Genomic DNA, 113204 nt, shown 5'->3' with positions numbered 1-113204 from the left:
CTGATCGTCGGCAATACTATCCGCCTGGGGGTGGAGAGCCGACGCCAGGAGATCGAGGTCGTCACCCTGATGGGGGCGACGCACGCTTTCGTGCGTCGCCCGTTCCTGTACAGCGGTGCCTGGTACGGATTGGGGGGAGGGATACTGGCCTGGGGGCTGCTGACCCTGGGCGGGCAATGGCTGGCGGCGCCGGTCACCACCCTGGCGCAAAGCTACGGCGCCGTTTTTTCCTTCCCTCGGCTAGGCTTCAGTGGGTCGGCGTTACTACTCTTTTCGAGTACACTGTTGGGCTGGTTAGGCGCTTGGCTAGCCGTCGGGCGTCATCTTGCCGACATCAAGCCGCATTAATAATGGGTATCCTCGCAGACTGCGAGGGTGGGATTGAACTTTAGTCTTGTGGTGCGGTCTTAAAGCCGCATGCGTTTGTGAGGCACTTAACTTGTTGTGCCGTCGGGTTTTACGGGCATGCGCCGGGAAGGCGCGACCGAGAGACGGCACGCTGGGCAACAATGGAGACATCTGCATGAGCACCAGTCTTCTGCCTGTCGGTCATCTTTCGCCGGGCCACGACCTGAATGGTTACATCCAGGCGGTCAACAGGATTCCCGTGCTGACCGCTGAAGAAGAGCGTGAGTTGGCCTTTCGCCTGCATGATCACAATGATCTGGAAGCGGCGCGGCGTATGGTCATGTCGCATCTGCGTTTCGTCGTGCATATCGCGCGCAGCTATTCCGGCTACGGCCTGCCACAGGCCGACTTGATCCAGGAAGGTAACGTGGGTCTGATGAAGGCCGTCAAGCGTTTCGACCCCAACCAAGGGGTGCGCCTGGTGTCCTTCGCTGTACACTGGATCAAGGCTGAAATACACGAGTTCGTGCTGCGCAACTGGCGGATCGTCAAGATTGCGACGACCAAGGCGCAGCGTAAACTGTTCTTCAACCTGCGCAGTGCCAAGAAGCGTCTGGCGTGGTTGAACAACGACGAGGTCGAGGCCATCGCCAAGGATCTCGACGTCAAGCCCGAAGTGGTACGGGATATGGAAGGGCGTCTGTCGGCCTTCGATGCTGGCTTCGATGCGTCGCCTTCCGACGATGATGAGCAGAGCTACCAAGCGCCGGTGCACTTTCTGGAAGACGGGCGCTATGATCCGGCCTCCCAGCTCGAGGAGTCTGACTGGGAAGAGGATTCCACGCATCGTCTGCAGCTTGCGCTGGCCAATCTCGACGATCGTTCGCGCGACATCCTGCAGCAACGCTGGCTCTCCGAGGAGAAGTCGACCCTGCACGATCTGGCCGATGTCTATGGCGTCTCCGCCGAGCGTATTCGCCAGCTTGAGAAAAACGCCATGAAGAAACTCAAGCAGGCGCTGGGAGAAGATACCCTGGCGGCTTGATACCGCTGTAGAATATGGCGCTGAAATAAGCCCCCCGGCTCAATGAGTCGGGGGGCTTTTGCATGATGGGGCTTGTCTCAGGCTCTGGCAACTTGAGGGACCGCTACCAGCAGGGAGGTGGCGAGTGCCTGCCACTGTTCCTCCCAATGCGGCGTGGGGCGGTGTTTGAAGTCGCTGCGCACGTACTGACTGATGCGACCGTCCACGCTGGCCAGCAGCAGGTTGGCGGCGGCGGAAACCGAAATGGTGGTCCGCAGTCCTTCGCGCAGCTCCGCTTCGCGCAGAATCTGCTTGAGCTGGGTTTCCAGGCGATCGAACAGTTGGCTCATGCGCGTGCGCAGCCGGGCCGTTTCGCCGGTAAGGGCATCGCCGCCCAGCAGGCGGCACAAGCCGGGGTTCTTCTCGGCAAAGCCGAGTACCAGCGAGAGGATATGGTGGCAGCGGGCTTCGGCGGACGGTGTTTCATCGAGAATACGGCGAATCCGCTCGAAGAGCGTTTCCTCAATGAATTCGATCAATCCCTCGAACATGCGCGCCTTGCTGGGAAAGTGGCGGTACAGAGCGGCTTCCGACACGCCGACCTGGCGGGCCAGGGCCGCGGTAGTGATGCGTTTGCCGCTGTCTTCCTCGAGCATGAGCGCCAGCGCCTGAAGGATCTCCTCCCGACGGTTGCGTTTGGGTTTGGCCTGCGTCATTGGTGGTCTTCTAGGATGTTGGCGTGTCTCCATCCTAATGTGTCGTTAGGTTATGGGCAATTAACTGTGCGTTGCTTTTGGAAACCAAATTTAACGCCGCACGAATTTCGCCCTCTTGCCCCGGCCTTCACTCCGCTGGGGTGGCCGCCATGTCGGTAATCAGTGTGCCCACCCCGGCGTTGGTGAAAATTTCCAGGAGAGTGGCGTGGGCGACACGGCCGTCGACGATATGGGCGCTTCTGACCCCGCCTTTCACCGCCTCAAGGGCGCAGCGAATCTTGGGCAGCATACCGCCGTGAATGGTGCCATCACTGATCAGCGCATCGACCTGTGCGGTGGATAGGCCGGTCAGCACTTCGCCTTCGGCATTCATCAGGCCGGCGACATTGGTCAGCAGCATCAATTTCTCGGCGTTCAGCGCCTCGGCCACCTTGCCGGCTACCAGGTCGGCGTTGATGTTGTAACTGTTGCCCTTGGCGTCGACGCCGATCGGGGCGATCACCGGGATGAAATCCCGTGCGGCGAGCATCTCGATCAGGTCGGTGGAAATATGCTCCACTTCCCCGACATGGCCGATATCGATGATCTCGGGGGCGGTCATTTCCGGTGTCTGATGACTGACCTTGAGCTGACGGGCGAGAATCTGCGCGCCATCCTTGCCGGTCAGGCCGATGGCCTTGCCGCCGCTCTGATTGATCAGGTTGACGATACCCTTGTTGACCAAGCCGCCGAGCACCATCTCGACCACGTCCATGGTCTCGGCATCGGTCACGCGCATGCCGTTGACGAAGCGCGACTCGATCTTGAGCTTGGCGAGCAGTTCGCCGATCTGCGGTCCGCCACCGTGAACGACGACCGGATTGATGCCGACCTCCTTCATCAACACCATGTCGCGGGCGAAGGAGTCGATCAGGGTATCCTCGGTCATGGCGTTGCCGCCGTACTTGACCACTACCGTCTTGCCGGAGAAGCGCTGAATATAGGGCAGTGCCTCGGACAGTATTTCCACGACCTGGCGCGGATCGCGTTCCTGCTGACTCATGGCGAATTTCCTTGGGGTTCAGAAGAGGCTCGAATCAAACGCAACAAGGCCGCCCGAGGGCGGCCTTGTCGATCATAACAAGATGCGCTTTTGATAAGAACGCTTACTTTCCCGCCGCTCTTTAGAACGTCGGCTCGGCATCCGGTGCGACTTTTCTTAGCGCGTCGCGAAAGCGTGCCTTGACCTTGTCGAGCGCTTCCTGGGACTTACCTTCGAAGCGAAACACCAGCATCGGCGTGGTGTTGGAGGCGCGACACAGACCCCAACTGTCGGGATAGTCGACGCGGATGCCGTCGAGAGTGGTCTTGACGCCGTTCTCGCCAAAGTCGGTCTCTGTGGCCAGCCGCTTGACGATATCGAACTTGTTGTCGTCGGTGACTTCGACGTTGATCTCGGCGGTGCCCAGGTCCTGGGGAAAGCGCGAGAAGTAGGTGTCGGCGTCCTCGCCCTGGCCGGCCAGTATCTCAAGCAGGCGTGCGGCGGCGTAGAGGCCGTCGTCGAAGCCGTACCAGCGCTCCTTGAAGAAGATATGGCCGCTCATCTCGCCGGCCAGCGCCGCCCCGGTTTCCTTCATGCGGCCCTTGATCAGCGAGTGGCCGGTGCGCCACATCTCGGGCTCGCCGCCGGCCTTTTCGATCACCTGGGCCAGGTTGCCGGTGCACTTGACGTCGAAGATGATGCGCGCGCCCGGTTGACGCTTGAGCAGGTCCTCGGCGAAGGCCATCATCAGGCGATCGGGATAGATCACCTCGCCCTTGGGCGTGACCACGCCGACGCGGTCGCCGTCGCCATCGAAGGCCAGGCCGACGTCGGCGTCGGTTTCCTTGACCTTGGCAATCAGGTCCTGCAGGTTCTCGATCTTGCCCGGATCAGGATGGTGATTGGGGAAGTTGCCGTCGATGTCATCGAACAAGGTGGTGATGTCGGCCCCGAGGCGCTGGATCAGCTGCGGGCCGAGTTCACCGGTGACGCCGTTGCCGCAATCGACCACGGCCTTGATCGGGCGGGCCAGCTTGATATCGCCGAGGATGCGCTCGAGATAGGCATCGCGTACATCCTGCTCGCGATAGCTGCCTTCACCGCTGGTGAAGTCTTCTTCCTCGATGCGGCGGTACAGATCGGTAATGTCGTCACCCGACAGTGTGGCGCCGCCGATCATGATCTTGAAGCCGTTGTAGTCGGGCGGGTTGTGGCTGCCAGTCACGGCGACACCCGAGCTGACGCCGTCAATGGTGTTGGCGGCAAAGTAGAGTACCGGCGTCGGGACCATGCCGATGTCGATGACGTCGCAGCCTGCAGCGCGCAATCCCTCGGTGAGCGCGCCGACCATGTCGGGGCCCGACTTGCGTCCGTCACGGGCGACGATCACGCTCGACTCGCCGCGCTTGGCGGCTTCGCTGCCGATCGCGCGGCCGATCAGCCGCACGCGTTCGACGGTAAGGTCCTTGCCGACCACGCCGCGTATGTCGTAGGCGCGGAAAATGGAGGCCGGAATATTGGCGCTAGATGTCTGGCTCATGATGCGTCCCTTCATGCAATGGCCGAGAGGCCGTGAGTGACAATGGTGATGGTCTCCCTGAAACGTGTCTGCACGTGTCCATACGGCGTCGAAAGTCGGCTCACGAGGCTCGTTTACTCCTTGAAACTGCGCGTTATTCGCCGATTCCTGCCCTGTCTGGACTGCGCTCACCGAATTCCAGGCGAGACCTGATGAATCAATGACGGCCTGAATGGCCGAAGCCCCCGCCTCCGCGGTGGCTAGCGGTGAAATCCTCGACGACTTCGAGCTCGGCCTGGACCACCGGCACCAACAGGTACTGGGCCAGGCGCTCGCCGGGTTCAAGGACGAAGGCTGTCTGGCCGCGGTTCCAGACCGAGATCATCAGTTCGCCCTGATAATCGGAGTCGATCAGACCCACCAGATTGCCCAGCACGATGCCGTGCTTATGGCCCAGACCCGAGCGCGGCAGGATCATGCCGGCGAGCCCCGGGTCGCCGATATGAATGGCGAGTCCGGTGCGCACCAGTTGGCAATCACCGGGCGCCAACGTCAGCGGTGCGTCCAGCAGGGCGCGCAAGTCCATGCCCGCGCTGCCATCGGTGGCGTAGTGGGGCAACGGAAATTCGCGCACCCGCTCGTCGAGGATCTTCACACAAAGTCTAGCGCGGCGGAGCGCGGCCGTCGAAGCCGGGAGCGTGTCCATCATTCATTTCCTGTAAAAGTGTTACGCGTCTGGCGATAACGGTCGATGATCCGATGCAGAATCGCTTCCGCCAGAGTCGTCTTGGCCTGGGCCGGCAAGAACTCGCGGCCGGGCGCATCGCCGGCGGGCCACAGCAACAGCACGGCGTTGTCGTCGGAGCCAAAGCCCAGGCCCTGCTGGCTGACGTCATTGGCGACGATCAGATCGAGCCCCTTGCGAGCCAGCTTGTCGCGGGCGTAGGTTTCGAGGTCGCGAGTTTCGGCGGCGAAGCCGACCATGAATGGCCGGTCGGGGCGTGCGGCCAGTTCGGCGATGATGTCGGGATTCTTGACCAGACGCAGGGTTAGCGCATCGTCGCCAGCGGTTTTCTTGAGCTTATGCTCATTGACCTGCTCGGCGCGGTAATCGGCCACGGCCGCGCAGCCAATGAAGATGTGCGTATCGGATACTGTCTGACTGGCCGCCTCGAACATTTCCTGCGTCGAGACCACGTCGATGCGCTCGACATCCGGCGGGGCGGGGAGAGATACCGGACCGCTGATCAGGCGCACCCGAGCGCCCTGACGGGCAAAGGCGGCGGCCAGGGCATAGCCCATCTTGCCGGAGCTGTGGTTGGTCAGGTAACGCACCGGATCGATGGCTTCGCGGGTCGGGCCGGCGGTCAGTGTGACCGTCAGGCCTCGTGCCAGGTTTCCGGAGGCTGGCATGGCATGCATCGCCTGGATCGCGGCGACAATCTCTTCGGGCTCCTGCATCCGCCCAGGGCCGACATCGCCGCAGGCCTGCTCGCCGCCGGCGGGGCCCAACAGCCGCCAGCCATCTTCCGTCAAGCGCTGCGCATTGCGCTGGGTCGCAGGGTGGCGCCACATGGCCTGGTTCATGGCGGGCGCCATCAGGCATTGCGCCTCGCTGGCCAGGCACAAGGTGGTCAACAGGTCGTCGGCATGGCCGTGGGCCAGGCGGGCCATCAGATCGGCTGTGGCAGGGGCGATGAGAATGAGGTCGGCCCACTTGGCCAGCTCGATATGCCCCATGCCGGCTTCTGACTCGGGGTCGAGCAGTGACGTGCGCACGGCTTCGCCGGTCAGTGCCTGAAGGGTCAGGGGCGTGATGAAGGCCTGGGCGCCTTCGGTCATGACCACGCGCACCTGGGCGTCGGCCTTTTTCAGCAGCCGCGCCAGATGGGCGCTTTTATAGGCGGCGATTCCGGCACTGATGCCGAGAAGCACCCGCGTACCTGCAAGCTGGGGCATGACGAAACGATCCTCGATAATCCGTCTGCCACCTTACCATCGGCACTGGAATTTGCGTACCTCCGGCGCCCGGGTATGCGCCGGAGGGGCTGCTCGAAAAGCGCGCGTTGCTTAGGAGGCCAGCGTGTCGAGGTGGGTCAAGGTCGCCATGACGCCATGTTCCCGCAATGAGCGGTAGGCCTCCCGCACGGTCTGGGCGAAGCGCTCATCCTGGGCCAGTGCCGGCGGGAACACGCCATCCTGCGCCAGAAAGGCGCTGACCAGTGCTTGGGGCGACTCACCGTGGCGGGCATGCAGTTCGGCGAAGGTCTCGGCCAGGGGATCGTCGACCGTATGCGGATGGCCGTGCAGGTTGCGGCCCGAGGTGTAGTGGATCCACGCCGCCACGCCCAGCGCCGTGCAGACGATGTCGCCACTGTTGTCCAACTGGGCCTGGGTGCCCTTGAGCCAACGTTGCGGCAGCTTCTGCGAACCGTCCATGGCGATCTGATGCAGGCGATGGCGCAGACTGTCGTTGGCGAAGCGCGCCAGCAGGCTGTCGGCATAGGCATCGAGGTCGGTGCCTTCGGGCATGGTCAGTGTCGGCGCCGCCTCGTGGCGCATGTAGCGCTTGAGCAGGGCTGTAAAGTCATCTCGGCTGACGGCGTCGAAGACCGTCTCGACAGTGTCCAGCGCCCCTAGGTAGGCGAGCAGCGAATGGCTGCCATTGAGCATGCGCAGCTTCATGGTCTCGAAGGGAGCGACATCGGCAACCATCTGCACCCCTTCGTGTTCCCAGTCGGGGCGGCCCTGAGGGAAGCAGTCCTCGACGACCCACTGTGTGAACGCCTCGCAGACCACCGCGGCGGGGTCGTCGAGACCCAGCTCGCGCAGGCGCTTGAAGTCGGCCTCGGTCATTGCCGGCACGATGCGGTCGACCATGCTGCAGGGGAAGGCGACGGTTTCGGCGATCCACTCGGCAAGGGCCGGGTCGCGCTGGCGGGCCAGTTCAATGACCGCTTGGCGGGTACGCGTGCCGTTGTCCGGCATGTTGTCGCAGCAGAGCACCGTGAAGGGTAACGTGCCCGCGGCGTGCCGGCGTGCCAACGCTTCGACCAGCATGCCGGGTGCGGTGCTCGGCGCTTGCGGTTGCGCAATATCGCGGGCGATGGCCGGGTGATCGGTCATCAGCGTGCCCTCGGCGGGATTCAGATAGTAGCCCTTCTCGGTCACCGTCAGCGTGACGATGCGCACGTCGGGCTCGCTCATGCGTGTCAGCAGCGCTTCGCGATCGGCGCCGTTCTCGCCGGCGTAGAGCGCCTCCCGAATCGCGCCGATTTCACGCAGGGTCAGCGTCTGGCTGTCGGCGTATTCGGTCACATGATAGCGCTGGCCCCGTTCGCGCAGCAGGTCGACCAGGCACTGGTTGGAACGGATGTTGGCGCTGGCGATGCCCCACTCACCGCCGCCGTGGCGGGCCAGACAGCGCTCGATATAGACGGCCTGGTGGGCACGGTGAAAGGCGCCCAGGCCAATGTGGACGATGCCGACCGGGGCGTCGGTGTACTTGCTGGTTAGCGTGGTCACTCGTGTCATCGTGTCGCGTCCTACCAGTGCCAGAGCGTGCCGTCTTCCAGCCGATTGACCGGCAGGCTGGCGCGTCTGTAGGGATATTGCTTGGCCAGTTCCTCATCGATATCGACGCCATGCCCCGGCGTCTCGCCGACGATGAAATGGCCGTCCTCGAAGCGATAGTCGTGAGGGAAGACCTCGTCGGTGATCGCCTCGTGGGGCATGTGCTCCTGAATGCCGAAATTGGGCACCCAGCTATCGAAGTGGATCGCCGCGCCCAGGCAGACGGGCGAAAGATCCGTCGGGCCATGAAACCCGGTGCGGATGTGATAGAGCGCGGCCAGGTCGGCAATGCGGCGTAGATGGGTAATGCCGCCGCCGTGGGTCAGTGGCGTGCGGATATAGTCGATCCACTGGTTCTCGATCAGTTCGCGATAATCGTGGATCGAGTTGAAGACCTCACCGATGGCCAGCGGCGTGGTGGTGTGTTCGCGGACCAGCTTGAGGCTCTGCTGGTTCTCGGCCGGTACGCAGTCTTCCAGCCAGAACAAGTGATAGGGCTCGACCATCTTGCCCAGCCGTGCGGCCTCGATGGGTGTCAGGCGGTGATGCACGTCGTGCAGGACATGAACGTCGTGCCCGAAGCGTTCGCGGACCGCGGCGAACAGCGTGGGAACGTGATTGAGATACTTCTCGGTGCTCCAGACGTGCTCGGCGGGCAGTTCCGAATCGGCCGGTTCGTAGCGCTCGCCCTCGCGCTTGGCGACGCCATAGGTGGTGGCGATACCGGGCACGCCGGTCTGGACCCGGACGGCGCGGTAGCCGAGCCTGATGTGCTTGTCCACCTCATCCAGGCAGGTATCGATGTCCTTACCGGTGCAGTGGGCGTAGGTCATGATCCGCTCGCGGCTCTTGCCACCGAGCAGTTGATAGAGCGGCATGCCGGCCGCCTTGGCCTTGATGTCCCACAGGGCCATGTCCACGGCGCCGATGGCGGCCATGGTCACCGGGCCGCGGCGCCAGTAGGCACCGCGATAGAGATATTGCCAGATGTCTTCGATGCGGCTGGCATCGCGACCGATCAGCGCCGGCACGACGTGCTCCTCGAGATAGGCGACCACGGCCATTTCACGGCCGTTGAGCGTGGCGTCGCCGATACCGTAAATGCCCGATTCGGTCACGATCTTCAGCGTGACGAAATTGCGCCCGGGGGAGGCGACGATGAGATAGGCATCGCTGATTTTCATGGCAGATCCATTGTGATGAAAAAGAGAAGGCGCATCGCTCAACGCTCGAAGAGATAACGCTGGACATTGTCGTAACACACGGCCCGCACCAGATGGCCGATGCGGTCGATGTCGTCGGGCAGTTCGCCACGCACCATTTGCTGGCCGAGCATGTTGCAGAAGATGCGCCGGAAGTAGTCGTGGCGGGAGAACGACAGCAGGCTGCGCGAATCGGTGAGCATGCCGACGAAATGACGCAGCAGCCCGTACTGCATTTGCGTGGTCAACTGGCGCTCGATGCCATCGCGCTGATCGTTGAACCACCAGGCGGCCCCGAACTGCACCTTGCCGGGGATGCCGTCGCCCTGGAAGCTGCCGACCAGACTGGCAAGCATCTCGTTGTCACGCGGATTGAGGTTGTAGAGCACGGTGCGCGGCAGGGCGCGGTTCTGATCCATTGCATCGAGAATCATCGCCAAGGGCTCGCCATAGACGCCGTCACCGATGGCGTCGAAGCCACTGTTGGGGCCGATCTCGGCCAGGCCGCGCTGGCTGACGCTACGTGCCGCGCCCAGGTGCAGTTGCATGGCCCAGCCACGCTCGGCGTATTGCTGGCCGAGCCATAACAGCAGGGCAGTGGTAAAGCCGTCATATTCCTCCTTATTGAGCGTTTCACCCCGGCGACGGCGGTCGAGCATCCGATCCAGTTCGGCGCTCGACGGAGGCGCGGCGAAAGCCGGCTTCTCGAGGCTGTGATCCGACAGGCAGCAACCATGGGCCGCGAAATACTCAAGCCGCTGGTGCAACGCCGCGAGCAGATCGTCGAAGCGCTGGATGGTCACGCCACTGGCCGCCTCGAGATCGCGCAGATAGTCAACGAAGCCGGGCTGCTCGATCTTGAGCACGGCATCGGCACGGAACGTCGGCAGCAGAGCAAGCCGCGAGCCGTTCTGGGCATGCCGGCGATGCGCGTCGAGCGAGTCACAGGGGTCGTCGGTAGTGCATACGGTGCGCACCTGAAAGCTGTCCAGAATCCCTTGGGCATGCAGTTCAGGTGTCGCCAGGCGTTGGCGTGAAAGCGTCCATATCTCCTCGGCGGTCGCCGGCGAGAGCAGCATATTCTCGATGCCTAGCGGGTGACGCAGTTCCAGGTGCGTCCAGTGATAGAGCGGGTTGCCGAGGCAGTCGGGGACCGTCTCGGCCCACGCCTGGAAGCGTTCGCGGGCGTCGGCATCGCCGGTGATGCGCCGCTCATCGATGCCGGCGAAGCGCATCGCGCGCCACTTGTAGTGATCGCCGTGCAGCCACAGTTCGGTGAGGTTGTCGAATTGCTGGTTGCCGGCGATTTCCTCCGGACTCAGGTGCGAGTGATAGTCGCAGATCGGCATCTGGGCGGCATGGTCGTGGTAAAGATGTCGGGCCGCGTCGGTTTCCAGCAGGAAATCCGCTCCCATGAAATCGATCTTGTCGTTGAAAATCATGATGCTGCCCCTCGGTTGGTTAACCCATCAGCATATTGGGAAGAAAAAGCACGATGTTGGGGAAGAAGATAATGCCGAGTACGACGGCGAAGACGGCAATGGCAAAGGGAACGAGTTCACGACTGTAGTCCGTGAAGGGACAGCGCAGGATGCCGCACACCGTATACATCGAGATCCCCACCGGCGGGGTCATGCCACCGAAGGTCACCAGGGTCATCATCAGCAGCCCGAAATGCACCGGGTCGACGCCTGCGGCCTTGATGACCGGCACCAGAATCGGGGCCAGCAGCATCACCACCACCGTGGCCTCGAGCAACATGCCGAGGAACACCAGCAGTACCGCCAGGGTCAGCAACAGGGTGGTCTGGCTGGAAAACACCCCCAGCGTGAGCTCGGCGATGGTCTGGGGAACACGCTCGAAGGACACCACATAGCCGATGATCCCCGAGAACATGATGATCAGCATGATCATGCCGATGTCCCGGACACTGGCACGCATCGCCTCGATGATTTCACGCACGCCCATTTCGCGGTGGATAAAGCAGCCTACGACGAGGGCATAAACCACCGCGAAGGCCCCGGCCTCGGAGGGTGTGAACAGGCCGTAACGGATGCCCACCAGCAGCCACAGCGGAAACAGCAGGGCCCAGATGCTACTGCGGGTGGCGCTAATGACTTCGCCGAACTTGGGCAGGCTTTCGCGAACCGGGGTATAGCCTCGCCGACGCGAGACGAGCCAGGTGGTGATCATCAGGGCGACCATCAACAGCACGCCCGGCACGACGCCCGCGATGAACAAGCGGCCGATCGAGACCTCGCCGAGATAGCCATACAGGATCAGGCCGATGCTGGGAGGAATGGTGGCGGTAATCAAGCCGCCGATGGAGAGTACGGCCCCGGCGAAACCGGGCGAATAGCCTTCACTGACCATGCCCTTGCCCAGCACGCGTGACTGCATGGCGGCGTCTGCCACGGCTGAGCCTGAGACCCCGCCCATCAGGGTGCTGAGTACCAGGCTGGCCTGGGCCAAGCCGCCACTCATCCAGCCGGCCAGTAGCGTCGATAGACGGAGCAGGCGCGGTGTGATGCCGCTGGCGTTCATCAGGTGACCGATGAAAATGAACAGCGGAACCGCCAGGAGCGGAAAGGACTGGGTGGCGGAGACGATCCGCTGCGCCCCGATCCCCACCGGCAGAAACGTTCCCGGCAGCAGGAAGTAGAGAAAGCCGGCGATACCGATCGCGAAGGCGACCGGCATGCCGATGGCCATCAGCAACAGGCCGAGCACCAGCAGCAGAGCGGTGATCATAGCGTTTCCTCCACGAGCGTATCGTCGGAATCCAGGCTATGAACGACGCCCTTGGCCACGATGCGGCGGATCAGAGAGAGGCTCATGAGCACGGCGCCAACCGGCAGCGCGAGCGTAATGTAGCCGTAGCTCAATCCCGCCACGCCCATTGGGCGCTGCCAGTTGGAAAGCGCCAGCGGAAAGCCGTACCACACCAGCAGGGCCAGAAAGGTCAGCATCAGCAGCAGGCATGCGCTTGTCGTGACGCGAAGAACCGCAGGTGACATACGTACCGTCAGGGCATCGATGCGCACCTGGCCGCCACGGCGAAGCGTAATGTCAGCGCCTAATACAGCCGTCCAGATGAAAAAAAACTGGGCGAGTTCGGCACCTCCGGCAAAGGGGTGGCCAATGGCGCGCATCGTTGAGCTGGCGAGGATGGTTAGGGATGTGCAACCGAGCAGAACGATTGCCAGGCTATCTTCGAGTTTGTCGAACCAGCTCCACATAGAGGATCCTCAAGCCGTCTTGCGGCTCACCTTGGCTGGAAAGGAAGAAGAGGCCGGGTAATTTCCCGGCCTGGGCAAGAGCGCTGATGATGTCGCCTTACTCGTTAGCGGCGGGCACCAGTTGGTCACGATACTGATCGTAACCGAGCTCCTTGTAGACGCTGTCGACCCGATCGCGGAACAGGTCGATATCGACCTCGGTGAAGGTGACACCGTCCTGTTCCATGCGCTTGCGGGTGGCTTCCAGTGCGTCTTCGGTGGCCTGACTGGCCTCGGCGCCGGCCTTTTCAAGCTCCTCGTCGAGAATGGTGCGCAAGTCATCGGGCAGCGACTGATACCATTGGTCCGAGGTGACGATGCCACTCATCAGTTGGATATGATGGGTCAGCGCGACATGCTGGATGACCTCCTGGAGGCGCTGGCCATCAGCGGCGGTCAGCTGTGCCTCGGCCCCATCGATCGAGCCCAGTTGCAGCGCGGAATAGACCTCCGACCACGGCAAGGGAGTGGGGGTCGCCCCCATGGCTTCGACAGTCTTGAGCCACACCGGTGAGTTGATGGTACGGATACGTACGCCCTGCAGGTCCTCGGGCTTTTCGACAGGGGCCTGGGTCAACATTTCCCGCGCCCCCTGGAACCAGTTGTAGTTCAGCAGCCTGAGCCCGCTGCCGTCAGCCAGGTCTTCTACCCATCCCTTGTAAAGGTCGGATTGGGTAATCGCATCGTACTGGGTGTGATCCTCTACCAGGTACGGCGCACTGAGGATGCCCAGTTCGGGCTGGTACTCCGACAACCTGCCGGCGTCGATCAGGATGGCGATGTTGGCACCGCTGCGGATCTGCTCCACCACATCCTCGTCGGAACCCAACTGGCTATTGGGGAATATATTGAGGGTCAGCTCACCGTCGCTGCGCTCTTCGATCGACTGCTTGGCGCTCTCCATGGCCTGGACGATGGGGTCCTGTGCGTTTAGAGCCGAAGATAGATTCAATTCATAAGCGGCACTGGCCGGATTGCTGGCCAGGATGAGAGCCGCAGCGGGTAAGAGCAGGCGCGTTTTCATGTTCTTCTCCTGATGGCATGTTGTGATTGTTGGTGGACGTATTGCCCGTTAAAGGGCGTGTGCCTTGTTAAGCTGTCATGCTGGTATGTCTTTCTTGCTGTAAGGCAACGCGGAGGTGACGAACATCTCCGGGAAACGCCGCATCAGCTCCGGCAAGGAGTGCAGGATCTCGCGCTGATGAAGACTCATGGCCTGTTCCGCCGCTTCGGGGTTCTGCCTGGCGATCGCCTCGACAATCTTCTGATGTTGGTCTGCTAGCTTGGTAATCGGTGTCGACTCGGGAATGCTGAGGTAGCGAACCCGGTCCAACTGAGCCTTGACCTCCTCGGTAACGCTCCAGGCGGTGGTATGTCCTGCCCCTAGCGACAATGTCCGGTGGAACGTTTCATCGAGCTGAAAGAATCGATCGTAATCCCTGGGAGCGGCGCAGCGGCGCTGACGCTCGATCAGATCGTTGAGTTCTTCCATGACTCGCGCACTCAGGCCGCGCTCGGCGGCGGATCTGGCCACGGCAACCTCGATGGCTTCCCTGACGAACCGCGCTTCCATCACGGCGGCTTCTGAAATGCGCACCACATAGGTTCCACGCTGCGGCCGCACCTCGAGCAGGCCCGATTCGGACAGCCGAATGAACGCCTCGCGAACCGGCTGGCGGCTGACATCGAAAGTGTCGGCAATCTCCTTCTCGGATAACGCCTTGCCTGGCGCGAGTACCATGCAGATGATCGCCTGCCGCAATGTCTGGTAGAGGCGCTGGCGGACATTGCCGTCATGTGCTGTTTCCTTCCAGAGCGTATGCAATGAGGTGGTTGTCATGGTGCGCCTTCCGATCCGACTTGTATGGCTAGTATGGTAGTATGGTTCGGCGAGCACGATTCGACTTTGGTTAGACGCCCATGTCGCTTATTGTTATTTAAGTTTTAATTTAAGTAACTGGAGCGGAGGCGGCATGGGAATACGCGATTGGCCGGAGGGCGAGCGGCCCCGGGAAAAGCTGCTGACCTTGGGCGCGGGAGCGCTGTCGGATGCAGAGCTACTGGCGATCTTTCTACGCGTCGGCGTCAAGGGACGTTCGGCGGTGGATCTGGCGCGGGACCTGTTGTCCGCCTTCGGTGGGCTGCGCCAACTGCTCGAGGCCGACAAGACGCAGTTCTGTGCCGAGCATGGATTAGGCGAGGCCAAGTACGTGCAATTGCAGGCATCACTGGAGCTGTCCCGGCGTCACCTGGGCAGTCTGCTCGAACGGGGCGGGGCGTTGACGTCGCCGGCACTGGTCAGGGCCTTTCTCTCTTCGCATATGCGTCACCTGGGACATGAGGAATTCGCCGCGCTGTTTCTCGATACCCAGCACCAGGTGATCCGTTTCGAGGCCTTGTCCCGAGGCACGCTGGACAGTGCGTCCGTCTATCCGCGCGAGGTGGCGAGGCGAGCGCTGGAGCTGGGGGCTGGGGCAATCATCTTTGCGCATAACCATCCCTCTGGCGTAGCCGAGCCCAGTGACGCCGATCAGCGCATTACCGTTCGCCTCAAGGAGGCGCTGGCACTCTTCGAAATTCGTGTGCTGGATCATTTTATCGTCGGCGATGGAGAGGTCTTCTCCTTCGCCGAGCGTGGCTGGCTGTAGCTCAAAGCTCTGGCTGTCGTCTCTGCCAAAAGCAGAAACCGGTCGATAATCAGGCGTGAAACTGGCGATACGCGGCCGGGCGTGTTAAAACGCGCCTCGCCACCGAGCGTGTAGGTTCGGTCACATGCCGGATTTCGTTCATGCGGGGCTTGAATCTGCGGGTGCGTTTTTTGCGCGAGTCGCGGTAATCCTGCGCGGGTCAGGCTTTCAAGCCCGATTTCCAGTGTATCCGTACTGATATATTGCAGAGGATATCTTGCTGCTACGGCGATCCTCTGGTATAAAGTACGCCCTTTGACTTCCTTGGGTTAATTAAGGGGCGGAAGGCGGTCACCCTGCCATTCTCTCTTCCCGGTTTGCCCGACAGGTTTTGAACAACTCGCCCAGCGGTTGGAGGCTCTTATGTCCAAAGTATGTCAGGTTACCGGCAAGCGTCCGGTGACTGGTAACAACGTATCACACTCCCAGCGCAAGACGCGTCGTCGTTTCGTGCCCAATCTGCATACCCACCGTTTCTGGGTAGAGGCCGAGAAGCGCTTCGTCAAGCTGCGCGTCTCCTCCAAGGGCATGCGTATCATCGACAAGAAGGGCATCGAAGAGGTGCTCGTTGACATCCGTAAGCGCGGCGAGCGCATCTAAGGGGAGTATTGATCATGCGTGACAAGATCAAGATGGTGTCCAGCGCCGGTACCGGCCATTTCTACACCACCAACAAGAACAAGCGGAACACTCCGGACAAGCTTGAATTCAAGAAGTACGACCCGGTGGTTCGTCAGCACGTGATGTACAAGGAAGCCAAGATCAAGTGATCGTGGCCTCCCGCCGCAGGTGAGCCCACCTGCCTGAAAAAACCCGGTGCAGACCGGGTTTTTTTCGTCTGTGTCTTGCCGGTTTTCAGTCTCGGAGTGAGCCGAGGAGGAAGTCCGGTATCCTGCGAATACGCTCGAAGCCGACATATGCCCGAACTTCCCGAAGTCGAAACGACACGCCGCGGCCTCGCGCCGCATATCGAGAACCGCGAGATCCGTGAGGTTATCGTCCGCGAGCGCCGGATGCGGCTGCCGGTACCGGAAGATTTTATCGATTCCCTGGTCGGTTCACGCATCGGTGAGCTGGGTCGGCGCGCCAAGTACCTGATCGTGCCGATGGCGGATGCGCAGGATACTCCCCGCACGCTGCTCTGGCACCTGGGCATGTCGGGCAGTCTGCGCATTGCGCAGCTGGGCGACATGCCCCGAAAGCACGATCATATCGACCTGGTAATGGATAGCGGCGCCATCCTGCGTTATCACGATCCGCGCCGCTTCGGCTTCGTCGATTGGCTGGCAGGCTCTCTGTCGAGCGACCCGCGCCTGGTCCGGCTGGGTCCCGAGCCGCTGTCACCGGACTTCGACGGGGAGCGCCTCTATCGGCTCTCGCGCGGACGGCGCATCGCGGTTAAGCCGTTTCTGATGGATAACGCCGTGGTCGTGGGGGTGGGCAATATCTATGCCTCCGAGGCGTTGTTTCTGGCGGGAATCGATCCCCGGCGTGCCGTCGGGAACGTGTCGCGCGAGCGTTACCTGGCATTGGCCGAGGCGGTGCGTGCCGTGCTGGCAGCGGCCATTACCCAGGGAGGTACCACGCTGCGCGATTTCGTCAGCGGCACCGGCGAGCCGGGTTATTTTGCCCAGCGCCTCAATGTCTATGGCCGCACGGGGGAGCCCTGTCGACGCTGTGGTGATATGTTGCGCCTGGTCACTCTAGGCCAGCGCGCCAGCGTTTATTGTCCCGCCTGTCAGACATGATGTGAACCGAACTTGCCGTGCACGCTTGCATCGTCTGAAGCGCTGCGGTAAGGCTTTTCACCACTCATTCATATCGGGGCGTTAGAATGCGCCTCATAGTTTATGCCGTCGGAGATTACCGTGACCGAACGCCTGCGCCTGAAAAAGAATGCCGATCGACGCTTGAAGGCCGGCCATCTGTGGCTGTACTCCAACGAAATCGATACCGATGAAACCCCGCTCAAGACCTTCGAGCCCGGCACCCAGGCGGTGATCGAGGCGGCCAACGGCAAGGCGCTCGGGGTCGCTTACGTCAATCCTCACTCGCTGATCTGTGCACGTATCGTGTCGCGCGACGCCAATGTTCGCCTCGATCGTTCGCTGCTGGTGCATCGCTTCAACCAGGCGCTGTCGCTGCGCTCGAGGCTGTTCGCCAAGCCTTTCTATCGCCTGGTACACGGTGAAGGCGATCTGCTGCCGGGGTTGATCGTCGACCGTTTCGACGACGTGCTGGTGGTACAGCTCAACACCCTGGGAATGGAGCATGCCCGCGATGAAGTCATCGCTGCGTTGGACAAGGTCCTGTCACCGCGGGCCATCGTGTTCAAGAACGACTCCTCGGGGCGGCGTCAGGAGCAGCTCGAACGAGAGGTGGCGGTCGTTCACGGCGAACTGCCCGATCAAGTGCTGCTGGAAGAGAACGGCGTGCGTTTCGTGGCGCCGGTGCTCGAAGGACAAAAAACCGGCTGGTTCTACGATCACCGCGCCAACCGCGCCTGGCTCAACGCCCTGGTCGCCGGCAAGCGCGTACTCGACGTGTTCAGTTACGTCGGCGGGTGGGGGGTGCAGGCTGCGGCACACGGCGCCAGTGAGGTCTTGTGCGTGGACAGTTCCGCCGAGGCGCTGGAGCGGGTCGCCGAGAATGCCGCGCTCAATGGCGTGGCGGAGCAGGTCGCCGTGGGCGAGGGGGATGCCTTCGAGGCGCTGGCGGCTCTCAAGGCCGAGGGTGAGCAGTTCGACGTGATCGTGCTCGATCCACCGGCCTTCATCAAAAAGCGCAAGGATATCCCCAACGGCGAGCGCGCCTATTCGCGTCTCAATCGCGAGGCCATGCGCCTGCTGGGCCGCGACGGGTTGCTGATGACCGCATCGTGCTCCATGCACCTGGCGCCGGAGCGGCTGATGGAGAGTGTGCGCGGCGCGGTACGCCATCAAGATCGGCATGGGCAGGTCCTGTATCAGGGCAGTCAGGGCCCGGATCATCCCGTGCATCCGGCCATTCCCGAAACCGCTTATCTGAAGGCGCTGGGCGTGCGCGTGTTCCGGGATTGAGCCGATGACGGATCGCGTCCGTGTGTTCCGCCACTCCAACGCGCTGCTGGTCAGCCACGTACGCAACGTGCTGGTCAGTGCGGGGGTGCCCTGTGAGTTGCGCAACATGCTGCTGGGCGGCGGTGCGGGCGAGCTGCCGCTGGGCGAGTGCGAGCCCGAGGTGTGGGTGGCACTGCCCCGCGTTTCACGTGCAAAGGCACTGATTCACGAAGCGCTGCAAGGACCGGACATCACGCCGCCGGGCTGGACCTGTCGCACGTGCGGCGAGTCGCTGGAGGGCGTTTTCGAGGCCTGCTGGCGCTGCGAAACGCCACGTGACTGAGATGCCTCCTTCGACACTTCACCCTTCAGGAGAGCCACGATGACACAAGCCACCACGCCCTGGGATCTGCCCGAGACGCCTTTCGTGCTCGAGCTGCAGGTCGACGACAACGCCATCGATGACTTCGGCCACGTCAATAATGTCGAATACCTGCGCTGGATCGAGCGTGTCAGCTGGACTCACTCGCAGCATCTGGGGCTCGATCTCGCCACTTACCGCGAATACGACCGGGCCATGGCCGTGCATCGCCACGAGCTGGACTATCTGGCGCCGGCCTTCGCCGGTGAGCAACTGCAACTGGCGACGTGGATCGTCGCCTGCGACGGCCGGTTGACGCTGACGCGGCGCTTCCAGCTGCTGCGGCCTGCCGATGGCAGAACCCTGCTGCGTGCCCGTACGCGGTTTGCCTGCATCGAACTCTCTAGCGGGCGTGCCCGGCGTATGCCCGACGAATATGTCGCCGTTTACGGCAGCGCCCGTGTCGAAGACACCGCCGCCTAGCGGCAATCTTCTTGCAGAAGAATTGCGACGTTCCGGGCGCGATGGCAAGAAAAATTCAGGGTAAAGCAGAGCTTGCCGCGAGGTTATTGCGTTTTTTTTCAAGACCTCACGGCTTTCCTGCTGGTGTGCTGTAATGCCTGCGTTGGCTTCATCGCTCGTCATTCGGAGGTGTTATGGATATTGCAGTGCCCAAGGAGATCAAGAACCACGAGTACCGCGTCGCCCTGACACCCACCGGGGTCCGCGAGCTGGTCAACCGTGGCCATACGCTGATCGTGCAGGCCGGTGCCGGGGAAGGATCGGGCTTTGCCGATGCCGATTATCAGGCGGCCGGGGCGCGACTGGAGCCGGATGTCGCCAAGGTATGGGAGTCCGCCGAGCTGATCATCAAGGTCAAGGAGCCCCAGTCCGAAGAAGTCGCGCGGCTGCGCAAGGGACAGATGCTGTTCACCTACTTGCATCTGGCGGCCGAACACTCGTTGACCCGTGGACTGATGGACAGCGGCGCGACGTGCATTGCGTATGAGACCATCACCGACAGCCAGGGTGGACTGCCCTTGCTGGCCCCGATGAGTCGTGTGGCGGGTCGCATGGCGATCCAGGCCGGGGCGCACAGTCTGGAGAAGGCGCAGGGGGGCGCCGGTATCCTGTTGCCCGGTGTGCCCGGCGTCGCGCCGGCCAAGGTGACGGTCATCGGCGGCGGCGTGGTCGGCGAGAATGCGGCGCGCATGGCGCTAGGGTTGGGCGCGGAGGTTAGCGTGCTCGACAAGTCCCTGGTGCGCCTGGAAACGCTCGATCATCGCTATCAGGGCCGGTTGCATACGGTATATTCCACCGTCGATGCGCTGGAAGAGGCCATTCGTGAGTCGGACCTGATCGTCGGTGCGGTACTGGTACCGGGCGCGGCGGCGCCCAAGCTGATCACGCGCCGCCAGCTCGGCGACATGAAGCCGGGCAGCGTGCTGGTCGACGTGGCGATCGATCAGGGCGGCTGTTTCGAAACCAGCAAGGCGACCACCCATGCCGAACCCACCTATGTCGTGGATAACATCGTGCACTATTGCGTGGCCAACATGCCGGGCGCGGTGGCGCGCACGTCCACCCAGGCGCTGACCAATGCCACGTTGCCGTTCGTCATCGACCTGGCGGGCAAGGGCTGGAAGCAGGCCCTGGCGGACGATGCGCATTTCCTGCCGGGCCTGAACGTGCATGACGGACAGGTGACTTACGCGGCCGTAGCCGAGGCGTTCGGACTCGAGATGACCGACCCCTCGAGTCTGATACGCTGACGCGAACATACCGTTCAGTGCAGGAACAAGCGGTCAGGGGATAAGTTCCCGCTGGCCGCTTTCGGGTTGGGCGCGGTCGCTTTGAAAAGCCGCCGCGTTGTACACTGGAGCGATTCAAGCTGTCGCTCTGCAGGGGCGGCGGCGCTTTCGTCCAGGCCAAGGCAGACCTTTCGAGTTCATGAACAAGACACGCGTGCTTACCGGTATCACAACCTCGGGGACTCCCCATCTCGGCAACTATGTCGGCGCCATCCAACCCGCGATTGCCGCCAGCCAGGATCCCTCCGTCCAGTCCTTTTATTTCCTGGCGGATCTGCATGCCCTGATCAAGTGTCAGGATCCCCGGCGCGTTCAGGAATCCCGCCTGGAAATCGCCGCGACGTGGCTAGCGCTGGGGCTGGATACCGATAACGCCATCTTTTATCGCCAATCCGATATTCCCGAGATTCCCGAACTGACCTGGATGCTGTCCTGCGTTTGCGCCAAGGGTCTGATGAATCGCGCCCATGCCTACAAGGCGGCGGTGGCGGAGAACGAGGCGGCCGGCAACCAGGACCCTGACAAGGGTATTACCATGGGGCTATTCGGCTATCCGGTGCTGATGGGCGCCGATATCCTGATGTTTAATGCGCATAAAGTCCCGGTGGGACGTGATCAGATCCAGCATCTCGAGATGGCGCGTGACATGGCCGGACGTTTCAATCACCTCTACAGGGGCGAGTATTTCACCTTGCCGGAAGCGGTGGTCGACGAGAAGGTCGAAGTGTTGAAGGGGCTTGATGGGCGCAAGATGTCCAAGAGCTATAACAACACCATTCCGCTCTTCGTCTCCGAGAAGAAGCTGCTCAAGCTGGTACGCAAGATCAAGACCAATTCCCTGGAGCCAGGCGAGCCCAAGGACCCGGAAGGTTGCACGCTGTTTCAGATCTACTCCGCCTTCGCCAGCATCGATGAGCGCGAAGCAATGCGTGTGCGCTACCAGGAAGGCATCGGCTGGGGCGAGGTCAAGAACGAACTGTTCGAGTATCTCAATGCGCATCTGAAAGAGCCCCGCGAACGCTACAATACCTTGCTCGAGGATCCTGGGCACATCGAGCAGGTGCTGCGCAAGGGGGCCGAACGCGCACGTGCCGAGGCGGCACCGTTCATGGACCGGCTGCGCGAGACGGTGGGCCTGGGACGCTTCGTCTGAATCACGCTTTCCACCCGTCGTAAAAAAGCGCCCCGCCAATTATCTGGCGGGGCGCTATCACATCAGTCAGGCCGACAGGGTCTCGGCCCTTCTGGCGGACTACAGCATACTGCGCAGCACGTAGTGGAGGATACCGCCATGGCGGTAATATTCCATCTCGTTGGCGGTATCGATGCGGCAAAGCGCTTCGATATTCTTCTCGCCCTTGTCGGAGGTAATGGTCACCGTGACCGTACAGCCTGGCTGAAGGTCGTTCATGCCCGAGATGGAGATCGTTTCATCGCCGGTCAACCCGAGCGATTTACGATCCTCGCCTTGCGGAAACTGCAGCGGCAACACACCCATGCCGATCAGGTTGGAGCGGTGGATACGCTCGTAGGACTCCGCCAGCACCGCGCGCGCGCCGAGCAGTCGTGTGCCCTTGGCGGCCCAGTCGCGGCTCGAACCGGTGCCGTACTCCTTGCCTGCGACCACCACCAGCGGTGTCTGCTCCTCGGCATATTTCATCGCCGCGTCGTAGATCGCCATCTGCTCACCGGAGGGCACATGGCGGGTGTAGCCACCTTCCACGCCTTCGAGCATCTCGTTGCGGATACGCACGTTGGCGAAGGTGCCGCGCATCATCACCTCGTGGTTGCCGCGCCGCGAACCGTAGGAGTTGAAGTCCTTGGGTTCGACACCATGCTCCTGTAGATAACGCCCGGCGGGGCTGTCGGGCTTGATGGCCCCGGCCGGCGAGATATGGTCGGTGGTCACCGAATCGCCGAGCATCGCCAGTACATGGGCGTCCTTGATGTCCTCGACCGGCTCGGGATCCTTGCCCATGCCTTCGAAGAACGGAGGATGCTGGATATAGGTGGAGTCCTTGGACCAGGCATATACCTGACTCTGCGGCACTTCGAGCGACTGCCATATCTCGTCGCCGTTGAAGACCTCGGCATACTCCTTGCGGAACATCTCGGTCTTGACCTGCTCCACCGCCGTGGCGATTTCCGCCTGGCTCGGCCAGATATCCTTGAGGTAGACAGGCTGACCGTCCTGGCCCTGACCCAGCGGTTCTTTGGAAAGGTCGAGCCGCACGTTGCCGGCCAGCGCATAGGCGACAACCAAGGGGGGAGACGCCAGCCAGTTGGTGCGTACCAGCGGATGCACCCGTCCCTCGAAGTTACGGTTACCGGAAAGCACCGAGGCGACCGTCAGATCACCGGCATCGATGGCCTTCTCGATGGGCTCGGGCAGCGGCCCGGAATTGCCGATACAGGTGGTACAACCGTAACCCACCAGCTGGAAGCCCAGCTTGTCGAGGTCATCCTGCACGCCGCCCGCCTTGAGGTAGTCGGTGACCACCTTGGAGCCCGGGGCCAGCGAGGTCTTGACCCACGGCTTGGTGGTCAGCCCCTTTTCGGCGGCCTTGCGCGCCAGCAGGCCGGCGGCCAGCATTACGCTGGGGTTGGAGGTGTTGGTGCAGGAGGTGATGGCTGCAATCACCACGGCGCCGTGGTTGAGCTTGAAGTCCTCGTCCTTCCAATGGCACGTCTGGCTGTCAGGCGTCGTGTAGCGCTCATCCACATCGGCTGCCGGGTCGTTTCCGGAGACGTCCGGCAATTGGCCTTCCATCAGCGTTTCGAAGGTGGACTTCATGTCGGTCAACGCGACGCGGTCCTGAGGACGCTTGGGACCGGCCAGGCTGGCTTCGACTTCGTCCATGTCGAGGTGCAGCGTATCGGTGAAGATCGGCTCGTGACCGGGCTCGCGCCACAGACCCTGCGCCTTGGTGTAGGCTTCGACCAGAGCGACCTGTTCCTCGTCGCGACCGGTCAGGCGCATGTAGTTCAGCGTCTCCTCGTCGACCGGGAAGAAACCGCAAGTGGCGCCGTACTCCGGTGCCATGTTACCGATGGTGGCACGGTCGGCCAGCGGCAGATCCTTGAGACCGTCGCCGTAGAATTCGACGAACTTACCGACCACGCCCTTCTTGCGCAGCATCTGGGTGACGGTCAATACCAGGTCGGTGGCGGTGATGCCTTCGCGCAGCTTGCCGGTGAGCTTGAAGCCGATGACTTCGGGAATCAGCATCGATACCGGCTGACCCAGCATGGCCGCCTCGGCCTCGATGCCCCCCACGCCCCAGCCGAGCACGCCCAGGCCGTTGATCATGGTGGTGTGCGAGTCGGTTCCCACCAGCGTGTCGGGATAGGCGAAGGTCTTGCCGTCTTCCTCCTTGGTCCATACCGCCTTGCCCAGGTACTCGAGGTTGACCTGGTGGCAGATGCCGGTGCCCGGCGGCACCACACGGAAGTTGTCGAAGGCATCCTGACCCCAGCGCAGGAACTCGTAGCGTTCCTTGTTGCGCTCCATCTCGATGGCGACGTTGTCCTTGAAAGCGGATGCGTCACCGAAATGATCGACCATCACCGAGTGGTCGATGACCAGATCCACCGGCGAGAGCGGGTTGATCCGCGCCGGATCTTCGCCAAGCCGCTGTACCGCATCGCGCATGGAGGCCAGATCCACCACGCCGGGAACGCCGGTGAAATCCTGCATCAGGACCCGCGCTGGGCGATAGCCGATTTCACGCATGGAACGCGCTTCCTTCTGCCAGTCGACCAAGGCCTGCATGTCCTCGCGGGACACGCTGGATTCGTTGGTGAAACGCAACTGGTTCTCGAGCAACACTTTCAGCGTCATGGGGAGCCGCTTGAAGTCGCCCAGTGTTTCGGCCGCCTTGGGCAGGCTGTAATAGTGATAGGTGCGCTCACCTACGTCGAGCGTGGAGAGAGTATTCGGTGAAGCGTCGGTGCTCATGGGCCTCCTCCTCATGCTTGGGCGAGATACCGGAGCGAGAGACAGAATGTCGTCCGATGACAGTGTCTTCGATTAAGGTATACCGCCAGTCGCGGCGGGCTCACCCAATGTCAGGTTCCTTTTTAGCGATACAAACCGGCACCGCCAATACTAATCACATGGTCATGATAGGCCGTTATTTCAACTATCACCCACTAGCGCATGATGACAGAGCTGCGGTCACTAACGCCAGACACAACGAAAAGTAACGTCGTCGGCTTGTAAGTGGCAGCCAGCACCCGCATATCGATTATGGTCTATCGAGCATCGGCTATCGAAGGAGGGGCGGTGAACGAAGAGGAATTGACCTCATGTGATGTGCATTGTCCCTACTGCGATACCGCCTTTGAGCTGCTGGTGGACACCAGTGCGGGAGGCCATGCGACATGGGAGGATTGTCCCCGTTGTTGCGCCCCGATACAGGTACAGGTCGTCGTCTCGATGAGCGGCGAGTACGAGCATGTCATGCTTGGGCGCGATGATGATGTTTTCTGAGCGGCGCGACGATTCGCGGCTATAGGTGAAGACAATCGGCTCCATAGCGGTCATGCTAATCGCCCCGATAGACATTGCCTATATCATCCATAAGTCCAATCAAATTGGATTGCGCCGTTAGACACATTAGGCTGTGTCACGAATTTACTCACGACCCATTTCTTATTTTCCAAGGAGTTCTAATGAGCGTATTGGTTGGACGTCAAGCCCCCGATTTCGAAACGGCCGCCGTGCTGGGTGACGGTACCATCGTTGACAATTTCAAGCTGTCCGACGGCAACGGCAAGATGCGTGTCCTGTTCTTCTGGCCGCTGGACTTCACTTTCGTTTGCCCGTCGGAAATCATCGCCCATGACAATCGTCTGGCGAAGTTCAAGGAACTGGGCGTGGAAGTGATTGGTGTCTCCATCGATTCTCAGTTCACTCACCATGCCTGGCGCAAGACCTCTCCCGAGAAGGGCGGTATCGGCGAAGTCGGCTTCCCGATCGTGGCTGACGTCAAGCATGAAGTGACTCAGGCCTACGGCATCGAGCATCCGGATGCGGGCGTGGCGATGCGCGCCTCCTTCCTCATCGACGAGAACGGCGTCGTTCAGCACCAGGTCGTCAACAACCTGCCGCTGGGCCGCAACGTCGACGAGATGCTGCGCATGGTCAAGGCGCTGCAGCATCACCAGAAGCATGGCGAAGTCTGCCCGGCTGGCTGGGAAGAAGGCCAGGAAGGCATGAAGGACACTGCGGAAGGGGTTGCCAAGTATCTGGGCACCCACTCCACAACGCTGTAAGATGGTCATCAGTGTTACCCGGGCGGCCTGCAAGGCCGCCCTTCGCATACGCAAGTTCTTTTCCTTGTCGGTAATGGATGCCATAGGCAAGGCTTGACGTATCGTTTCCAGCGGCTTGTGGTATGGATTGCCTCGGCAGTTCATTCCTCAAGCCGTTTTGCGATTCACCGCGATAATTTTCCATTCTGCATTCAGTGAAGCGAGGTCCTGCATGAGTGTTGCGCGCCACGAACGCCTGATCATTCTCGGCTCCGGGCCGGCCGGCTACTCGGCTGCCGTCTATGCCGCCCGCGCCAATCTCAAGCCGCTGCTGATTACCGGTATGCAGATGGGGGGGCAGTTGACCACCACTACCGACGTCGATAACTGGCCGGGCGACGATACGGGAGTGCAAGGGCCCGAACTGATGGAGCGCATGCGCAAGCATGCCGAGCGCTTCGATACCGAGATTCTCTTCGATCATATCCATGAGGTGGAGCTGCGCCAGAAACCCTTTACGCTCAAGGGCGACAACGGCACGTACACCTGCGATGCGCTGATCATCTCCACCGGTGCCAGTGCGCGCTATCTGGGGCTGCCTTCCGAAGAGCAGTACATGGGGCAGGGTGTGTCCGCCTGCGCCACGTGTGACGGTTTCTTCTATCGGGGACAGGAAGTCGTCGTCGTGGGCGGCGGCAATACCGCCGTGGAGGAAGCGCTGTATCTGTCCAATATCGCCTCCAAGGTCACCCTGGTACATCGTCGCGACAGCCTGCGGGCCGAGAAAATCCTCCAGGACAAGCTCTTCGAGAAGGTGGCCAACGGCAATATGGCGGTCGAGTGGCACCAGACGCTGGAAGAAGTGCTGGGGGACGCCTCAGGCGTCACTGGCGTGCGGCTGCGCTCGACGCTGGATGGCAGCACCAAGGAGCTGGCCGTGATGGGCGCGTTCATCGCCATCGGTCACACGCCGAATACGGCGATCTTCGAAGGCCAGCTGGACATGAACAACGGCTACATCAAGGTTCGCTCAGGTCTCGAGGGCAACGCCACCGCGACCAGCGTTCCCGGGGTCTTCGCCGCGGGTGACGTCATCGATCATGTCTATCGCCAGGCGATTACCTCGGCGGGAACCGGGTGCATGGCGGCCCTCGATGTCGAGCGCTATCTCGACGGCATCGAATCCGCAATGGTCGAATAAGCGCGATGCGAGCAGGCCGGCGGTTTAACCGCGGGCCTGACTGTCAGGGGCGGCGTCACGCCTTTGGCGTTATCGGTTCGGATCGCGAGGCGCTTGCTCGATACCCTTGCTTGCCCGACACCCCTTAATAGTGGGGTGGGATTTCATCTTCCGTGCGAAAGCCTGCGTCCTCTTCGGCATCGAGCGCCTGATGGTTGGCCCTGAGTCGCTGCTGAAGCAGTTCGTTCATTCTTTCCAGGCGTTCGAGCAACTGGCCGTGTCGCGCGATCGCCTGATCGAGGGTGTCCAGCCAATCTTCCTGATAAGCCAGGCGACTTTCCAGACCCTCGAGACGTTGTTCCAGCAGGGCAAGCGAGTCGGCATGGGTCATGCTAGAATCCTCCGGCTGAGTGTCACTCCATCATGACACCTTCATGTGTTTTCGCCCACGCGTAATGCGCAGCCGGGCTTTTCCTGTCATCACAACAAGAGAAATCGAGGTCCATGAATCGCAAGGTCATTCTTCGCTGTATTCTCATCAGTCTGTTACTCGCCGCGCTGTCCCCGCTGCTGATTATGCTCTTTATCGCGCTCGCGGATGGTGCTCTGGCCGACGAACTGCGCAATAGGCTGGAAGCGGGCGGCATGGTCAGAGCCTATGGCGCCACGCTGCTGGCGACGTTCCTGGTGTTGCTGGCCGCGACGTTGACGGTGCATGCGCTCACCCCCCAGTTGGCGAGTCTCACCGAAGTCGAAGACGACGATCGGGAAATCGGCGAGGTAAAATGGTTCAACGTCAACAAGGGATACGGCTTCATCACCCGGGATAGTGGCGAAGATGTGTTCGTGCATTTCCGCGCCATCCGCGGCAAGGGACACCGCACCCTGGCCGAGGGTCAGAAGGTCCGTTATTACATCATCCACAACGAGCGCGGCCTGCAGGCCGATGACGTCACCGTCATCACCTGATCGGCGACGCCCAACCTGCCAACGCCCGCTCGCATCCGAGCGGGCGTTTTACGTTATGGCGATGCGGGTTTCGCCGTATCCTGGAGAGTGCCGTTGTGGGCGGCCTCGGCACGCGATTCGGCCTCGACGAACACGCGTTGCACGTGGGGATGCGCCTGCTTGATGGCCCGATCCAGGGTGACGATGGAACGCTCGATACTTTCAGCCGGCGTACCGCGGACGAAATGCACGCTGAGGTTGACCAGAATGTAGTCGGGTCCCATATGCATGGTCAGCACTTCGTGAACGGTCTCGACCCCCTCGGCTTGCCCGGCGAGCCGGCGAATGTCCTCGACGACCGACCGGTTGGCGCTTTCGCCGATCAAGAGTCCCTTGGTCTCGACCGCTAGCCAGATAGCCGTCCCGCCCAGAATCAGGCCGATGATGACCGAGGCGATACCGTCAAAGACCGGGTTGCCGGTCCACTGGCTCAAGGCCACGCCCGCCAGCGCCGCCAGCAGACCGAGCAGCGCGGCGGAGTCCTCGAACACCACCACGAACATCGAGGGGTCCTTGCCGCGATGAACGGCCTCGAGGTAGCCCCATTTGCCCTTGGTTTTACGGAACTCGTTGAGCGCAAAGGCCCAGGAAGCCCCTTCGAACAGGATACCCAGCCCCAGCACCGCGTAGTTGATCAGCGGTGACTCCATCGGTTCGGGATTGAGAATATGAATGATGCCTTCGTAAAGCGATATTCCCGAGCCGATGGCGAAAATCAGCAACGCCACCACGAAGCTCCAGAAATATATTTCCTTGCCGTGGCCGAAGGGGAACTGGGCATCGGGCGGTTTCCGGGCCCGGTGCATGCCCAGCAGCAACAGGACCTGATTGCCGGTATCCACGACCGAGTGGATGCCTTCTGAGAGCATGGCGGAACTGCCGGTCATCGCGGCCGCGATGAACTTGGTAACGGCAATCAATGTATTGCCTGCCATGGCGGCGTAGATGACCGCCTTCGATTCAGATGCCATAACGTTGCTTCTTCCCTGAAGTTAAACCGCTCGAGGGCTACAGTATCGATCAGGCAGGCCCGGTATGCCTGCTACTGTGCCCGATTTCCGTGCTGAATGGCGCTACCTTCCCGAGTCGGGCCAAGTGATGGCGGCCTCCGTGCCATCAGGCTGGATCTGCCAGAAGCGATCGGGGTCGTCTCCCGGCTGCCAGCCGCCCAGCGAGCAGCGCACTTCACATTGCAGGCGTGCCGCTGCCGCCCGCGCGCAATCGACATCGCGCATCCAGGGGGTGCCGGCACTGTCGAACCACAGGCTGGCGTAGCTGTCGGCGGCATTCTCGACCAGCAGCACGGGGATGCTGGCATCGCCACAACGGCCACGGCCACGCCATTGACGCTTTCCGGCTCGATCAAGCGACGACATGTCGTCGAATGCCTCTCGGAGCCAGGCCTCGAGCATACCGATATCCACGGATGCCAGGTAAATCTCGATGTCGGGATAGCGCTGCATGGTCTGCCTCAGGTGAAGAGTCGCGTGAGAATCGCTTCGTAGATGCGGCTCAGAGTGTTCAGGTCCGAGGCGCGGATGCGTTCATCGACCTTGTGGATGGTGGCGTTGACCGGGCCCAATTCGACCACCTGTGCACCCAGCGTGGCGATGAAGCGACCGTCGGAGGTGCCACCCGCGGTGGAGAGCTGTGGACGTACACCCTGCACGCTCTCGACACCGGCGAGCGCGGCCTCGATCAGGGCGCCTTCGGCGGTCAGGAACGGCTCGCCGTTGAGTGTCCAGTCGAGGCGGTAGTCCAAGCCATGGGCGTCGAGAATCGCACGGGTGCGTGCCTTGAGCTCATCGAAGGTCACCTCGGTGGAGTAGCGGAAGTTGAACACCACCTCCAGCTCGCCGGGAATCACATTGGTGGCCCCGGTTCCGGCACGGATGTTGGATATCTGGAAACTGGTGGCGGGAAAGAATTCGTTACCGCTGTCCCAGTTTTCGCGTGCCAGGGCGTCGAGGGCCGGCGCCGCCTCGTGAATGGGATTGCGCGCCAGATGCGGATAGGCCACGTGGCCCTGCACGCCGCTGACATGCAGCACGCCACCCAGCGAGCCGCGTCGGCCGTTCTTGATCATGTCGCCGAGATGCTGGGTGGAAGAGGGTTCGCCGACGATGCAGTAATCGAGACGCTCGTGACGTTCGCGCAAGTGTTCGACCACGGCGCGGGTGCCGTCGATGGCCGGGCCCTCCTCGTCGGCGGTGATCAGAAAGGCGATCTTGCCGTCATGTTCGGGGCAGGCGCGAACGAAGCGCTCCACCGCGGTGATCATGGCGGCCAAGCTGCCCTTCATGTCGGCGGCGCCACGGCCACAAAGCTCACCTTCGGCGTTGACGTGCGGCTCGAAGGGCGGCGTTTCCCAGTTGGTTTCCGGACCGCTGGGGACCACGTCGGTATGGCCGGCAAAGGCCAGCACCGGCCCGTGGTGGCCATGGACCGCCCAGAAGTTCTCCACCTCGCCGAAGCGCAACCGTTCGATCGTAAAGCCCAGCCGGCTCAGGCGCTCGATCATGACCTCCTGACAGCCCGCGTCGTCGGGAGTCACCGACGGGCGGCGCATCAGCTCGCAGGCCAGCTCCAGCGTCGGCGAGAGGGGCGATGAAGCCCGTGAGGGCTCGGCGGTATCAGGCGATGGCATGAAGAGTCTCGAGTAAGGCAAACAATGACGCCTGCCAACGGCAGGCGCGGGGATCAGTTGTGCGCGTGCAGCGCTTCGTTGAGCTCGATGGCGCTCTTGTTGGTCAGGCACTCGATGCGGCCATTGACCGAATTGCGACGCAGCAGCAGGTCATCCTGGCCGGCCAGGTCGCGCCCGGCGACGGTTTCGACCAGCTCGCCCTTGTCATCGAGGACCGCAACCTTGGCGCCGGCGGTGAGGTACAGACCGGCTTCCACGGTGCAGCGGTTGCCCAACGGAATGCCGATGCCGGCGTTGGCGCCGATCAAACAGCCTTCGCCCACGGAAATCACGATATTTCCTCCCCCCGAGAGGGTGCCCATGGTCGAGCAACCGCCGCCCAGGTCGGAGCCCTTGCCGACCATGACGCCGGCGGAGATGCGCCCTTCGATCATGCCCGGCCCTGCGGTGCCGGCATTGAAGTTGACGAAGCCTTCGTGCATCACAGTGGTGCCTTCACCAAGGTAAGCGCCCAGCCGCACGCGGGCGGTATCGGCGATACGAATACCCTTGGGCACCACGTAGTCGGCCATCTTGGGGAATTTGTCGACGCAGTCCACCGATAGCGCACGACCTTCCAGGCGTGCCTTGAGGCGCCGCGCCGGCAGCTCCTCGATATCGATGGCGCCTTCGTTGGTCCAGGCGATGTTCTTCAACAGGCCGAACATGCCGCTCAGGTCGATACCGTGCGGCTTGACCAGACGGTGCGACAGCAGGTGCAACTTGAGATACACCTCGGGCACGCTGGTCGGCGCCTCGTCGGTCTCGAGAAACACCGCGACCAGGGGGCGCTGGCTCATGAACAGCGTCTCGGCGAGTTCGGCCTGGGCGTCATCACCGGCGCTGCGCAGGGCCGTGGCCAGCGCGGCGCAATGCTCGGGCAGGAAGCTGACCACGGCGTTGCCGGCGGGGGCCTCGAGCGTCTGGCGGGCAGCCTCGACCAGTGCGGCATCGGGCTGGTGCAGCGGGGCGGGATAGTAAACTTCCAGCCAGTCGCCTTGGGTGTTCTGGGAGCCGATTCCAAGGGCGAAGCTCAGCATGTCAGTGTCCTCATTGTGTTCAGTCAAGTGATCAACCGGATCGGGCAACCCGCCGTCCGACGACGGGTGTCGCGAGTGCCGCGTGGTATTAGCCGGCCAGCGCCGCGTACGTGTCGGGTTTGAAGCCGACGATTAGCGCGTCTTGGCTATCGAGTAGCGGTCGCTTGAGCAGGGTGGGGTGCGCAAGCAGAAGCGTACGGGCCTTGTCGGTATCGAGGTCTTGCTTGTCGCTATCCGCGAGCGAACGCCAGGTCTGGCTGCGCGTATTGACCAGCGTCTGCCAGTCGGTACGGGCCAGGAAATCGTCGAGCAGCGCGGCGTTCAGGCCGTCTTCGCGCAGGTCATGATAGCGGTGGGCAATGCCCTGGGCATCGAGTGCCCTGCGCGCCTTGCGACAGGTGTCACAGGTCTTGATGCCATACACGATGATCATGTCGCTCTCCTGAGCTGTGATTAGCGGTGACGCTCGATGAAGCGGCGAATGCGCTGCGCGGCTTCGACGGTGGCCTGGGTGTCGGCCACCAGCGCCAGACGCACGCGTCCTGCGCCGGGGTTGTAGGAGGACGAGCTGGCGTCCTGGGTCTCGCGGGACATGTAACGCCCCGGCAGTACGCTGACATGCTGTTCGGCAAACAGCTCGCGGGCGAAGGCCTCGTCATCGCCGCCGGGCACCGCCGGCCATAGATAGAAGCTGGCCTCGGGCGCGGCAAACTCCATCACCGGAGCAAGAATTTCACTCACCGCGGCGAACTTGTCGCGGTAGTCGTCACGGTTGGCCAGCACATGTGCCTCGTCATTCCAGGCGACGATCGAGGCTTGCTGTACCTGCAGCGACATGGCGCAGCCGTGATAGGTGCGATAACGCTTGAACGGCGCGATCAGATCGGCATCGCCGGCGACGAAGCCTGAGCGCAGCCCCGGCAGGTTGGAGCGCTTGGAGAGCGAGTGGAAAACGATACAACGGCGATAGTCGTCGCGACCGAGCGTCGCGCAAGCCTGCAGCAGTCCGGGCGGCGGCGCGGTTTCGTCGAGGTACAGCTCCGAATAGCACTCGTCGGAGGCAATGATGAAGTCATGTTCGTCGGCGAGTTCGAGCAGCCGCTGATAGTCGGCCAGCGGCGTGACGGCCCCGGTGGGGTTGCCCGGCGAGCAGACGAAGACGATCTGCACCTCGCGCCAAGTATCCACCGGCACGGCATCGAAATCCGGGCGCCAGCCATGTTCGGCATGGCAGTTCAGGTACAACGGCTGCCCCCCGGCAAGCAGGGTGGCACCTTCATAGATCTGATAGAAAGGGTTGGGCATGGCCACCCGAGCGGGGCGCGAGCGGTCGAGCGCGGCCTGTACGAAGGCGAAGATGGCTTCACGCGTGCCATTGACCGGCAGCATGTGCTGCTCGGGATCGAGACTGCCCCGGGCCAGGCCGAAGCGTCGCGTGGCCCAGTTGGCCATGACGCGACGCAGTTCGGGCAGACCGGTGGTGGCCGGATAGCGTGCCACATCGCCGGCGTGGCGATTGAGCGCCTCAAGTACCGCCGCAGGCGGGGCATGTTGAGGCTCGCCGATCGACAACGGAATATGCGCGAGTGCATGCGGTGGCGTTACGCCGGCCTTCAGGGCGGCCAGCCGCTCGAAGGGGTAGGGCTTGAGGGCGTCAAGATCGGGATTCATCGATGTTCCAGCGTGGTCCGGTCGCGCGGACGACATGTCGTTTAGAGGTGCTATCCCGCGGGCGAGGCCCGGCATACGGAGCGACGACCTGCGCAAAGCCCCCCATTATAGGCAAGCCGGCAGGACGCCTCAAATCGGGGCCGGACCGGGGCGTTTCAGCATTGGCCCTCAGACATTCAGGACTTCGCACAGGCGCTCGCGCAGGCGTGCCTGACGTGCGGGGTCGGTCAGCGGTTGTCCGGCTTTGTCGGTGATGAAGAACACGTCCTCGACCCGCTCGCCGAGAGTGGCGATCTTGGCCGCCGACAGCGCAATGTTCTGCTCCATGAAGATGCGTCCGACGCGCGCCAGCAGGCCGGGGCGGTCGGGAGCGATGAGCTCGAGCGAGGTGCGATGATTGGCGATATCCTGCTCGATGACCACCTGGGTGGGGACTTTGAAGTGCTTGAGCTGCCGGGGGGTGTGGCGGCTGACGATCTGGGGGTAGTCTTCGGGGTCGTCGAGCTCCTCGACCAGGTGCTGGCGAATGTCCGCCAGGCGGGCGGGATCGCGAATCGGCTCATCGTTGTCGTCGAGCACAATGAAGGTGTTCAGGGTCCAGTCATTGCTCGACGTGGCGATGCGTGCGTCATGGATCGACAGCCCCAGCTGTTCCATGGCCGCTGCGGTGGCGGCGAACAGGTCCTCCACCGAGCGGGTGTGTATGAACACCTTGGTACCGCCCTCCGTCATGTCTTCGGTGGGCGCGTTGACCAGCACCAGTGGCAGTGGCGAGGGAGTGTGCGCCAGGATGCCCTGGGTCTGCCAGACGATCTCGCTGGGGGAGTACTGCAGGAAGTAATCCTCGCCGAACGAGGTCCATAGCTGTTCGACCTGAGCGGCGTCGGCGCCCACGCTGCGGAGCAGCGCCAGGGCTTCTTCACGTGACTCCTGCGCCCACTCGGCCCGGTCGAGCGCATTATCCAGTCCGCGGCGCAGCACACGCTTGGTTTCGGTATACAGTTGTCGCATCAACGAGGCGCGCCAGCCGTTCCACAAGGAAGGATTGGTGGCGTTGATGTCGGCGACGGTGAGCACGTAGAGATAGTTCAGGTGCACCTCGTCGCGCATCTGCTCGGCGAATTCTCGGATCACGTCGGGATCGGAAATGTCGCGCTTCTGCGCCGTCATCGACATCAGCAGATGGTGCTTGACCAGCCATGCGACCAGCCGGGTATCGCGTCCCGACAGGCCATGGCGTTCGCAGAACAGTGTCGCATCCTGCGCGCCCAGTTCGGAGTGGTCGCCGCCGCGGCCCTTGCCGATATCGTGGTATAGCCCGGCGATCCACAGCAGCTCGAGCTTGGGCAACTGATGGACGAGGGTGGCGGCGACTGGAAACTGGTGGCGCCCCTCCGGCTCGCGAAAGCGCTGCACGAATTTCAGCAACCTCAACGTATGCGCATCGACGGTATAGATGTGAAACAGGTCGTGCTGCATCAGGCCCACCGCCTGGCCGAACTCCGGCAGGTACTTGCCGAGCACGCCATAGCGCGACATGCGGCGCAACTGGCGGGCCACGTTGCCACCTGAGCGCAACAGTTCCATGAACAGGCTGTGATGGCGCACGTCCTCGCGAAAGGCGGCATCGATCTGGTGGCGTTGATCACGGATCAGGCGGATGGTCGCCGCTCGCACCCCCTCGATCTCGGGATGCTGGGCCATGAGCAGGAACAGCTCGAGCAGGGCTCCCGGGCGACGCTTGAATACATTGGTATGGCGAGCCTGGATGTAGCCGCCCTTGATTTCGAAGCGCTTGTTGAGCGGTTTGCTCTCGAGCACTTCGTCGGCATGCAGGATGACCTCGTCGAAGTGCTGCAACAGCATATCATTGAGCCCCGCCAGGGTGGTGACATGCCGATAGTAGCGTTTCATGAACTGCTCGACGGCGAGGCGCTCCGGGGTGTCAACATAACCGAACAGCTCGGCGATGGCGCGCTGATGGTCGAACAGCAGCCGGTCCTCGGCACGGCCGGTGAGCATGTGCAGCGCGTAGCGGACCTGCCACAAGAAGGCCTGGCCCTGGCTCAAGATGCGCAGCTCGGCATCGTTCATGAAGCCCTGGGCGACGACGTCTTCGTAGCGCAGCGGCCCGAAGTGGCGCTTGGCGACCCATCCGATCATCTGAATGTCACGCAGCCCACCGGGAGAACTCTTGATGTTGGGCTCGAGGTGGTATTCCGAGTTGTTGAAGCGATAGTGGCGAGTGATCTGTTCCTGCCATTTGGCCTTGAAGAAGGCGTCCGAGGGCCACATGGCCGCGGTGGACAGACGCTCGCGCATGGCGTCGCGCAGGTGTTCGGGGCCCGCCAGCGTACGGGTTTCGAGCAGGTTGGTGATGACCGTGACGTCGGCCAGGGCTTCGCGCTCGCAGTCGGATAGCGAGCGCACGCTCTGACCGATTTCCAGCCCGATATCCCACAAGAAGGTGATGAAGGCGGTCAGCGGTTCGCGGTAGGGGGTGTCGTCGTCATGCTCGAGCAGCAGCAGTAAGTCGATGTCCGAGTGCGGATGTAACTCGCCGCGTCCGTAACCGCCCACGGCGAGCAGGGCGACGCCGTCATCGGGCCAGGCGTGACGCGACCAGGCGATGCTGAGCAACTGATCCAGACACCAGGCGCGACCGTGAATCAGATCACGAATATCGGCGCCTGCTCGAAAGCGGGCGTCGAGGCGAGTCTGCAGGGTATGCAGCGCTTGCTTGAACACCATGATCGGCGTGCGGCTGGCCTGGAGCTCGGCGGCAAACGCCGCGACGTCGAACAGCGTCTCGTCGGGGGTGAAGCGATAGTGGTGAAGCAGCATTCGGCGTGAGTCTCCGGACGAGCGTGGGAAACGCGGAACTTCTGCATGACGCACTCGAGCGTGGCGCGCTTGAATGCGAAGAGGGCGACGTGAACGGGGTGCCCGCGAAAGACATGATAACGGTAAAACCGGCCCCGGCAGTAGCCGATATGGCCAGACCGGGGCGCTAGCGGAAATCAGGCGTTCAGAAAGGACAGGTCTTCATCGGCGCGCGCGGTCAGGACCTCGACGCCGTCGGCTGTGACCAGTAGGGTATGTTCCCACTGGGCGGTCAGGCTCTTGTCCTTGGTCACCGCCGTCCACCTGTCCTTGAGCACCTTGGTCTGGTAACCGCCGACGTTGACCATCGGCTCGACGGTCAGGCACATGCCCTCGGCGAGCTCGGCATCGGCCGCCGGATCGTAACCGTCGTAATGCAGCACCTGGGGCTCCTCATGGAAGCCGACACCGATGCCATGCCCGCAAAAATCGCGTACCACCGAGTAGCCGTTGGCCTCGGCATGGCTCTGAATGGCGCGGGCGAGCTCCGAGAGGCGCACGCCGGGACGTACCAGCGCCATGCTCTTGTACAGACATTCCTGGGTCACGCGGCATAGCCGTTCGCCCTGAATGGTTTCGCCAATGATAAACATCATGCTGGTATCACCGTGGTAACCGTCGGCGGTCCTCACGGTGATGTCCATGTTCATGATGTCGCCCTTCTTCAGCTTCTTGTCGAAATCGGGGATGCCGTGGCAGACCACATGGTTGAGTGAAGTGCAGATCGACTTGGGGAACCCGTGATAGTTAAGCGGTGCGGGCGTCGAGCCCAGCTCGTTGACAATGTAGTCATGGCACAGGCGGTCGAGCTCGCCGGTGCTGACTCCGGCCTGCACATGGGGCGTGATCATCTCCAGCACGCTGGCAGCCTGGCGGCCGGCTTCGCGCATCTTGTCGATTTCATCGGGCGTCTTGATGGGAATATTCATACAATCTCGGATCGGAAGGGGTCGGGCCTGCCGGCGCGGCACGCAAACGCTTGCGACCTGCGCTGAATGTATCCCGGGCCAATTTTGCGGCAGGCATACGGCTTCATCTTGGAATCGTTCTATGGTATAAAGCCGCGCGCTTTACTGCAATCTTCTACACTGGTTCTGCCGATTCGTCGGTCTGGCGAGGAGTTGTTTTGCGAGAAAGTGCGACACAAGCTTAACGCCTTAAAAACACACATGCACCGTCACATGGTCCCGGGTGCCGTACGGAACGCGTCCCACGATGCGCCTGCGGTCGGATCCATGGGGTGTGTGGAGGCCCAACCCGATTCTCAGGAGTCATCATGGCACAAGTCAATATGCGTGACCTGCTCAAGGCAGGCGCTCACTTCGGTCACCAGACCAAGTACTGGAACCCGAAGATGAGTAAATTCATCTTCGGCGCGCGCAACAAGATTCATATCATCAACCTCGAGCACACTCTGCCGGCATTGAACGATGCGATCGGCGTGGTCGAGAAGATGGCCGCTTCCAACAACAAGATCCTGTTCGTCGGCACCAAGCGTTCCGCCAGCAAGATCATCAAGGAAGAAGCCGTGCGCGCGGGTCAGCCGTTCGTCAACCATCGCTGGTTGGGCGGCATGCTGACCAACTACAAGACGATTCGTGTTTCCATCAAGCGTCTGCGCGAACTCGAAACCATGCACGAAGATGGCACTTTCGAGAAGCTGACCAAGAAGGAAGTCCTGATGGCGACCCGCGAGCAGGACAAGCTCGAGCGTTCCGTTGGCGGTATCAAGGACATGGGTGGCCTGCCCGATGCACTGTTCGTGATCGACGTCGATCATGAGCGCATCGCGATCAACGAAGCCAACAAGCTGGGCATCCCGGTCATTGGCGTGGTCGATACCAATTCCGACCCGGATGGCGTGGATTACGTCATCCCGGGCAACGATGACTCCATTCGTGCCATCCAGATCTACGTACAGGCTATCGCCGATGCCTGCGCGAAAGCGAAGGAAGGTCGTCCCGACGAGTTTGTCGAAGTCGCCGAAACGAACAACGAAGTCGCCGAGTGATCCTGGCATGTCTGCATCGTCTGTCATCTGGAGTGCGTTAACCTGATAAGGTGCTCCCCGGCAGGCTGAGCGGACAACGATGAGGGGGCTACGGCCCCCTTTTTTCACCGTCCGGCCGTTGGACGAGTGGATCACCCGGAATTCCGAATCAAGACGTCGAACCATTCAGAGGTAATATCATGGCAGCTATCAGCGCATCTCTGGTCAAAGAACTGCGCGAGCGCACCGGACTCGGCATGATGGAGTGCAAGAAGGCACTCACCGAAGCCGGTGGCGACATCGAGAAGGCCATCGAGGACCTGCGCAAGAATGCGGGTCTGAAGTCCGCCAAGAAAGCCGGGCGTATCGCCGCCGAAGGCGCTATCGTGACCCGCGTGGCCGAGGACGGCAGCTACGGTGCGATGCTCGAAGTCAATTCCGAGACCGATTTCGTTTCGCGTGATGACAACTTCAAGGGCTTCGCCGAGAAAGTGCTGGCCAAGGTCTTCGAGAGCAAATCCGAGAGCATTGCCGAAGTGATGGACGGCGAACTCGAAGAAGCACGCAACCAACTGGTGCAGAAGATCGGTGAGAACATCACCGTACGCCGTGCGGCGGTCATCGAAGCGCCGGCGGGCGGTTTGGTCGGTGCCTACGTTCACGGCGACCGTATCGGCGTGCTGACCCAGCTGACCGGCGGCAATGCCGATGTTGCCAAGGATGTCGCCATGCACGTCGCCGCGATCAATCCGACCGTGGCGCGTCCGGATGACATGCCCCAGGAAGTGCTGGAACAGGAAAAGGCGATTATCCTGGCGCAGCCCGATATGGCGGGCAAGCCGGCCGAAATCGCCGAGAAGATGGTTCAAGGCCGCCTCAAGAAGTATCTGGCCGAGAACAGCCTGACCGAGCAGCCGTTCGTCAAGGACCCCAACACCACCGTTGCCAGCTATGTCAAAGCGGCCGGCGGTGAAGTGATGGGTTTCACCCGTTTCGAAGTGGGTGAAGGCATCGAGAAGGAAGAAGTCGACTTTGCCAAGGAAGTCATGGAACAAGCTCGCCGGAGCTAAGGTCCGACTTTTGAAGTCTTGATGGCGTGCGCGAAAGCGCACGCCATCGCGTATCCGGCCCAAGCATCATCGCGTTGCGCCACCATCCGCCGATTCAGGGAGAATTCGTATGCCTGCCCCCAATGAACGCAGTGCCAAATCGAAGTACAAGCGCATTCTGCTCAAGCTGTCCGGTGAGGCCCTGATGGGCGATGGAGAGTTTGGTATCGATCCCAAGGTGCTGGACCGCATGGCCCTGGAAATCGGCCAGCTGGTGGGGATCGGCGTTCAGGTAGGCATCGTGATCGGCGGCGGCAACCTGTTCCGTGGCGCCGCGCTGCATTCGGCGGGCATGGACCGCGTCACTGGCGACCACATGGGAATGCTGGCGACGGTCATGAACGCACTGGCGATGCGCGATGCCCTTGAGCGTTCCAATATCCGCTCGCGGGTCATGTCGGCGATTCCCATGAGCGGTGTCGTCGAGCATTATGATCGGCGTACCGGGATCCGCTATCTGACCTCCGGCGATGTGGTGATCTTTTCCGCCGGCACTGGCAATCCGTTCTTTACGACGGATTCCGCAGCCTGCCTGCGGGGTATCGAGATCGATGCCGATGTGGTGATCAAGGCCACCAAGGTGGACGGTGTCTACGACAAGGACCCGGTCAAGCATGGCGATGCCGTCAAGTACGAGCGCCTGGGCTACGACGACGTACTCGACCAAAAGCTGGAAGTAATGGATTTGACCGCCATCTGCCTGGTGCGTGACCATGGAATGCCGGTGCGCGTGTTCGATATGACCAAGCCGGGTGCACTGCTCAATCTGGTAGTGGGCGGTACGGAAGGCACGCTGATAGACAGAGGTTGAAACCGTGATCAACGATATCAAGAAAGACGCTGAGTCCCGCATGCACAAGAGCGTGGAAGCGCTACAGACCAACTTCCACAAGATTCGTACCGGGCGTGCCCACCCCAGCATTCTGGATGCCGTGATGGTCGAATATTACGGCGCCCAGATGCCACTCAATCAGGTTGCCAGCGTCAATGTGGAAGATGCCCGTACCCTGGCGGTGGTGCCGTGGGAACGGCCCATGGTGCCCAAGGTCGAAAAGGCCATCATGACCTCCGATCTGGGGCTCAATCCATCGACGGCGGGCAACGTGATCCGTGTGCCGATGCCGGCGCTGACCGAAGAAACACGCAAGAACTACATCAAGCAGGCGCGCAGCGAAGCCGAGAATGCCCGGGTTGCCGTGCGCAACGTGCGCCGCGACGCCAATGGCGATATCAAGGATCTGCTCAAGGAAAAGGAGATATCCGAGGACCAGGAGCATGGCGCCACGGATGCGATCCAGAAGCTGACCGATAAATATATCGCCGAAATCGACAAATTGCTGGAAGCCAAGGAACATGATCTGATGCAAGTCTAAGGATCGTTATCTTTGTTATTCAGCCAGCGGGCGGGGTGCTGCCCGCTTTCTTTTCCGCCATGCGAGACTCCATGACGTCACCGCAGTCCCCTACATCGCCGCGCCATGTGGCGATCATCATGGATGGCAATAATCGCTGGGCTCAGGCTAGGGGCCTGTCTGGCGTACGTGGCCATCGCGCCGGTATCGAGGCGGTGCGCGCCGTGATTCAACGTGCCGCCGAGCGTGGCATCGAGACGCTGACGCTGTTTGCGTTTTCCAGTGAGAACTGGAAGCGTCCGAGTGCCGAGGTCAACGCCCTGATGGAGCTGTTTCTGCTGGCGCTCAAGCGTGAAGTCAGGAAGCTGCACGAGCATGACATCCGCCTGTCGGTCATCGGTGAGCGCTCGCGCTTTTCACAGTCGATACAGAAACACATCGTGCGCGCCGAGGAAATGACCCGCCACAATCAGCGTCTGCACCTGGTGATCGCCGCCAACTACGGCGGACGCTGGGATATCGCCGAGGCGGCGCGGCGTTTGGCCGCGCGCGTCGAGGCAGGGGAAATGGCGGCGTCGGCCATCGATGAACAGGCGCTCGAAGCCGAAATCTGTTTGGCGGACTCGCCGGCGGTGGACCTGTGTATTCGCACCAGCGGCGAGCAGCGAATTTCCAACTTCATGCTCTGGCAACTGGCCTATGCCGAGTTCTACTTCGCTCCGGAATTATGGCCGGACTTCAAGGCCGAGGCGTTCGATGCGGCGCTCGAGGCTTTCTGTCAACGGCAGCGTCGTTTCGGCATGACTCAGGAGCAGATCGAGGCGCAAGGTGCTTAGACAACGGATCATCACGGCGCTGATACTGGCGCCGCTGGCACTGGCGGGGCTGTTCGGCCTGATCGAGGCACCGTTTGCGGTATTCACCGGCGTCGTGCTGTCGTTCGGTGCCTGGGAGTGGGCCAATCTGGCCGGTTTTCCACAGCGTATGGCACGCTTGGGCTATGTGCTGCTCTGTGCGCTGCTGATGTGGCTGGCCTGGACCACCGCCGCCACGCAGCAGGCCTGGCCGCTATGGTTGGGGATGCTGGGCTGGTTGATGAACCTGTACTGGGTGTTCAACTATCCCCGGCGTCAGCAGCAGTGGGGCGGACGTGTCCCTCGGCTAGTGATCGGTCTCTGGGTCCTGCTGCCCTGTTGGATCGGCTTTATCCAATTGCGCCAGGAAGGCGTCGCCTGGCTGCTGTTCGTATTGATGCTGGTGTGGGTGGCCGATATCGGCGCCTACTTTGCCGGTCGCGCCTTCGGCAAACGCAAGCTGGCGCCGCGGGTCAGTCCAGGCAAGTCGTGGGCCGGTGTGGTCGGCGGCCTGTGCGGTGCCGAAGTACTGGCGGTGATCTTCGCGGTGTGGCATGGGCTGAGTCTGACGCAGACGCTTCAGCTACTGATCATCACGGCGCTGGTGGCGCTGATTTCGGTGCTTGGCGACCTGCTGGAAAGCATGCTCAAGCGCTTTCGTGGCCTCAAGGACTCCAGTCGGCTATTGCCGGGGCATGGCGGTGTGCTTGACCGCATCGACAGTCTGACGGCAGCCATACCGCTGTTCGCGCTACTGCTCCCTTGGTTGGGATGAGGTAATGATGCGGGATTCTTTCCTACCCGAGTCTGCCCAGGCGATCACTGTCCTGGGCGCCACTGGCTCGATCGGCACCAGTACGCTCGATGTAATCGCCCGTCATCCGACACGCTATCGAGTGCATGCGCTGACCGCGTACAGTTCACGGGAAAAACTGCGCGATCAGTGTGTTAAACATCATCCCGACGTAGCGGTGCTGGGCGAGGAAGCCGATGCCGCCTGGCTGCGTGAGCAACTGACCGCGGCCGGCCTGGCCACCGAGGTGCGCGCGGGCGAGGCGGCCTTGCAGGAAGTGGCATGCGCCCATGACGCCGATATCGTGATGGCGGCGATCGTCGGGGCGGCGGGGCTGCTGCCGACCCTGGCCGCGGTGCGCGCCGGTAAGCGCGTGCTGCTGGCCAACAAGGAAGCCCTGGTAATGTCCGGCGCGCTGTTCATGGAGGCGGTGGAGCGTCACGATGCCGTGCTATTGCCCATCGACTCGGAACATAACGCCATCTATCAGTGTCTACCTCCGGGACATCGTGGCGGACTGGGGTGTCATGGCGTCTCGCAGTTGCTGCTGACCGCTTCCGGCGGCCCCTTCCGGGGCTGGAGCGCCGATCAACTGGACAGGGTCTCTCCGGCGCAGGCCTGCGCGCATCCCAACTGGTCCATGGGGCGCAAGATTTCGGTGGATAGCGCGACCTTGATGAACAAGGGACTGGAACTCATCGAAGCCTGCTGGCTGTTCGATGCCCGTCCCGAGCAGATTCAGGTGGTGGTGCATCCGCAGAGCGTGATTCACTCGATGGCGGCCTACAGCGACGGCTCGGTAATCGCCCAGTTGGGCAATCCTGACATGCGCACCCCCATTGCCTACGGGCTGGCCTGGCCCGAGCGCATCGAGGCGGGGGTCAAGAGTCTCGATCTGTTCGCCGTGGCGCGTCTCGATTTCGAGGCCCCCGACGAAGCCCGCTTTCCATGCCTGCGTCTGGCCCGTGATGCCATGCAGGCCGGCGGGACGGCACCGGCCGTGCTCAATGCCGCCAATGAGGTTGCCGTCGCTGCGTTTCTTGAAGGGCGGCTAGCGTTTACGCAAATCGCCACGCTCGTCGAGCGTGTGCTCGAGCGACGCGAAGTCTGCTCCGCCGACGAACTGGACATGATATTGTCCGAAGACATGGCCGCCCGGCGTGATGCCGAGCGTCTGTTGCGTTCTCGTTTCATCTAGGAGGCTGACATTATGGACGCGATCCAGAACCTGCTGGCGGTCATCGTAGTCCTTGGCCTGCTGATTACCTTCCATGAATTCGGTCATTTCTGGGTCGCCCGGCGCTGTGGCGTCAAGGTACTGCGCTTTTCGGTCGGTTTCGGCAAGCCGCTGTGGTCGCGTGTCGACCGCCATGGTACCGAATATGCTCTGGCGGCCATTCCTCTGGGCGGCTATGTCAAGATGCTCGACGAGCGAGAGGGGCCAGTGTCGCCCGATGAGCTCGATCAGGCCTTCAACCGCAAGAGCGTATGGCGGCGCATTGCCATCGTGGCCGCCGGTCCCCTCGCCAATTTCCTGCTGGCGTTGGTCGCCTATTGGGTGCTCTTCGTTTATGGAACCACTACCGTAACGCCGGTGATCGGCGAAGTGGCACCGGATTCTCCGGCCGCGCGCGGTGGGCTGACCCCCGGCCAGGAGATCGTGACCGTCAACGGGCATTCCACGCCTTCCTGGGAAGAGGTGAATCTCAAGCTGGTCGCCTTGATCGGCGCCAATGGCGAGCTGTCGATTGCCGTACGCGACCCCGATGAGAGCGTGACACGCGAGTTGCGCGTGCCGGTCAGCGACTGGCTGGTGCGTCAGGACCCGCCTCGCCCACTGCTCAGCCTGGGCATTACGCCGTGGCGCCCCGAGGTCCCGGCCGTGCTGGGGCAGGTGCTGGAAGAGGAACGCGCGGCTCAAGCCGGGCTGCAGCCGGGGGATCGTATTCAGGCGGTAAACGCGACGCCAGTAGAAAACTGGATGGATTTTGTCGAACAGGTACGCGAGCATCCCGAAACCGCGCTGACAGTCACGTTGCAGCGCAATGGGCAGCGCCAGAGCGTCGAGCTGATACCGGCCTCGCGCGAGTTGGAAAATGGCCAGACGGTGGGCTATATCGGTGCCGGTGCCCAGAGCGTCGAATGGCCCGAAGAGTCTCGGCGCAATATTAGTTATGGTCCGCTGGGGGCGGTGAGCCAATCGCTGGCCAAGACTGGCGAGATGACCGTGCTGACGCTGGATTCGATCCGCAAGATGCTGGTGGGGCTGATTTCTCCTTCCAACCTGTCGGGACCGATCACCATTGCCCGCATCGCGGGAGAGTCGGCCCGCAGCGGTCTGGAAAGCTTCGTCAGTTTCCTGGCCTATCTGTCGATCAGCCTGGGCGTGCTTAACCTACTGCCGATTCCGGTACTCGATGGCGGACATCTGGTCTATTACCTGATCGAAGTGGTGCGCGGCAAGCCGGTTTCCGATACGGCTCAGGCCTTCGGTTTGCGGATCGGTGTGGCCCTGGTGGGCACGTTGATGATCATGGCGCTGTATTTCGATCTGATGCGCTTGTAAGGCACGAGCAGGAGGCCTGACGTGAAGCGGGGCGCGCGGCGGTGCCGTGAAGCTCTGCCACGCTGGCCGGTATGGAACACGCGAGGCAGGCAAGGCGGAGCCTTGTCAGTGGCCCAAAGAAATGTATAAGGTGCCTGTCTACTAGCGGGCGGACTCCAGAGAAGCGAAGCGACTGCATGAAACTCAAGACCATCGGATTGGCGGCATTGCTGCTTACCAGTGCCCCGGCTGCGCTGGCGGCTCCTTTTGAAATTTCCGATATTCGCGTGGAAGGGCTGCAGCGCGTTTCGGCGGCCTCCGTGTTCAATGCGTTTCCGGTCAGCGCCCACGAGACGGTTGACGAACGTGAGCTCGCCGAAGCGGCCCGGCAATTGTTTGAAACGGGACTGTTCGACGATGTCCGGCTGGCCCGTGATGACGACGTGCTGATTATCAACGTAGTCGAGCGTCCCTCCATTTCCAAGATCGAAATCGAGGGCAATACGCAGATTCCCGAGGAGGATCTGCGTAAGGGGCTGCGCGAGTCCGGCCTGGCCGAAGGTCAGGTGCTGCAGCGCTCGACCCTCGAAGAGATGCAGCGTGAACTCGAGCGACTCTATCAGTCCCAGGGGCGTTACAGCGCGCGTATCGATACCTCGGTCGAGCAGCTCGAACGCAACCGGGTGCAGGTCAATATCGACGTCAATGAAGGTGCCGTCGCCAAGATCCGGCAGATCAATGTCGTGGGCAACGAGGCGTTTGACAACGAGACGCTGCGTGACCTGTTCGAACTCGAGGACACTCCCGGCTGGTTCTTCGGTTGGTTCTCCGACGACGATTATTCCCGCGAGAAGCTCTCGGGCGATCTGGAAACCCTGCGCTCGTACTATCTCGACCGCGGATACGTGAACTTCGCGATTACCTCGACGCAGGTCTCGATCAGTCCCGACAAGTCGCAGATCTTCGTGACCGTCAATGTCGACGAGGGCAAGCGCTACCGCCTCGATGAGATCCGCTTCGCAGGGGATCTGACTCTCGATGAGCAGGAGGCCCGCGAGCTGGTCAAGGCCCAGCCCGGCGAGTACTACTCGCGAAGCACATTGACGGAGGCCGCCGAAGCGCTACGTCTGAAGCTTGGCGCCGAAGGGTTCGCCTTCGCCAGTGTCGAGAGCGTGCCCGAGGTGAACGAGAGCGACAGCACCGTGGATGTGACCTTCGTTGTCGATCCGGGACGCCGCGCCTATGTGCGACGCATCAACTTCGTCGGCAACACCACCACGCAGGATGAGGTGCTGCGACGCGAGATGACCCAGATGGAGGGAGCGCCGGCTTCCACCGATCAGATCAGCCAGTCGCGCCAGCGTCTCGAACGGTTGGGTTTCTTCCGTCAGGTCGATGTGGAAACGCGTCCGGTGGCGGGCGAGCCCGATCAACTGGATGTGACCTACAACGTCGAAGAACAACCGTCGGGCTCGATCTCCGCCAGTGTGGGGTATTCGCAGACCGCGGGGGTGATCTACGGGGCTTCGCTGTCCCAGAACAACTTCCTGGGGACCGGCAATCAGGTCAATGTCGGCGCGCAGCGCAGCGATACCTATACCAGCCTGAACTTCGGCTTCACCGATCCGTACTGGACGCTGGATGGCATCTCGCGGGGCTACAACCTGTTCTACCGTGAGACGGACTACGAAGATTCCGATATTTCGACCTACTCCACCGATGCCTTCGGCGGCGGAATCAATTTCGGCTATCCCATCAACGAGCTGTCGCGGCTGAACTTCGGTGTGGGTCTCGAGAACCTGTCGCTGAAGACCTACTACGACACACCCGCAGAAATCGTCGAGTACACCGACGCTCAGGGCGAGGATTTCCTGACCTACAAGCTGACGGCGAGCTGGACGCGCAACAATCTCAACCGCGGCATCATGCCCACCGATGGCAGCTATCAGCGCGTGTCGCTGGAAACCGCCGTGCCCGGTTCGGATGCCGAGTACTACAAGCTGCGCTATCGCGGCCAGAAGCTCTTCGAACTCAACCCCGATTGGTCGGTGAAGTTCAGCACCGAATTGGGTTACGCCGATACGCTGGGTAGCGGGGATCCGTATCCGTTCTACGAAAACTTCTATTCCGGTGGGCTGGGGTCGGTGCGTGGCTATACGGGCAACACACTGGGGCCGAAGACCACGGAGCGCAACGAGGGCGACAACGATACGCTGGGCGGCAACGTGCTGGTCGAAGGCTCGGTGGAGTTGATCTACCCGTTCCCCTGGGTCGAGGATCGTCGTTCGCTGCAGACCAGCGTGTTCTTCGATGCCGGTAACACCTACCTCACCGAGTGCTACGACGTGCCAGAAGGCCCCGGCGAAAACTATACCTCGAGCTGTTCGAGCGGTGTGGATATGGGCGAGCTGCGTTACAGCGTGGGGCTGGGGCTGTCCTGGTTGACGCCGGTAGGGCCGTTGACCTTCAGTGTGGCGAAGCCCATCAATGCCGAGAGTGACGATGACACCCAGGTCTTCCAGTTCTCGCTGGGACAGACGTTCTAAGCGCGGGCTACATGAATCTTGAAAGGAGAAGTGGAATGCGTAAGTTGACCGGGGCTCTGTGTGTAGGCCTGCTGGGCGTCATGTCCTTGCCGGCGCAGGCGGCCGACGTGGCGGTGCTCGACTGGCGCCAGGCCTTGCTGCAGTCCGATGCCGCGCAGCGCTCGATGAATGAACTGAAGAACCAGACCAGCGCTCAGCAGCAGCAGGCCCAGTCGCTGGGTCAGGAAGTTCAGCAGCTTCAGCAGCGCCTGCAGAAGGACGGGGCGGTGATGTCCGAATCAGAGCGCGATGACCTGCAGCAGCAACTCATGCAGAAGGGGCGTCAGTTCCAGCAACTGCGTTCGCAGATTCAGCGCGCCCAACAGGAAAAGGAACAGGCGTTCCTGCAAAAGGCCAAGCCCAACCTCGACAAGGCCATCGAACGTGTCGTGGCCGAACATGATGTCCAGGTGCTGGTGGATCGTGACGCAGTGGTCTACAGCCAGGACGGGCTGGACCTGACCGAGGAGGTCACCCGAATCATCAATTCACTCAACTGAGCCTGAAGTGCCGGCGAACGCTGCATCTACGGCTTCGTGTTGCGCATTGCCACCGGCCAGGTAGTATGGCCGGTTAGAGCAGTTTCGCCTCCTGATGCTTCGCTTATACCGGACGAGGGCGGCGTGACGTGATTCACTTTGAACGGCAACGACGGAGTCCTGAGGGCACCCAGCGCGCCCGGTATTGTCCATGATGACTCGCAACCGTATCTCCTGCACGCTCGGTGACCTGGCCGAGCGATTGGGCGCCCACCTGGTCGGTGACGCCGATCGCGAGGTCAGTGGCTTGGCAACGCTAAGCGATGCCGGCCCGGAGGATGTCAGTTTCCTGGCCAACAAGGCCTATCTCAAGTACCTCGCGTCGACGCGTGCCGCCGCCGTGCTGCTGCATCCCGAGTTTGGCCCCGAGTCGCCCACGGCCCGGCTTGAACTCGCCAATCCCTATCTGGCTTATGCCGAGCTGTCGCGCCTGTTCGACCCGGTGGCCGAGCGTGCCGCCGCGGGAGTCCATCCCTCGGCGGTGATTGCCGACAACGTGCGTCTGGGGCGGAATGTCGAGGTTGGGGCGCTGGCGGTCATCGAGGCGGGGGCCGAAATCGGCGATGACGTGGTGATCGGGCCGGGCAGCGTGGTCGGCGCTGACAGCCAGATCGGCGCGGGCTCGCGACTGTATGCCAACGTGACGCTGTATCACGGGGTGATCATTGGCCAGCGAGCCATTCTGCATAGCAGCTGCGTCATCGGTGGCGACGGTTTCGGCTTCGCCCACGATGGCAGCCGCTGGCACAAGATTGCTCAGTTGGGCAGTGTCGTGCTCGGGGACGATGTGGAGGTGGGGAGTTGCTCGAGCATCGACCGCGGGGCGTTGGGCGATACCTGGATCGGTCACGACGTCAAGATCGACAGCCAGGTACAGATCGCACATAACGTGCAGATCGGCGACCACAGTGCGCTGGCCGGCTGCGTGGGAATCGCCGGCTCCACCCGGGTGGGGCGGCATTGCATGCTGGGCGGTGGCGCAGGACTGGCCGGACACCTGACCCTTTGCGATGGCGTACAGATCACCGGCATGAGCTTGATCACCAACTCCATCCACGAACCCGGGGTCTATTCCTCGGGCACCGGGGCCATGAGCAACAGCCAGTGGCGCAAGAATGCCGTACGCTTCAAGCAGCTCGATGAGATGGCGAAGCGCGTGACGCGCCTGGAGCGCAGGGCAAAGGACGATTGAGCTGCTGTCAGTCGGCAGTCGGGCCTGTATAATCCACGCCCGAGCCGGGAGCGGATACCCCGCCGACGCATGCCTGTCCCCGTGACGGGCATTTCGCTATTTTAGAGGTTGCACCGATGGTTATGGACATCAATGAGATTCGTGAGTATCTGCCCCACCGCTATCCTTTCCTGCTGGTGGATCGCGTACTGGAAATCACCCTTGGCGAATCCATTACTGCCTGTAAGAACGTGAGCATCAACGAGCCGTTCTTCAACGGGCATTTTCCTCACCATCCGATCATGCCTGGCGTACTGATCATCGAAGCCATGGCGCAGGCGTGTGGCATTCTGGGATTCAAGACGGTCAACAAGCTGCCCCGCGACGGCTATGTTTACTACTTGGTGGGCAGTGACAACGTACGCTTCAAGCGCCCCGTCATGCCTGGCGATCAGTTGCGTCTGGAAGCCAATGTCATACGGGCCAAACGCGGCATCTGGAAATTCGCCTGCCGTGGCACCGTCGACGGTGAACTGGCCTGTGAAGCCGAGATCATCTGTGCCGAGAGGAAAGTCGCTTGATTCATCCTACCGCCATCGTCGATCCCGCCGCCCGTCTGGCCGATGACGTCAAGGTGGGCCCGTTCAGCGTGATCGGTCCCGATGTCGAAGTTGGGGCCGGAACCGTGATCGGGCCGCATGTCGTGCTCAAGGGGCCCTGCCGTCTGGGCAAGCGTAATCGCATTTTCCAGTTCGCCTCGGTAGGCGAAGACTGTCAGGACAAGAAATATGCGGGCGAGCCCACCCGGCTCGAGATCGGCGACGATAACGTCATCCGCGAGAGCGTGACGCTGCATCGTGGCACTGTCCAGGATCGTGGCGTGACGACCATCGGCAACCGCAACCTGTTCATGGCCTACTCGCACGTCGGTCACGACTGTGTGATCGGTGACGACTGTATCATGGCCAACCAGGCCACGCTGGGCGGACACGTCATCATGGGCGATCAGGCGATTCTCGGCGGCCTTTCAGCGGTGCATCAGTTTTGCCATATCGGCACCCATGCCATGTGTGGTGGCGGTTCGATCATCACCAAGGACATTCCCGCCTACCTGATCGTCAACGGTAACCCCGCCAAGACGCACGGCCTCAACCTGGTGGGCCTCAAGCGGCGCGGTTTCTCGCGTGAGGCGCTCAAGGCACTCAGCGACGCCTACCGTGTCGTCTATCGTCAGGGGCTGACACTCGAGCAGGCGATCGAGACAATCGAGGCGCGTTATTCGATGCCCGAAGTGGAGGCTTTCGTCACTTCGCTGAGAGCCTCCACCCGAGGCATTACGCGCTAGGCATGCGGGTCTATCTGGTCGCAGGCGAGCTCTCCGGCGATATTCTCGGTGCCGGTTTGATGCGTGCGCTCAAGTCACGCCATCCGCACGTCGAGTTTCGTGGAATTGGCGGACCGCGCATGCTGGCCGAAGGCTTCGATAGCCTCTATCCGCTGGAGACGCTGTCGGTAATGGGGCTGGTCGAGGTCGTCAAGCACCTTTCCGCGCTGGTGAAAGTCCGCCGCCACCTCAGGCGTGACGCGCTGGCCTGGCAACCCGACGTCATGGTCGGCATCGATGCGCCCGATTTCAATCTCGGTCTCGAGAAGCAACTGCGTGCGCAGGGCATTGCCACGGTACATTACGTCAGTCCCTCGGTATGGGCCTGGCGCCAGGGGCGCGTAAAAGGGATTGCCCAGTCGGTGGACGCCATGCTGACCCTGCTGCCCTTCGAAGCGGCCTTCTACGCTGCACGCGGCGTGCCGGTGACCTTCGTCGGCCATCCGCTGGCCGACGAACTGCCGCTGGTCAATGATCGTCAATCGGCGCGTGAACGACTCGGCCTGGCGCCGCAGGTGCCGCTATTGGCGGTGCTGCCGGGCTCACGCGCCAACGAGATACGCTTTCTGGGCAAGACCTTTCTGGAGACAGTGCGCCAGTTGATCCAGTGCGTCGCGGATCTGCAGGTGGTGATTCCTGCCGCGACGCCCCAGCGCCACGAGGAGCTCGAGACACTGCTGGCGGCTTTCCCCGACCTGGCTCCGCGCGTCCACCTGCTCGACGGTCAGTCGCGCGAGGCGATGATTGCCTCCGATGCCGTACTGCTTGCCTCGGGCACGGCGGCGCTGGAAGCCATGTTGTGTCACCGTCCCATGGTGGTCGCCTACAAGATGGCCCCGGCCACGCACTGGCTGGCCAAGCGCATGGTCAAGACGTCGTGGATCTCGCTGCCCAATCTGATCGCACAGGAAGCGCTGGTGCCGGAGCTGATCCAGGATGCCGCGACTCCCGAGGCGATCGCCGTACCGCTCGCCACTTGGCTGGGCGATGTGAGCGCCCGCCAGGCCATGGAACGACGCTTCGCCGCCATGCATGCCGGCCTGCAGCGAGATGCCAGCGAGCGCGCCGCCACTGCCGTAAGTGCCCTGGCGCAAGGTCAGCCGCTACCCGCCGAGGGGAGGGAGGCGCGATGAGCGATTGGCCGCCTCTGGTCATTGATTACGATGGTCCGCATCTGGCGGGTATCGACGAGGTCGGGCGTGGTCCCTTGGTCGGGGCTGTGGTGGCCGCCGCGGTAATTCTCGATCCCGCGCGTTCCATTGCCGGGCTGACCGACTCCAAGAAGCTCTCCGAGAAGCGGCGCCAGGCCCTGGATGGCGAGATCCGCGACAAGGCGTTGGCATTCGCCGTGGCCGAGGCCTCGCCGGAGGAGATCGATGCGCTCAATATCTACCACGCCACGCATCTGGCCATGCGTCGGGCCATCGATGCGCTTGGCATACCCGCCGGCTATCTGCTGGTGGACGGCAACCGTCTACCGGGGCATCATGTTCCCGGTCAGGCGGTGGTCAAGGGCGATCTGCGCCATCCGGCGATCAGTGCCGCCTCGATCCTGGCCAAGGTGGCCCGCGACGCCCAGATGGTCGCGCTCCATCTGCGTCATCCCGAGTACGGCTTCGCGCGCCACAAAGGTTATCCCACGCCCGAGCATTGCGAGGCGCTCGAGCGCTTCGGGCCCTTGCCCGAGCACCGACGTTCCTTTGCGCCGGTGAGAAAACAGTTGGGTCTTTTCGATGCGGTGCCGTTGGCACAGCCCTGATCGCAACGTCCCGCTGCACTGACGCTTTGTCGTTTTACTTTTCCTGGGAGCTATGCTCCGACATTACCCGCGAGCCCGTCATGACAACGCCCTTCGTCCATTTACGCGTGCACAGCGAATACTCCCTCGTCGACGGCCTGGTGCGTCTGAAACCGCTGATCAAGGCGACCGCGGAAGCCGGCATGCCGGCAGTGACGGTCACCGACGAGAGCAATCTCTTCGGCTTGGTCAAGACCTACAAGGCGGCCCAGGGGGCGGGGCTCAAGCCGCTGATCGGTGCCGACCTGTGGCTGGAGAATCCGCATGATGAGGGTCACCCCTACCGGCTGACATTGCTCGCCATGGACGGCGACGGTTATCGCAATCTCACCGAGCTGATCTCGCGCGGCTGGACCCAGGGTCAGCAACAGGGCCTGGCGATCCTCAAGAAGGCGTGGATCTTCGAGCAGAGCGCGGGGCTGATCGCGCTGTCCGGAGCCCGCGAGGGCGAGATCGGACGTTTCCTGCTTTCCGAGCATGGCGAGGCGGCTCGCGGGCTGCTCGCTGAGTGGCAGCAGCACTTTTCTGGGCGCTTCTATCTGGAACTGCAGCGCACCGGGCGACAGTACGACGAGGAGTGCGTGCATCTCTCGGTTCGGCTTGCCGCCGAGACCGGGACACCGGTGGTGGCGACCAACGATGTGCGCTTCCTGTCCCGTGAGGATTTCTGGGCGCATGAGACCCGCGTATCGATCGGCGAGGGCAAGGCACTCGGCGACCCGCGGCGCGAACAGCGTTACAGCGAAGAACAATATCTCAAGAGCCCGGCGGAAATGGCCGAGCTGTTCAGCGACATTCCCGAAGCGCTGGAAAACAGCGTGATGATTGCCGCACGCTGCAACGTCGATGTGCGTCTGGGCGAGATCTTTCTGCCCGAGTTCCCGATCCCGGCAGGCATGACCCAGGATGAGTATTTCCGCAAGGTCTCCCATGACGGTCTGACGGAGCGCCTCGACCAGCTCTTCGAAGGGCCGGGCGCCATTTATGCCGGCCGCAGTCGCGCCGAGCACGAGCCCGCCTACCGCAAGCGGTTGGACTTCGAGCTCGATATCATCATCCAGATGGGCTTTCCCGGTTACTTCTTGATCGTCATGGACTTTATCCAGTGGGCCAAGGACAACGATGTACCGGTGGGGCCGGGGCGTGGTTCGGGTGCCGGCTCGCTGGTCGCCTATGCCCAGAAGATCACTGATCTCGATCCGCTGGAGTACGATCTGCTGTTCGAGCGCTTTCTTAATCCTGAGCGCGTGTCGATGCCCGACTTCGACGTCGACTTCTGCATGGAGAAGCGCGACAGCGTCATCGACTATGTCGCCGAACGCTACGGGCGCGATGCCGTGTCGCAGATCGTCACCTTCGGCACCATGGCCGCCAAGGCGGTGGTGCGCGATGTGGCGCGCGCCCAGGGCAAGCCGTACTCGTTGGGCGACAAGCTCTCCAAGCTGATCCCTTTCGAGGTCGGCATGACGTTGGCCAAGGCGCATGAACAGGAGTCCGCGCTGCGCGAATTCCTCGACGATGACGAGGAAGCCCAGGAAATCTGGGACATGGCGCTCAAGCTCGAAGGCATCACCCGGGGGACCGGCAAGCACGCCGGGGGCGTGGTGATTGCGCCGACCAAGCTCACCGACTTCTCGCCGCTTTTGTGTGACGAGAACGGCGCCGGGCTGGTGGTGCAGTTCGACAAGAATGATGTCGAGGAAGCCGGGCTGGTCAAGTTCGACTTTCTCGGGCTGCGCACGCTGACGATCATCGACTGGGCGTTAGAGATGGTCGACGTGGTGCGCAAGCGCGACGGTCAGGGGCCGCTGGACATCGCCAGCATTCCGCTGAACGACGCGCCGACCTTCGACATGCTCAAGAAGGCCGAGACCACCGCGGTGTTCCAGCTTGAATCGCGCGGCATGAAGGAGCTGATCAAGCGCCTGCAGCCCGACTCGCTAGAAGATATGATCGCCCTGGTCGCACTGTTCCGCCCCGGGCCGCTGCAGTCGGGCATGGTCGACGATTTCATCAACCGTAAGCACGGTCGCGCGGAAATCTCCTATCCGCACCCCGATTACCAGCACGCGCTGTTGAAGCCCGTGCTCGAGCCCACCTACGGCATCATCCTGTACCAGGAGCAGGTGATGCAGATCGCCCAGGTGCTGGCCGGCTACAGCCTGGGACAGGCCGACATGCTGCGCCGGGCGATGGGCAAGAAGAAGCCCGAGGAGATGGCCAAGCAGCGCGCCGGTTTCATGGAGGGCTGCGCGGCCAATGGCATCGACAAGGAGCTGGCGGGCAATATCTTCGACCTGGTGGAGAAGTTCGCCGGGTACGGCTTCAACAAGTCGCACTCGGCGGCCTACGGTCTGGTGTCCTATCAGACCGCCTGGCTGAAGGCGCATTATCCGGCGCCGTTCATGGCTGCGGTGCTTTCCACCGAGATGCAGAACATCGACAAGGTGGTGCCGCTGATCGAGGAGTGTCGCCACCTGGGGCTGACGGTCACGCCGCCTGACGTCAATATCGGTGCCTACAAGTTCACCGTCGATGACGAGGGTCGGGTGGTCTATGGGCTGGGGGCGATCCGCGGCGTCGGTGAAGGCCCCATCGGGGCGATTGTCGAGGCGCGCAGCACCGACGGGCCGTTTACCGACCTGTTCGATTTCTGTCGCCGGGTCGACAGCAAGCGTATGAACAAGCGCACCCTGGAGGCACTGATCCGTTCCGGTGCGGTGGATACATTGGGGCCGTCGCGCGCAGTGCTGATGGCCTCGCTGGAAGCGGCGCTCAAGGCCGCATCCCAGAGCCACGCCAACGCCAGCCTGGGGATGCTGGACATGTTCGGCGAGGCCTTTGCCGAGCCCGAGAGCGGCGATGTGTATGCCGACTACCTTGCAGCTCGCGAATGGACCGACAAGGAGCGTCTGGCCGGCGAGAAGGAAACGCTGGGACTCTATCTTACCGGCCACCCCATCGACGAATACGAGCATGAACTCAAGCGCTTCGTCGGTTCACGTATTTCCGATCTCAAGCCCTCGCGTGAGCCTCAGCGTGTCGCAGGGCTGGTGGTCGCCATGCGCACCATGAAATCCAAGCGTGGCGATACCATGGCCTTCGTGACCCTGGACGATCGGACCGGCCGTATCGAGGCGTCGCTGTTCGGCGAGCTGTTCGATCAGGTGCGGAACAAGCTGGGAGCCGATCAGGTGTTGATCGTCGAAGGGGAGGTCAGTTCCGATGACTACTCCGGCGGGTTGCGCCTGCGCGGCAAGGACATTACACCGATGGTCGATGCGCGGGCCCGCTATGGCGAGGCGGTGGAGGTATCGGTGGATGGCGCGCGGCTTAACGGTCGCTTCTCGCGTAGCCTGCGTGATAGCCTGACGCCCTGGCTTGATGCCCAGGGGCTGCCGGTGCGCGTGAAATATCGCAACACCCAGGCCAGCGGCTGGCTCGAACTCGACGAGAACTGGAAGGTCGCACCCTCCGATGAGCTGATGATCGCCTTGCGCGAAGTCGAGGGGCAGGATGGCGTTCGGCTCAAATATCGGGGCTGAACGCGACGGGAACACGCCTTGCGTGAAGCTGTCAGGGTGAGATAATGCGCGGTTATGTACGCACGTGTTCCACGCTTGATTAACGCTTTGCAGCTGTGGCCTCCAGGCTGCTCACTTTCAAATAAGCAGAAACTCTATGAATCCCAACTATTTGGACTTTGAACAGCCGGTTGCCGAACTGCAAGCCAAGATCGAAGAGCTGCGGCTGGTCGGCAACGACAGCAAGATCAGCCTGAGCGAGGAGATCGCCAGGCTCGAGGAGAAAAGCCATAAACTGACCGAGCAGATCTTTCGCGATCTGTCCGCCTGGCAGGTGTCACAATTGTCGCGACACCCCCAGCGCCCTTATACGCTGGATTATCTCGATTACGTGTTTACCGACTTCGACGAGCTGCATGGCGATCGGCACTTCGCCGACGATGCGGCCATCGTCGGCGGCGTGGCGCGGCTCGATGACGAACCGGTGATGATCATCGGTCATCAGAAAGGGCGCGATGTGAAGGAGAAGGTCCGCCGCAATTTCGGCATGCCGCGTCCGGAAGGCTATCGCAAGGCCTGTCGCCTGATGGAGATGGCCGAACGCTTCAGGATGCCGGTGCTGACATTCATCGACACGCCCGGGGCCTATCCGGGGATCGATGCCGAAGAGCGTGGGCAGAGCGAGGCCATTGCCTACAATCTGGCGGTGATGTCGCGCCTGAGGACGCCGATCGTGGCGACGGTCGTCGGCGAAGGCGGTTCCGGCGGAGCGCTGGCGATCGGGGTCTGCGACGAACTGCAGATGTTGCAGTACTCCACCTACTCGGTGATCTCCCCCGAAGGTTGCGCCTCGATCCTGTGGAAGAGTGCCGATAAGGCCTCCGAAGCGGCGCATGCCATGGGCATTACCGCCGGGCGCCTGCAGGAACTGGGATTTGTCGATACCCTGATCGAGGAACCGCTCGGTGGCGCCCATCGGCATCCCCGCGATACCGCCGAACGGGTCAGGAATGCCCTGCGCGAAAGCCTGGAACGGCTCAAGGGTATGGAGACCGACGCCTTGTTGGCGCGGCGCTATGAGCGTCTGATGAGCTACGGTGCTCCGCTCTGACGCACAGAGACAGAGCGGCATGGAAAAAGGCCTCGCAGCGCACCGATAGTCCTTGTTCGCCGTGCCAGGCTTTTTCCATCCGCCGCGCATTGAGTGGGCCGCTCGATACGAAGTTGGCCCTCATCTATCGCGGATCCTGCCTATAGAAAGTTCATCATGTCTCTTCCGTCGCTGATCGCCCAGGCTTTATCGGCTACGCCTGGCGAGCGTCCGCTCTGGATCGCGCTATCCGGCGGACTGGATTCCTCGATGCTGCTTTACTTGACCGTCCAGGCGGCACGACGCTACCCGCGGGCGGTCTATGCGTTGCATGTCAATCACGGCCTGCAAACCGCAGCGGAGAACTTCGAACACCATTGCCGTGTGCTTTGCTCGCGTCTCGGTGTGCCGCTGTTCATCGAGCATGTGAAGGTCGCGCGGGCCGGGCAGGGCATCGAAGCGGCGGCGCGTGAGGCCCGTTATGCGGCCTTTGCCCGACGTGTACATGCCGGCGAGACGCTGTGGCTGGCCCAGCACCGTGACGACCAGGCCGAGACGCTGCTGCTGGCGGCATTGCGCGGCAGTGGGACGCGCGGGCTGGCGGCGATGCCAGAATCGCGCAATTGGCACGGGCGGCAACTGGTGCGGCCGCTACTCTCGGCCTCACGCGCCGAACTATGCCATATGGCTCGCTCGTGCGGGGTCGTCTGGGTCGACGACCCCACCAACCGTGATGAATCGCTCGACCGTAACTACCTGCGCCAGCGCGTGATGCCGCTGCTGGAAGCGCGCTGGCCGCATGCCTCGGCGTCGCTGGCACGATCTTCGGTCCTGGTCGGTGAGAGTGATGCGCTGCTTGGCGAACTGGCCGAACAGGATCTGGCCGGCGCAGGCGGAGATCCGGCCTGTATTGGCGTCGCGTCACTGCAGACGCTGTCGTTACCGCGTCAGCGTTTACTGGTTCGTCATGCCTTGACGCAGTTGGGGCTCGCCATGCCGCCCGCGGCACGCCTGGAGACGTTGCTGGCGCAATTGCATGCCGGCGCTGACGCCGAAGTGCACGTGGCCTGGCCCGGCGGCGAAGCGCGGTTGTGGCGTGGTGCGCTCCACCTGATGGCCGCGTTGCCGGCAGTGCCGGACGACTGGCGTAGCGAGTGGGACGGGAGCACGCCCATTCCTACGCCACTGGGAGCGCCCGGCTGGCAGATCAGCCGGGCCGATGCTACCGCCGTTGCCTTGACTCTGGGCGTACGCCGGGGCGGAGAGCGGCTGCGGCTTGCCGGGCGGGGCAGCCGCGACGTCAAGCGTCTGCTGCAGGAGCACAACGTGCCGCCTTGGCAGCGAAAGCGGCTGCTGCTCGTCTGGCAGCACGAGACACTGGTCGCCGTATTGGGCGTTGCCGTGGCCGAAGGCTGGCGGATGCTGCCCATGCCCGCCCCGGCACGCACGTAAGCGCGAGGCGCTGATGGCGATGCCAGACCCGTTGCGGAGCCCCCCTGTTCGGAAAGCGACATGCGTACAGAAGCGCACATACCGCGGTCCATGGTCTACTCGGCAATGACCAGCTCGAATCCCGCCGCTTTTTGATAATCGACTTCCTGCTCGAGCTCGCTCAGCAGTAGAGGATTGCGCAGCGTCTCGGGCAGGAACAGGATGAGCTTGTCACCCTCGATGCTCAGATCTCCGCCCATATGAGGCTGTTCAGGACGCGAATGGTTGAGAATCACTGCCAGCCGCAGCAGCCTGGCCAGTCGCGCATACCGTGGACGCACGGCGGTGGGCAGGGCGTCGAGCTCCTTGGCAGGGAACTTGCGCCGATGTGCACGGACCAGGAAGGCCAGAGCCTGTTGTTCGGGGCGGGAAAACCCCGGCAGGTCGGAGTGCTCGAGCAGATACGCTCCGTGGCGATGAAACTGGCTATGCGAGATTGCCAGACCGATTTCGTGCAACTCGGCGCTCCAGATCAGGAACTGGCACTGTTCAGGGCTCAGCGACCAGGCATCGCGGACCTGCTCGAACATGCGTTTTGCCGTGGCACTGACATTCTCCGCCTGGCGGGTATCGACGCCGTAGCGTCGGCGCAGCGTGGCCAGTGCCGGATGACGCGAATCCTCGGGAGTGTTGCGGCCCACCAAGTCATAGAGCACGCCTTCGCGAAGCGCACCGTCGGAGTAGCGCATGTATTCAAGGTCGAAGGCCTCGAAGATGGCGCACAGAATTGCCACTCCGGCCGGAAAGACCTTGGCGCGATCCGCCTTGAGCCCTTCCAGGGCGACCTTTTCGAGCTGCTTGTGCTTCAATAGCTGCTTGCGCAGCGATAGCAGGGCTTCACGCCGAATCGTGCCGTCGTTGCTCTGGCCGTCGGCTTCCAGCACGCTGGCCACGGCCTTGATGGTGCCGCTAGAGCCGACCGGGTCGTGCCAGCCCAGTTCGAGGTAGGGCCGGGCAATGTTGGCCAGCTCGGACAGCGCGGCCAGCTCCGCTTGGCGAAAGCGTTTCTCACTGATTTCACCGTTGGCAAAGAAGCGCCGGGTGAATGCGACGCAGCCCATGTCCAGGCTCTCCAGCGCCAACGGTTCGAAGCGCTCGCCGATGATGAATTCGGTCGAGCCGCCGCCGATATCGACGATCAGGCGTCTGCCATGGACGTCGGCCAGGGCATGGGCGGCGCCTAGATAGATCAGGCGAGCCTCTTCGCGTCCGGCAATGATCTCGATGGGATGCCCGATGACCGCCTCGGCACGGTCGATCAACTGTTGACTGTTACCGGCGGAGCGTAGGGCATTGGTGCCCACCACCCGTACCTCGGCGGCGTCGATGCCGTCGAGAAAGGGCGCGAACTGTCCCAGGCAATCGAGGGCACGCTGCATGGCCGCCTCGGTCAGCAGGTTGTGCTCATCCAGGCCGGCCGCCAGCTGCACTTTCTCACCCAGCTTGGCGACGACCTGCAATTGCCCTTCATGATAGTTGGCCACCAGCAGATGAAAGCTGTTCGATCCCAGATCGATGGCGGCCAGGCGCCTCGGTGAGGCTGCGGCTGTATCGGTCCCGCTCATGCGTGGTTCCTTCACTCAGAGTTGCTGCAAAGGTTGCGGGGCGCCTGGGGGCTTGTCAATCGTCGCGACAGGCCGTCCAATAAGCCACGCTGATAGCGTGGTCCATTTTCGTGAAAAGCGTAAGGAGCCAAGATGAATTCGCAGGTCAACGAACTGGAAGGCGAAGACTTCGATGCCGAGGTGCTGGCCTCGGAGGGCCCGGTGCTGGTGGCGTTCATGGCGGCGTGGTGCATGCCCTGTCGGGAACTCGAGCCGGGCCTTGAACGGCTGGCCGCCGCACGCCCTGAAGTGCGGGTTTTTCGCCTCGATATTGAACGCGCCGAAGAAGTGGCGGTCAAATATGCCATTCGCGGGTTTCCCACGCTGGTATTGTTCATGGATGGCGATTTCGAGGCAACCCGAGTCGGGGCGTTGACGGACGATCAGATCAAGACGTTTCTCGACAATCACCTCTCCTGAGCCTGACGAATCGCTCGGGGGCTTGCTTTCGGCCTTCAGCTTGACTACCATCGAGATGTTCGCCTGTTCCGAATGCTTCCTGACCGCCTCGCGGTCCCCCAAGTCGTCAGTCAGTCCCAATGTTCTTTTTTCTGGCCAAAACCTTTCTGCGGTATCCGCTGTAGCGGTAAAAGTTTTGGTAAAGCGTCAGGCGACCTGAACAGACCTCTCCTTGTCTTCGGCCTTTTCCGGTCACTCGCTAACCAGCAAGAGTGCTTCCCGGCCGAGCATGGCCGCCGAGAGGAAGAACATCACGGCTCTGAACGCACCGCGCGGCGCAACGTCACCGCCTCCTGTCTCATTTTCCGGCAATGTCCATTGCCTCGCCGACACGAGCAACTTCTGAACGAACCGATGAATCTTACCGAACTCAAGCAAAAAACCGTTCCCGAACTGCTGGAAATCGCCCAGGAAATGGGTATTGACAACCTGGCACGCTCGCGGAAGCAGGACATCATCTTCGCCATTCTCAAGAAACATGCGAAAAGCGGCGAAGACATCTATGGCGATGGCGTACTGGAAATTCTTCAGGATGGCTTCGGCTTCCTGAGAAGTGCCGACAGCTCCTATCTTGCCGGTCCTGATGATATCTATGTCTCTCCCTCGCAGATTCGCCGTTTCAACCTGCGCAAGGGTGACTCCATTTCCGGCAAGATTCGCCCACCCAAGGAGGGCGAACGCTACTTCGCGCTGTTGAAGGTCAACCAGATCAACCTCGACAAGCCGGAGAACGCCAAGCACAAGATCCTGTTCGAGAACCTCACCCCGCTGTTCCCTCAAGAACGCATGTTCATGGAACTGGGCAATGGCTCCACCGAGGATCTCACTTCGCGCATCATCGATCTCACCGCGCCCATCGGCAAGGGCCAGCGTGGCCTGATCGTCTCGCCGCCCAAGGCGGGTAAGACATTGATGCTGCAGAATATCGCGACCTCGATCGCGCGCAACAATCCCGAGTGCCATTTGATCGTACTGCTGATCGACGAGCGCCCGGAGGAAGTGACCGAAATGTCGCGCACCGTGCGTGGCGAAGTGGTCGCCTCGACATTCGATGAGCCGCCGGCCCGCCACGTGCAGGTCGCCGAGATGGTCATCGAGAAGGCCAAGCGATTGGTCGAGCACAAGAAGGATGTGGTCATTTTGCTTGACTCGATCACGCGTCTGGCACGTGCCTACAACACCGTGGTGCCGTCCTCCGGCAAGGTGTTGACCGGCGGTGTCGATGCGCATGCCCTCGAGAAGCCCAAGCGTTTCTTCGGTGCGGCACGTAACATCGAGGAGGGGGGCAGCCTGACGATCATCGCCACCGCGCTGGTCGATACCGGTTCCAAGATGGACGAGGTAATCTTCGAGGAGTTCAAGGGCACCGGCAACATGGAGGCGCACCTGGACCGCAAACTGGCCGAGAAGCGGGTCTATCCGGCGATCAACATTCGCCGTTCCGGGACTCGACGCGAAGATCTGATCGCCTCCGAGGACGAAATGCAGCGTATGTGGATACTGCGCAAGCTGCTCAACCCCATGGAGGACGTGGCGGCCACCGAGTTCCTGATCGACCGCTTGAAAGATACCAAGACCAATATCGAGTTCTTCGAAGCCATGAAGCGGCGCTGATCAGGTGCTATTGCGTTCACGCAGACGGTGTTGAATCCTTCCTGGTACGCCAGCCCGGTCGGCATGCTCATGTATAAGCTCGTACATTCCGCTGCCTCAGTCGGACTCGCCTTGTCTGCGTATCGCTCATAACGTACCTGCCTTCTTGTCACTCGGAAGCGGGCAGCAATCCAGGCAGTGAACGCGAGGGGCGGCATGCTATGCTGCCCTTTTTGTCGTTTCGGAAGCGGGAAATCGAATGAAGTACAAGGACCTGCGCGACTTTATCGCCGCTCTCGAGAGTCAGGGAGAACTTCAGCGGATCACCGCCGAGGTCGACCCCTATCTCGAGATTACCGAGATCTGCGACCGTACCCTGCGCGCAGGCGGTCCGGCGTTGCTGTTCGAAAACGTCAAGGGCCATGACATGCCGGTACTCGCCAACCTGTTCGGTACCCCCCAGCGGGTGGCACTGGGCATGGGGCAGGACTCGGTGAGTGCCTTGCGCGAGGTGGGCAAGTTGCTGGCCTTCCTCAAGGAGCCGGACCCGCCCAAGGGGTTCCGCGATGCCTGGGACAAACTGCCCATCTTCAAGCAGGTCATGAGTATGGGGCCCAAGACCGTGCGCCGTGCGCCGTGCCAGGAGGTGGTGCTGGAAGGCGAGGCGGTCGATCTCGACCGGATTCCCATCCAGCACTGCTGGCCGGGGGATGCTGCGCCACTGGTGACCTGGCCGCTGGTCGTGACCAAGGGGCCGCATAAGTCGCGCCAGAATCTGGGCATCTATCGCCAGCAGAAGGTCGGCAAAAACCGCCTGATCATGCGCTGGCTGAGCCATCGCGGCGGGGCGCTGGATTTCCAGGAATGGCAGCAGGCACATCCCGGCGAGCCGTTCCCGGTAGCGGTGGCGCTGGGCGCCGATCCTGCGACCATTCTCGGTGCGGTGACGCCGGTGCCGGATACGCTCTCGGAGTACGCCTTCGCCGGGTTGCTGAGGGGGTCGCGTACCGAGCTGGTCAAGTGCGGTCATGCCGATCTCGAGGTGCCGGCCTCGGCGGAGATCGTATTGGAAGGCTTCCTCTATCCTGACGATACCGCGCCGGAAGGCCCTTACGGCGACCATACCGGCTACTACAATGAAGTCGAGACGTTTCCGGTCTTCACTGTCGAGCGCATCACCCATCGCCGCAATCCCATCTACCATTCGACCTACACCGGACGACCGCCGGATGAGCCGGCCATCCTCGGCCTGGCGCTGAATGAAGTCTTCGTACCGATCCTGCAAAAGCAGTTTCCCGAGATCGTCGACTTCTATCTGCCGCCCGAAGGCTGCTCCTACCGCATGGCGGTAGTGACCATGAAGAAGCAGTATCCGGGGCATGCCAAGCGGGTGATGATGGGGGTATGGAGTTTCCTGCGCCAGTTCATGTACACCAAGTTCGTCATCGTGCTTGATGACGATGTCGATGCGCGCCGCTGGGAAGACGTGATCTGGGCGATCACCACGCGCATGGATCCGGCGCGTGATACGGTGATGGTGGAGAATACGCCGATCGATTATCTCGATTTCGCCTCGCCGGTGGCCGGGCTCGGCTCCAAGATGGGACTGGATGCCACCAACAAATGGCCGGGGGAAACCGATCGGGAGTGGGGCACGCCGATCGTCATGAGCGAGGCGGTAAAGACGCGGGTCGATGAACGCTGGGACGAATTCGGCATTCGGCTTGCAGCCGATTCCTCGCCAGGCGAGGCCCCGGTGAGAGTCAATGACAATGCCCCCGAGTAATGACGAGGACATGATGACGGCACGGATTCTGACCTGCCATGTGGAAAGGGTGGAAGATCTGACGGACGATGTCTTCCGGGTGTGCCTGGAGGGGCGCACCGAGGCGATCGCCCATGCGCCGGGACAGTATCTGGAACTCAAGTTGGACGAGGATACCTGGGTGCCGTTCTCGATCGCCAACGCGCATGGCGGCGATGGGGTGATCGAACTGCATATTCAGCACTGGCCGGAGCGCGCCAACTCGTTACGCCTGCGTCAGATGCTACACCGGGCGGCGACCATTACCGTGCGCATGCCTGGCGGTGAATGTGTGCTGGACCCCGCCAGCTCACGGCCGTTGCTGTTGATTGCCGCCGGCACTGGGTTCGCCCAGATGAAGGCGATGCTCGAGACTGCGCTGACCGGCGCCAAAGAGCGCCCCATCGCGTTATGGTGGGCGGCGCGCGAGCGTCGCGATCTCTACCTGGAAACGCTGGCCCGGGAATGGGCGGCGCGCTATGCGCAGTTTCACCTGCATCTGGTGATCGAAGCGCCGCAGGAGGAGATCGAAGCCTCGCCCGGTGTCGACGTGCACTATGGCCGTGTCGATGAGGCCTTGGCTCGCCAATTGCAGCATAGCGACGTGTCCGATCACGATGTGTATATTTCCGGATCGCCGGGAATGGTCTATGCCTGCGTCGATACGCTGGCTCCGCTGGGGCTGGACGAGACGCGGGTCTTCTCGGATGTCTTCGCCTACGCGCCGCGTGTGCCGTTCCTGCCGCTTCCCGACGGCGATCCCGAACAGGCGCCGCTGTCGCCGGGCGAAGAGGAGGAACGCAAGCCATGAGTCAGTCGCCGATCCTGATTACTGGCGGCGCCCAGCGGCTGGGACGTCACTGTGCCGAACGATTGCGCGACGATGGGCATCCGGTGATCATCAGCTATCGACGCGAGCGTGACGAGTTGGCCGCGCTGCGGGCTCGGGGGGTGGTGACGTTGCAGGCGGACTTCTCCACTGAGCAGGGGATCGAGGATTTCATTGTGCGGCTCAAGGCCGAAACCTCTTCGCTGCGCGCCATTGTGCATAACGCCAGCGAGTGGGCGCCGGAGACCGACACGCTGGAGGCCGGTGCCAACTTCGAGCGGCTGTTTCGCATTCATATGCAGGCACCCTATCTGATCAACCTGCATTGCCGTGAGCTGCTCGATGCCTGCCAGGAGCCGCAGCGTGACATTGTGCACATGACCGATTTCGTGGCCCGCAAGGGCTCGCGCAAGCATGTCGCCTATGCCGCGACCAAGGCCGGGCTCGACAATCTGACGCTGTCATTCGCCGCCCTGTACGCCCCCTCGATCCAAGTCAATGCCATCGCTCCGGCATTGATCATGCTCGGCGACGATGATCCTGCCGATGAAAGGGCCCGGGCCAAATCGGCGCTCGGCACGATTCCAGGGCCTGGTGTGATCTATCAGAGCCTGCGCTATCTGCTCGACAACAGCTATGTCACCGGGGTGATTCTACCGGTGGATGGGGGGCGTCATCTGCGCTGAACATGAGGCTGCAGGGCACGGGGAAGCGCGCTAAAATAGCGCGGAAGCCACATTCCCCGAACGACACCATCATTGGAGGACGCCATGTCCGAGTACGATCCGAATTTCAAAGACGAAAGCGGCCTACTGTCTGTAGTGCTGGGGATCGTAGTGCTGGTCAGTATGTCCTGCCTGCCAGCCACTATCGTGTGGGTGGAGTATTTTTCCTGAGCACCGTCTGGCGGCTAGCCATGAGCGGGCTTGCCTGGAGGATACGGGGCGTAGCGGTTGAGGTGTTTGGCATACCGGGGCGAGGCATGTCGGGGTTGCCAAATATCGGAAGCCGTGTAGGATAAAGTCACTTCAGGAGACAATTCATGAGCCAGACACACGTATACGTACAGATTCTCGTCGACGCCGCCTTTCGGGCAGGCATCCGCGACGCTGTACGGCGTGGTTTTGGCTATTGGTATTGGTTTAGCGCCAGCGCGCCAGCGATGCGGTCCTGAACTCGCGAGGCGCGCCCTGAACCAGGGTTGCCTCCGAGACTTTCGAAACCCCCGGTCGGCAACCCGACCGGGGGTTTTATTTTGCGTGCAAATCCGGTCGGCGCCGGGGCACCGAGAATCGAAAAGGAGTATCAGCATGGCCTACTGGAACCGAGCGATCGAAGCGCAGCGTAACCCGACCCGCGGTTATGGCTATCGTCCCTGGCGATTTAGCGTCTCCCGGCCGGTCCAGTTCGCCACCTCCGGTCGGGGCTTGTCGGGTGGCATACGCCCAAACCGAAGAGTCTCGGCCCGATCCTGACGGCCGAAGCACGACAAAGAGAATTGCCATGAATGCCCCATTGAGCCTGACCCGGACCGCCTCCCATATCCCCTTGCGGCCATCCAGCGAGCTGCCCACTCTGGAAGAGCTCAAGCAAACCCTGCCGCTGGACAGCGAACTACGTCAGCGGGTCCAAACCCAGCGCAACGGCGTGCGCGCCATTCTCGAGGGACGCGATGACCGGCTGCTGGTCGTGGTGGGGCCTTGCTCGATTCATGATCCGCAAGCGGCACTGGAGTATGCCGAGCGTCTAGCGGCCCTCTCGCCGCGCGTCGACGACCGACTGTTGCTGGTGATGCGCACCTATGTGGAGAAGCCGCGTACCACGGTCGGCTGGAAGGGGCTGGCCTACGACCCCCATCTCGACGGCAGCCACGACATGGCGGCGGGGCTGGCCCTGTCGCGTTCATTGATGCGCGATATCGTTCAGCTGGGGCTGCCGGTGTCCAGCGAGCTGCTGCATCCCGGAATCGCCGCGTATTTCGAGGATCTGCTGGCCTGGGCGGCTATCGGCGCGCGCACCACGGAGTCGCAGGTCCATCGCGAGCTGGCTAGCGGTCTCGAGGCGGCAGTAGGATTCAAGAACGGCACCGACGGCAGCTTCGACGTGGCCATCGAGGCGATGCATGCGGCGGCGCATCCCCATCGCCACTTCGGCATGGCCAGTGACGGACGTCCCCGGATGATCGAAACCCAGGGCAACCCCCATACGCATGTCGTATTGCGTGGCGGCCATGGCCAGCCCAACTACGACCGGGATTCGGTACAGGCCTGTCGCCGTGCGCTCGAAGCGGCCGGTATCGCCCCGCGTATCATGGTCGACTGCAGTCACGCCAATTCGCGCAAGGATCATCGCCGCCAGCCGGGCGTGTTGCTCGATGTACTGAAGCAGCGACTGGCCGGGGAACGCGCCCTGATGGGAGTAATGATCGAAAGCCATCTCTTCGAGGGGCGTCAGACGCTCGAGGCCAATCGCTATGGTGTTTCCGTCACCGACGCTTGTCTGGGCTGGGAAATGACCGAGCATCTGCTGGAGGAGGCGGCCGGGCAGCTACGTGTGAGCGGCAGCGCATGAGTGCCGAGGTATGGAAGACGACGCTGGCTGTCCGTGGCGGACTCTTTATATCCTTGTTAGCGCGGTTACATCAGGCCCGCGAGGAATGCTGGCTTCCTGGAGAGGTCGACGATGTCGGTCTCAAGGCATTGGATACGCCTCGGCAAGTCCCTTGAGCCACTACCAGCCGAACTTACGGTGAAGCGTGTCGTCGGTGGCGTTCGGTTCCAGCAGGCGCCGCCAGGTCGCTAGCGGATGATTCTGGGCAAGACGGCCATTGAGCTCACCGTGGGCGCCCCCGCTGGCGGCCATGTCGAGCGTGCTGGTCAGCTCGAATCCTGGGGGATCGCGCATGGTCAACTGCCAGTGATAGTCCCCGTCATCGCGACAGTCCAGGGTCAGGCGTGCCTGCCCCAACGCGACGGGGTCCGGTGTCAGCAGTATCAGGTCATCGCTGGTCAGGCCGCCCTGCGTAGTGACACACCGTTGGCCATGAGTGGTCACCGCGAGCCTGCCCAGCCAGTCGCCGGTCGGAGTGAGCGGCAGTTGCGACGTGTCGATTGTGCGCAGCGATCCCCCCTCCAGCTGCCAATCGATGGCCAGGCCGTCGAGCGCCGCTGTCAGCGTCCAGGGCTGCGCTGTCTCGCCCAGCGTGAGGTTGAGGCGTCCCGGCCACGTCATCTGCCAAGCCACCGGGCCTAGCGCGAGGGGAAAGGCGCCTTGCGGGGAGAATGAGAGCATCTCGATGCGGCCATCCAATAGGCGCCCTTCGACACCCTGCCAGCCGACCCCGCTTCCCAGGTCGTCCTTCACCCAGTTTGCCAGTACCGGCAGTGGCCAGTAGAGCGTCAGTGTGACGAGAAAGACCAGCGCGACGGACACTGCCGCGAGGCCACGTAATACCCAGCGTGTCATGGCGTCGCCTCCTCGGGTATGGCCGGTTCGCGTTCGAGCTGGGCAACGAAGCGGGCCTTGATAGCCAGGCCGGCCTCGTCGTCTCGCGAAAGCGACCAGTCGAGCGCCCACCAGCCCTGCTGGGCGGCCCAGGCGCTGAAGCGTTCAAACGCTTCGAGGCTGTCGGCGCGGCCTGCCAGTCGCCAGCCATCGTCGCTCGCCTCCAGACGATCCAGGACCAGGGAGTGAAGCAGCGCTCCCTGGCGCCAGGTATCGGCGCTCATCGGCGTGACGGGAGGCAGGGCGGTGAGCAGGCGTGCGTCGCGCAGGGAAGGCGCATCACCCGATCCAGTACCTGTCATTCCGGTGAAGTCGACCTGCTGAATCAGCAGATAGCCGGCCAGGATCAGGCTGATGCCGGCACCGAGACTCAGACGCAGTCGCTCTGCCGCAGGACGGCGCTGCCAGGCCTGACGTGCATTCGTGAATAGCGGCTTGGCGAGCATCATGGGGTTATCTCCGCATTCATTGCCATATGCAGCGACAGGCGCTGCGTCTCGGGTTGCCACTCGGCCTTGCCCAGGCCGGCGAGACGCTCGGCGAGTTCGGAACCGTCGCGGGTAGCGTCCTCGTCGAGGTGCCAGCGCATGACCAACTGCGTGCCGCTGACACTCAACTGGGTCAGCGCCAATGGCAGCGGGCGGGTCTGCCGGTCGATGCGCTCAAGTGTCGTCGTCAGCCACTGATTGCGTTGCTGAAGGGATTGAAGGGCGGCGTGGCGGTCCTGGACGCGTTGCAGAGAGGCGGCATCCTCGGGGAACAGACTTGCGAGACGGGCCTGCGTATCGCCGGCCAGGGCGCGCTGATCGAGATAGCCCTGCCAGCCGACGGCACCGAGATGCAGCAGCGCCAAACCCGCGATAGCCGCGGCCAGGCGGCGTGTATTGCGAGAAAAAGGCAGACGAGCGCGTCGCAGAGAGCGGGGCGCCGGCTTGATGCCTGGCATGGATGGTAGCGTTACCGGCAAATGCCGAGCGTAGCGCTGTAAAAGTTCGGCAGAATCCGTGCCAGACGCCGTATCGGCAATGCCATGCCACGGCCAGTGCCAGGCTTTCTCGCATATTGCCGCGGGCAGACGTTCTTGCCACTCGCGGGGCCAGGCCAGCCACTGTTCCGCGGAAGGTGAGTGGGGGCCCGGCGGCGCCGCTAGGGTCTTGATCATCAGGTGGTGCGTGTCGGCGACCACGCTGGCGTCATCGGGCGATGCCGGTGACGGCTGCGCCATGAAGACCGAGGCCCAGTGCGTCGTGCGGATACCGCGCGCCGCCAGCCAGCGTTGCCATGCCAGGAGTCGCTCGCGGCCGGTCACGAGCAGTTCGAGGTGATCGCGCCCCTGTTGCAGTGCCGCCAATTCCAGCAACTCGCCCTCAGTGCATAGCTGGTCCTCGATAAGCAGCGGCCATTCGCGCTGACGCAGTCCCTTGGGCGCCGCCCGATGGAAATGACTGATGGCGGTGGGACTAAGCAGCAGCACGCTGTCGTTTTGCTGGCTTAGCTGCGCCAGTCGAGCGAGCGCTGCGGCATCGCTGTCGTCGATCCGCCCGGTCTCGTCATGGCCAGGCAGTCCGGTCGCGATCCAGTGGACAGCGACAGGCTCGGCTTCCGTCGAGGGAGGCTCGGGCGATTCGCAGAGCAACAGCAGTCTAGAACGAGACGAGCCGGCGGCACCGCGCCGAGTGGACGGCAGCCATAGCCGGCCGAGAGGCAACGGACGAAGCAAGGCATTCATGGGACAGAACCTTGGGGTAAGGAGGTGGGCGACATCATCCAGGCACTCAGGTCGTCGCTACGGGAAAGGATGCGCACACGCGATGCCGGCGCGTAGGGCGACCAGCTACTGACGCCTTCCGCCTTGAGCAGGCGTCGGGCATGAAAGCGGTAGCCGCCGACCTCGACGGTCACACGAAGCTCGAGGTAATCGGGAGTCAGCGTCAGACGCTCGCCGTAGCGGTCGAGCCACTCACTGTCGCCGCCTAGTTGCGCACGCACGGCGTCGATTCCCGAATAGCCGATAGCGGGGCGGGCGTTGATCAGACGGATCAGATCGCCGCGCGCCACCTGTCCTTCGAACAGCGCCTCGAGCAAAGGCAGCTGCGCCAATTGCACGCTGTTGAGATTGAGGCGCCAGGCACCCGTGTCGGGCAGCACGCAGAGATCGTTCAGGGTCTGAAAGCGAGCGGTGTCGAGCGGTTCCAGCCAGTTGATTTCGCTGAGATCCACCAACAGCGTGTCGGCACTGACCCGCGGCGGCGAGCCACGCGCGTAATCGACGCCATCCAGACTATTCTCGCGCGGCTGGGTGTCGGCATCGATCCAGTCCGCGAGCCGGGCCACGAAAGCTGTCGGCGTCAGGCCGCCGAGAGCCGAGGGCGAGCGATCCGCGAGTAGTCGGGCCAGTTGCTCGCTGGCCAGCGCTGCGTCGCTACCAGCCAGGGCGTTGAGATTGAAGCAGGTGCGCATATCGCGCACCACCAGGCGGATACGGCCTTCGTCGGTGGGGTAGTCCAGTGGCTTGCCGGCCAGACTTTGCCACCACAGGCTGGCCTGGCGCACGGCGGCATCGGTGAGCGCGCGCCGGGCGATGATCTCGGCCCCCTGGATGTGGAAGCGAGCCTGAGTCTCTGCCTGCAGCAAGCCCAGGCGATGAATGTCGTTGCGGCCATCCTCGGCCAGCGAGGCCAGGACCATCCCCACCAGCGCCAGACACAGCAGTACCATGAGCAGGGCGACACCACGCTGTCGCGACATCACGGGGCCTCCCAGTACGGCAACAACGCGCTCATCTGGAAGCGAGCACCATTTCGCCACCACTGCAGGCGGATGCCCGTCGGCAGAGTCGTGTCGGGAGGGGCCGCCGTCCAGCGGGTACCGTCATAAAACTCGAACTGCACCCGCTCGACGTCATCGAGGCGGGCCGAGGTCTGCCATTGCGGCGTGCCGGCGTCGTCGAGCAGGCCCGTCGAGCCCAGCCACAAGCGATGATCGTCGCTGTCCCACACCAGCCGCTGGCGGCGCAGGCGGGTGTAGTGGTCGCCGATGGGCAGCGGCCAGTCCCCTTGGGCCACCCATTCGAGCGTCTGAGCGTCGGGCAGGTAGTCGAGCGGTGCGTTGAGCAGCGGCTGCCCCTGAACATGTACGGGACGCACGACCAGCGCCTCCAGGCGCCGCTCGAGAAGCTGGGCGAGGCGTGCATCCTGGCGTAGGGCCGGTGGCGCACTGAGGCGCTCGCGTGTCGTTACCATGGCGTTGACCAGGGCGGCAACGGTGACGCCGATCAGCGCGGTCAGGGCAATGGCAATGATCACCTCGAGCAGGGTAAAGCCCCGTTGCGAAGGGCGGCGGTAACGGGTCATGGAAAGAAGAGCCGAGTCATGGCGAAAAGAACAGGGTGAAACTCAGGTCGGCGTGTTCGCGAGCGGCCTCGTCGAACAGACTCAGCGTGCCACGCCGCATGTTGCGCACCTGGGTCGATTCGACATCCAAACGCCAGAAGCAGGGCTGACCGGCCTGATCGAATGCCCCCTCGTGGCGACCGGTGCTGGGCCAATAGCGGGTCAGCGTGAACTCGGCGCCCAGCGCGCGGGCACACAGGATCAGCGGTACGCGCTGCGCTTCGGCAAGGCTGGCACGGGTGCGCTGGTGCACGCCCTGACTGACCGCGACGGCGATGATGGCCAGGATGAATAGCGCGACCATGACCTCGAGCAGCGTAAAGCCGCTGTCCGGGCGCTTGCCTATGATGCGCGTCACAGGCTCGCCGCCTTGACCCGATAGATGCCCAGCGCGTCGACCTCCAGGGCACGCTGCGTGCCGTCATGGCCGATGATCAGTCGCCCGCCGATCACTTCGCCATTGGGCCACCACACCAAACGGGGCATGTCGGCATCGGCTGTCGACGGTGCGCCGGCGGAGACGCTGTCTATCGAAAGGGATGTCGGCCAGGTCTGCGGTGACAGACGCTGGCTTTCCAGCGGCACCCAGCGCCATTCGCCGGTATCCGGCACGTAGCGCCAGGTGACGAACTGATAGCCTCGGGCATCCGCCTGCCAGCCGATGATCCGCTGGTCGAGAAAGGCCACGTCACGCGCCAGGGTCAGGTCGCTGCGCAACCGCTCGGTGGCGGCGTCCAGACGTCGATGGTCATCGCCGCCCAGCCAGGCGACGCTGAGCGTCGTCGCCAGCGAGACGATGACGACGACGACCAGCAGCTCGAGCAGCGTGAAGCCGCGGACATGCTTGCGGGTCATAGCATCCAGTTGCCGATGTCGGCATCGGGACCTTCGCCGCCGGGGGCACCGTCGGCGCCCAGACTGAAGATATCCACGCTGCCGTTCTCGCCCGGACTGCGGTACTGGTACTCGTTGCCCCACGGGTCGCTGGGCAGACGGCGAATGTACCCCTCTTCGCGATAGTTCTTGGGTAGCGGCTCCTGGCTCGGCGCCTCGACCAGCGCCAGCAGGCCCTGGCGAGTGGAGGGGTAGCGATAGTTGTCCATGCGGTACATGTCCAAGGCCTGCTCCAGAGTCGACAGGTCGGCGCGCGCCTTCTGCTGCATGGCGTCGTCCTGATTGCTGAGCACATTGGGCGCGACGATGGCGACCAGCAGCCCGATGATGAAGATCACCACCATGATCTCCAGCAGGGTGAAGCCGCGTTGGCGACGGGAGGAGCAGGAAGGGCGGGAGCGTGTCATGGGCTTTCCTCGGCAGTTCAATATTGCATGGCGCCATTGAGGCGCATGATCGGGAGCAGAATGGCCAGGACGATGGTCAGCACGACGCCACCCATGGTCAGGATCATCACCGGTTCGAACAGGGCCAGGGCCATGTCGACGCGACGGTTGAACGTGGTCTCCTGGGTGTCGGCCACGCGTTCCAGCATGCGGTCGAGCGTGCCGCTGGACTCGCCGCTGGCGATCATGTGCAGCATGGTCGGCGGGAAGCGGCCGCTTTCGGTCATGGCGCGATTGAGGCTGACCCCGGCGGAAACGCGCTCGCTCAGCAGGTCGACGGCGTTGCGCATCACCAGGTTACCGAGCGTGTCGCGGCTGACCTTGAGGGCATCGAGCAGGGGGATGCCGCTATGGGTGAGGATGGCCAGCGTGCGTGTCAGGCGGGCGGTATCCAACAGCACGATCAACTCGCCCAGGCGGGGCAGGCGCAGCAGCCAGGCGTGCCAGCGCTGGCGCACGGCGCGCCGCCGCAATAGCCGCTGCAGAATCACGACCCCGAGCACGCCGGCAACAAGCAGTCCCGGCCCCGCAAGCTGAAGGAATTCGGAGAAGGCGATCAACGCCCGCGTCAGCCAGGGCAACGCCATATCGGAGCGCTCGAACTGTTCTGCCAAGCGGGGCACCACGTAGGTCATCAGGCCTACGACGACGGCGACCGACACAGCCACCAGCACCAGCGGATAGACCAGCGCCGTGCGTGCCTTCTGGCGCTGCTGCTGGACCCGCTCCAGGTGGTCGGCCAGGCGCTCCAGCACCTGGGCGAGACGCCCGGCCCGCTCGCCGGCGGCGACCAGCGAGCGGTAGAGCGTGTCGAAGGTGGCCGGGTGCGTGCCCAGGCTGTCCGCCAGGCTGTAGCCCTCGCGCACCCGGGCCACGATATCCAGCAGCAGGGCTCGGGGCCGCTCCTTCTGGGCCTGCCGCGACAGCGCATCGAGGGCGTCGCCGATCGGGATGCCGGCATCGACCAAGGTTGCCAACTGGCGCGTCAGCAGGGCCAACGTTTCGTTGTCCACCCGGCCACGACGGGAGGCGTTCCTGGCCTTGTCGCGGACCGGGACCAGCTGGCGCGGGAACAATCCCCGGTCGCGCAGCAATTGACGCGCCTGGCGCTCGCTATCGGCCTGCAGGACGTCTCGTCGGCGAGCGCCCTCGGCGGTCAGCGCAAGATAGCGATAGGTCGGCATGGGTTTCCCGAGTTGGTTTCGTTGTCACGCCTCAGCGTGCCAAAAGCATGTTGCAGTTTTCGGTCGTTCACTGATGGATCGCCCGTAGTACCTCGTCGACGCTGGTGTCCCCCGCCTGCAGGCGATTTGCGGCGCACTGCACCAGCGTCATGTGCATGGCGAAGGCATGCCGGGCCATGTCCGACTCGGCGGCGCCGTCATGGATCATGCTCGCCAGGGTGTCGTCGATGGCGATGAACTCGTAGAGTCCCAGGCGGCCACGAAACCCGGTGTGGTCGCACGCCTCGCAGCCGACCGGCTCGGCGATGCGCTCGAGCGTATGCAGGCCGCTGAGTCGTCCCATGTCGGTCGCGGTGATTTCTCGCCAGCGCCGACAGGCCGGGCAGAGGCGCCGGACAAGGCGCTGGGCCATCACGCCCTTGAGGCTGGTGGCCAGCAGGAACGGTTCGATGCCCATGTCGCGCAGGCGGGTCACGGCGCCCAGAGCGCTGTTGGTGTGCAGGGTGGAGAGCACCAGATGGCCGGTGAGACTGGCCTGGACGGCGATCGCCGCGGTTTCCACGTCGCGGATCTCGCCGATCATGATCACGTCGGGATCCTGGCGCAGGATGGCGCGCAACCCGCGGGCGAAGGTCAGCCCGGCGTGCGGGTTGACCGGCGTCTGGCCGATTCCGGGAATCGCGTATTCCACCGGATCCTCGACGGTGAGGATGTTGCGCTGGCTGTCGTTGAGATGGGCCAGGCTGGCATAGAGCGTGGTGGTCTTGCCCGAGCCGGTGGGGCCGGTGTTGAGCAGGATGCCGTTGGGCCGGGCCAGCGTTGCCCGGTAGGCCTCCAGCATGCGCTCGGGCATGCCGATGGCGCTCAGGTCGAGCATCGAGGCCTGCTTGTCGAGCAGACGCATGACCACGCGTTCGCCATGAATGCCGGGCAGCGTCGAGACGCGAATGTCCACATGGCGCCCGGCGGTGCGCACGGTGATGCGCCCGTCCTGGGGCTGGCGTTTCTCGGCGATGTCGAGCTTGGCCATGACCTTGATGCGCGAGATCAGCATCGGCGCCAGCACGCGCGGCGGGCGCAGCGCGACGCGCAGCGCCCCGTCCACACGTAGCCGCACCACCAGCTCATGCTCGAAGGGCTCGACGTGAATATCCGACGCCTCCAGACGCAGGGCCTCGGAGAAGATGCCGTTGATCAGACGAATGACCGGGGCTTCGTTCTCGGCGTCGAGCAGGTCCTCGGTGCGCGGCAGTTCCTGCAGCAGATGATCGAGATCGACGTGCTCGGCGAGCCCCTCCATCAGGGCTTCGGTGCTGGCGCGGCTGGCATCGTAGAGACGCCCGAGGCGACTGTCGAAGGCGTCGTCGCCGAGCCACTCGCAGCTCAGCGGATCGCCATGCACGCGCTGGATCTCCTGCAGGGTGACGATATCCACGTCCTCGCGACACAGCAGGTGATAGCCCGCGTCGCGCCATTCGATGGCGGCCCCGGCACGCCTCGCCAGACGATAGGGCAACAGCTTCTCGCTGGTAGGGTCCCTCAGCTCCGGGACCGGTGACGCCGCCTGGAGACTTTCCAGCGGTGCGTTCATGGTGCCAGGGCTCCCAGCCGGTCGCGGGCCGACGGATAGAGACCGTTCAGGGACAGGCTGGCGCCTTGAACGTCCAGCTCCGGCAGGGTCTGGTCGGTATCGAAGTCGTTGAGCAGTTGCTGGGCCCGCATGAAACGGTACTTCTCCGCCGTGGCGGCATTGAGGGACTGGGCATCGCGCAGCACGCGGGCGCGGATGAACACCATCAGGTTCTGTTTCTCGTTGGAGCGGCTCGAGTAGCGGAACAGGTTGCCAAGCAGGGGGATGTCGCCAAGTAGCGGCACCTGCTGGCGGGTATCGCTGCTCTGGTTGCTGATCAGGCCGCCCAGCACGATGATGCCGCCGTCCTGGGCGAGCACGGTGGTCTCGATCTCGCGCTTGTTGGTGACCACATCGCTGGCGGCGACGTTGTCGGCGATCGACGAGACCTCCTGGGTGATCTCCATGCGGATGGTATTGTCGGCGCTGATGGAGGGGCGGATATGCAGACTGATGCCGACATCCTCGCGCTGGATGGTCTGGTAGGGGTTGGCGTTGTCGACGGTGGTCGAGCCGGTCACGAAAGGCACTTCCTGGCCGACCAGGATGTAGGCCTCGGCATTGTCCAGGGTGGTCAGCGACGGCGTGGATAGCAGATTGGTGTCGGAGTCGCTGCGCAGGGCGTTGAGCAGCGCCGCGAAGCTGACGCCGCTGTCGCTGAGACGGCCGACGCCCAGCGTGACCCCGTTGAGGCTGCCCAGCAAGGCCCCCAGCGCGCTGGTGTCGTCGGCGGCCACGGCCGCGGCGAGCTGGTTGATGCCCGCCGACGACGAGGTGGAATAGTTGACGCCGCCGACGGGGAAGGTGCCGCTGCCGCCGGTGTCGGCAAACAGCCATTGCACGCCAAGCTCGCGCGCCCGCGATTCGGTGATCTCGGCGATGATCGCCTCGACGGCGACCTGGGCACGACGTATGTCGAGACGCTCGATGATGCTCTGATAGGCATCCAACTGCGAGGACGGGCCGGTCAGCACCAGGGCGTTGGTGGAGGGGTGTACCGCAAAGGCCACGTTGTCGCTTGACGTCATGCGCCGGGTGCGGGTGATGCCGCCACTGCCCAGCGCAGTGTCTCCGTTACCTGACGAGACGCTCTCGTCGCCCACCGGCATGCCCAGGACATTGCGGGCGTCGGTGTCGGTCGCTTCGATGCTGGAGACATAGCCGCCCCCGTCGCGCAGGTTACGCAGTACCTCGACCACGGTTTCGGCGCTGGCGTGATTGAGATAGATGACCCGAGTGTTGGTGCTCTGATGCTCGCTGGGCTTGTCGAGGGCGGCAATCAGGCGCCGGGCGCGCTGGCGGTCACGCTGGCTGCCGAAGATCACCAGGGCATTGGCGCGCGGCGCGGCGATCACCCGGGTATCGCTACCCTTGCCCTGGATGGCGCTGTCAACGGTTTCGGCCAGTTCCTCGGCATCGGCAAAGTCGAGCGATATCACCTCGGCACCGGTGTCGCGGTTGCCGTCGAGCAGCGTGGCCAGGCGGGTCAGGCGTTGCAGGTTGTCGCGCCAGTCGGTGACGACAACCATGTTGCTGTCCGGGTAGGGGGTGATCGTGCCGACGCGAGAGTCGACCAGAGGTTGAAGAATGCTGGCCAGGGTCGCGGCATCGAGGTGCTGGGTCTCGATCACCTGGGTGGCCATGACGTTGCCGTTGTCGGTTTCACTACCCAGTGGCAGCGGCTGGCTGCGGGCCACCTGATCGGGCACGATGCGTACCTGATCGTCATCGAGCTCGATCGTGGCGTAGCCGTTGATCTGCAGCTGGTTCTGGAACACGCGATAGAGTTCGTCGGCGCTCAGGCTGCGCTGGCTTTCCAGGCTGATGTTGCCGCGCACCCGGGGATCGACGATGAAATGCTTGCCGGTGATGCGCCCGACACTATCGATGAACTCTTGCAGGCTGACATCGTTGTAATCGATCTCGTAGCGCGGCGCGGCGCTCTCGTTGGCCGTAGAGTCGATCGTCTGGGCGAGCGCCGACGAAACGGTCGCCGTAAGCAGGAAGGCGACGAACGTGTGCCGGAACTTCATGAGGAAAACTCCACTTTCAACGTGATCGGATGTCCGTCGCGCTGCAACTGGACGTGTAACGAACGGGCCTGGAGCAGGTGCTCCTGAAACAGGGTGAGGGCGTCGTCTTCGCGAATGGTGTGCCCTTCGATAGCCGTAAGCACGTCGCCGCTCTCCAGCGGCAGGGCCTCGAACAATGAGGGATCGGTGCCGGGGCGCAAGCGATATCCCCTGAGCTGCTGGCCCTCGAGCACCGGAGCCGCCTGGAAATAGCGCAACAGCGGCGTGGGGTCATGGAACAGCGACTGTCGATAGTCCTCGCCGAAGCGGGCCGTGAAGGCCTGACCGGGCCAAGCTACCGGTTGGGGGGGAGCGCCGGCTTCGCCGACTCGGGACGAAGATGTCGGGACGGCTGGCGGCTGCGACTCGACGGCGACGACGGGCGCGCCGTCGGCAGGCTGGGTGTGCGGCCATGGCAGGCGCTCCTGGCGCCCTCGGTTATCGAGAATCAAACCCTCGGAGGTGATATCGACGAGGCGCACCTGATCGTCGATGCGCTCGCCCAGCGTCACGACCTGCTGGCCTTTTGGCGTACCGAGGATGAGCACCGAACGGTTCAGAGGCATGCCGCGCGCCACGCCGACGATGGTCAGTGGCAGGCGGGTCAACGGTAGCGCTGGCCCCTGAGCGGGAAGATCCCTCTGCCATAGCGTGTTGCCCGTGACCGGCAATGCGGCGGGAGGCGGGGCGTAGGCCGGTGACTCAGATGACGAGGGGGTGCCCAGACGCCAGGCCAGGCTGGCACCGTCGGCGATCACACGGGCACTCAGCCAGGCCAACAGGCACCAGGCCAGCCAGTGCCCTATCGGATTCAGCCGTAGAGTGGTCGTGAACAGGGCGCGTAGCGTGTTCATGAGCCGAGACGGGCCTCGGGGTGCCAGCCGGGGTGGCCGTCGACGAAGCTTAGCGAAGCTTCGGGACGCGGCGGCAGGGTCCAGTGTGCGTCCCGTCCGCTCAGGTAGCGTTCCATACGTTGCCAGAGCGGCTCACCGGCGGGGGCGTCGGGGCGAATACTCCAGGTCATCAGCCGGCTCTCGCCGGTCTCGGACAAGGAGATGCGCTGGCCGGTCTCGGCGCTGTAGCGGCAGCGCCAGGCGACGCCATCGAGCCTGGGCAGATCCTGAGCAGTGTCGAGCAGCAACGGCTGACCGAAGCATTGGTCGCTGGCGCGCTCGAGCAGCGCCTGAATGTCGTCGCTGGTGGTGTCGAGCGCAAAGACCGGTGCGGCATGGCCGCCACTCAGCGCAATCAGATGGTCGCGGGTAATCGGCTCGCCCGGCGCGACGATCACGTCGTAGCGCAGCCCCGTCGACAGTGTCGGCATCGAGGTGTTCTGGTCCGGGATCGGCTGATCCGGACCGCCCTGCCGCAATGCCGCGCTGATCAGGCCATCCCAACTGCCGCCGACTACGTCACGGCGCCATAACCAGTCCGGTGCCACGGCCAGCGGCCGGTCGAGCCAGTCGGCATAGGGCGCGCGCGCCGCGTCGAGCTGCCGTTGCAATTGAACGGCCTGCTGGCGTGCCGGTGCACTCAACGTCTCCCTCAGGGCGGGATGGAAGTGGGCCTCGATCTGCCACTGCCCGCTGCGTACCGTGCAGCTCAGCTGGAATACCCCTACGCCGCGGGCTCCAGGCAGGCAGACCGGCAGCCTCCGCCCATCGCTCTGCATCACCGGAATCAGTTGTGGCCAGAAGTCCTGGCCCCGTGCGCACAGCAGCACATCGGCACCGTTCAGGCGCTCGGCCAGCCACAGGCCCGCCCCGGTACCGACATCGGCGAGGACCACCACCAGGTCGGCCTGTTCGCGGGCCTGACCGACCTGTTCGGCGGCGGCGGCGTACCAAGTGTCCAGCGCACGCGTCTCGTCATGCGCGTAGGGATCGGTGATGCCGACCACGGCGACACGCGCACCGCCACGCTCGAAGTACGCGATCGGCTCGACGCTGCCGGATGGGTTCTGCGTCTCGCTCAGTGAGCCGAGCACCGGCGCGGCGAACTCGCGATAGAGGGCGGCGCACGCCGGTGGCCAGATGACCCGCTCGTCACTGCTCACCCGCGCCTCGGCGCCCAGCAGGTGACTGCCGGCCACGCCGGCACGTCCCTGGGTGAGATACGCCATGCCGCTGCCGTTCCAGCACTGGCCATTTTCCAGCGTCAAGGTGTTTGACGCGCCAAGCGACTCGCGCAGGCCCGTCAGGCACGAGGCCAGCACGGCATAGCCGCCGAAGCGTTGCCGGGTGGCCAGCTGCGGGTCGGTCAGGGCTTGAGTGGCGGTGTCCAGTGGGCCGGTCAGTGCTGTGACGCTGGCGGCGGTCGCCCAAGGCGCTTGTCCCAGGGACTGCGCCGGACCCAGGCGAGTGGCGGGCACCACGGGGTAGGCGGGGTCACGCGTGTCCAGGGTGTCGGCATAATAGAGCAGTTCGACCCGGGACGAGTCGGCTTGGGGGCGTGGACCGAAGCCGCCAGGCGTAGCGGCGCATCCGACGAACCAGGGTGCCAGCATGCCCAACCCCGTGAGCTGCAGGGCACGACGGCGGGCAGGGGACAACACCTTGCCCGCGGCGGCTGAATGTGTCGGAAGTTTGCGTCGGGAAGTGCACCACGCCATACCGTCGGTTGCCCCTGTTACCGTTGTCTTGTCATGCCTGTCGTGGCCTTGTGATGTCGATCGAGGCGCTGTGGCTTAAGCGGGCCTGCCGAGCATCGATGACACTGGGGGGGCATTTTAGTGACCGGAATGTGACGGTTTCGTGATGGCAACGAAGCGGCTTGGATAAATTAATTCGTTAATAAAGCTGTCATTTATCGCCCCTAATGTTTGCCTCGGCTAGCTGATCCGTTATTCGACCGTTACTTCAACCGGCACATACCGAGGGAACCATGAGCAAGGAAATAGAAGATCATCGCATCCTGAACGGCAGTGGCAACGAGCCCTTTTCTTCCGTTCTCGACAAGTATGTCTCGCGTCGTCACATCATGCAGGGCGGCTTGGGTCTCGCGGCGCTGACCGTCCTGGGCGGCTTCGGGCTGAGCGGTTGCAGTGACAACGATAAGGATGGCGGATCCGGAAACGTCGGCGATACACCGGAGAAGACCCCGCTGGCGCTGGCCTTCGAAGCCGTGCGCGGCTCGCGTACCGATGCCATCGTGGTGCCGGAAGGTTACACGGCGCAGGTGCTGGTCCCCTGGGGCACGCCGCTCAACAACATGGCCGCCGACTGGAACGAGAACCTGGCCGTCACTCCCGAGTTCCAGGCCAACAGCGTCGGCATGCACCATGACGGCATGTACCACTTTCCGTTGGACGAGGCGAATGCCTCGACGGACTTCCTGCTGGTCCTGAACAACGAATACATCGACCAGAAAGCGCTATGGGCGCCGCAGGGCGGCCCGACCAACGCCAGTCAGGGCAGTCGTCCTGCCGACGAGGTGCGCACCGAGATCAATGCCCATGGTGTCACCGTGGTGCGCGTGCAGAAACAGGCCGACGGTACCTGGACGCATGTCCCCAATTCGCCCTACAACCGCCGCTACACCAGCGCCACCGAGATGGAGCTGGCAGGTCCCGTTCGCGCCAGTGAGTATGTGGTGACCGCCTATTCGCCTGACGGTACCCTGACGCGCGGCACCAACAACAACTGCGCCAGCGGCTACACGCCCTGGGGCACCTATCTGACCTGTGAGGAGAACTGGCCGGGGTACTTCGTCAAGGATGCCGGGCGTACCATCGATGACAACCGCCTGGGCATCGAGGAAGGACGGGGACGCTACGGCTGGGAAACGGCGGCGGGCGATGCCAGCGAAGTCAATGGCGAATTCGCGCGCTTCAACAACACCCCGACAGGCGCCAGCGCCAGCGACGATTACCGCAACGAGCCCCGCACCTTCGGCTACATCGTCGAGATCGATCCCTATACCAACACCCGTGCCGTCAAGCGTACCGCTCTGGGGCGTTTTCGTCACGAGGGCTGCTGGCCAGGCAAGCTGGTCGAGGGCGAGCCGGTGGTGTTCTATTCCGGTCACGACTCACGCAACGAATATATCTACAAGTTCGTTTCCGCCGCGACCTGGGATCCGAGTGATGCCAACCGTGCCGGCGGCAACTACGACCGTCTGGCCATCGGTGCCAAGTACATGGACGAGGGCACGCTGTACGTGGCCAAGTTCAATGCCGACGGCAGCGGTGAGTGGCTGCCGCTGACCCCCGACGCCCAGACGCCCGATGGCCGGACCCTGACCCAGGCGCTGAGTCTGGCGGCAGGCGATCAGGCCGGGGTGATCATTCACACCTGCGATGCTGCCGATCTGATGGGCGCGACGCCCATGGACCGTCCCGAGTGGGGGACCGTGGATCCCGTCTCCGGTGACGTCTACATGACGCTGACCAACAACTCCGACCGTACCGCCGAGGGCACGCAGCCGTCCTTCACCGAGGACGGCAGCAGCATCGAGGCGCTGGGCGTGGGCTACTCAACCGCGCCGGTCAATGGCCCCAACCCGCGTCCCGACAACGAGGGGGGCCAGGTCATCCGCTGGCGCGAGGGCAGTGCCAGCGCCACGTCGTTCGAATGGGAGGTGTTCGTCTTCGGTGCCGCCGCATCCGCCACCGACAATCTGTCCGGCCTGACCGAGCTCAATCAGTTCGCCAGTCCCGACGGTCTGTGGTACGACGACCGAGGCGATGGCCAGGGCATTCTGTGGATCGAGACCGACAACAGCGGCAATGCGGTGGCCGACTACACCAATGATCAGCTCCTGGCCGTGGTTCCCAGCTCGGTGAGCTTGAGCGAGGGTGACGCAGCGGTTATCGACCCCAGCGATCAGGCGCAGCTCAAGCGCTTCGCGGTGGGGCCGAACGGCTGCGAGGTCACCGGGATCTTCGCCACGCCGGACAAGACTGCGCTGTTCATCAATATTCAGCATCCCGGCAATTGGCCGGCCAACCCGGACGCTTCCGTGCAGGATGCCACCGTCGAAACCAGCGGCGACGTGCGTCCGCGTGCCTCCACGGTAGTCATTCAGAAGGCCGATGGCGGTCAGATTGGCGTGTAACCCGACGGGCGCCGCTAGCGCGATGTCCTGAAGCCCAAGAAGCCCCTGCCCAATGAACTGCACCCCAAAGGTTGGACAGCCTCCAGCCTTCGGGGTGTTTCTATGAGGAAGCCATACGATGAGAGGTTCAAGCGGCTGGTGGTGCAGTAGTATTTGCCGAGAGCAACAGCCCAGGGGAGGTGGCTCGCCAGCATTGCCTAGAATATCTCCTCCTACGGCGTGTCACGCAAGACAACTGCCTGGGCCATGCCGCGATGGAGAGCTTCTTTGGCATCCTGAAAGCCAAGCATTCCCATCTGGACAGGTTCGATACCATTGAACTGCAGCAAGGCCCCGACCATTACATCCATAACTACAACCATGAGTGCCTCAGGGGGAAACTAAAAAGCCTGAGTCCCGGACAGTACAGGACTCAGGCCTTGAGCGCGGGCTGAATGAACCGTCCACTCATTGGAGTCAGTTCAAATAAGCGGGTTTTTTTATGCCCGGCGATTAGCCCGCAGGCCCGATCAAGTGCTTGACCTCCTGATAGCTGGCCAGCCCCCAGGGCCCCAGCTCGCGGCCGATGCCGCTGCGCTTGTAGCCGCCCCAGGCGGCCTGCGGCGGTACCAGTTGCTCGCTGTTGAACCATACATTGCCGGCCTGTAGCTGCCGCCCGATGCGCCGGGCGCGTTCGGCGTCGCCGCTGACCACCGTGGCGGCGAGGCCGAATTCGCTGTCGTTGGCCAGTTCGATGGCCTCGGCCTCGTCGGCGACGCTGCGCGCGCAGAGCACCGGGCCGAAGATCTCCTCGCGCCACAGCCGACTCTCGGTGGGTACATCGCGATACAGCGTCGGGGCGATGAAATAGCCCTGTTCGGGCAGGGCACGATGGTTGGCGTCGCGCACCGCGCTCAGGCCCTCCTCGGCGGCGATCGCCAGGTAATTGCGCACCGCATCGCGCTGGCGGGCGCTGGCCATGGGGCCCTGAGTCGTCGCGGCGTCCAGCGGGTCGCCGAGTACCAGTGCGTCGATGCGTTCGGCCAGCGCCTGATAGAGCGGCTCGGCGATCGACTTGTGGACCAGTAGCCGCGAGGTCGCCGAGCAGATCTGGCCGGCGTTGAAGTACAACCCGGCCATCACGTAGTCGGCGGCCTCGCCGACATCGGCGTCGTCCATCACCAGGATCGGCGACTTGCCGCCGAGCTCCAGCGAGATGCCGCGGCTGCCCTCGGCAACGGCGCGCATCACCGCCTCGCCGACCCGGTTGCTGCCGGTGAAGGAGAGCTTGTCGATACCGCGATGGGCGCTGAGCGGCGCGCCGACGCCCTCGCCGTCGCCATGCACCAGGTTGAATATGCCGGCGGGCAGGCCGATCTCCTCGGCGATCTCGGCCAGCGCCTGTTCGGGCAGCGGGGTGATCTCCGAGGGTTTGAAGACTACCGTGCAGCCGGCGGCCAGCGCCGGGGCGAGCTTCCAGGCGCTGGTCACCAGCGGGAAGTTCCACGGCGTGATCAGCCCGACCACGCCCACCGGGTCGAAGTAACAGGTGGCCTCGACACCGTCCATTTCCAGCGCCACCGGCTGGCCCTGGCGGGCATCGAGCGCGCGTGCCTGGCCGGCGTAATAGCGGTAGCAGTCGATGGCGTCGTCGAGATCGATGCCCGCTTCGGTCAGCGCCTTGCCGTTGTTGGTCGACGACAGCCGCACGAGTTCCTCGCGGCGCCGGGTCAGGGCCTCGGCGAAGCCGTCCAGGTAACCGGCGCGCTCGGTACCCGACAGCGCCCGCCAGGCGGGCAGCGCCCGACGCGCCGCGGCGACGGCGGCGTCGACGTCGGCGCTGTCGCCGGCGGTCACCTCGGCAATGGTCTGTTCGTTGTACGGGTCGACCACCGCCAGACGGCGGCTGCCGTGCGAGGCCACCCAACGGTTGTCGATGAACTGCTTGTCGAGTTGTTGCATGCAAGTCCTCACAGGTCGTGGTTGCGCAGCCAGGTATCGATCAGCGCATGCAGGTGGGGCCCCGAGAAGCTCGGGAAGTGCCCGCCGTGCACGGTACGTACGGGAAGTTGGCGTAGCCGCCGCAGGCTGGCGGCGTAGTCGTCGAGATCGCTGTGCCAGAGATCCTCGATCAGCGGTCCATCGTAGATGATGTCGCCGGCGATCAGCGTGGCGCTGGCCGCTTCCCAGAGCGCGATGCCACCGGGCGAATGCCCGGGCGTATGGATGACCTCGAAACGCCGGTCGCCGAGATCGAAGCAATCGCCGTCCTCGAGCGCAGCGATGCGCTGCGGTGGGGCGATGCGATAGCTGTGGTATTCGAACGGCGCGGGCGGCAGGGCGTCGAACATCGCCTCGCCAAGAAAGGCATCGGCCAGGGTGCGTGTATTGTCGGGGCTGGCCAGGATGTCAGCCTCGGCGGCATGCACGTGGCAGCACTCAAACTCATGCGCGGCGCCGATATGGTCGAAGTGGGTGTGGCTGGCGACGGCCACCAGGTCGCGCTCGGCGACGAGCGGCACGTGGCGGCGCAGGGGCACCGCGCCGAGGCCGAAATCCACCATCAGGTCGCGATCCCGGCCGCGCACGTGCCAGATGTTGCAGCGGTAGAAGGGCTTGATCGCCGGTTCGTCGATCAACGTGATGACGTCGGCATGCGGCGTGGTGCGATACCACTGCTCGGCATTCATGCGTACAAGACTCATGTCGTGGCGTGTCCCATGCGGCTCAGTCCCAGGCTGGCGACATAGTAGATCGCTCCGGTGAGCACGAACACCGGCAGCGAGGCGCCGAAGTCCAGCGGCGCGACCCAGTTCCAGTAGTAGGCTAGCGCGGCACCGGCCAGGTAGCAGGCGAAGGCCACCGGATTGATGGCGGGCAACGCCCCGGCATCGCCGAGTAGCCGAGTGGCGCTGTAGCGCCCGCGGCCCAGCAGGTAGTAGTCGACAATCATCAGCGAGAATGCCGGGATGAACACGCTGCCGATGATCAGCAGGAAGGTCTGGAACTGGTCGAGGATGCCGGGAATCAATGAACCCAGTACGCTGATGACGCCGATCACCAGCGCTGGCTTCCAGAAGGACGTGTGCGGCCGCACGCTCATGTAGGAGAGCGTGGCGCTGTAGACGCACATCACGTTGGTGGTCAGTACCGAGAAGAAGATCACCAGCGCCGCCGGCAGGCCGAAACCGAAGCCGCTGAGCAGCTGGGTGGGGTCGTAGGTCTGCGGGAAGCCGATCGCCACCGATAGCGCCGAGACGCTGGCGCCCAGGCCCATGGCGACCAGCGTGGCGACTACATAGCCGCTCCAGGTGCCGGTGACCGCGGCGCGCAGGCTCTTGCAATGGCGATTATAGTCGGCAGCCAGTGGAATCCACGAAAAGGCGGTAGCAATGATGATGTCGAAGGCCACGCCGGCCCCCAGCCCTCCGCGCGCTTCCATTTCGACGATACTCGGCAGGTCGTAATTGGATGTCAGCGCGAACACCACCACGCCCGAAAGGAGCAACATCAGTACCGCCGCCAACTTCTCGGCGGTCTCGATGCCCAGATGACCGCGCAGCGCGATCAGCACCACCAAGCCTTCGCAGAGCACCGTGAACATCGCCACGTTGGAATAGCCGGTGAGGCTGTCTACCGCGTAGTCGAGGCTCATGCCGGCCAGCAGCGCCTGGATCCAGCTCCAGGCGATCAGCGCCAGCAGGTTGACGATGGCCGGGAAGCCGGCGCCGACGCGACCGAAGGTGCCCCGCGCCAGCACCATGGTGGTCAGCCCGGTCTGCTGACCCATGGCGCCGATCAACACCAGCGGAATGATACCGATCGCCGATCCCAGCAGCACCAGAGTCATGGCATGCAGGAAATCCAGGCTCGGCACCAGCAGCATGCCGGTAAGGATGGTGGTGACCACCACGTTGGCACCCAGCCATAGCGCGAAGGTGCCGGGAAAGCCCAGGCTGCGCTCGCCGCTGACTGCGTCGAGCGTATCCTGGCCGAAGGTCGTCGTCTTAGAATGTCCCATTGTTGTTATGCCCTTGATGATTTCGTGATTATTGTCTTGCTTGTGAAAGAAAGACTCAGTGACCCAGCGCTGCCTGCCAGGCGAAGGCATCGATCTCAACCAAATAGGGTCCGTCGCTCGGCCGGTTGGCCAGCGCCGCGGCCAGTGCGTCGGGGCTGTCGACGCGGGTCGCCGCGCAACCGAAACCGCCGGCCAACTGCTGGAAGTCGGGCGCCTGCAGATCCACCCCCAGGCGGGCGACGTCGTGGGCATCCATGTAGCGGCGGATCTCCTCGTAGCCGGCGTTGTGCCACAGCAGCACGACTACCGGCAGGCGCTCCTCCACCGCGGTGGCCAGCTCGGAGAGCGTGAACATCACGCCGCCGTCGCCGACCAGCGCGACCACCGGCAGTTCGGGTTTGGCCAGCGCCGCGCCGAGCGCTGCCGGCAGGCCGTAGCCGAGCGTGCCGTAGCCGGTCGAGGCGTTGAAGAAGCGCCGCGGCGCGGGCTGCGAGACCAAATGATTGGCGGCGTAGACCGGCGCGGTGGAATCGCCGACCAGCAGCGCCTCGGGCAGGGCCTCACGCAGCGTGGCGAACAGCGGCACGAAGCTCGCGAAGGCCGGATCGCTTTCCAGCGCCAGTGCCTCGTGGGCCTGCTGTACGCGTCGGGCGCCGTTGCGCTGTGCGCCGTTGCGCGCCAGCGGTGTAGGGAAGTGCGCGAGCAGCAATTCCAGCGCCCGGCCGGCATCGCCGACCAAACCCAGCGCGGTGGCCTGGTTGCGCACCAGCTGCTCGGCGTCGATGTCGATGCGGATCAGCCGCCCGGTCAGTTCGAAGCCGTCGTCGAAGACCACGTCATAATCGGTCTCGCCGAGCTCGGTGCCCACGGCGAGGATCACGTCCGCCTCGCGGGCGAGCTCGCGCACCGCCGGCAGCGCGGTGTTGGCGCCCAGGTCCAGGGGGTGATCGCGGCCCAACAGACCCTTGGCGTTGATGGTGGTGGTGCACGGCGCATCGAGGCGCTCGACGAGTTGCCGGGCGGCCTCGGCGGCGTCGACGCAGCCGCCGCCGAGCAGCACCAGCGGGCGCTCGGCGGTACGCAGCCAGCCGGCGGCCTCGGCCAGTCCGGCGGGATCGGGCGCGGGGCGATACAGCCGTGCGCCGGGCCACTGTGCGGGTGGCGCGACCGACGCGGCGAACAGGTCGATGGGGATCTCGATGTGTACCGGCCCGGGCCGCGCCGAGGAGAACACCGCGAAGGCGCGGGCCAGCACTTCGGGCAGCGCGTAAGGGTCGAGCAGGGTATGGCTGAAGCGCGCCACCCCGGCCAGCGTCTGCTGCTGGCTGGGCAGTTCGTGCAGCCGACCCTGGCCGCGACCCAGGGTGTCGCGGCGGTTGACGCTGGAGATCACCAGCATCGGCACCGAGTCGGCCAGCGCCTGGCCCATGGCGGTGGCGATGTTGGTCATCCCCGGGCCGGTGATGATCAGGCAGATGCCAGGCTTGCCGCTGGCGCGGGCGTAGCCGTCGGCCATGAACCCGGCGCCCTGTTCGTGGCGCGGGGTGACGTGGCGGATCGCCTGTCCTTCGAGGCCGCGATACAACTCGACGGTATGCACGCCGGGGATGCCGAACACGGTATCGACGGCGTAGCGTTCGCGCAGCAGGCGGATCAGCAGTTCGGCGCAGGTCATGAGCAGCCTCAAAAGACGAAGGTGTGTGCGATGAAGGCGATGATCGGCAGGGTGATCGCCGTGCGCAGCAGGAAGATCGCTACCAGCTCCCAGAGCTTGAGCGGGATCTTGGATTTCAGCAGCAGTGCGCCGATTTCCGACATGTAGATCAGCTGGGTCAGCGACAAGCAGGCGATCACGAAGCGCGTCAGCTCGCTGTCGATGTCCTTGGCCAGCACCGCCGGCAGAAACATGTCGGCGAAGCCCACCAGGGTCGCCGGAGCGGCGGCCTGGGCCTCGGGAATGCGCAGCCATTCGAGCACCGGCACCATCGGGTAGGAGAGCCAGGTGAACAGCGGCGTGAACTCGGCGAAGATCAGTGCCACGGTGCCGATCGCGATAACCAGCGGCAGCAGGCCGAGGAAGATGTCGGCGACGTTGAGCATCGCGCTGCGCGCCAGGGCGCGCGGGCCGGGGGCGGTCTCGGCACGTGCCACGGCCTGCCCGAGACTGAAGCGCAGCACGCCCACCCGGTGGGTGTTTTCTTCCTTGAGTCGGCAGCCCACCGGCTCGTAGTAAGTATCCGGCTTACGCGACAGCGGCGGCAGGCGCGGCACCACGATGGCGGCGATCAGCCCGGCGACCACCACGGTCAGGTAGAACTCCACGAACAGATGATTGATGCCGATGAAAGTGGTCACCAGCAGCGCGAAGGCGATCGACACGATCGAGAAGTTAGTGGCGATCACCGAGGCCTCGCGCCGGTTGTAGTAGCCCTGCTCGTACTGCTGGGTGGTGATCAGCACGCCCACCGTGCCGGAGCCCATCCACGAGGCGGTGGCGTCGATGGCGCTGCGTCCGGGCAGGCCGAAGATCAACCGGAACGGCTTGCGCACCAGGCTGCCGATGAACTCCATGAAGCCGAAGTCGACCAGGAACGGCAGCAGCAGGGCGGCGAAGAAGAAGAATGTCAGCAGCACCGGTGCCAGATCATTGAGCATCACGCCGCCGGTGAAATCGGCGATGACAAAGGTCGGACCGATCTGGAAGTAGGTCATCAGCGCGAACACGGCGCCCAGGATGCGCATGCCGAACCACAGCGGGGCGACGTCGAACAGCTCGTTGGCCGCGCCGTCGCGGGCCCAGCCCGGCCGGGTCAGCTTGACCAGCGCGGTCAGGATCACCGACAGACACAGCACGACCACGGCGATCGCCGGCAGCGCGCCGCCGAGCAGCGCCTTGAGGCCATCGGCGAGCAGGCCCATGCCGATGTTGATGCTGTCGCCGGTGGAGAACGGGATCAGGAACATGGCGATCCCGATCAGCGAGGGGATCAGGAACTTGATCAGGGCGCGACGACTGAGTCGTTCGCCATTACTGTCGTGGTTATCGTCACGGCCGGCGGCCTTGTTCAGAGTCGAGGACATGAGGTTTACCCATTATTGTTGTCAATCACGCCGGTCGGCCACGACCGGCGTCGATGAAGCAATTTAGCGGCGCGTGACGCCCGGCAGGATGCACAGCATTTCGTAAAGCAGGGTGGCGCCCATCAGTGCGGTGTTGCCGCTGGTGTCGTAGGGCGGCGAGACCTCGACCAGGTCGCCACCGACCACGTTCAGGCCCCAGGCGCCGCGGACGATCTCGAGCCCCTGCTGAGCGGTAAGCCCGCCCATCTCGACGGTGCCCGTGCCCGGCGCCACCGAAGGGTCAAGGCCATCGATGTCGAACGAGATGTATACCGGACCGTCACCCATCTGCTCGCGCACCTCGGCCATCAGCGGTGCCAGCGACTGGTACCAGCACTGCTCGGCGGGCACCACGCGAAAGCCCTGGTCGCGGCACCAATCGAAATCGTCGGCGGCGTAGCCGGTACCGCGCAGGCCGATCTGCACCACCCGCTGGCTGTCGAGCAGGCCCTCCTCCTGGGCGCGGCGGAACGGGCAGCCATGAGCGACTTCCTCGCCGAACATGTGCTCATTGACGTCGGCATGGGCGTCGATATGAATCAGCCCCACCGGGCCGTGCTTGTTGGCCATGGCGCGCAGGATCGGCCAAGTCAGGGTATGATCGCCGCCCAGCGTCAGCGGCACGCAACCCTGGGCGAGTACCTCGTCGTAGTAGCCGCTGATGATGTCGAGGTTCTTGGGCAGGTTGAAGGTGTTGATCGGCACGTCGCCGATGTCGGCCACCTGCAGGCTGTCGAACGGCGCGGCGCGGGTAGCCATGTTGTAGGGGCGTAGCATGCGTGATTCGTCGCGGATCTGGCGCGGGCCGAGCCGGGTGCCCGGGCGGTTGGAGGTACCGATGTCCATGGGAATGCCGATGAAGGCGGCGTCCAGGCCGGCGGCGGTGGTCTGGGTCGGTAGGCGCATCATGGTGGCGGGGCCGCCGAAGCGCGGCATTTCGTTTCCACCCAATGGCTGGTTGAGGTTCGGCTTGTCCATGCTGTCTCCTGAGAACGGGCGTTGTTATTGCTCACTCAATAGACAGTGCAGGAACCGTGCCAGTCAGCCGTCGGCACGGTTGACAGGCTGAGTCCTCGCTCTGATTCATTAATGAATCGATCATGGTTGGTGTTGATTCGTTTATGTATCATCGATGCAAAATTGAATCGCAGAGATATGGCAACCGCATGAGCGAAATCGATAGCGCGGTACTCAAGACCATCATCGAGACCGCCCACGATCACTTCTTCATCGTCGACGCCGATGGCCGGATTTGCGATGTCAGCCCCGGCAGTGCGGCGGTTTATGGCATGGGCCGCGAAGCGCTATGTGCGAGCACCGTCCAGCAGTTGGTCGAGCGCGGCGTGCTGTCACCCTCGGTGACCCAGGAAGTGATGCGTACGCGCCAGCCGGCGCAGGTGATGCAGCATACCGGCACCGGCCGGCGCGTGATCGCCGAGGCGCATCCGGTGTTTCTCGACGGCGTGCTGGTGCGCATCGTCTCGCGCTCGATGGATCTGACCGATCTGCAATTGCTGCAGGACGAATATGCACTGCTGCAGCGGCGCTTCAGCGAACATTTGAAGCGCGGCGGGATGTCGCCGCTGGACGAGGATCTCGAACTCGACAGCCTGGAAGTGCGCAGCGGGGTGATGCGCGAGGCGGCGCTGCTGATCAAGCGGGTCGCGCCCAGCGACGCTACGGTGCTGATGCTCGGCGAGTCGGGCGTCGGCAAGACCGCCTTCGCCCGCCAGTTGCATCGCTGGAGCGCGCGCCGCGAGGGGCCGTTCATTGACGTCAATTGTGCGGCGATCCCCGAGGCGCTGTTCGAATCCGAGATGTTCGGCTACCAGCCCGGGGCCTTCAGCGGTGCGGGTCGCCAGGGCAAGGCCGGTGTCCTGGAGCGCGCCGATGGCGGCACGCTATTTCTCGACGAGATCGGCGAACTGCCGCTGGCGATGCAGAGCAAGCTGCTCAAGGTGATTCAGGATGGCGAGGTTACCCGGCTCGGCGACACCCGCTCGCGGCGGGTCGACTTCCGCTTGGTAGTGGCCTCCAACCAGGATCTCGCGGCGCGTGTCGAGAGCGGCCATTTTCGTCTCGATCTCTACTATCGACTCAACGTTATTCCGTTGACCCTGCCGCCATTGCGCGAGCGCCGCGAGGACATTCCCGGGCTGGTGGATCTGCAGCTCGAACGGCTCAATCAGCGTTATGGCCAGCCCAAGGTGCTGCATCCCAGCGTATGGCCCGAGCTGATGAGCCGCGACTGGCCGGGCAATGTGCGCGAGCTGGAAAACTGGATGGAGCGCACCTGGCTGGCCAGCCCCGGTGAAGTGATCGGCGCGCCCGGCGCATCCAGCGGCGGAACGTCGCTCGAGCCGGCGGGCACCCCGTCCGCTAATGCCACGGCGGGGCTCGACGAGAGCCAGACGCTACGGGAAGCACTCGACGCGACCGAACGCGGAATTCTCGCCGGGCTGTGCCGCGAGTTGTCGAGTACTTACGCGTTGGCCGCGCGGCTAGGTATCAGCCAGCCCAGCGTGGTACGCAAACTGCGCAAGCACGGTCTGCGTATCACGGCCGATGCAAGAGACAGTGAGCCTCGAGTCGGGAGTGTGCCGTTACATTCGTCTCGATGTTGAGTATTCAGGTGAAGCATGCTGCATGCATACGCTCGGAGCGAGCGCGGTCGCTTTCGCGTTGCCATGAGCGGCACTGATCGCGCTGGGCGTCGATCAAGTAGAGCACCGCCCACTGGCGAGATTATTGATCATGCTCGTCAGGGGCGGCAAACTAAACGGCGATGTTGTTCCCGCTAAGGCAATTCCTCTTCCGGATCCTCCTTCTTGGCCGGAATCAGGTCCTGACGGTCGAGCTTGATCACCAGCAGTAGTGCCGCTGCCACGTAGACCGACGAGAACGTCCCCGCAATCACGCCGAGAATCAGGGCGATGGAGAAGTTGTGGATCATGTCGCCACCGAGGAAGAACAGCGCCAGCAGCACCAGCAGGGTGGTGCCCGAAGTGGCTAGCGTACGTGCCAGGGTCTGGTTGATGGCGTCGTTGAAGATCTGAGCCATGTCATCGATACGCGATTTGCGAATGTTCTCGCGGATGCGGTCGTAGACGATGATGGTATCGTTGAGTGAATAGCCGATCACCGCCAGGATCGCCGCCAGCACGGTCAGGTCGAAGTCGAGCCGGAACAGCGAGAAGGCGCCCAACACGAGAACCACGTCGTGGCCCAGCGCGATCAGCGCGCCCAGCGCGAACTTGTACTGGAAGCGAAAGGCCACGTAAACCATCACTACCGCCAGCGCCAGCAACATGCCGAGACCGCTCTGGTCACGCAATTGATCGCCGACCTGGGCACCGACGAACTCGGCGCGAATCAGCTCCACCGGGTTGGCGTCCGTGCGCAGCGTGTCGATGACCTGCTCGCCCACGGTGGTGTCGAACTCCTGCTGCAGTCGTACCAGCACTTCGTTGGCGGCACCGAAGGTCTGCACCGAGACGTTCTCGAAACCGGCGTCCTGCAGCTGACCGCGTACCGTGTCGAGTGCAGGTGCGCTTTGGTAACGCACCTCGACCAGCGTGCCGCCGGTGAAATCGAGGCCCAGGTTGAGTTTCTGCACTGCCAGCGAGCCCACCGCGATCACCGTCAGGATGATTGACACGATGAAGGCGAGACGGCGCTTGCCCATGAAATCGAATTGTCGCATCGCGCTGACTCCTCAGATCCAGAGTTTCTTCACCGGCTTGCCGCCGAAGAAGAGGTTGACGATAGCGCGCGACACCATGATGCCAGTGAACATCGACGTCAGGATGCCCAGCGACAGAGTCACGGCAAAGCCCTTGACCGGCCCGGTGCCGATCGAGAACAGGATCACGGCGACCAGCAGGGTGGTAATATTGGCGTCGACGATCGAAGTGAAGGCTCGCTCATAGCCGGCATGGATCGCCTGCTGCACGGGCATCTTGGCGCGCAGTTCCTCACGGATGCGCTCGAAGATCAGCACGTTGGCGTCCACCGCCATGCCCAGCGTGAGTACGATTCCGGCAATGCCCGGCAATGTCAGTGTGGCGCCGAGCATCGACATGGCCGCAATCAGCAGGATCAGGTTGACCCCCAGAGCGACGTTGGCGATCAGGCCGAACGTCTTGTAGCGGATCAACATGAACAGCACCACCAACAACAGGCCGACCTCGACCGACATGACGCCTTGCTTGATGTTCTTGGCACCCAGGCTGGGGCCGATGGTGCGCTCCTGCACGAAGTAGATGGGAGCCGCCAGAGAACCGGACCGCAGCAGCAGGGCGAGCTCGCGCGCTTCGGTGGGCGAGTCGAGCCCGGTGATGCGGAAGCTGTTGCCCAGGGCGCTCTGAATGGTGGCCAGGCTAATCAGGCCGCGCTCGGTGTAGGGAATGCGCTGTTCGACGCGCTCGCCGTCCTCCATCACCGTGCGGGTGCGGGTCTTGTGCTCGATGAACAGCACCGCCATGTTGCGACCGATGTTCGAGCGCGTGGCGCGGTTCATCAGGGTGCCGCCGGTGCCGTCGAGGTTGATGTTGACCTGAGGGCGGCCGCTCTCGTCGAAGCTGACGCTGGCACTGGAGACGCTGTCGCCGGTGATGATCACGTCGCGCATCAGTTCGGCGCTGCGTGCTTCGTTATTGCGGAAGCTGAAGCTCTCGGTTTCGCTGGCCGGTGTGTCGGGTCGGGCCTCGAGACGGAACTCCAGGTTGGCGGTGGCGCCAACGATGCGCTTGGCCTCTGCGGTATCCTGTACCCCCGGCAGCTCGACGACGATGCGGCTGGGCCCCTGGCGCTGAACCAGCGGCTCGGAGACGCCGAGCTCATTGACGCGGTTACGGATCGTGGTCAGGTTCTGGTTGATCGCGTAATCCTGAATCTCGGCGATGGCCTGTTCCGAGAGGGTCATGCCCAGGCCGGCCCCGCGAGCGGTGTCGAGATTGTCGAACTGGAAATCGGGAAAGTTCTGTGCGATCAGGCTACGGGCCTGATTGCGGTCTTCCTCGTTGACGAAGGCCATGGTCAGGGTGTTGCCATCGACCTGAGTGTCGCGATAGCGGATGCGTTCGTCACGCAGGGTCTCGCGAATGGCGCTGGCATTGACTTCGAGGCGTTGCTTGACGGCCGCCTGCATATCGACTTCGAGCAGGAAATGTACGCCGCCGCGCAGGTCGAGGCCCAGTTTCATGGGGGTCGCCGACAGGCTTTCGAGCCATGCGGGTGTCGAGTCGGCAAGATTCAACGCCACGGTATAGTCATCGCCGAGTGTCTCGTCGATGATGTCGCGTGCGGGGAGTTGCTGATCGGCATCTTGCAGGCGGATCAGCGCACTGCGAGCATCGAGTTCGGCCCGCTTGACGGCGATGCCAGCATTTTCCAGTGCCTGGGTGGCGCGTTCTAGCTGACGCTCGTCGAGTTCCGTGCCGCCACTGCCGCTGATCTGCACGGCCGGGTCTTCCGGGTAAAGGTTGGGCAGGGCATAGAGCAGGCCCACCACCAGTACGACGAGTATCAGCAGATACTTCCACAGGGGATAACGGTTGAGCATGGAAGCCCTGTCCTTGTTGCTGACGCAGAAAAGCGCCGCCGGCCAGGCGCGACAGGTTGATGTCCCCTGACTTCCCGGCCGACAGCGGTAAGAAGTCTCAGATGGACTTCAGGGTGCCCTTGGGAAGGACGGCCGCCACGGCGCTCTTCTGGACACTCACTTCGGTGCCTTCGGCGATCTCCATGCTGATGAAGTCTTCGCCGACCTTGGTGACGCGGCCCAGTAGACCACCGCCAATGACGATTTCATCGCCCTTGGAGAGTCCGTTGATCAACTTCTTGTGTTCCTTGGCACGCTTGGATTGCGGACGCCACAGCAGGAAATAGAAGATCAGCACGAAGCCGACCAGCATGACAATCTGGGCGATACCGCCACCCGCGGCAGGGGCTTCCTGCGCTTGTGCCGCGGAAATGAAGAATTCCAGCATAGGTGTCTCTCCGAAGGGTTGGGAAGGTGCAGGGCCGGGCGTCTTGGGCGCCCGGCCGGAAATTCAATCTGCCAACGCGGGGACTGCAAGTTCGCGCTGGGCGTAGAATTGGTCTACGAAGTGGGCCAATGTACCCGCTTCGATGGCGCCGCGCAAACCAGCCATGACACGCTGGTAATAGCGCAGATTGTGGATAGTGTTGAGCATGGCGCCGAGCATTTCGCCACACCGGTCGAGGTGGTGCAGATAGGCCCGCGAGAAATGCTGGCAAGTATGGCAGTCGCAGCCTTCTTCCAGCGGGCGGGTATCAAAGCGGTGCTTGGCGTTGCGAATCTTGACCGTGCCCTCGGCAGTGAATAGATGACCGTTGCGTGCGTTGCGGGTCGGCATCACGCAGTCGAACATGTCGATGCCACGGCGTACGCCCTCGACCAGATCTTCGGGTTTGCCCACGCCCATGAGATAGCGCGGTTTGTCTTCCGGCATCCAGGTTGGCAGATAGTCGAGAACCTTGATCATCTCTTCCTTGGGCTCGCCCACCGACAGGCCGCCAATCGCCAGGCCGTCGAAACCGATCGCCTCGAGCCCTTCCAGCGAGCGCTTGCGCAACTCGGGATACATGCCGCCCTGGATGATGCCGAACAGCGCCGACTTCGATTCGCCATGAGCGGCACGCGAACGTTTGGCCCAGCGCAGCGAGAGTTCCATCGAGCGACGCGCTTCGTCCTCGCTGGCCGGGTAGGGCGTGCACTCGTCGAAGATCATCACGATGTCCGACCCCAGCGAGCGCTGTACCGCCATCGACTCTTCGGGGCCCATGAATATCTTGGCGCCATCCACCGGCGAGCGAAAGTGCACGCCCTCCTCGGTGATCTTGCGCATCGCGCCCAGCGAGAAGACCTGGAATCCGCCGGAATCGGTGAGGATCGGCTTGTCCCATTGGGCGAAGTCGTGCAGGTCGCCGTGGGCCTCGATCACCTCGGTGCCCGGACGCAGCCACAAATGGAAGGTGTTGCCGAGGATGATCTCGGCCCCGATATCTTTCACGCTCTGCGGGGTCATGCCCTTGACGGTGCCATAGGTGCCCACCGGCATGAACGCCGGGGTTTCCACCGTGCCGCGCGGGAAGGTCAGCCGGCCGCGGCGGGCTCGCCCGTCGCTGGCCAAGCGTTCGAAACTCATGAAGCATTCGTTGCGCATTGGATTCTCGAAAGTGTTCCGCTCAAGATTGGGGCTTCAATCCGTGGCTCGGGTCAGCAGCATCGCATCGCCGTAGCTGAAGAAGGCGTAGCGTTGCTCGACGGCCTCGCGATAGGCCTGCATGACCGGCGCATAGCCGGCAAAGGCGCAAACCAGCATCAGCAACGTCGACTCGGGCAGATGGAAGTTGGTCACTAGCGCATCCACGCAGCGCCACTCGTACCCCGGATAGATGAAAATGTCGGTGTCGCCACGGTAGGGCGCGATCTCGCCCGACTGAGAGGCGGTTTCCAGGCAGCGCACGCTGGTGGTGCCGACCGCCACCACGCGATTGCCACGTGCCTTGGCGGCACGCACCTGTTCGCAGACGCTGTCGCTGACCTCGATCCACTCGCGATGCATCTGATGGTTTTGGATATCATCGACCCGCACCGGCTGGAAGGTGCCGGCGCCGACATGCAAGGTGACGAAGGCCGTTTCGATGCCTCGCTCGCGCATGGCCGCCATCAGCGGCTCGTCGAAGTGCAACCCGGCGGTGGGTGCGGCCACGGCGCCATCGTGCCGTGCGTAGACGGTCTGGTAACGTTCCCGGTCGGCGAGTTCGTCCTCACGCTCGATGTACGGCGGTAGTGGCATGTGGCCGTGACGCTCGAGCAGCTCGATCAGTGGCGTGTCGCCGAGAAAGCGCAGTTCGAACAGCGCGTCGCGACGGCCTTCCACTATCGCGCGTACCTCGCCTTCGAAGATCAGCTCGGTGCCGGGCTTGGGTGACTTGCTGGAACGCAGGTGAGCCAGGCCGCGGTGGGCATCGAGAGGACGCTCAAGGAGCATCTCGACTCGCCCACCGCTAGCCTTGCAGCCATGCAATCGGGCGGGAATCACCCGGGTATCGTTGAATACCACTAGATCACCTGGCGTCAGGCGCTCGAGCAGATCGGGGAAACGCCGGTGCTCGATCACGCCGCTGCCGCCGTCCAGGCATAGCAGCCGGCAATCGCTGCGCTGCTCGCTGGGATAGCGGGCGATCAGCTCGTCGGGAAGGTCAAAATGAAAATCTGCACGCTGCATGAGGGCTCGATCAGTACGGCTGGCTGAGGTGACAAGAGGCAAGGATGATTCCTGGCCCGCGAAAGCCGCCCATGATAGCCGAGGCAAGAAGTGAAGTCAGGGTTTAAGCTTTGCCAGAAAAACCGGCGAACGATGCTCAGCCAAGGCAAAATCATCGAGAAGCGGACGGGGCTCGCATTCGCGTTTACAAACAGAGCGTAATGATTGACGTACGGTGTCGGCTCCGTATAATGCATCCCGCTGCCCGGGTGGCGAAATTGGTAGACGCAGGGGATTCAAAATCCCCCGCTGGCGACAGCGTGTCGGTTCGAGTCCGACCCCGGGCACCACTTCAGATGCAGCTGTTTAGCTGTCCTCCCTTCCCCTTGTATTACTCGTTTATAAGTGCATGGCCCCAGGTAGCCGCATTTAGGTAGGCTCGGCGACCATATCCCAATTTATCTCACCGATGATCGAATATATCCATGGCTATAACCCTACCGTGTAAGAAGCGCTGGGCTTAATAATATTAAACAAAAGTCATGTTTTGGCGTAAAAGTGATTTTCATAGCAGTTGGTTTACATGGCAGGATGCCATTATGTTTAATCTCTTTCTCCAGCTTGCTTGTCCGGAATGCCATAACGCCATTCTTGGGAGAAGTCGGCCATCGCTCGTTGACTTTTCAGGCGAGGCCTAGTGTCGATCGTAAATTGGTTATATGCGTGGAAAGGGTTTCCTTCGGAGTCTCCAGCTCAGCCATGATGTGCTCGATGTATACCGGCTCGGCGCTCATGTTGCTAATAGTACACTGCGACTGAGAGCCCGCCGTCTTGCCACGGTCGATAAACAGTAGCGGATGCCGCTGACGGCAGAAACTCTGCATACATAAGAAAGAGGAAGGCTAGCCGGACAGGTACGATGCTTCCAGTCGTCACAACGATCAGTGCCTTCGAATTCTGAGAAATCCCATCGAATATTGATCTTCTTATCTTTATCGGTGAGCCACCTTGGCCAATATGGTGTAGCAGGCCTCCGTTAGCCGAACCCCGCTTTTTATAGGTCGGGTCTGGCTGGCGCAGTTTAGACGCTGACCAACTACGGTAACTTGATTTTAAATGACCGTCAGGTTGATTTCACAGGGTTTTTAAAACCTTGATGATTGATATGGCTCTAATATATTTAACAAGCTAACAGTTAAATATTTATCGATCCTCTCATAGCCAGGAAGTGACCCCATGACTGATAAGCGCAACACCGATAAAGGTAACATGTCCGTAAGCGAAGCGGGGAAGAAAGGTAGCCAGGCGACTTCGAAAAGCCATGGTAAAGAATTCTATGAAGATATCGGCCATAAAGGCGGCGAGAATAGCGGGTGGGAACTTCAAGAGCGATCCTGAAAGAGCCTCAGAAACTGGCAAGAAAGGCGGTGAACATAGTCATGGTGGCGGCCGTAACTCCAAAGTCGGTTAGGCGCTTATCGATGTAAGATATTGCCCTGAAAGGTTATTTGCGTATTGCTCAATACAAGCTTAAAGGGCGGCGGGGCAAGTCCCACCCTTTTATTGCTTATTTTTAACGACTTTATTTATATTTTTTTGTTCATATATATGTCTCAAGGATATGCTTTGCGGGTTATAGACTGTCACTGAGGTTTTTATTCGTTATGGCGCGCTTCTTACATTGCCACTGCTATTGTCAAGGGATGAGCTTCGAACGTATCGGATTTTCCCGTGCTAAAGCAGCAAGGAGCTAAGTTAAGTTAATTGATAACCTATGTCTTATCGTTTGGTTTGTTGGGGTATTTAAAGGGCTTTACAGGGCAAGTTTTCACTTGTTAAAGTGCTGGCCTGCGATGAGTAGCGACTAGGACGGTCGCCAGTGTAAGGAAATGCGCGGTCAGGATGACCGGGGCGTGGGGAAGGAGGCAACAGCGGCAGGATGCCGGGATACAGTGCCATGGAAGCCTGAGGACTTATCGCATTCCAGAGCATAAGCTCTGCAGCCCAGCTACCGCTGGGCTTTTTTTATTTATGGTATTAAGTTTAATTAGACCTGCGGCAGGTTTCCTGTAACAGGCTTTTTTTAAAGAATATCTTCAAGGATAGGGGTGTGGATTTGAATCTTTATATTAAACATGCTTAATCATAATTAGATTTTTTTGCCTTGGATACCTTTTGTTACACCGAGTGGCTTGCGAAACGCTTACTCGAGTGGCTAACCTGTAACGGCACGTGACCAAGGCGGTCTTCTAAGGCTAAGGAAAGCCTCGTGCTTCTTGATTAAGGCATGATGTTATTACAGGTTGCGCATTGGACATACTGCCTATCAGCCATTGCATTTAATGTTCCATTATCTTCCCCACAACCTTCGACCGGCCAGCACGAATAATGGTCGCCACAATCCTCTCGTCTGCCTGTACACTTCCGAGTAGCTTTTTCAATAAAGAGTCATGACATGCCGATGAGCTTGTGGTTGTCGTTGGCGGCCGTCTGTGCCATGGGGGCGATGTCACCCGGCCCGAGCCTGGCCATGGTGCTGCGCCACACTTTGGGCGGTGGGAGGTCGTCGGGTGTGGTTGCCGCCCTTTGCCATGCCCTGGGCGTGGGAGGGTATGCGTTTCTGACCGTTTGGGGATTGGGGGCCGTCATTGCCCACCAGCCGCTGCTGTTCCGCGCCATTCTCTGGGGGGGCGCGTTGTATCTTGCCTGGCTGGGGATCAAGTCGCTGCGGGCTGGCCGTGGTGGGGCGCTGGATGCTCGGCCCGTCACGACCAGCCACACTCAGGCGGCGCGAGAAGGCCTGCTGGTCGCCTTGGCCAATCCCAAGCTGATCCTATTCTTCGTCGCGTTGCTCAGCCAATTCGTCAGCACCGACATGGATTGGCAGGCCAGGAGCCTGATCGTGGCCACGGCGACTCTGATTGACGGTGGCTGGTATGTTCTGGTGGCACTGGCCTTGTCGCACTCCCGCGTGCTGCCCTGGCTGCAGACCAGGGCGCACTGGATCAACCGCCTGACCGGTATCGTGCTGCTGATACTGGCGGTTCGGGTCGCCTTGGGGCCGCTACTTTCCGCTCAGTGATGATGGCCCTCTGCCGCGCTGACGCCTTCGTTCGCTTGCCGGACCCAGACCTCGAGTTCGATGCTGCCGCGCTGGTCGAACTCAAGCGTCAGTGGAAAATGCTCACCCTCTTGCAGCGAATGATCGAGGCCTAGCAGCATCAGATGATAGCCGCTTCCCGGGCGCATCTTCAGCGCCTCGCCGGAGGCGATCTCAAGGCGTTCGACATGGCGCATGCGCATCATGCCACTTTTGACCTGCATATCATGGACTTCGACACGTGATGCCACCGGGCTGGAAGCGCCTATCAACCTGGCGGGCGTCTCTCCGGTCACCGTGATATCCACGTAGGCTGCCCCATTGGGCGCACCCGGCGGAGTCGGCGTAGCGAAGGGCCGCGCGAAACGCAGGTCCTGAAGCGGGGGCTCGTGTGCCTGAGGGGCGGACGCGACGATGGTTAATAGTAGCGTCGCGGCGATGCATTGCGCGATAACGCGTGGCAAGACATGAGGCATAAGGATCCTGGGACGTTTAGTAGGGCACGCTGCAACGGACAGGTCACCGCGTGCCAAGGTCATCGGTGTCATTCAGGGGAGTATCCTGGCCAGAATGGCAGTAAGCGGGGTGTCAGGCGGGAGTACGCCGTAAACCGGACTGGCCGAGGCGCCAAACCGGGTACGGCAAAACGTTTCGCCGACCTCGGAAGGAGCATGGCGCAACAGCAGCGAAGCCTGCAGGCACTGGGCCATACGCTGTGCCAGCCAGCGTCCCTGTGCCTCGAGCTGTGACGACTCCTCGCTCAGGGTGCGTTCCAACTCGTCCACGGCGCGGTCGTAATCGCGGTGCGCGCCACGCGCAGCCGCCAGCTCGGCATGCAGCGCGTCGACACTCTCCGGATGACGGCTGAGGACGCGCAACACGTCGAGGCATATGACATTACCCGACCCTTCCCAGATCGAATTGACCGGTGCTTCGCGATACAGTCGGGCGAGGGGCGTTTCTTCCACGTAGCCGATGCCGCCCAGACACTCCATGGCCTCGGCCATGAAGCCGGGGCTGCGTTTGTTGTGCCAGAACTTGGCCAGGGCGGGGGCGATGCGTGCCAGCGCCTTGTCCATTTCGCTATGCCCGGCAGCGTCGAAGGCACGAGCGGCGCGCATCGACAGGGCAAGGCTGGCCTCGACCTCCAGTGCCAGATCGGCAATGACGCGGCGCATCAGCGGTTGATCGGCGAGACGGCGGCCGAAGGCCTGGCGCGACTGAACGTGGCGCCAGGCTTCCACCAGGGCCTGACGCATCATGCCCGCCGGCGCGGAGGCAGCATCAAGGCGCGTCTGCTGGACCATGCCGAGAATAGTCGCAATGCCGCGTCCGGGCTCGCCGACCATGCGCGCCCAGGCCTCGCGGTACTCGATCTCGGCGGAGGCATTGGCGCGGTTGCCGCACTTGTCCTTGAGACGTTGAATCTCGATCGCGTTGCGCTCGCCCTGCGGCGTGAAACGCGGTACCAGAAAGCAGGACAGCCCTGCGTCCGTCTGAGCCAGGGTCAGGAACGCATCGGACATCGGCGCGCTGCAGAACCATTTATGCCCAATGAGGCGGTACTCGCCGCCGGCCCCACCGTTGCCAACCGGCAGGGCACGGCTGGTATTGGTGCGGATGTCGCTGCCCCCCTGTTTTTCGGTCATCGCCATGCCGAAGGTAACCGCCGGCTTCTGGCTGGGGGGCAGGGCCCGGCCATCGTAATCTTCGGCCAGCAGTCGCGGGCCCCACTCTTCGAACAGCTCGGGCTGCTGGCGCAGCACGGGAACGGCGGCATGGGTCATGGTAAAGGGGCAGCACACTCCCGGCTCCGCCTGAGTGAGCAGGTAGAGGGCGGCGATATGCGCCTGGTGGCCGCCATTACCTTCCTCCGTCCATGCCACGGCGTGCCAGCCGTTGTCGAAAGCCAGATGCATCAGCTCATGATAGGCGGGGTGATACTCGACCTCGTCCAGGCGCCGGCCATGGCGGTCGAATGCCTTGAGCACGGGGGGGTGCCGGTTGGCCAATTCACCCAATTGCTGAATATGCTGGCTACCGGTGGCGAGTCCGAGCGGGGCCAGACGCTCGAGCACCCAGGGGGGCGCCTCGCGGAGCAGAGCTTCGCGCAGGGGCGTGTCCTGGGCGAGAAGATCCTGATCGCCGGGGAGCTCGGGCTGGTTGTGGACTTCATGGGAGGCCAGGGTCGAGCGAGGCGCATAGTGAGTCATGATAGGGCGTCCTGTAGCAGGGTCTTGTCATTATATGTGCCGAAGCGATGAGGTTGAGCATGCGCAGAGCGTACGTCACGGTCAATACGGGTAGTATAGAATGCACAATGGCTAATGTTTGGCATGTTGGCTGTTCGAACGGTGTGCGATAATCGGGGGGACTAACCTGGAGGGCTGTGATGCCTGGCAATATCAATCCCGCCACACTACGCGAAGAGCAGATTCAACTGGTGGATGCGACCAACCGGCCCTGTGGAAGTGCGCCGCGGACACTGATGCGTCGTTACCATTTCTGGCATCGTGCCACGTACGTGTTCGTGCGCAACCGCCATGGCGAACTGTGTGTTCAGGAGCGTACCCTGACCAAGGAGGTCTTCCCCGGCTATCACGACCTCGCCACCGGCGGGGTCGTTGGCGCAGGAGAGGCAGCGCACGTGGGGGCACGCCGCGAGTTGGCGGAGGAGCTGGGGATTACCGGGGTCACCCTATATCCCTGCTTTGACTTTCGCTTCGCCGAGGGTGGCAATCATATCCATGGCAGTGTATTTCGTGCCGATTACGATGGCCCGCTGAGGCTGCAGCCTGAGGAAGTCGCTTCGGCAAGCTGGATGACGGTCGACCAGGCGTTGGCGCTGGAAACGGCAACGCCGGATAGCCGTGTCGCGTTGCAACGCATGCTGGCCGAAGGCTGGCTTGAGGCATCGTGAGTTGCGCTAGCGTGCTGGGGTCCTGGGCGCTTCGCCTGGGGTAATCGGCGGGTGGCGCCGAGAGCGACAGGTTGGCGTCCGAGGCGCCACATACGCAGCAATGACTTGCCTGACACTATTACCATTGATACTGGGGTGTGCCGACTCGCATGAATTTTTATGTCCACGATTGCCGGACCCCGTTGGGAACGCCATTCAATCTTCGCGCATTGCGCGGCCAAGTGTTGTTGATCGTCAACGTCGCCAGCCAATGCGGCTATACCCCACAGCTCGAAGCATTGGAGCAGTTATACCGCAATTATCGTGATCGGGGGTTTACGGTGCTGGCGTTTCCCTGCAATCAGTTCGGCCGTCAGATGCCCGAATCCGCTACGGCGTTCAGTGCGTTCTGCGAACAGCGCTATGGCGTCACGTTTCCGGTCATGGAGAAAGTGCTGGTCAACGGGCCGGATGCTCATCCGCTGTTCGTGTTCCTGAGGCATCAGGCGCCGGGTGTGCTGGGCAGCACGCCGGTCAAATGGAATTTTACCAAGTTCCTGGTGGGGCGTGACGGACAGGTCATACGCCGTTTTGCACCCCAGGTTCCGCCGCGTAAATTGGCCGCCCATATCGAACAGGCCCTGGACATTCCGTTTTCGGCCTGACACAGCGTTGTGCCATTGTGTGCGCAAGGCGTTCGGAGCGGAGGGTACCGCTTTCCCGTTCAAGCGGGAGGCCGCTCTCCCCGGGCGACCATCAGGCGCACCATCAATTCGCTCCAGCGGTGCCGGGTCATCATCGTGGTTGGCCCCGAAAACAGTACCCAGAAGTTCTTGCGCCAGCCCTTGAGGCGGCGGTTGTGGCGAAGCAGGTCGGCAAGCAGGCGATCCTCGTCGAAGCTGCGCCACTCCCCGGCGATGGACATCTGGCGGCGCGACATGACCGGCGCCAGTTCCAGCCGATAGATCCATTCCAGTTGCTTGAAGGTGAAGTCGTGACGCTGGATCTCCTCCACCATGCCGGCATAGTCGGCTTCATGGGGTTCGCGGTCGAGCCACAGCGGCGCCAGCGCCAGCCACAAGTCGCCGCGCTCGGCGAGCAGGGCCTTGAGGTCGGTTTCGAGATCGTTCATGGCGGCATCGTCTTCCGAGCAAAGCCACCATCTTCGGCCAGCCGGGCCATGCTGACAAGGCGGTAGATAAGCGGACAGTCGTGAGCACAGCCGTTAGAATGCCGGTAGAGGCGGGGATTACCCTGCGCATGCATTAACGACCGAGCAACGAGGCTTCACGTGATCATCAAACCCAAGGTTCGCGGTTTCATCTGTACCACCACGCATCCCGTCGGCTGCGAAAAGAACGTGCTCGAGCAGATCGAGGCGACCCGGGCCCGTGGCGCGGTCGCGGGCGGTCCGCGCAAGGTGCTGGTCATCGGCGCTTCCAGCGGTTATGGCTTGGCGGCACGCATCACCGCGGCTTTCGGGTACGGGGCCGACACGCTGGGCGTGTTCTTCGAAAAGCCCGGCACCGACAAGAAGCCCGGCACCGCCGGCTGGTACAACTCGGCGGCCTTCGACAAGTTCGCCAAGGCCGAAGGGCTCTACAGCAAGTCCATCAATGGCGATGCCTTTTCCCACGAGGCGCGCGAGACAGCCATCGAGCTGATCAAACAGGACATGGGGCAGGTGGATCTGGTGGTCTATTCGCTGGCCTCGCCGGTGCGCAAGCTGCCCGATAGCGGCGAGCTCAAGCGTTCGGCGCTCAAGCCGATCGGCGAGACGTATCGGGCCACCGCCATCGATACCAACAAGGACACCATCATCGAGGCGGAAGTCGAGCCGGCCACCGAGCAGGAAATAGCCGATACCGTGACGGTCATGGGAGGCGAGGACTGGGAGCTGTGGATCGAGGCGCTGGACCAGGCCGGTGTGCTGGCTCCGGGTGCCAAGTCCGTGGCATTCAGCTATATCGGCACCGAGATCACCTGGCCGATCTACTGGCACGGCGCCTTGGGCAAGGCCAAGGAGGATCTCGACCGCGCGGCGAGCGCGATCCACCGCAAGCTCGAGACACGCGGAGGCAACGCTCACGTCGCGGTGCTCAAGTCGGTGGTGACTCAGGCGAGCGCGGCGATTCCGGTCATGCCGCTGTACATCGCCATGGTGTACCGCGTCATGAAGGAACAGGGCCTGCACGAAGGTACCATCGACCAGCTCAACCGCCTGTTCCGCGATCAGCTCTACGGCGAGTCGGCACCTGCGCTCGACGCAGCGGCGCGTCTGCGTCTCGATGACTGGGAACTGCGCGACGACGTCCAGCAGGCCTGCAAGGCTCTATGGCCGCAGGTCACCACCGAGAACCTGTTCGAGATCACCGATTACGCCGGTTACAAGCACGAGTTTCTCAAGCTGTTCGGCTTCGAGCGCGACGATGTCGACTACGATGCCGATGTCGATCCCGTCGTGGAGTTCGACGTCGTTCAGCTTCAAGGATAACAGTGGGCCGCCCGGCGCCGCGGCGCTGCGGACTATCCGCAGCCCGCGGCGACATGGCCGGGGGCTAAAAGGTGTCGCCATGCGAGGGTACCCGATGGGTGCGAAGAGTTTCCGGTGCCGGTGGGGATGGCCGATCCTGCTGGTGCTGCTGTGTGGAGGGTTGATCGGCTGCCAGAGCACCTACTACAACGCTCTGGAGCAGTTGGGCATTCCCAAACGTGAATTGTTGGCCAGTCGGGTCGAGGCCGGTCGCGATGCCCAGCAGGCGGCCGAGGAGCAATTCGTCTCGGCGCTGGAGCGCTTTCAGGCGGTGGTCAGCGTGCCCGAGAGCGAACTGTCGCGAACCTATGCAGCGCTTGAGGCCGAGTATGAGGAGAGCGAAGACGCGGCGCAGCGGGTCCATCAGCGCATCGATGCTATCGAGAGCGTTGCCGAGGCGCTGTTCGAGGAATGGGAAGACGAACTCGATCTCTATCAGAGCGAGAGATACCGGCGACTCTCCGCACAGCAATTGCGAAACACGCGCGAGCGCTACGAATCCATGCTGGCCGCGATGCAGGATGCCGCCGACAGCATGCCGCCGGTGCTCTTGACCATGCGCGATAATGTCTTGTTCTTGAAGCATAACCTCAATGCTCGGGCGATCGGCGCGTTGCAAGGGGAAGTCGCTCAGATGGAAGATGATGTGGCCCGGCTGCGGGCGCGCATGCGCGATGCCATCGCCCGTTCGGATGCCTTTATTGCGGAGCTCGCCACTCACGATGGAGGTTGAGTCGGGAGCCGCTGGCAGCGCTCCCCGTTATGTCGGCTTTCTGTTGTTGCCGGGGTTCTCGCTACTGGCGCAGGCCTGCGCCAGCGAGCCGCTGCATGTGGCCAATCTGCTGGCCGGCCAACGGCTTTACGTCCCGCTGACCTTTGGGCTCGAGGCAAAGGCGGTGAAAAGCGCTGCGGAAATGGCCCTGACACCGGATACGGTCTGCGGCGACGAGACGTGGCATCTCGACATGCTGCTGGTCTGTGGGGCGAGCCCCATGACCGATATCCCGGACCGGGGGCTGTACGTCTGGCTGGGGCGTCTGGCGCGGCGTGGCACTCTGCTGGGGGGAATTGCCGGCGGTGTGCGGGTATTGGCGCGCGCCGGTGTGCTGGAGGGATACCGGGCGACGCTCCCCTGGCAAGGCGCGGAGTCCTTTGCACGGGAATATCCCGCCGTGCGTATCTCCAGTCAGTTGTTCGAAATCGATCGCGACAGGCTGACATGCGGCGGGGGCACGGCAGCGATGGACATGATGATGACGCTGATTGGTCAGCAGCATGGCCATGCGCTGGCCGAGCGCATTTCCGAGCATTTCGTCTGCGAGCGTATTCGCATGGCCGACGAGCCCCAGCACATGCCGCTGAGGTCGCGTTTCAAGCATGCTCCGCAGAGCCTGGTGGACGCCGTCATGCTGATGGAGGCCAATATCGAGGAGCCGCTGACCACTCACGAACTGGCCGAGCATCTGGGCATTTCCCGACGTCAGCTTGAGCGGCTGTTCAAGAAACACCTGCAGGCGGTCCCCAGTCGTTACTATCTGAACCTGCGCCTGCAGGAGGCGCGTAGATTATTGCGCGAAACAGAGCGTGCGGTGGGCGATATCGCTCTGGCCACGGGATTCTCCTCAGGCGCGCATTTCTCCACCGCCTACCGTAACCACTTCGGCATCAGCCCGCGAGACGAACGCCTGCATTCCGCCTGAGCGCCACGCCAGATACTCTTCTAGCGATCCGGCATGACGCTCAGCGGGATTCGACCTGGGTAATGCGCATCGACAGATCGATGGCCTGGATATCCTTGGTCAGTGCACCGATGGAAATGCAGTTCACGCCGGTGTCGGCAATGGCTTTCAAGGTCGCCTCGCTGACGTTACCCGAGGCTTCCAGGATCGCCTGGCCGGCATTGCGCCTGACCGCCTCGCGCATGTCGTCGAGTGAAAAGTTGTCCAGCATGATCACGTCGGCCTGCGCCTCGAGGGCCTGTGCCAGCTCCTCGAGATTTTCCACCTCCACTTCCACCGTGAGGTCGCGAGCAATCTTGCGCGCTTCCTTGACCGCGGCGGCGATACCGCCGCAGGCGGCAATATGGTTCTCCTTGATCAGGAAGGCGTCATAAAGCCCTAGGCGATGATTGTGGCCGCCGCCGCAGGTCACGGCATATTTCTGCGCGGCGCGCAGCCCCGGGAGCGTTTTGCGCGTATCGAGCAGGCGCACCCCGGTGCCTTCCACCAGGCGGGTATAGTGCCGGGTGCGGGTCGCCGTAGCGGAAAGCGTCTGCAGCAGATTGAGCGCGGCGCGTTCGCCGGTGAGCAGGCTGCGAGCCGGGCCTTCGAGTTCGAGAAACGGCTGCTCGGCGTCGAGCGGGTCGCCATCGGCAGCCAGCCAGTGCAGCCTGACGCCGGCATCGAGGCGCCGATAGAGCTCATCGACCCAGGCGACGCCGCACAGCACGGCCGGCTCGCGGGTGATCACCCGCGCCTGGGCCCACTGCTTGGCGGGAATCAGTTGGGCGGAAATGTCGCCGGGACCGATATCTTCGGCCAGCAGGCGGGCGGCACTGGTGCGGATATCTTCCGCAAGGGCGTCGAGCAGGTTCATGGCTGGCGTAGCGTCTCAAAAATGCGAGGATAATACCGGACATTATAGAGAAAGCCGGCTTTCGATGCAGTGGCAGGGAACCCTGAATGCGGATTAACGACCATTGGCTGGAAACGGCGCGACGGGTGCCGTCTCCCAATCACAACGCACGGCCCGAGGGCGAAGTGTCGGCATTGGTGCTGCACTCCATCAGTCTGCCGCCCGGCGTCTTTGGTGGTACGGCCATCGAGCGCTTGTTCACCAATTGCCTGGATCCCGACGAGCATCCTTACTATGTCGGGATTGCCGACATGCGCGTCTCGGCCCATCTGCTGATTCGCCGGCAGGGGGAGTGCGTGCAGTTCGTGCCGTTTGACCGGCGCGCCTGGCATGCCGGGCGCTCTTGCTGGCGCGACGATGGGCATGAGCGGCGTGAGCTCAACGACTTCACGATCGGTATCGAGCTCGAGGGGGACGAGGTCCACCCTTACAAGCTTGCCCAATACCGGGCCCTGGCCGCTGTCACCCAAGGCCTGTGCCATGCCTATCCCATGCTGTCGCCGTCGCGCATCACCGGCCACGCGAACATTGCACCGCTGCGCAAGACCGATCCTGGGCCGGCCTTCGACTGGGCCTACTTTCGTCAGTTACTGGCGGGCCCCGCATCGCTACGCTTGTAGCCACGCTACATGGCGTAAGACGTTTGTTCTGCGGGCTGTCGGTCCCTAAAGCGAGGCCGCCAGGCATGCCTGTCATGGACACAACGAGCCGCACGGATGAAGGGGACGAATTGGCAGCAGACAGTGTTTACGGTATCTTCGTACGCTAGATTCGTGCGTCCTGCACGGCCTTATGTAAAGAATTTACAGCATTTCCCGGAGACACGGCCCATAGAAGGCCGCGCCCGCACTGAAGAGCGCCACGCCCCGTCCCATCAAATGGGGTATGAATGAATCAATGTTTCCTTCATTCGGAGAGACGTCTATGAGTCTGGAGGCAAGAGAAGATCTCGATCCGATCGAAACCACGGAATGGCTTGACTCCCTGGAATCGGTCCTGGATCGCGAGGGCGAGCAACGCGCCCAGTACCTGCTGAGCCGTCTGGCCGACCGTCTGCGCCGTGATGGCATGCAGGTGCCCTTCTCGGTAACGACCCCGCACCGCAACAGTATCCCGGTGCATCGTGAAGCACGCATGCCGGGCGACCTGTTCATGGAACGGCGCATTCGTTCGCTGATTCGTTGGAACATGGCGGCGCAGGTCATCCGTACCAACAAGAAGCACAAGGGGTTGGGCGGCCACCTGGCCAGCTTCATGTCGAGTGCAACTCTCTACGACGTGGGCTTCAACCACTTCTTCCGGGCGGCCGACGGCGACTTCAAGGGCGACTTGATCTATATCCAGGGTCACGTTTCGCCGGGGATCTATGCGCGTTCCTTCCTGGAAGGGCGGCTGTCTGAGGAGCAGATGGACAAGTTCCGCCAGGAGGTCGATGGCGGTGGGCTGCCGTCCTATCCGCACCCTTGGCTGATGCCCGATTACTGGCAGTTTCCGACGGTATCCATGGGCCTGGGGCCGATCACCGCGATCTACCAGGCGCACGTCATGAAGTACCTCGATGCGCGTGGCCTGCAGCCGATGCACGACCGCAAGGTCTGGGCCTTCCTGGGCGACGGTGAGTGCGACGAGCCGGAGTCGCTGGGCGCCATTCACCTGGCCAGCCGCGAGAATCTCGAAAACCTGATCTTCGTGGTCAACTGCAACCTGCAGCGCCTTGATGGGCCGGTGCGCGGCAACGGCCGGATCATGGACGAGCTCGAGGGTGTATTCCGCGGTGCCGGCTGGAACGTCATCAAGGTCGTCTGGGGGCGCTTCTGGGATCCGCTGTTCGAGCAGGACAACAAAGGCATCCTGCAAAAGCGCATGGACGAGGCGGTCGACGGCGAGTACCAGAACTACAAGGCCCAGGGCGGCGCCTACACGCGCGAGCATTTCTTCGGCAAGTACCCCGAAACCGAAGCGATGGTCAAGGACCTCTCCGATGAGGACATTTGGCGCCTCAACCGCGGTGGTCACGACCCGTACAAGGTCTATGCGGCTTATCACGAGGCGTTCCACAACGCCAACGGCAAGCCTACCGTGATCCTGGCGCACACCGTCAAGGGCTACGGCATGGGCGGCGGTTCCGGCGAAGCCGACATGGAAGCCCACCAGATCAAATCGATGGAACCCGAGGCGATCAAGACGTTCCGCGACCGTTTCGGCATTCCGGTCACCGACGAGCAGCTCGAAAACGGCATGCCGTACTACAAACCGGCCGATGACAGTCCGGAAATGAAGTACATGCATCTCATGCGCGAGCGTCTCGGCGGCTACCTGCCGGCCCGCAAGAGCGACTTCGATGCGCTCGAGATTCCCGGGCTCGACGACAAGATGTTCGCCAGCCAGACCAAGGGCTCGGGGGAGCGTGAAGTCTCTTCGACCATGGCTTTCGTGCGCATTCTGAACGGCCTGGTCAAGAACAAGTCCTTCGGCAAGCAGGTGGTGCCGATCGTGCCCGACGAGGCGCGTACCTTCGGTATGGAAGGCATGTTCCGCCAATTGGGCATCTACACTTCCGAAGGCCAGAAGTACGAGCCGATGGATGCCGGGCAGATCATGTTCTACCGCGAGGACAAGGCGGGTCAGATCCTCGAGGAAGGCATTACCGAAGCCGGCGCCATGTCGGCGTGGATCGCTGCGGCAACGTCCTACTCCAGCCACCACATGCCGTTGGTGCCGTTCTTCATCTACTATTCGATGTTCGGCTTCCAGCGCATTGGTGACCTGGCCTGGGCGGCCGGCGACATGCAGGCGCGTGGCTTCATGCTCGGCGGCACGGCGGGGCGCACCACGCTCAATGGCGAAGGCCTGCAGCACCAGGACGGCCACAGCCACATCCTGGCGTCGACCATCCCCAACTGCCGCAGCTACGACCCCACCTATGCCCATGAGGTAGCGGTGATCGTCCAGGACGGCCTGAAGCGGATGTATCAGGACAAGGAGAACTGCTTCTACTACCTGACCCTGATGAACGAGAACTACCCGCATCCGGAAATGCCCGAGGGCAGCGAGGAAGGCATCATCAAGGGCATGTACCTGCTGCGTGAGACCGAGGGCAGCAAGGCCCGCGTCCAGTTGCTGGGCAGCGGTACCATCCTGCGTGAGGTCGAGGCCGCGGCCGAGATGCTCAAGGCGGAATACGACATCGGCGCCGATATCTGGAGCGTGACCAGCTTCAACGAGCTGCGCCGCGAAGCGCTTGGTCTGGATCACGACAGTTTCATCAATCCGGAAGCCGAGCCTTCCAAGCCCTGGATCACCCAGTGCCTGGAAGGCCGCCAAGGGCCGGCGATCGCCTCGACCGACTACATGAAGCTGTTTTCGGATCAGGTTCGCGCCTGGGTTCCCACCGATTACCATGTGCTGGGAACCGATGGTTATGGCCGTTCGGATACGCGCGAGAAATTGCGTTACTTCTTCGAAGTCGATCGCTACTTTGTGGTCGTTGCGGCGCTCAAGGCGTTGGCCGATCGCGGCGAGATCGATCGCAAGCTGATCAAGCAGGCGATGGAGACGTATGGCATCGATCCGAACAAGCCCAACCCCCTGACGTGTTGATCAACCGCGCTGGGCGGACGCTGTCCGCCCCGTGGCATGAACGGCTAGGGCCAGATTGCTAGGCCTCAGATTGCTAGCAAAGGAGCGC

At 62.8% G+C, this 113204-nt stretch carries 106 protein-coding genes and 1 tRNA gene (1 of these 107 cut by a window edge); 55 read left to right on the top strand and 52 right to left on the bottom strand.

Features of this window, described 5'->3' with window-relative positions:
- Positions 1 to 348: the 3' end of a permease-like cell division protein FtsX gene (gene ftsX, locus ACW4DH_RS14595; RefSeq protein ID WP_459637126.1), read on the top strand. The gene continues 630 nt to the left of window position 1, outside the view; 348 of the gene's 978 nt are visible here — the last part of the coding sequence; its start codon lies beyond the left edge, outside the window; it ends in the stop codon at positions 346 to 348.
- Between the two features lie 175 nt (positions 349 to 523).
- Positions 524 to 1393 (top strand): RNA polymerase sigma factor RpoH, encoded by an 870-nt coding sequence (gene rpoH / locus ACW4DH_RS14590; RefSeq protein WP_459637125.1) that lies wholly within the window; start codon positions 524 to 526, stop codon positions 1391 to 1393.
- Positions 1394 to 1470: 77 nt separating this feature from the next.
- On the opposite strand, the gene slmA is transcribed toward rpoH, so the two are convergent.
- The 12 genes from slmA to ACW4DH_RS14530 all read right to left on the bottom strand — a co-directional run bounded on the left by slmA (position 1471) and on the right by ACW4DH_RS14530 (position 14521).
- Positions 1471 to 2088, bottom strand: a complete 618-nt coding sequence (slmA, locus tag ACW4DH_RS14585) for a nucleoid occlusion factor SlmA (RefSeq protein WP_459637124.1) — start codon at positions 2086 to 2088, stop codon at positions 1471 to 1473.
- Positions 2089 to 2215: 127 nt separating this feature from the next.
- On the bottom strand, positions 2216 to 3130 hold the full coding sequence (gene argB / locus ACW4DH_RS14580) for an acetylglutamate kinase (protein ID WP_459637123.1): 915 nt from the start codon (positions 3128 to 3130) through the stop codon (positions 2216 to 2218).
- A gap of 121 nt (positions 3131 to 3251) precedes the next feature.
- Complete coding sequence (locus ACW4DH_RS14575; RefSeq protein WP_459637122.1) at positions 3252 to 4649, bottom strand: phosphomannomutase/phosphoglucomutase; 1398 nt, start codon at positions 4647 to 4649, stop codon at positions 3252 to 3254.
- Positions 4650 to 4845: 196 nt separating this feature from the next.
- Positions 4846 to 5337: a dUTP diphosphatase gene (gene dut / locus ACW4DH_RS14570; RefSeq protein WP_459637121.1), complete on the bottom strand. Its 492-nt coding sequence runs from the start codon at positions 5335 to 5337 to the stop codon at positions 4846 to 4848.
- Complete coding sequence (gene coaBC, locus ACW4DH_RS14565) at positions 5334 to 6587, bottom strand: bifunctional phosphopantothenoylcysteine decarboxylase/phosphopantothenate--cysteine ligase CoaBC (protein ID WP_459637120.1); 1254 nt, start codon at positions 6585 to 6587, stop codon at positions 5334 to 5336. Before coaBC ends, dut begins: the two co-directional genes overlap by 4 nt.
- Positions 6588 to 6698: 111 nt before the next feature.
- Positions 6699 to 8162 carry a mannitol dehydrogenase family protein gene (locus tag ACW4DH_RS14560; RefSeq protein ID WP_459637119.1) on the bottom strand — a complete coding sequence of 488 codons (1464 nt, stop codon included), beginning with the start codon at positions 8160 to 8162 and terminating at the stop codon, positions 6699 to 6701.
- 11 nt (positions 8163 to 8173) lie between these two features.
- The gene (gene manD, locus ACW4DH_RS14555) at positions 8174 to 9385 is read right to left on the bottom strand and encodes a D-mannonate dehydratase ManD (protein ID WP_459637118.1); all 1212 of its coding nucleotides are present in this window, start codon (positions 9383 to 9385) and stop codon (positions 8174 to 8176) included.
- 38 nt (positions 9386 to 9423) lie between these two features.
- Positions 9424 to 10845, bottom strand: coding sequence for a glucuronate isomerase (gene uxaC, locus ACW4DH_RS14550; RefSeq protein ID WP_459637117.1), 1422 nt, complete (start codon positions 10843 to 10845; stop codon positions 9424 to 9426).
- A gap of 19 nt (positions 10846 to 10864) precedes the next feature.
- Positions 10865 to 12154: a TRAP transporter large permease gene (locus ACW4DH_RS14545; RefSeq protein ID WP_459637116.1), complete on the bottom strand. Its 1290-nt coding sequence runs from the start codon at positions 12152 to 12154 to the stop codon at positions 10865 to 10867.
- Positions 12151 to 12642: a TRAP transporter small permease gene (locus tag ACW4DH_RS14540; RefSeq protein WP_459637115.1), complete on the bottom strand. Its 492-nt coding sequence runs from the start codon at positions 12640 to 12642 to the stop codon at positions 12151 to 12153. The genes ACW4DH_RS14545 and ACW4DH_RS14540 overlap by 4 nt, the downstream gene beginning before the upstream one ends.
- A 97-nt stretch (positions 12643 to 12739) precedes the next feature.
- Entirely contained in the window at positions 12740 to 13705 is a 966-nt protein-coding gene (locus ACW4DH_RS14535; protein WP_459637114.1) for a C4-dicarboxylate TRAP transporter substrate-binding protein, read from the bottom strand.
- 75 nt (positions 13706 to 13780) lie between these two features.
- Positions 13781 to 14521 (bottom strand): GntR family transcriptional regulator, encoded by a 741-nt coding sequence (locus tag ACW4DH_RS14530; RefSeq protein ID WP_459637113.1) that lies wholly within the window; start codon positions 14519 to 14521, stop codon positions 13781 to 13783.
- A 133-nt stretch (positions 14522 to 14654) separates the two neighbouring features.
- Between ACW4DH_RS14530 and radC the strand changes: the two genes are divergently transcribed.
- From radC to trpS, 9 genes are all read left to right on the top strand, one after another.
- The gene (radC, locus tag ACW4DH_RS14525) at positions 14655 to 15329 is read left to right on the top strand and encodes a RadC family protein (protein WP_459637112.1); all 675 of its coding nucleotides are present in this window, start codon (positions 14655 to 14657) and stop codon (positions 15327 to 15329) included.
- A 402-nt stretch (positions 15330 to 15731) separates the two neighbouring features.
- Positions 15732 to 15968 carry a 50S ribosomal protein L28 gene (gene rpmB / locus ACW4DH_RS14520; RefSeq protein WP_459637111.1) on the top strand — a complete coding sequence of 79 codons (237 nt, stop codon included), beginning with the start codon at positions 15732 to 15734 and terminating at the stop codon, positions 15966 to 15968.
- A 14-nt stretch (positions 15969 to 15982) separates the two neighbouring features.
- Positions 15983 to 16138 (top strand): 50S ribosomal protein L33, encoded by a 156-nt coding sequence (gene rpmG / locus ACW4DH_RS14515; RefSeq protein WP_459637110.1) that lies wholly within the window; start codon positions 15983 to 15985, stop codon positions 16136 to 16138.
- Positions 16139 to 16285: 147 nt separating this feature from the next.
- Positions 16286 to 17116, top strand: a complete 831-nt coding sequence (gene mutM, locus ACW4DH_RS14510; protein WP_459637109.1) for a bifunctional DNA-formamidopyrimidine glycosylase/DNA-(apurinic or apyrimidinic site) lyase — start codon at positions 16286 to 16288, stop codon at positions 17114 to 17116.
- 120 nt (positions 17117 to 17236) lie between these two features.
- Positions 17237 to 18427: a class I SAM-dependent rRNA methyltransferase gene (locus ACW4DH_RS14505; RefSeq protein ID WP_459637108.1), complete on the top strand. Its 1191-nt coding sequence runs from the start codon at positions 17237 to 17239 to the stop codon at positions 18425 to 18427.
- 4 nt (positions 18428 to 18431) lie between these two features.
- The gene (locus ACW4DH_RS14500; protein ID WP_459637107.1) at positions 18432 to 18749 is read left to right on the top strand and encodes a putative signal transducing protein; all 318 of its coding nucleotides are present in this window, start codon (positions 18432 to 18434) and stop codon (positions 18747 to 18749) included.
- 39 nt (positions 18750 to 18788) lie between these two features.
- On the top strand, positions 18789 to 19250 hold the full coding sequence (locus tag ACW4DH_RS14495; protein ID WP_459637106.1) for an acyl-CoA thioesterase: 462 nt from the start codon (positions 18789 to 18791) through the stop codon (positions 19248 to 19250).
- 173 nt (positions 19251 to 19423) lie between these two features.
- Complete coding sequence (gene ald / locus ACW4DH_RS14490) at positions 19424 to 20539, top strand: alanine dehydrogenase (protein ID WP_459637105.1); 1116 nt, start codon at positions 19424 to 19426, stop codon at positions 20537 to 20539.
- Between the two features lie 178 nt (positions 20540 to 20717).
- On the top strand, positions 20718 to 21731 hold the full coding sequence (trpS, locus tag ACW4DH_RS14485; protein ID WP_459637104.1) for a tryptophan--tRNA ligase: 1014 nt from the start codon (positions 20718 to 20720) through the stop codon (positions 21729 to 21731).
- 99 nt (positions 21732 to 21830) lie between these two features.
- Here trpS and acnA read toward each other — a convergent pair whose 3' ends face one another.
- On the bottom strand, positions 21831 to 24536 hold the full coding sequence (acnA, locus tag ACW4DH_RS14480; RefSeq protein WP_459637103.1) for an aconitate hydratase AcnA: 2706 nt from the start codon (positions 24534 to 24536) through the stop codon (positions 21831 to 21833).
- Positions 24537 to 24863: 327 nt separating this feature from the next.
- On the opposite strand from acnA, the gene ACW4DH_RS14475 reads away from it, so the two are divergent.
- The 3 genes from ACW4DH_RS14475 (at position 24864) to trxB (ending at position 27035) form a co-directional block, all read left to right on the top strand.
- A complete protein-coding gene (locus ACW4DH_RS14475) occupies positions 24864 to 25070 on the top strand; it encodes a CPXCG motif-containing cysteine-rich protein (RefSeq protein WP_459637102.1) in 207 nt (68 codons plus the stop codon).
- Between the two features lie 182 nt (positions 25071 to 25252).
- Positions 25253 to 25855: a peroxiredoxin C gene (locus ACW4DH_RS14470; protein ID WP_459637101.1), complete on the top strand. Its 603-nt coding sequence runs from the start codon at positions 25253 to 25255 to the stop codon at positions 25853 to 25855.
- Positions 25856 to 26066: 211 nt separating this feature from the next.
- Positions 26067 to 27035 (top strand): thioredoxin-disulfide reductase, encoded by a 969-nt coding sequence (gene trxB, locus ACW4DH_RS14465; protein ID WP_459637100.1) that lies wholly within the window; start codon positions 26067 to 26069, stop codon positions 27033 to 27035.
- Positions 27036 to 27159: 124 nt separating this feature from the next.
- Here trxB and ACW4DH_RS14460 read toward each other — a convergent pair whose 3' ends face one another.
- Positions 27160 to 27405 (bottom strand): SlyX family protein, encoded by a 246-nt coding sequence (locus ACW4DH_RS14460; protein WP_459637099.1) that lies wholly within the window; start codon positions 27403 to 27405, stop codon positions 27160 to 27162.
- A gap of 113 nt (positions 27406 to 27518) precedes the next feature.
- Here ACW4DH_RS14460 and ACW4DH_RS14455 point away from each other — a divergent pair, with 113 nt between their 5' ends.
- Positions 27519 to 27983 carry a cold-shock protein gene (locus tag ACW4DH_RS14455; protein ID WP_459637098.1) on the top strand — a complete coding sequence of 155 codons (465 nt, stop codon included), beginning with the start codon at positions 27519 to 27521 and terminating at the stop codon, positions 27981 to 27983.
- A 53-nt stretch (positions 27984 to 28036) separates the two neighbouring features.
- On the opposite strand, the gene ACW4DH_RS14450 is transcribed toward ACW4DH_RS14455, so the two are convergent.
- From ACW4DH_RS14450 to map, 8 genes are all read right to left on the bottom strand, one after another.
- Positions 28037 to 28993: a cation diffusion facilitator family transporter gene (locus ACW4DH_RS14450; protein ID WP_459637097.1), complete on the bottom strand. Its 957-nt coding sequence runs from the start codon at positions 28991 to 28993 to the stop codon at positions 28037 to 28039.
- Between the two features lie 102 nt (positions 28994 to 29095).
- The gene (locus tag ACW4DH_RS14445) at positions 29096 to 29485 is read right to left on the bottom strand and encodes a hypothetical protein (RefSeq protein ID WP_459637096.1); all 390 of its coding nucleotides are present in this window, start codon (positions 29483 to 29485) and stop codon (positions 29096 to 29098) included.
- Between the two features lie 8 nt (positions 29486 to 29493).
- Entirely contained in the window at positions 29494 to 30669 is a 1176-nt protein-coding gene (dapE, locus tag ACW4DH_RS14440) for a succinyl-diaminopimelate desuccinylase (protein ID WP_459637095.1), read from the bottom strand.
- 53 nt (positions 30670 to 30722) lie between these two features.
- Positions 30723 to 31748 carry a 2,3,4,5-tetrahydropyridine-2,6-dicarboxylate N-succinyltransferase gene (gene dapD, locus ACW4DH_RS14435; RefSeq protein WP_459637094.1) on the bottom strand — a complete coding sequence of 342 codons (1026 nt, stop codon included), beginning with the start codon at positions 31746 to 31748 and terminating at the stop codon, positions 30723 to 30725.
- Positions 31749 to 31836: 88 nt separating this feature from the next.
- The gene (locus tag ACW4DH_RS14430; RefSeq protein ID WP_459637093.1) at positions 31837 to 32181 is read right to left on the bottom strand and encodes an arsenate reductase; all 345 of its coding nucleotides are present in this window, start codon (positions 32179 to 32181) and stop codon (positions 31837 to 31839) included.
- Between the two features lie 20 nt (positions 32182 to 32201).
- Positions 32202 to 33419, bottom strand: a complete 1218-nt coding sequence (gene dapC, locus ACW4DH_RS14425) for a succinyldiaminopimelate transaminase (protein ID WP_459637092.1) — start codon at positions 33417 to 33419, stop codon at positions 32202 to 32204.
- A 168-nt stretch (positions 33420 to 33587) separates the two neighbouring features.
- Positions 33588 to 36263, bottom strand: a complete 2676-nt coding sequence (locus ACW4DH_RS14420) for a [protein-PII] uridylyltransferase (protein WP_459637091.1) — start codon at positions 36261 to 36263, stop codon at positions 33588 to 33590.
- Between the two features lie 176 nt (positions 36264 to 36439).
- Positions 36440 to 37231 (bottom strand): type I methionyl aminopeptidase, encoded by a 792-nt coding sequence (gene map, locus ACW4DH_RS14415; RefSeq protein WP_459637090.1) that lies wholly within the window; start codon positions 37229 to 37231, stop codon positions 36440 to 36442.
- Positions 37232 to 37578: 347 nt separating this feature from the next.
- On the opposite strand from map, the gene rpsB reads away from it, so the two are divergent.
- From rpsB to tilS, 18 genes are all read left to right on the top strand, one after another.
- Positions 37579 to 38313 (top strand): 30S ribosomal protein S2, encoded by a 735-nt coding sequence (rpsB, locus tag ACW4DH_RS14410; RefSeq protein WP_459637089.1) that lies wholly within the window; start codon positions 37579 to 37581, stop codon positions 38311 to 38313.
- A 179-nt stretch (positions 38314 to 38492) separates the two neighbouring features.
- On the top strand, positions 38493 to 39362 hold the full coding sequence (gene tsf / locus ACW4DH_RS14405) for a translation elongation factor Ts (protein ID WP_459637088.1): 870 nt from the start codon (positions 38493 to 38495) through the stop codon (positions 39360 to 39362).
- A gap of 109 nt (positions 39363 to 39471) precedes the next feature.
- A complete protein-coding gene (pyrH, locus tag ACW4DH_RS14400) occupies positions 39472 to 40212 on the top strand; it encodes a UMP kinase (RefSeq protein ID WP_459637087.1) in 741 nt (246 codons plus the stop codon).
- Positions 40213 to 40216: 4 nt separating this feature from the next.
- Complete coding sequence (frr, locus tag ACW4DH_RS14395; protein ID WP_459637086.1) at positions 40217 to 40774, top strand: ribosome recycling factor; 558 nt, start codon at positions 40217 to 40219, stop codon at positions 40772 to 40774.
- A 71-nt stretch (positions 40775 to 40845) separates the two neighbouring features.
- Complete coding sequence (uppS, locus tag ACW4DH_RS14390; RefSeq protein WP_459637085.1) at positions 40846 to 41589, top strand: polyprenyl diphosphate synthase; 744 nt, start codon at positions 40846 to 40848, stop codon at positions 41587 to 41589.
- Entirely contained in the window at positions 41582 to 42382 is an 801-nt protein-coding gene (locus ACW4DH_RS14385; RefSeq protein ID WP_459637084.1) for a phosphatidate cytidylyltransferase, read from the top strand. Before uppS ends, ACW4DH_RS14385 begins: the two co-directional genes overlap by 8 nt.
- Positions 42383 to 42386: 4 nt before the next feature.
- Complete coding sequence (ispC, locus tag ACW4DH_RS14380; RefSeq protein ID WP_459637083.1) at positions 42387 to 43598, top strand: 1-deoxy-D-xylulose-5-phosphate reductoisomerase; 1212 nt, start codon at positions 42387 to 42389, stop codon at positions 43596 to 43598.
- A 12-nt stretch (positions 43599 to 43610) separates the two neighbouring features.
- On the top strand, positions 43611 to 44966 hold the full coding sequence (gene rseP / locus ACW4DH_RS14375) for a sigma E protease regulator RseP (RefSeq protein WP_459637082.1): 1356 nt from the start codon (positions 43611 to 43613) through the stop codon (positions 44964 to 44966).
- 176 nt (positions 44967 to 45142) lie between these two features.
- Positions 45143 to 47491, top strand: coding sequence for an outer membrane protein assembly factor BamA (bamA, locus tag ACW4DH_RS14370; RefSeq protein WP_459637081.1), 2349 nt, complete (start codon positions 45143 to 45145; stop codon positions 47489 to 47491).
- A gap of 35 nt (positions 47492 to 47526) precedes the next feature.
- Entirely contained in the window at positions 47527 to 48030 is a 504-nt protein-coding gene (locus tag ACW4DH_RS14365) for an OmpH/Skp family outer membrane protein (protein ID WP_459637080.1), read from the top strand.
- A gap of 193 nt (positions 48031 to 48223) precedes the next feature.
- Positions 48224 to 49261: a UDP-3-O-(3-hydroxymyristoyl)glucosamine N-acyltransferase gene (lpxD, locus tag ACW4DH_RS14360; protein WP_459637194.1), complete on the top strand. Its 1038-nt coding sequence runs from the start codon at positions 48224 to 48226 to the stop codon at positions 49259 to 49261.
- A 116-nt stretch (positions 49262 to 49377) separates the two neighbouring features.
- A complete protein-coding gene (fabZ, locus tag ACW4DH_RS14355; RefSeq protein WP_459637079.1) occupies positions 49378 to 49821 on the top strand; it encodes a 3-hydroxyacyl-ACP dehydratase FabZ in 444 nt (147 codons plus the stop codon).
- A complete protein-coding gene (gene lpxA, locus ACW4DH_RS14350) occupies positions 49818 to 50585 on the top strand; it encodes an acyl-ACP--UDP-N-acetylglucosamine O-acyltransferase (protein WP_459637078.1) in 768 nt (255 codons plus the stop codon). Before fabZ ends, lpxA begins: the two co-directional genes overlap by 4 nt.
- Positions 50586 to 50587: 2 nt before the next feature.
- A complete protein-coding gene (gene lpxB, locus ACW4DH_RS14345; RefSeq protein ID WP_459637077.1) occupies positions 50588 to 51757 on the top strand; it encodes a lipid-A-disaccharide synthase in 1170 nt (389 codons plus the stop codon).
- Positions 51754 to 52383 carry a ribonuclease HII gene (gene rnhB, locus ACW4DH_RS14340; protein ID WP_459637076.1) on the top strand — a complete coding sequence of 210 codons (630 nt, stop codon included), beginning with the start codon at positions 51754 to 51756 and terminating at the stop codon, positions 52381 to 52383. Before lpxB ends, rnhB begins: the two co-directional genes overlap by 4 nt.
- Positions 52384 to 52463: 80 nt before the next feature.
- Positions 52464 to 55967, top strand: a complete 3504-nt coding sequence (dnaE, locus tag ACW4DH_RS14335; protein ID WP_459637075.1) for a DNA polymerase III subunit alpha — start codon at positions 52464 to 52466, stop codon at positions 55965 to 55967.
- A gap of 136 nt (positions 55968 to 56103) precedes the next feature.
- Positions 56104 to 57057: an acetyl-CoA carboxylase carboxyltransferase subunit alpha gene (locus tag ACW4DH_RS14330; RefSeq protein WP_459637074.1), complete on the top strand. Its 954-nt coding sequence runs from the start codon at positions 56104 to 56106 to the stop codon at positions 57055 to 57057.
- A gap of 156 nt (positions 57058 to 57213) precedes the next feature.
- Positions 57214 to 58488: a tRNA lysidine(34) synthetase TilS gene (tilS, locus tag ACW4DH_RS14325; RefSeq protein ID WP_459637073.1), complete on the top strand. Its 1275-nt coding sequence runs from the start codon at positions 57214 to 57216 to the stop codon at positions 58486 to 58488.
- Between the two features lie 95 nt (positions 58489 to 58583).
- Here the strand turns inward: tilS and ppx are convergent, their stop codons facing one another.
- Positions 58584 to 60092: an exopolyphosphatase gene (ppx, locus tag ACW4DH_RS14320; RefSeq protein WP_459637072.1), complete on the bottom strand. Its 1509-nt coding sequence runs from the start codon at positions 60090 to 60092 to the stop codon at positions 58584 to 58586.
- 132 nt (positions 60093 to 60224) lie between these two features.
- Here ppx and ACW4DH_RS14315 point away from each other — a divergent pair, with 132 nt between their 5' ends.
- From ACW4DH_RS14315 to ACW4DH_RS14280, 8 genes are all read left to right on the top strand, one after another.
- Positions 60225 to 60551 (top strand): thioredoxin family protein, encoded by a 327-nt coding sequence (locus ACW4DH_RS14315; protein WP_459637071.1) that lies wholly within the window; start codon positions 60225 to 60227, stop codon positions 60549 to 60551.
- Positions 60552 to 60944: 393 nt separating this feature from the next.
- Positions 60945 to 62204 carry a transcription termination factor Rho gene (rho, locus tag ACW4DH_RS14310; protein ID WP_459637070.1) on the top strand — a complete coding sequence of 420 codons (1260 nt, stop codon included), beginning with the start codon at positions 60945 to 60947 and terminating at the stop codon, positions 62202 to 62204.
- Between the two features lie 238 nt (positions 62205 to 62442).
- Positions 62443 to 63969 carry a 4-hydroxy-3-polyprenylbenzoate decarboxylase gene (ubiD, locus tag ACW4DH_RS14305; RefSeq protein WP_459637069.1) on the top strand — a complete coding sequence of 509 codons (1527 nt, stop codon included), beginning with the start codon at positions 62443 to 62445 and terminating at the stop codon, positions 63967 to 63969.
- Between the two features lie 13 nt (positions 63970 to 63982).
- Positions 63983 to 64798, top strand: coding sequence for an NAD(P)H-flavin reductase (locus ACW4DH_RS14300; RefSeq protein WP_459637193.1), 816 nt, complete (start codon positions 63983 to 63985; stop codon positions 64796 to 64798).
- The gene (gene folM / locus ACW4DH_RS14295) at positions 64795 to 65502 is read left to right on the top strand and encodes a dihydromonapterin reductase (RefSeq protein WP_459637068.1); all 708 of its coding nucleotides are present in this window, start codon (positions 64795 to 64797) and stop codon (positions 65500 to 65502) included. The genes ACW4DH_RS14300 and folM overlap by 4 nt, the downstream gene beginning before the upstream one ends.
- A gap of 84 nt (positions 65503 to 65586) precedes the next feature.
- Positions 65587 to 65712, top strand: a complete 126-nt coding sequence (locus ACW4DH_RS14290; RefSeq protein ID WP_459637067.1) for a hypothetical protein — start codon at positions 65587 to 65589, stop codon at positions 65710 to 65712.
- 146 nt (positions 65713 to 65858) lie between these two features.
- Positions 65859 to 65990, top strand: coding sequence for a hypothetical protein (locus ACW4DH_RS14285; RefSeq protein ID WP_459637066.1), 132 nt, complete (start codon positions 65859 to 65861; stop codon positions 65988 to 65990).
- A 329-nt stretch (positions 65991 to 66319) separates the two neighbouring features.
- Positions 66320 to 67387, top strand: coding sequence for a 3-deoxy-7-phosphoheptulonate synthase (locus ACW4DH_RS14280; protein ID WP_459637065.1), 1068 nt, complete (start codon positions 66320 to 66322; stop codon positions 67385 to 67387).
- Between the two features lie 159 nt (positions 67388 to 67546).
- Here the strand turns inward: ACW4DH_RS14280 and ACW4DH_RS14275 are convergent, their stop codons facing one another.
- The 13 genes from ACW4DH_RS14275 to ACW4DH_RS14215 form a co-directional block, all read right to left on the bottom strand.
- A complete protein-coding gene (locus tag ACW4DH_RS14275; RefSeq protein ID WP_459637064.1) occupies positions 67547 to 68281 on the bottom strand; it encodes a hypothetical protein in 735 nt (244 codons plus the stop codon).
- Positions 68278 to 68769 carry a hypothetical protein gene (locus tag ACW4DH_RS14270; protein ID WP_459637063.1) on the bottom strand — a complete coding sequence of 164 codons (492 nt, stop codon included), beginning with the start codon at positions 68767 to 68769 and terminating at the stop codon, positions 68278 to 68280. Before ACW4DH_RS14270 ends, ACW4DH_RS14275 begins: the two co-directional genes overlap by 4 nt.
- Complete coding sequence (locus tag ACW4DH_RS14265) at positions 68766 to 70049, bottom strand: hypothetical protein (protein WP_459637062.1); 1284 nt, start codon at positions 70047 to 70049, stop codon at positions 68766 to 68768. Before ACW4DH_RS14265 ends, ACW4DH_RS14270 begins: the two co-directional genes overlap by 4 nt.
- Positions 70046 to 71068, bottom strand: coding sequence for a type II secretion system minor pseudopilin GspK (gene gspK / locus ACW4DH_RS14260; RefSeq protein ID WP_459637061.1), 1023 nt, complete (start codon positions 71066 to 71068; stop codon positions 70046 to 70048). The genes ACW4DH_RS14265 and gspK overlap by 4 nt, the downstream gene beginning before the upstream one ends.
- A complete protein-coding gene (locus tag ACW4DH_RS14255; protein ID WP_459637060.1) occupies positions 71068 to 71673 on the bottom strand; it encodes a PulJ/GspJ family protein in 606 nt (201 codons plus the stop codon). The genes gspK and ACW4DH_RS14255 overlap by 1 nt, the downstream gene beginning before the upstream one ends.
- A gap of 16 nt (positions 71674 to 71689) precedes the next feature.
- Positions 71690 to 72070 (bottom strand): type II secretion system protein, encoded by a 381-nt coding sequence (locus tag ACW4DH_RS14250; RefSeq protein ID WP_459637059.1) that lies wholly within the window; start codon positions 72068 to 72070, stop codon positions 71690 to 71692.
- Positions 72067 to 72567 carry a GspH/FimT family pseudopilin gene (locus ACW4DH_RS14245; protein WP_459637058.1) on the bottom strand — a complete coding sequence of 167 codons (501 nt, stop codon included), beginning with the start codon at positions 72565 to 72567 and terminating at the stop codon, positions 72067 to 72069. Before ACW4DH_RS14245 ends, ACW4DH_RS14250 begins: the two co-directional genes overlap by 4 nt.
- On the bottom strand, positions 72564 to 73013 hold the full coding sequence (gene gspG, locus ACW4DH_RS14240) for a type II secretion system major pseudopilin GspG (protein WP_459637057.1): 450 nt from the start codon (positions 73011 to 73013) through the stop codon (positions 72564 to 72566). The genes ACW4DH_RS14245 and gspG overlap by 4 nt, the downstream gene beginning before the upstream one ends.
- Before the next feature lie 17 nt (positions 73014 to 73030).
- Positions 73031 to 74236 (bottom strand): type II secretion system inner membrane protein GspF, encoded by a 1206-nt coding sequence (gene gspF, locus ACW4DH_RS14235; RefSeq protein WP_459637056.1) that lies wholly within the window; start codon positions 74234 to 74236, stop codon positions 73031 to 73033.
- Positions 74237 to 74303: 67 nt separating this feature from the next.
- On the bottom strand, positions 74304 to 75827 hold the full coding sequence (gspE, locus tag ACW4DH_RS14230) for a type II secretion system ATPase GspE (RefSeq protein WP_459637055.1): 1524 nt from the start codon (positions 75825 to 75827) through the stop codon (positions 74304 to 74306).
- Entirely contained in the window at positions 75824 to 77899 is a 2076-nt protein-coding gene (gspD, locus tag ACW4DH_RS14225) for a type II secretion system secretin GspD (protein ID WP_459637054.1), read from the bottom strand. Before gspD ends, gspE begins: the two co-directional genes overlap by 4 nt.
- Positions 77896 to 78792, bottom strand: coding sequence for a type II secretion system protein N (locus ACW4DH_RS14220; RefSeq protein WP_459637053.1), 897 nt, complete (start codon positions 78790 to 78792; stop codon positions 77896 to 77898). Before ACW4DH_RS14220 ends, gspD begins: the two co-directional genes overlap by 4 nt.
- A complete protein-coding gene (locus ACW4DH_RS14215; protein ID WP_459637052.1) occupies positions 78789 to 80489 on the bottom strand; it encodes a bifunctional UDP-sugar hydrolase/5'-nucleotidase in 1701 nt (566 codons plus the stop codon). The genes ACW4DH_RS14220 and ACW4DH_RS14215 overlap by 4 nt, the downstream gene beginning before the upstream one ends.
- A gap of 332 nt (positions 80490 to 80821) precedes the next feature.
- Here ACW4DH_RS14215 and ACW4DH_RS14210 point away from each other — a divergent pair, with 332 nt between their 5' ends.
- Positions 80822 to 82993, top strand: a complete 2172-nt coding sequence (locus tag ACW4DH_RS14210; RefSeq protein ID WP_459637051.1) for a PhoX family protein — start codon at positions 80822 to 80824, stop codon at positions 82991 to 82993.
- 212 nt (positions 82994 to 83205) lie between these two features.
- On the opposite strand, the gene ACW4DH_RS14205 is transcribed toward ACW4DH_RS14210, so the two are convergent.
- Positions 83206 to 83355, bottom strand: coding sequence for a hypothetical protein (locus ACW4DH_RS14205; protein WP_459637198.1), 150 nt, complete (start codon positions 83353 to 83355; stop codon positions 83206 to 83208).
- On the opposite strand from ACW4DH_RS14205, the gene ACW4DH_RS14200 reads away from it, so the two are divergent.
- Positions 83290 to 83427 carry an IS3 family transposase gene (locus ACW4DH_RS14200; protein WP_459637192.1) on the top strand — a complete coding sequence of 46 codons (138 nt, stop codon included), beginning with the start codon at positions 83290 to 83292 and terminating at the stop codon, positions 83425 to 83427. The genes ACW4DH_RS14205 and ACW4DH_RS14200 overlap by 66 nt on opposite strands.
- 58 nt (positions 83428 to 83485) lie before the next feature.
- Here the strand turns inward: ACW4DH_RS14200 and ACW4DH_RS14195 are convergent, their stop codons facing one another.
- The 6 genes from ACW4DH_RS14195 to speB form a co-directional block, all read right to left on the bottom strand.
- On the bottom strand, positions 83486 to 84934 hold the full coding sequence (locus ACW4DH_RS14195) for an aldehyde dehydrogenase family protein (RefSeq protein ID WP_459637191.1): 1449 nt from the start codon (positions 84932 to 84934) through the stop codon (positions 83486 to 83488).
- Between the two features lie 8 nt (positions 84935 to 84942).
- Entirely contained in the window at positions 84943 to 85677 is a 735-nt protein-coding gene (locus tag ACW4DH_RS14190; protein WP_459637050.1) for an MBL fold metallo-hydrolase, read from the bottom strand.
- On the bottom strand, positions 85674 to 86993 hold the full coding sequence (locus ACW4DH_RS14185) for a purine-cytosine permease family protein (protein ID WP_459637049.1): 1320 nt from the start codon (positions 86991 to 86993) through the stop codon (positions 85674 to 85676). Before ACW4DH_RS14185 ends, ACW4DH_RS14190 begins: the two co-directional genes overlap by 4 nt.
- Before the next feature lie 55 nt (positions 86994 to 87048).
- Entirely contained in the window at positions 87049 to 88668 is a 1620-nt protein-coding gene (locus ACW4DH_RS14180; RefSeq protein ID WP_459637048.1) for a 5-guanidino-2-oxopentanoate decarboxylase, read from the bottom strand.
- Positions 88669 to 88676: 8 nt separating this feature from the next.
- Positions 88677 to 90074, bottom strand: a complete 1398-nt coding sequence (locus ACW4DH_RS14175; RefSeq protein WP_459637047.1) for a YjiH family protein — start codon at positions 90072 to 90074, stop codon at positions 88677 to 88679.
- A gap of 63 nt (positions 90075 to 90137) precedes the next feature.
- Entirely contained in the window at positions 90138 to 91091 is a 954-nt protein-coding gene (gene speB, locus ACW4DH_RS14170) for an agmatinase (RefSeq protein ID WP_459637046.1), read from the bottom strand.
- 188 nt (positions 91092 to 91279) lie between these two features.
- On the opposite strand from speB, the gene ACW4DH_RS14165 reads away from it, so the two are divergent.
- Positions 91280 to 92737 carry a sigma-54 interaction domain-containing protein gene (locus ACW4DH_RS14165; RefSeq protein WP_459637045.1) on the top strand — a complete coding sequence of 486 codons (1458 nt, stop codon included), beginning with the start codon at positions 91280 to 91282 and terminating at the stop codon, positions 92735 to 92737.
- Positions 92738 to 92910: 173 nt separating this feature from the next.
- Here the strand turns inward: ACW4DH_RS14165 and secF are convergent, their stop codons facing one another.
- From secF to queA, 5 genes are all read right to left on the bottom strand, one after another.
- Positions 92911 to 93816: a protein translocase subunit SecF gene (secF, locus tag ACW4DH_RS14160; RefSeq protein ID WP_459637044.1), complete on the bottom strand. Its 906-nt coding sequence runs from the start codon at positions 93814 to 93816 to the stop codon at positions 92911 to 92913.
- Between the two features lie 12 nt (positions 93817 to 93828).
- On the bottom strand, positions 93829 to 95676 hold the full coding sequence (gene secD / locus ACW4DH_RS14155) for a protein translocase subunit SecD (protein ID WP_459637043.1): 1848 nt from the start codon (positions 95674 to 95676) through the stop codon (positions 93829 to 93831).
- A gap of 97 nt (positions 95677 to 95773) precedes the next feature.
- On the bottom strand, positions 95774 to 96103 hold the full coding sequence (gene yajC, locus ACW4DH_RS14150) for a preprotein translocase subunit YajC (protein WP_459637042.1): 330 nt from the start codon (positions 96101 to 96103) through the stop codon (positions 95774 to 95776).
- Between the two features lie 63 nt (positions 96104 to 96166).
- Complete coding sequence (tgt, locus tag ACW4DH_RS14145) at positions 96167 to 97285, bottom strand: tRNA guanosine(34) transglycosylase Tgt (protein WP_459637041.1); 1119 nt, start codon at positions 97283 to 97285, stop codon at positions 96167 to 96169.
- Between the two features lie 54 nt (positions 97286 to 97339).
- Positions 97340 to 98371, bottom strand: coding sequence for a tRNA preQ1(34) S-adenosylmethionine ribosyltransferase-isomerase QueA (gene queA, locus ACW4DH_RS14140; RefSeq protein WP_459637040.1), 1032 nt, complete (start codon positions 98369 to 98371; stop codon positions 97340 to 97342).
- A 242-nt stretch (positions 98372 to 98613) separates the two neighbouring features.
- On the opposite strand from queA, the gene ACW4DH_RS14135 reads away from it, so the two are divergent.
- The 4 genes from ACW4DH_RS14135 to ACW4DH_RS14120 all read left to right on the top strand — a co-directional run bounded on the left by ACW4DH_RS14135 (position 98614) and on the right by ACW4DH_RS14120 (position 101432).
- Positions 98614 to 98700: transfer RNA gene (locus ACW4DH_RS14135), tRNA-Leu, on the top strand.
- 886 nt (positions 98701 to 99586) lie between these two features.
- A complete protein-coding gene (locus tag ACW4DH_RS14130) occupies positions 99587 to 99748 on the top strand; it encodes a KGG domain-containing protein (RefSeq protein WP_459637039.1) in 162 nt (53 codons plus the stop codon).
- Complete coding sequence (locus tag ACW4DH_RS14125; RefSeq protein ID WP_459637038.1) at positions 99687 to 99821, top strand: con-10 family general stress protein; 135 nt, start codon at positions 99687 to 99689, stop codon at positions 99819 to 99821. The genes ACW4DH_RS14130 and ACW4DH_RS14125 overlap by 62 nt, the downstream gene beginning before the upstream one ends.
- A gap of 984 nt (positions 99822 to 100805) precedes the next feature.
- Positions 100806 to 101432, top strand: coding sequence for a LysE family translocator (locus ACW4DH_RS14120; protein WP_459637037.1), 627 nt, complete (start codon positions 100806 to 100808; stop codon positions 101430 to 101432).
- Here the strand turns inward: ACW4DH_RS14120 and ACW4DH_RS14115 are convergent.
- Together ACW4DH_RS14115 and ACW4DH_RS14110 are read right to left on the bottom strand one after the other, a co-directional pair.
- Complete coding sequence (locus ACW4DH_RS14115; protein WP_459637036.1) at positions 101426 to 101926, bottom strand: copper chaperone PCu(A)C; 501 nt, start codon at positions 101924 to 101926, stop codon at positions 101426 to 101428. The genes ACW4DH_RS14120 and ACW4DH_RS14115 overlap by 7 nt on opposite strands.
- A gap of 72 nt (positions 101927 to 101998) precedes the next feature.
- Positions 101999 to 103663: an acyl-CoA dehydrogenase family protein gene (locus tag ACW4DH_RS14110; protein WP_459637035.1), complete on the bottom strand. Its 1665-nt coding sequence runs from the start codon at positions 103661 to 103663 to the stop codon at positions 101999 to 102001.
- Positions 103664 to 103842: 179 nt separating this feature from the next.
- Here ACW4DH_RS14110 and ACW4DH_RS14105 point away from each other — a divergent pair, with 179 nt between their 5' ends.
- Both ACW4DH_RS14105 and ACW4DH_RS14100 read left to right on the top strand, forming a co-directional pair.
- On the top strand, positions 103843 to 104370 hold the full coding sequence (locus ACW4DH_RS14105) for an NUDIX hydrolase (RefSeq protein ID WP_459637034.1): 528 nt from the start codon (positions 103843 to 103845) through the stop codon (positions 104368 to 104370).
- Between the two features lie 149 nt (positions 104371 to 104519).
- Positions 104520 to 105014, top strand: coding sequence for a glutathione peroxidase (locus ACW4DH_RS14100; RefSeq protein ID WP_459637033.1), 495 nt, complete (start codon positions 104520 to 104522; stop codon positions 105012 to 105014).
- 59 nt (positions 105015 to 105073) lie between these two features.
- Here ACW4DH_RS14100 and ACW4DH_RS14095 read toward each other — a convergent pair whose 3' ends face one another.
- Complete coding sequence (locus ACW4DH_RS14095) at positions 105074 to 105481, bottom strand: DUF7079 family protein (protein ID WP_459637032.1); 408 nt, start codon at positions 105479 to 105481, stop codon at positions 105074 to 105076.
- 159 nt (positions 105482 to 105640) lie between these two features.
- Between ACW4DH_RS14095 and fabV the strand changes: the two genes are divergently transcribed.
- The 3 genes from fabV (at position 105641) to ACW4DH_RS14080 (ending at position 108582) form a co-directional block, all read left to right on the top strand.
- Positions 105641 to 106843: an enoyl-ACP reductase FabV gene (fabV, locus tag ACW4DH_RS14090; RefSeq protein WP_459637031.1), complete on the top strand. Its 1203-nt coding sequence runs from the start codon at positions 105641 to 105643 to the stop codon at positions 106841 to 106843.
- Positions 106844 to 106937: 94 nt separating this feature from the next.
- Positions 106938 to 107615 (top strand): DUF2959 domain-containing protein, encoded by a 678-nt coding sequence (locus tag ACW4DH_RS14085; protein WP_459637030.1) that lies wholly within the window; start codon positions 106938 to 106940, stop codon positions 107613 to 107615.
- A complete protein-coding gene (locus tag ACW4DH_RS14080) occupies positions 107605 to 108582 on the top strand; it encodes a GlxA family transcriptional regulator (protein WP_459637029.1) in 978 nt (325 codons plus the stop codon). Before ACW4DH_RS14085 ends, ACW4DH_RS14080 begins: the two co-directional genes overlap by 11 nt.
- Before the next feature lie 40 nt (positions 108583 to 108622).
- Here ACW4DH_RS14080 and nadC read toward each other — a convergent pair whose 3' ends face one another.
- Positions 108623 to 109477 (bottom strand): carboxylating nicotinate-nucleotide diphosphorylase, encoded by an 855-nt coding sequence (gene nadC / locus ACW4DH_RS14075; RefSeq protein ID WP_459637028.1) that lies wholly within the window; start codon positions 109475 to 109477, stop codon positions 108623 to 108625.
- Between the two features lie 86 nt (positions 109478 to 109563).
- Between nadC and ampD the strand changes: the two genes are divergently transcribed.
- Positions 109564 to 110136 carry a 1,6-anhydro-N-acetylmuramyl-L-alanine amidase AmpD gene (ampD, locus tag ACW4DH_RS14070; RefSeq protein ID WP_459637027.1) on the top strand — a complete coding sequence of 191 codons (573 nt, stop codon included), beginning with the start codon at positions 109564 to 109566 and terminating at the stop codon, positions 110134 to 110136.
- A gap of 304 nt (positions 110137 to 110440) precedes the next feature.
- Complete coding sequence (gene aceE, locus ACW4DH_RS14065) at positions 110441 to 113116, top strand: pyruvate dehydrogenase (acetyl-transferring), homodimeric type (protein ID WP_459637026.1); 2676 nt, start codon at positions 110441 to 110443, stop codon at positions 113114 to 113116.
- Positions 113117 to 113204: the final 88 nt, after the last annotated feature.

Source organism: Halomonas sp. WWR20, from assembly GCF_054602495.1.
This window is presented reverse-complemented; position numbering and strand designations above follow the sequence as displayed.

Bases quoted from the DNA above. Each gene is read 5' to 3' on its own strand.
- pyrH (WP_459637087.1), top strand. From the start codon at position 39,472: ATGCCTGCCCCCAATGAACGCAGTGCCAAATCGAAGTACAAGCGCATT.
- ACW4DH_RS14130 (WP_459637039.1), top strand. From the start codon at position 99,587: ATGACTGATAAGCGCAACACCGATAAAGGTAACATGTCCGTAAGCGAA.
- bamA (WP_459637081.1), top strand. From the start codon at position 45,143: ATGAAACTCAAGACCATCGGATTGGCGGCATTGCTGCTTACCAGTGCC.
- ACW4DH_RS14110 (WP_459637035.1), bottom strand. From the start codon at position 103,663: ATGACTCACTATGCGCCTCGCTCGACCCTGGCCTCCCATGAAGTCCAC.
- ACW4DH_RS14100 (WP_459637033.1), top strand. From the start codon at position 104,520: ATGAATTTTTATGTCCACGATTGCCGGACCCCGTTGGGAACGCCATTC.
- rpmG (WP_459637110.1), top strand. From the start codon at position 15,983: ATGCGTGACAAGATCAAGATGGTGTCCAGCGCCGGTACCGGCCATTTC.
- ACW4DH_RS14285 (WP_459637066.1), top strand. From the start codon at position 65,859: ATGAGCCAGACACACGTATACGTACAGATTCTCGTCGACGCCGCCTTT.
- ACW4DH_RS14165 (WP_459637045.1), top strand. From the start codon at position 91,280: ATGAGCGAAATCGATAGCGCGGTACTCAAGACCATCATCGAGACCGCC.
- rho (WP_459637070.1), top strand. From the start codon at position 60,945: ATGAATCTTACCGAACTCAAGCAAAAAACCGTTCCCGAACTGCTGGAA.
- radC (WP_459637112.1), top strand. From the start codon at position 14,655: ATGGGAATACGCGATTGGCCGGAGGGCGAGCGGCCCCGGGAAAAGCTG.
- uxaC (WP_459637117.1), bottom strand. From the start codon at position 10,845: ATGATTTTCAACGACAAGATCGATTTCATGGGAGCGGATTTCCTGCTG.
- ACW4DH_RS14420 (WP_459637091.1), bottom strand. From the start codon at position 36,263: ATGCTGCTTCACCACTATCGCTTCACCCCCGACGAGACGCTGTTCGAC.
- rnhB (WP_459637076.1), top strand. From the start codon at position 51,754: ATGAGCGATTGGCCGCCTCTGGTCATTGATTACGATGGTCCGCATCTG.
- gspE (WP_459637055.1), bottom strand. From the start codon at position 75,827: ATGAACGCACCGCTGGAAAGTCTCCAGGCGGCGTCACCGGTCCCGGAG.
- trxB (WP_459637100.1), top strand. From the start codon at position 26,067: ATGAGTGTTGCGCGCCACGAACGCCTGATCATTCTCGGCTCCGGGCCG.
- gspD (WP_459637054.1), bottom strand. From the start codon at position 77,899: ATGAAGTTCCGGCACACGTTCGTCGCCTTCCTGCTTACGGCGACCGTT.
- ACW4DH_RS14530 (WP_459637113.1), bottom strand. From the start codon at position 14,521: ATGACAACCACCTCATTGCATACGCTCTGGAAGGAAACAGCACATGAC.
- acnA (WP_459637103.1), bottom strand. From the start codon at position 24,536: ATGAGCACCGACGCTTCACCGAATACTCTCTCCACGCTCGACGTAGGT.
- ACW4DH_RS14175 (WP_459637047.1), bottom strand. From the start codon at position 90,074: ATGTCCTCGACTCTGAACAAGGCCGCCGGCCGTGACGATAACCACGAC.
- ACW4DH_RS14365 (WP_459637080.1), top strand. From the start codon at position 47,527: ATGCGTAAGTTGACCGGGGCTCTGTGTGTAGGCCTGCTGGGCGTCATG.
- ACW4DH_RS14270 (WP_459637063.1), bottom strand. From the start codon at position 68,769: ATGATGCTCGCCAAGCCGCTATTCACGAATGCACGTCAGGCCTGGCAG.
- coaBC (WP_459637120.1), bottom strand. From the start codon at position 6,587: ATGCCCCAGCTTGCAGGTACGCGGGTGCTTCTCGGCATCAGTGCCGGA.
- ACW4DH_RS14115 (WP_459637036.1), bottom strand. From the start codon at position 101,926: ATGCCTCATGTCTTGCCACGCGTTATCGCGCAATGCATCGCCGCGACG.
- ispC (WP_459637083.1), top strand. From the start codon at position 42,387: ATGATGCGGGATTCTTTCCTACCCGAGTCTGCCCAGGCGATCACTGTC.
- ACW4DH_RS14280 (WP_459637065.1), top strand. From the start codon at position 66,320: ATGAATGCCCCATTGAGCCTGACCCGGACCGCCTCCCATATCCCCTTG.
- rseP (WP_459637082.1), top strand. From the start codon at position 43,611: ATGGACGCGATCCAGAACCTGCTGGCGGTCATCGTAGTCCTTGGCCTG.
- ppx (WP_459637072.1), bottom strand. From the start codon at position 60,092: ATGAGCGGGACCGATACAGCCGCAGCCTCACCGAGGCGCCTGGCCGCC.
- gspK (WP_459637061.1), bottom strand. From the start codon at position 71,068: ATGTCGCGACAGCGTGGTGTCGCCCTGCTCATGGTACTGCTGTGTCTG.
- dapC (WP_459637092.1), bottom strand. From the start codon at position 33,419: ATGAATCCCGATCTTGACGCCCTCAAGCCCTACCCCTTCGAGCGGCTG.
- yajC (WP_459637042.1), bottom strand. From the start codon at position 96,103: ATGCTGGAATTCTTCATTTCCGCGGCACAAGCGCAGGAAGCCCCTGCC.
- manD (WP_459637118.1), bottom strand. From the start codon at position 9,385: ATGAAAATCAGCGATGCCTATCTCATCGTCGCCTCCCCCGGGCGCAAT.
- argB (WP_459637123.1), bottom strand. From the start codon at position 3,130: ATGAGTCAGCAGGAACGCGATCCGCGCCAGGTCGTGGAAATACTGTCC.
- ACW4DH_RS14290 (WP_459637067.1), top strand. From the start codon at position 65,587: ATGTCCGAGTACGATCCGAATTTCAAAGACGAAAGCGGCCTACTGTCT.
- ACW4DH_RS14185 (WP_459637049.1), bottom strand. From the start codon at position 86,993: ATGGGACATTCTAAGACGACGACCTTCGGCCAGGATACGCTCGACGCA.
- rpmB (WP_459637111.1), top strand. From the start codon at position 15,732: ATGTCCAAAGTATGTCAGGTTACCGGCAAGCGTCCGGTGACTGGTAAC.
- ACW4DH_RS14455 (WP_459637098.1), top strand. From the start codon at position 27,519: ATGAATCGCAAGGTCATTCTTCGCTGTATTCTCATCAGTCTGTTACTC.
- ACW4DH_RS14535 (WP_459637114.1), bottom strand. From the start codon at position 13,705: ATGAAAACGCGCCTGCTCTTACCCGCTGCGGCTCTCATCCTGGCCAGC.
- ACW4DH_RS14545 (WP_459637116.1), bottom strand. From the start codon at position 12,154: ATGATCACCGCTCTGCTGCTGGTGCTCGGCCTGTTGCTGATGGCCATC.
- tsf (WP_459637088.1), top strand. From the start codon at position 38,493: ATGGCAGCTATCAGCGCATCTCTGGTCAAAGAACTGCGCGAGCGCACC.
- ACW4DH_RS14180 (WP_459637048.1), bottom strand. From the start codon at position 88,668: ATGACCTGCGCCGAACTGCTGATCCGCCTGCTGCGCGAACGCTACGCC.
- ACW4DH_RS14095 (WP_459637032.1), bottom strand. From the start codon at position 105,481: ATGAACGATCTCGAAACCGACCTCAAGGCCCTGCTCGCCGAGCGCGGC.
- lpxD (WP_459637194.1), top strand. From the start codon at position 48,224: ATGACTCGCAACCGTATCTCCTGCACGCTCGGTGACCTGGCCGAGCGA.
- ACW4DH_RS14315 (WP_459637071.1), top strand. From the start codon at position 60,225: ATGAATTCGCAGGTCAACGAACTGGAAGGCGAAGACTTCGATGCCGAG.
- dapE (WP_459637095.1), bottom strand. From the start codon at position 30,669: ATGCCATCGCCTGATACCGCCGAGCCCTCACGGGCTTCATCGCCCCTC.
- aceE (WP_459637026.1), top strand. From the start codon at position 110,441: ATGAGTCTGGAGGCAAGAGAAGATCTCGATCCGATCGAAACCACGGAA.
- nadC (WP_459637028.1), bottom strand. From the start codon at position 109,477: ATGAACCTGCTCGACGCCCTTGCGGAAGATATCCGCACCAGTGCCGCC.
- uppS (WP_459637085.1), top strand. From the start codon at position 40,846: ATGACGTCACCGCAGTCCCCTACATCGCCGCGCCATGTGGCGATCATC.
- ACW4DH_RS14470 (WP_459637101.1), top strand. From the start codon at position 25,253: ATGAGCGTATTGGTTGGACGTCAAGCCCCCGATTTCGAAACGGCCGCC.
- ACW4DH_RS14445 (WP_459637096.1), bottom strand. From the start codon at position 29,485: ATGCAGCGCTATCCCGACATCGAGATTTACCTGGCATCCGTGGATATC.
- ACW4DH_RS14265 (WP_459637062.1), bottom strand. From the start codon at position 70,049: ATGAATGCCTTGCTTCGTCCGTTGCCTCTCGGCCGGCTATGGCTGCCG.
- tgt (WP_459637041.1), bottom strand. From the start codon at position 97,285: ATGAGTTTCGAACGCTTGGCCAGCGACGGGCGAGCCCGCCGCGGCCGG.
- ACW4DH_RS14085 (WP_459637030.1), top strand. From the start codon at position 106,938: ATGGGTGCGAAGAGTTTCCGGTGCCGGTGGGGATGGCCGATCCTGCTG.
- secF (WP_459637044.1), bottom strand. From the start codon at position 93,816: ATGCGACAATTCGATTTCATGGGCAAGCGCCGTCTCGCCTTCATCGTG.
- ACW4DH_RS14220 (WP_459637053.1), bottom strand. From the start codon at position 78,792: ATGAACACGCTACGCGCCCTGTTCACGACCACTCTACGGCTGAATCCG.
- ACW4DH_RS14195 (WP_459637191.1), bottom strand. From the start codon at position 84,934: ATGCAACAACTCGACAAGCAGTTCATCGACAACCGTTGGGTGGCCTCG.
- rpoH (WP_459637125.1), top strand. From the start codon at position 524: ATGAGCACCAGTCTTCTGCCTGTCGGTCATCTTTCGCCGGGCCACGAC.
- ACW4DH_RS14495 (WP_459637106.1), top strand. From the start codon at position 18,789: ATGACACAAGCCACCACGCCCTGGGATCTGCCCGAGACGCCTTTCGTG.
- map (WP_459637090.1), bottom strand. From the start codon at position 37,231: ATGAATATTCCCATCAAGACGCCCGATGAAATCGACAAGATGCGCGAA.
- ACW4DH_RS14540 (WP_459637115.1), bottom strand. From the start codon at position 12,642: ATGTGGAGCTGGTTCGACAAACTCGAAGATAGCCTGGCAATCGTTCTG.
- queA (WP_459637040.1), bottom strand. From the start codon at position 98,371: ATGCAGCGTGCAGATTTTCATTTTGACCTTCCCGACGAGCTGATCGCC.
- ACW4DH_RS14560 (WP_459637119.1), bottom strand. From the start codon at position 8,162: ATGACACGAGTGACCACGCTAACCAGCAAGTACACCGACGCCCCGGTC.
- ACW4DH_RS14430 (WP_459637093.1), bottom strand. From the start codon at position 32,181: ATGATCATCGTGTATGGCATCAAGACCTGTGACACCTGTCGCAAGGCG.
- ACW4DH_RS14205 (WP_459637198.1), bottom strand. From the start codon at position 83,355: ATGGTTGTAGTTATGGATGTAATGGTCGGGGCCTTGCTGCAGTTCAAT.
- ACW4DH_RS14105 (WP_459637034.1), top strand. From the start codon at position 103,843: ATGCCTGGCAATATCAATCCCGCCACACTACGCGAAGAGCAGATTCAA.
- ACW4DH_RS14575 (WP_459637122.1), bottom strand. From the start codon at position 4,649: ATGAGCCAGACATCTAGCGCCAATATTCCGGCCTCCATTTTCCGCGCC.
- dnaE (WP_459637075.1), top strand. From the start codon at position 52,464: ATGACAACGCCCTTCGTCCATTTACGCGTGCACAGCGAATACTCCCTC.
- ACW4DH_RS14255 (WP_459637060.1), bottom strand. From the start codon at position 71,673: ATGACCCGTTACCGCCGCCCTTCGCAACGGGGCTTTACCCTGCTCGAG.
- rpsB (WP_459637089.1), top strand. From the start codon at position 37,579: ATGGCACAAGTCAATATGCGTGACCTGCTCAAGGCAGGCGCTCACTTC.
- lpxB (WP_459637077.1), top strand. From the start codon at position 50,588: ATGCGGGTCTATCTGGTCGCAGGCGAGCTCTCCGGCGATATTCTCGGT.
- secD (WP_459637043.1), bottom strand. From the start codon at position 95,676: ATGCTCAACCGTTATCCCCTGTGGAAGTATCTGCTGATACTCGTCGTA.
- fabZ (WP_459637079.1), top strand. From the start codon at position 49,378: ATGGTTATGGACATCAATGAGATTCGTGAGTATCTGCCCCACCGCTAT.
- ACW4DH_RS14080 (WP_459637029.1), top strand. From the start codon at position 107,605: ATGGAGGTTGAGTCGGGAGCCGCTGGCAGCGCTCCCCGTTATGTCGGC.
- ACW4DH_RS14120 (WP_459637037.1), top strand. From the start codon at position 100,806: ATGCCGATGAGCTTGTGGTTGTCGTTGGCGGCCGTCTGTGCCATGGGG.
- ACW4DH_RS14190 (WP_459637050.1), bottom strand. From the start codon at position 85,677: ATGAGTCTTGTACGCATGAATGCCGAGCAGTGGTATCGCACCACGCCG.
- gspG (WP_459637057.1), bottom strand. From the start codon at position 73,013: ATGACACGCTCCCGCCCTTCCTGCTCCTCCCGTCGCCAACGCGGCTTC.
- slmA (WP_459637124.1), bottom strand. From the start codon at position 2,088: ATGACGCAGGCCAAACCCAAACGCAACCGTCGGGAGGAGATCCTTCAG.
- ACW4DH_RS14460 (WP_459637099.1), bottom strand. From the start codon at position 27,405: ATGACCCATGCCGACTCGCTTGCCCTGCTGGAACAACGTCTCGAGGGT.
- tilS (WP_459637073.1), top strand. From the start codon at position 57,214: ATGTCTCTTCCGTCGCTGATCGCCCAGGCTTTATCGGCTACGCCTGGC.
- ACW4DH_RS14125 (WP_459637038.1), top strand. From the start codon at position 99,687: ATGAAGATATCGGCCATAAAGGCGGCGAGAATAGCGGGTGGGAACTTC.
- ald (WP_459637105.1), top strand. From the start codon at position 19,424: ATGGATATTGCAGTGCCCAAGGAGATCAAGAACCACGAGTACCGCGTC.
- gspF (WP_459637056.1), bottom strand. From the start codon at position 74,236: ATGCCGACCTATCGCTATCTTGCGCTGACCGCCGAGGGCGCTCGCCGA.
- ampD (WP_459637027.1), top strand. From the start codon at position 109,564: ATGCGGATTAACGACCATTGGCTGGAAACGGCGCGACGGGTGCCGTCT.
- ACW4DH_RS14500 (WP_459637107.1), top strand. From the start codon at position 18,432: ATGACGGATCGCGTCCGTGTGTTCCGCCACTCCAACGCGCTGCTGGTC.
- ACW4DH_RS14450 (WP_459637097.1), bottom strand. From the start codon at position 28,993: ATGGCATCTGAATCGAAGGCGGTCATCTACGCCGCCATGGCAGGCAAT.
- mutM (WP_459637109.1), top strand. From the start codon at position 16,286: ATGCCCGAACTTCCCGAAGTCGAAACGACACGCCGCGGCCTCGCGCCG.
- dut (WP_459637121.1), bottom strand. From the start codon at position 5,337: ATGATGGACACGCTCCCGGCTTCGACGGCCGCGCTCCGCCGCGCTAGA.
- ACW4DH_RS14330 (WP_459637074.1), top strand. From the start codon at position 56,104: ATGAATCCCAACTATTTGGACTTTGAACAGCCGGTTGCCGAACTGCAA.
- ACW4DH_RS14275 (WP_459637064.1), bottom strand. From the start codon at position 68,281: ATGACACGCTGGGTATTACGTGGCCTCGCGGCAGTGTCCGTCGCGCTG.
- ACW4DH_RS14210 (WP_459637051.1), top strand. From the start codon at position 80,822: ATGAGCAAGGAAATAGAAGATCATCGCATCCTGAACGGCAGTGGCAAC.
- trpS (WP_459637104.1), top strand. From the start codon at position 20,718: ATGAACAAGACACGCGTGCTTACCGGTATCACAACCTCGGGGACTCCC.
- ACW4DH_RS14245 (WP_459637058.1), bottom strand. From the start codon at position 72,567: ATGACCCGCAAGCATGTCCGCGGCTTCACGCTGCTCGAGCTGCTGGTC.
- speB (WP_459637046.1), bottom strand. From the start codon at position 91,091: ATGGACAAGCCGAACCTCAACCAGCCATTGGGTGGAAACGAAATGCCG.
- folM (WP_459637068.1), top strand. From the start codon at position 64,795: ATGAGTCAGTCGCCGATCCTGATTACTGGCGGCGCCCAGCGGCTGGGA.
- ubiD (WP_459637069.1), top strand. From the start codon at position 62,443: ATGAAGTACAAGGACCTGCGCGACTTTATCGCCGCTCTCGAGAGTCAG.
- ACW4DH_RS14300 (WP_459637193.1), top strand. From the start codon at position 63,983: ATGACGGCACGGATTCTGACCTGCCATGTGGAAAGGGTGGAAGATCTG.
- dapD (WP_459637094.1), bottom strand. From the start codon at position 31,748: ATGCTGAGCTTCGCCCTTGGAATCGGCTCCCAGAACACCCAAGGCGAC.